The 108,419-nt window shown below is 64.2% G+C and carries 117 protein-coding genes, 2 pseudogenes and 1 riboswitch (2 of these 120 only partly in view); of the genes and pseudogenes, 67 read left to right on the forward strand and 52 right to left on the reverse strand.

All coding sequences use genetic code 11. From position 1 onward, the window contains the following. The 3 genes from WHT83_RS21490 to WHT83_RS21500 all read left to right on the forward strand — a co-directional run. Positions 1-673 carry the 3' portion of a diaminopropionate ammonia-lyase gene (locus tag WHT83_RS21490; protein ID WP_406872345.1) on the forward strand. It extends 524 nt beyond the left edge of the window, so 673 of the gene's 1,197 nt are visible here — the last part of the coding sequence; its start codon lies beyond the left edge, outside the window; the stop codon is at positions 671-673. Between the two features lie 116 nt (positions 674-789). Next, entirely contained in the window at positions 790-2,148 is a 1,359-nt protein-coding gene (locus WHT83_RS21495; RefSeq protein WP_406872346.1) for a serine hydrolase, read from the forward strand. A gap of 71 nt (positions 2,149-2,219) precedes the next feature. Further along, the gene (locus WHT83_RS21500; protein WP_406872347.1) at positions 2,220-3,038 is read left to right on the forward strand and encodes an alpha/beta fold hydrolase; all 819 of its coding nucleotides are present in this window, start codon (positions 2,220-2,222) and stop codon (positions 3,036-3,038) included. Positions 3,039-3,043: 5 nt separating this feature from the next. On the opposite strand, the gene WHT83_RS21505 is transcribed toward WHT83_RS21500, so the two are convergent. From WHT83_RS21505 to WHT83_RS21515, 3 genes are all read right to left on the reverse strand, one after another. Then, complete coding sequence (locus WHT83_RS21505; protein WP_318764014.1) at positions 3,044-6,187, reverse strand: efflux RND transporter permease subunit; 3,144 nt, start codon at positions 6,185-6,187, stop codon at positions 3,044-3,046. 112 nt (positions 6,188-6,299) lie between these two features. Then, complete coding sequence (locus tag WHT83_RS21510; RefSeq protein WP_108607344.1) at positions 6,300-7,445, reverse strand: efflux RND transporter periplasmic adaptor subunit; 1,146 nt, start codon at positions 7,443-7,445, stop codon at positions 6,300-6,302. A gap of 53 nt (positions 7,446-7,498) precedes the next feature. Further along, a complete protein-coding gene (locus WHT83_RS21515; RefSeq protein WP_108607343.1) occupies positions 7,499-8,104 on the reverse strand; it encodes a TetR family transcriptional regulator in 606 nt (201 codons plus the stop codon). A gap of 367 nt (positions 8,105-8,471) precedes the next feature. Between WHT83_RS21515 and WHT83_RS21520 the strand changes: the two are divergent. Then, positions 8,472-9,117: pseudogene (locus tag WHT83_RS21520) on the forward strand (DUF1326 domain-containing protein). After that, positions 9,114-9,929, forward strand: a complete 816-nt coding sequence (locus WHT83_RS21525; RefSeq protein WP_406872348.1) for a DUF2182 domain-containing protein — start codon at positions 9,114-9,116, stop codon at positions 9,927-9,929. The pseudogene WHT83_RS21520 and the gene WHT83_RS21525 overlap by 4 nt, the downstream one beginning before the upstream one ends. Here the strand turns inward: WHT83_RS21525 and WHT83_RS21530 are convergent. The 6 genes from WHT83_RS21530 to WHT83_RS21555 form a co-directional block, all read right to left on the reverse strand. Then, positions 9,926-10,453: a GNAT family N-acetyltransferase gene (locus WHT83_RS21530; protein ID WP_108607340.1), complete on the reverse strand. Its 528-nt coding sequence runs from the start codon at positions 10,451-10,453 to the stop codon at positions 9,926-9,928. The two genes, WHT83_RS21525 and WHT83_RS21530, sit on opposite strands and share 4 nt — an antisense overlap. A 6-nt stretch (positions 10,454-10,459) precedes the next feature. Continuing rightward, entirely contained in the window at positions 10,460-11,032 is a 573-nt protein-coding gene (locus tag WHT83_RS21535) for a helix-turn-helix domain-containing protein (RefSeq protein WP_406872349.1), read from the reverse strand. Between the two features lie 104 nt (positions 11,033-11,136). Next, positions 11,137-11,787: a class I SAM-dependent methyltransferase gene (locus WHT83_RS21540; protein WP_406874031.1), complete on the reverse strand. Its 651-nt coding sequence runs from the start codon at positions 11,785-11,787 to the stop codon at positions 11,137-11,139. 162 nt (positions 11,788-11,949) lie between these two features. Beyond that, positions 11,950-12,243 carry a GYD domain-containing protein gene (locus WHT83_RS21545; protein WP_108607337.1) on the reverse strand — a complete coding sequence of 98 codons (294 nt, stop codon included), beginning with the start codon at positions 12,241-12,243 and terminating at the stop codon, positions 11,950-11,952. 165 nt (positions 12,244-12,408) lie between these two features. Beyond that, positions 12,409-12,981, reverse strand: coding sequence for an S-(hydroxymethyl)glutathione synthase (gfa, locus tag WHT83_RS21550; RefSeq protein ID WP_406872350.1), 573 nt, complete (start codon positions 12,979-12,981; stop codon positions 12,409-12,411). A gap of 263 nt (positions 12,982-13,244) precedes the next feature. Beyond that, positions 13,245-13,988 (reverse strand): outer membrane protein, encoded by a 744-nt coding sequence (locus WHT83_RS21555; protein ID WP_406872351.1) that lies wholly within the window; start codon positions 13,986-13,988, stop codon positions 13,245-13,247. 411 nt (positions 13,989-14,399) lie between these two features. Here WHT83_RS21555 and WHT83_RS21560 point away from each other — a divergent pair, with 411 nt between their 5' ends. After that, positions 14,400-14,768 (forward strand): hypothetical protein, encoded by a 369-nt coding sequence (locus WHT83_RS21560; RefSeq protein ID WP_406872352.1) that lies wholly within the window; start codon positions 14,400-14,402, stop codon positions 14,766-14,768. A 52-nt stretch (positions 14,769-14,820) separates the two neighbouring features. Here the strand turns inward: WHT83_RS21560 and WHT83_RS21565 are convergent, their stop codons facing one another. Beyond that, the gene (locus WHT83_RS21565) at positions 14,821-15,270 is read right to left on the reverse strand and encodes a Kazal-type serine protease inhibitor family protein (protein ID WP_406872353.1); all 450 of its coding nucleotides are present in this window, start codon (positions 15,268-15,270) and stop codon (positions 14,821-14,823) included. A 434-nt stretch (positions 15,271-15,704) separates the two neighbouring features. Between WHT83_RS21565 and WHT83_RS21570 the strand changes: the two genes are divergently transcribed. The 4 genes from WHT83_RS21570 (at position 15,705) to WHT83_RS21585 (ending at position 17,563) form a co-directional block, all read left to right on the forward strand. Then, entirely contained in the window at positions 15,705-15,917 is a 213-nt protein-coding gene (locus WHT83_RS21570; protein ID WP_006202520.1) for a cold-shock protein, read from the forward strand. 207 nt (positions 15,918-16,124) lie between these two features. Continuing rightward, a complete protein-coding gene (locus WHT83_RS21575) occupies positions 16,125-16,535 on the forward strand; it encodes a hypothetical protein (RefSeq protein ID WP_108607333.1) in 411 nt (136 codons plus the stop codon). A gap of 181 nt (positions 16,536-16,716) precedes the next feature. Beyond that, positions 16,717-16,929, forward strand: coding sequence for a cold-shock protein (locus WHT83_RS21580; protein ID WP_018428999.1), 213 nt, complete (start codon positions 16,717-16,719; stop codon positions 16,927-16,929). Positions 16,930-17,134: 205 nt separating this feature from the next. Continuing rightward, positions 17,135-17,563 (forward strand): BA14K family protein, encoded by a 429-nt coding sequence (locus WHT83_RS21585; RefSeq protein ID WP_108607332.1) that lies wholly within the window; start codon positions 17,135-17,137, stop codon positions 17,561-17,563. A gap of 135 nt (positions 17,564-17,698) precedes the next feature. Here the strand turns inward: WHT83_RS21585 and WHT83_RS21590 are convergent, their stop codons facing one another. From WHT83_RS21590 to WHT83_RS21600, 3 genes are all read right to left on the reverse strand, one after another. Next, on the reverse strand, positions 17,699-18,340 hold the full coding sequence (locus WHT83_RS21590) for an MBL fold metallo-hydrolase (RefSeq protein ID WP_318764004.1): 642 nt from the start codon (positions 18,338-18,340) through the stop codon (positions 17,699-17,701). 236 nt (positions 18,341-18,576) lie between these two features. Next, complete coding sequence (locus tag WHT83_RS21595) at positions 18,577-18,867, reverse strand: hypothetical protein (protein WP_108607330.1); 291 nt, start codon at positions 18,865-18,867, stop codon at positions 18,577-18,579. Between the two features lie 151 nt (positions 18,868-19,018). Then, positions 19,019-19,912 (reverse strand): branched-chain amino acid aminotransferase, encoded by an 894-nt coding sequence (locus WHT83_RS21600; RefSeq protein ID WP_406872354.1) that lies wholly within the window; start codon positions 19,910-19,912, stop codon positions 19,019-19,021. A 239-nt stretch (positions 19,913-20,151) separates the two neighbouring features. Between WHT83_RS21600 and WHT83_RS21605 the strand changes: the two genes are divergently transcribed. The 4 genes from WHT83_RS21605 to WHT83_RS21620 all read left to right on the forward strand — a co-directional run bounded on the left by WHT83_RS21605 (position 20,152) and on the right by WHT83_RS21620 (position 23,587). Then, on the forward strand, positions 20,152-20,682 hold the full coding sequence (locus tag WHT83_RS21605) for a MarR family winged helix-turn-helix transcriptional regulator (protein ID WP_055970444.1): 531 nt from the start codon (positions 20,152-20,154) through the stop codon (positions 20,680-20,682). Further along, on the forward strand, positions 20,672-21,391 hold the full coding sequence (locus WHT83_RS21610; RefSeq protein ID WP_108607328.1) for a response regulator: 720 nt from the start codon (positions 20,672-20,674) through the stop codon (positions 21,389-21,391). Before WHT83_RS21605 ends, WHT83_RS21610 begins: the two co-directional genes overlap by 11 nt. 129 nt (positions 21,392-21,520) lie before the next feature. Further along, entirely contained in the window at positions 21,521-21,760 is a 240-nt protein-coding gene (locus tag WHT83_RS21615) for a hypothetical protein (protein ID WP_108607327.1), read from the forward strand. Positions 21,761-22,174: 414 nt separating this feature from the next. Further along, positions 22,175-23,587: an ATP-binding protein gene (locus WHT83_RS21620; protein ID WP_108607326.1), complete on the forward strand. Its 1,413-nt coding sequence runs from the start codon at positions 22,175-22,177 to the stop codon at positions 23,585-23,587. A 7-nt stretch (positions 23,588-23,594) separates the two neighbouring features. On the opposite strand, the gene WHT83_RS21625 is transcribed toward WHT83_RS21620, so the two are convergent. From WHT83_RS21625 to WHT83_RS21635, 3 genes are all read right to left on the reverse strand, one after another. After that, complete coding sequence (locus tag WHT83_RS21625) at positions 23,595-24,251, reverse strand: methionine ABC transporter permease (protein ID WP_108609796.1); 657 nt, start codon at positions 24,249-24,251, stop codon at positions 23,595-23,597. Beyond that, entirely contained in the window at positions 24,232-25,317 is a 1,086-nt protein-coding gene (locus WHT83_RS21630; protein WP_406872355.1) for a methionine ABC transporter ATP-binding protein, read from the reverse strand. Before WHT83_RS21630 ends, WHT83_RS21625 begins: the two co-directional genes overlap by 20 nt. Before the next feature lie 69 nt (positions 25,318-25,386). Further along, positions 25,387-26,235, reverse strand: a complete 849-nt coding sequence (locus WHT83_RS21635; protein ID WP_406872356.1) for a MetQ/NlpA family ABC transporter substrate-binding protein — start codon at positions 26,233-26,235, stop codon at positions 25,387-25,389. A gap of 300 nt (positions 26,236-26,535) precedes the next feature. Between WHT83_RS21635 and WHT83_RS21640 the strand changes: the two genes are divergently transcribed. Then, positions 26,536-27,540 carry a glycosyltransferase family 4 protein gene (locus tag WHT83_RS21640; protein ID WP_406872357.1) on the forward strand — a complete coding sequence of 335 codons (1,005 nt, stop codon included), beginning with the start codon at positions 26,536-26,538 and terminating at the stop codon, positions 27,538-27,540. A gap of 6 nt (positions 27,541-27,546) precedes the next feature. On the opposite strand, the gene WHT83_RS21645 is transcribed toward WHT83_RS21640, so the two are convergent. The 3 genes from WHT83_RS21645 to WHT83_RS21655 form a co-directional block, all read right to left on the reverse strand. After that, positions 27,547-27,906: a tRNA-binding protein gene (locus WHT83_RS21645; protein ID WP_406872358.1), complete on the reverse strand. Its 360-nt coding sequence runs from the start codon at positions 27,904-27,906 to the stop codon at positions 27,547-27,549. Positions 27,907-27,915: 9 nt separating this feature from the next. After that, complete coding sequence (locus WHT83_RS21650) at positions 27,916-28,416, reverse strand: YbjN domain-containing protein (RefSeq protein ID WP_055970456.1); 501 nt, start codon at positions 28,414-28,416, stop codon at positions 27,916-27,918. A gap of 320 nt (positions 28,417-28,736) precedes the next feature. After that, positions 28,737-29,051 carry an accessory factor UbiK family protein gene (locus tag WHT83_RS21655; protein ID WP_406872359.1) on the reverse strand — a complete coding sequence of 105 codons (315 nt, stop codon included), beginning with the start codon at positions 29,049-29,051 and terminating at the stop codon, positions 28,737-28,739. Positions 29,052-29,211: 160 nt separating this feature from the next. Between WHT83_RS21655 and WHT83_RS21660 the strand changes: the two genes are divergently transcribed. From WHT83_RS21660 to WHT83_RS21695, 8 genes are all read left to right on the forward strand, one after another. After that, the gene (locus WHT83_RS21660) at positions 29,212-29,460 is read left to right on the forward strand and encodes a type II toxin-antitoxin system ParD family antitoxin (protein ID WP_183259895.1); all 249 of its coding nucleotides are present in this window, start codon (positions 29,212-29,214) and stop codon (positions 29,458-29,460) included. Between the two features lie 7 nt (positions 29,461-29,467). After that, positions 29,468-29,767 (forward strand): type II toxin-antitoxin system RelE/ParE family toxin, encoded by a 300-nt coding sequence (locus WHT83_RS21665; RefSeq protein WP_183259893.1) that lies wholly within the window; start codon positions 29,468-29,470, stop codon positions 29,765-29,767. Between the two features lie 85 nt (positions 29,768-29,852). Further along, positions 29,853-30,707 (forward strand): prolipoprotein diacylglyceryl transferase, encoded by an 855-nt coding sequence (lgt, locus tag WHT83_RS21670; protein ID WP_183259891.1) that lies wholly within the window; start codon positions 29,853-29,855, stop codon positions 30,705-30,707. Then, positions 30,704-31,783 carry a class I SAM-dependent methyltransferase gene (locus WHT83_RS21675; protein ID WP_406872360.1) on the forward strand — a complete coding sequence of 360 codons (1,080 nt, stop codon included), beginning with the start codon at positions 30,704-30,706 and terminating at the stop codon, positions 31,781-31,783. The genes lgt and WHT83_RS21675 overlap by 4 nt, the downstream gene beginning before the upstream one ends. 106 nt (positions 31,784-31,889) lie before the next feature. Further along, positions 31,890-32,681 carry a peptidoglycan editing factor PgeF gene (pgeF, locus tag WHT83_RS21680; protein ID WP_406872361.1) on the forward strand — a complete coding sequence of 264 codons (792 nt, stop codon included), beginning with the start codon at positions 31,890-31,892 and terminating at the stop codon, positions 32,679-32,681. Between the two features lie 4 nt (positions 32,682-32,685). Beyond that, entirely contained in the window at positions 32,686-33,837 is a 1,152-nt protein-coding gene (locus WHT83_RS21685; protein WP_406872362.1) for a M24 family metallopeptidase, read from the forward strand. A gap of 43 nt (positions 33,838-33,880) precedes the next feature. Beyond that, the gene (locus WHT83_RS21690; RefSeq protein WP_318763993.1) at positions 33,881-34,471 is read left to right on the forward strand and encodes a hypothetical protein; all 591 of its coding nucleotides are present in this window, start codon (positions 33,881-33,883) and stop codon (positions 34,469-34,471) included. 113 nt (positions 34,472-34,584) lie between these two features. Then, on the forward strand, positions 34,585-35,520 hold the full coding sequence (locus tag WHT83_RS21695) for a ribose-phosphate pyrophosphokinase (RefSeq protein ID WP_108607316.1): 936 nt from the start codon (positions 34,585-34,587) through the stop codon (positions 35,518-35,520). 79 nt (positions 35,521-35,599) lie between these two features. Here WHT83_RS21695 and chrA read toward each other — a convergent pair whose 3' ends face one another. From chrA to WHT83_RS21710, 3 genes are all read right to left on the reverse strand, one after another. Further along, positions 35,600-36,937, reverse strand: a complete 1,338-nt coding sequence (chrA, locus tag WHT83_RS21700) for a chromate efflux transporter (RefSeq protein ID WP_406872363.1) — start codon at positions 36,935-36,937, stop codon at positions 35,600-35,602. A 1-nt stretch (position 36,938) separates the two neighbouring features. After that, complete coding sequence (locus tag WHT83_RS21705; protein WP_406874032.1) at positions 36,939-37,742, reverse strand: chromate resistance protein ChrB domain-containing protein; 804 nt, start codon at positions 37,740-37,742, stop codon at positions 36,939-36,941. A gap of 121 nt (positions 37,743-37,863) precedes the next feature. Then, the gene (locus WHT83_RS21710; protein WP_318763990.1) at positions 37,864-38,628 is read right to left on the reverse strand and encodes a sulfite exporter TauE/SafE family protein; all 765 of its coding nucleotides are present in this window, start codon (positions 38,626-38,628) and stop codon (positions 37,864-37,866) included. Positions 38,629-38,895: 267 nt separating this feature from the next. Here WHT83_RS21710 and WHT83_RS21715 point away from each other — a divergent pair, with 267 nt between their 5' ends. The 6 genes from WHT83_RS21715 to WHT83_RS21740 all read left to right on the forward strand — a co-directional run bounded on the left by WHT83_RS21715 (position 38,896) and on the right by WHT83_RS21740 (position 43,739). Further along, complete coding sequence (locus tag WHT83_RS21715; RefSeq protein ID WP_406872364.1) at positions 38,896-39,510, forward strand: 50S ribosomal protein L25/general stress protein Ctc; 615 nt, start codon at positions 38,896-38,898, stop codon at positions 39,508-39,510. 24 nt (positions 39,511-39,534) lie between these two features. Then, positions 39,535-40,272, forward strand: a complete 738-nt coding sequence (pth, locus tag WHT83_RS21720; protein ID WP_108607311.1) for an aminoacyl-tRNA hydrolase — start codon at positions 39,535-39,537, stop codon at positions 40,270-40,272. Positions 40,273-40,360: 88 nt separating this feature from the next. Continuing rightward, the gene (locus WHT83_RS21725; RefSeq protein WP_406872365.1) at positions 40,361-40,768 is read left to right on the forward strand and encodes a GFA family protein; all 408 of its coding nucleotides are present in this window, start codon (positions 40,361-40,363) and stop codon (positions 40,766-40,768) included. A gap of 92 nt (positions 40,769-40,860) precedes the next feature. Next, positions 40,861-41,403, forward strand: coding sequence for a dihydrofolate reductase family protein (locus WHT83_RS21730; RefSeq protein WP_406872366.1), 543 nt, complete (start codon positions 40,861-40,863; stop codon positions 41,401-41,403). Positions 41,404-41,477: 74 nt separating this feature from the next. Then, complete coding sequence (gene ychF, locus WHT83_RS21735; RefSeq protein WP_108607308.1) at positions 41,478-42,581, forward strand: redox-regulated ATPase YchF; 1,104 nt, start codon at positions 41,478-41,480, stop codon at positions 42,579-42,581. Between the two features lie 363 nt (positions 42,582-42,944). Then, positions 42,945-43,739, forward strand: a complete 795-nt coding sequence (locus WHT83_RS21740) for an APH(3')-II family aminoglycoside O-phosphotransferase (RefSeq protein WP_406874033.1) — start codon at positions 42,945-42,947, stop codon at positions 43,737-43,739. A 75-nt stretch (positions 43,740-43,814) separates the two neighbouring features. On the opposite strand, the gene WHT83_RS21745 is transcribed toward WHT83_RS21740, so the two are convergent. Next, positions 43,815-44,570: an outer membrane protein gene (locus WHT83_RS21745; protein ID WP_406872367.1), complete on the reverse strand. Its 756-nt coding sequence runs from the start codon at positions 44,568-44,570 to the stop codon at positions 43,815-43,817. Between the two features lie 321 nt (positions 44,571-44,891). Here WHT83_RS21745 and corA point away from each other — a divergent pair, with 321 nt between their 5' ends. The 3 genes from corA (at position 44,892) to WHT83_RS21760 (ending at position 46,868) form a co-directional block, all read left to right on the forward strand. After that, complete coding sequence (corA, locus tag WHT83_RS21750) at positions 44,892-45,866, forward strand: magnesium/cobalt transporter CorA (protein WP_108607306.1); 975 nt, start codon at positions 44,892-44,894, stop codon at positions 45,864-45,866. 82 nt (positions 45,867-45,948) lie between these two features. Next, complete coding sequence (locus WHT83_RS21755) at positions 45,949-46,413, forward strand: MaoC family dehydratase (RefSeq protein WP_183259873.1); 465 nt, start codon at positions 45,949-45,951, stop codon at positions 46,411-46,413. Next, entirely contained in the window at positions 46,410-46,868 is a 459-nt protein-coding gene (locus tag WHT83_RS21760) for a MaoC family dehydratase (RefSeq protein ID WP_318763985.1), read from the forward strand. The genes WHT83_RS21755 and WHT83_RS21760 overlap by 4 nt, the downstream gene beginning before the upstream one ends. A gap of 223 nt (positions 46,869-47,091) precedes the next feature. On the opposite strand, the gene WHT83_RS21765 is transcribed toward WHT83_RS21760, so the two are convergent. The 10 genes and pseudogenes from WHT83_RS21765 to WHT83_RS21810 all read right to left on the reverse strand — a co-directional run bounded on the left by WHT83_RS21765 (position 47,092) and on the right by WHT83_RS21810 (position 59,490). After that, positions 47,092-48,474: an FAD-binding oxidoreductase gene (locus WHT83_RS21765; protein WP_406872368.1), complete on the reverse strand. Its 1,383-nt coding sequence runs from the start codon at positions 48,472-48,474 to the stop codon at positions 47,092-47,094. A 393-nt stretch (positions 48,475-48,867) separates the two neighbouring features. Next, positions 48,868-49,413: an adenine phosphoribosyltransferase gene (locus tag WHT83_RS21770; protein ID WP_318763983.1), complete on the reverse strand. Its 546-nt coding sequence runs from the start codon at positions 49,411-49,413 to the stop codon at positions 48,868-48,870. A 98-nt stretch (positions 49,414-49,511) separates the two neighbouring features. Beyond that, entirely contained in the window at positions 49,512-50,369 is an 858-nt protein-coding gene (locus WHT83_RS21775) for a cytochrome c1 (protein ID WP_406872369.1), read from the reverse strand. 29 nt (positions 50,370-50,398) lie between these two features. Then, positions 50,399-51,700 carry a cytochrome bc complex cytochrome b subunit gene (locus WHT83_RS21780; protein WP_406872370.1) on the reverse strand — a complete coding sequence of 434 codons (1,302 nt, stop codon included), beginning with the start codon at positions 51,698-51,700 and terminating at the stop codon, positions 50,399-50,401. A gap of 19 nt (positions 51,701-51,719) precedes the next feature. Then, positions 51,720-52,283, reverse strand: a complete 564-nt coding sequence (petA, locus tag WHT83_RS21785; RefSeq protein ID WP_183259864.1) for a ubiquinol-cytochrome c reductase iron-sulfur subunit — start codon at positions 52,281-52,283, stop codon at positions 51,720-51,722. 321 nt (positions 52,284-52,604) lie between these two features. Next, complete coding sequence (locus tag WHT83_RS21790) at positions 52,605-52,916, reverse strand: DUF6665 family protein (RefSeq protein ID WP_183259862.1); 312 nt, start codon at positions 52,914-52,916, stop codon at positions 52,605-52,607. A gap of 9 nt (positions 52,917-52,925) precedes the next feature. Then, positions 52,926-54,794: an ABC transporter ATP-binding protein gene (locus WHT83_RS21795; RefSeq protein ID WP_406872371.1), complete on the reverse strand. Its 1,869-nt coding sequence runs from the start codon at positions 54,792-54,794 to the stop codon at positions 52,926-52,928. Positions 54,795-54,966: 172 nt separating this feature from the next. Continuing rightward, a pseudogene (locus tag WHT83_RS21800) lies at positions 54,967-56,845 on the reverse strand (ABC transporter ATP-binding protein). Positions 56,846-57,147: 302 nt separating this feature from the next. After that, complete coding sequence (locus WHT83_RS21805; protein WP_406872372.1) at positions 57,148-59,028, reverse strand: ABC transporter ATP-binding protein; 1,881 nt, start codon at positions 59,026-59,028, stop codon at positions 57,148-57,150. Between the two features lie 150 nt (positions 59,029-59,178). Further along, positions 59,179-59,490 (reverse strand): hypothetical protein, encoded by a 312-nt coding sequence (locus WHT83_RS21810; protein WP_108607294.1) that lies wholly within the window; start codon positions 59,488-59,490, stop codon positions 59,179-59,181. 279 nt (positions 59,491-59,769) lie between these two features. Between WHT83_RS21810 and WHT83_RS21815 the strand changes: the two genes are divergently transcribed. Together WHT83_RS21815 and soxR are read left to right on the forward strand one after the other, a co-directional pair. Then, positions 59,770-60,228: a tRNA (cytidine(34)-2'-O)-methyltransferase gene (locus WHT83_RS21815; protein ID WP_183259851.1), complete on the forward strand. Its 459-nt coding sequence runs from the start codon at positions 59,770-59,772 to the stop codon at positions 60,226-60,228. A 163-nt stretch (positions 60,229-60,391) separates the two neighbouring features. Beyond that, the gene (gene soxR / locus WHT83_RS21820) at positions 60,392-60,835 is read left to right on the forward strand and encodes a redox-sensitive transcriptional activator SoxR (protein WP_406872373.1); all 444 of its coding nucleotides are present in this window, start codon (positions 60,392-60,394) and stop codon (positions 60,833-60,835) included. Positions 60,836-60,866: 31 nt separating this feature from the next. Here soxR and WHT83_RS21825 read toward each other — a convergent pair whose 3' ends face one another. After that, complete coding sequence (locus tag WHT83_RS21825) at positions 60,867-61,451, reverse strand: carboxymuconolactone decarboxylase family protein (RefSeq protein WP_108607291.1); 585 nt, start codon at positions 61,449-61,451, stop codon at positions 60,867-60,869. 21 nt (positions 61,452-61,472) lie between these two features. Then, positions 61,473-61,730: a hypothetical protein gene (locus WHT83_RS21830; protein ID WP_108607290.1), complete on the reverse strand. Its 258-nt coding sequence runs from the start codon at positions 61,728-61,730 to the stop codon at positions 61,473-61,475. 78 nt (positions 61,731-61,808) lie between these two features. On the opposite strand from WHT83_RS21830, the gene hemF reads away from it, so the two are divergent. The 6 genes from hemF to WHT83_RS21860 all read left to right on the forward strand — a co-directional run bounded on the left by hemF (position 61,809) and on the right by WHT83_RS21860 (position 66,206). Further along, positions 61,809-62,723, forward strand: a complete 915-nt coding sequence (gene hemF / locus WHT83_RS21835) for an oxygen-dependent coproporphyrinogen oxidase (protein WP_108607289.1) — start codon at positions 61,809-61,811, stop codon at positions 62,721-62,723. A gap of 55 nt (positions 62,724-62,778) precedes the next feature. Further along, positions 62,779-63,042: a BrnT family toxin gene (locus WHT83_RS21840; RefSeq protein ID WP_108607288.1), complete on the forward strand. Its 264-nt coding sequence runs from the start codon at positions 62,779-62,781 to the stop codon at positions 63,040-63,042. Then, positions 63,032-63,295: a DNA-binding transcriptional regulator gene (locus tag WHT83_RS21845; RefSeq protein WP_159091626.1), complete on the forward strand. Its 264-nt coding sequence runs from the start codon at positions 63,032-63,034 to the stop codon at positions 63,293-63,295. The genes WHT83_RS21840 and WHT83_RS21845 overlap by 11 nt, the downstream gene beginning before the upstream one ends. 122 nt (positions 63,296-63,417) lie before the next feature. Beyond that, the gene (locus WHT83_RS21850; protein ID WP_108607286.1) at positions 63,418-65,253 is read left to right on the forward strand and encodes a DEAD/DEAH box helicase; all 1,836 of its coding nucleotides are present in this window, start codon (positions 63,418-63,420) and stop codon (positions 65,251-65,253) included. Positions 65,254-65,514: 261 nt separating this feature from the next. Continuing rightward, complete coding sequence (locus tag WHT83_RS21855) at positions 65,515-65,775, forward strand: DUF1344 domain-containing protein (RefSeq protein WP_406872374.1); 261 nt, start codon at positions 65,515-65,517, stop codon at positions 65,773-65,775. A gap of 245 nt (positions 65,776-66,020) precedes the next feature. Next, entirely contained in the window at positions 66,021-66,206 is a 186-nt protein-coding gene (locus tag WHT83_RS21860) for a DUF1059 domain-containing protein (protein ID WP_055970520.1), read from the forward strand. Between the two features lie 19 nt (positions 66,207-66,225). Here WHT83_RS21860 and WHT83_RS21865 read toward each other — a convergent pair whose 3' ends face one another. Genes WHT83_RS21865 through WHT83_RS21875 form a run of 3 tightly spaced genes read right to left on the reverse strand, consistent with a single transcriptional unit; the run spans position 66,226 to position 68,755 of the window. Next, positions 66,226-67,482, reverse strand: coding sequence for a CCA tRNA nucleotidyltransferase (locus tag WHT83_RS21865; RefSeq protein ID WP_406872375.1), 1,257 nt, complete (start codon positions 67,480-67,482; stop codon positions 66,226-66,228). Beyond that, on the reverse strand, positions 67,479-68,111 hold the full coding sequence (locus WHT83_RS21870; RefSeq protein ID WP_108607283.1) for a CoA pyrophosphatase: 633 nt from the start codon (positions 68,109-68,111) through the stop codon (positions 67,479-67,481). The genes WHT83_RS21865 and WHT83_RS21870 overlap by 4 nt, the downstream gene beginning before the upstream one ends. Beyond that, positions 68,111-68,755, reverse strand: coding sequence for a DUF1285 domain-containing protein (locus tag WHT83_RS21875; protein WP_406874034.1), 645 nt, complete (start codon positions 68,753-68,755; stop codon positions 68,111-68,113). The genes WHT83_RS21870 and WHT83_RS21875 overlap by 1 nt, the downstream gene beginning before the upstream one ends. 330 nt (positions 68,756-69,085) lie before the next feature. Between WHT83_RS21875 and WHT83_RS21880 the strand changes: the two genes are divergently transcribed. Genes WHT83_RS21880 through WHT83_RS21895 form a run of 4 tightly spaced genes read left to right on the forward strand, consistent with a single transcriptional unit; the run spans position 69,086 to position 75,909 of the window. Beyond that, the gene (locus WHT83_RS21880; protein WP_406872376.1) at positions 69,086-70,090 is read left to right on the forward strand and encodes an AAA family ATPase; all 1,005 of its coding nucleotides are present in this window, start codon (positions 69,086-69,088) and stop codon (positions 70,088-70,090) included. Continuing rightward, on the forward strand, positions 70,090-71,004 hold the full coding sequence (locus tag WHT83_RS21885) for a DUF58 domain-containing protein (RefSeq protein WP_406872377.1): 915 nt from the start codon (positions 70,090-70,092) through the stop codon (positions 71,002-71,004). The genes WHT83_RS21880 and WHT83_RS21885 overlap by 1 nt, the downstream gene beginning before the upstream one ends. Next, complete coding sequence (locus WHT83_RS21890; RefSeq protein ID WP_406872378.1) at positions 71,001-73,826, forward strand: DUF4159 domain-containing protein; 2,826 nt, start codon at positions 71,001-71,003, stop codon at positions 73,824-73,826. The genes WHT83_RS21885 and WHT83_RS21890 overlap by 4 nt, the downstream gene beginning before the upstream one ends. 1 nt (position 73,827) lies before the next feature. After that, positions 73,828-75,909, forward strand: coding sequence for a hypothetical protein (locus WHT83_RS21895; protein WP_406872379.1), 2,082 nt, complete (start codon positions 73,828-73,830; stop codon positions 75,907-75,909). A 21-nt stretch (positions 75,910-75,930) separates the two neighbouring features. Here WHT83_RS21895 and WHT83_RS21900 read toward each other — a convergent pair whose 3' ends face one another. Next, positions 75,931-76,110, reverse strand: coding sequence for a hypothetical protein (locus WHT83_RS21900; RefSeq protein WP_159091625.1), 180 nt, complete (start codon positions 76,108-76,110; stop codon positions 75,931-75,933). 344 nt (positions 76,111-76,454) lie between these two features. On the opposite strand from WHT83_RS21900, the gene WHT83_RS21905 reads away from it, so the two are divergent. From WHT83_RS21905 to WHT83_RS21925, 5 genes are all read left to right on the forward strand, one after another. Beyond that, positions 76,455-76,661, forward strand: a complete 207-nt coding sequence (locus WHT83_RS21905) for a cold-shock protein (RefSeq protein WP_108607279.1) — start codon at positions 76,455-76,457, stop codon at positions 76,659-76,661. A 128-nt stretch (positions 76,662-76,789) separates the two neighbouring features. Further along, entirely contained in the window at positions 76,790-77,056 is a 267-nt protein-coding gene (locus WHT83_RS21910) for a hypothetical protein (protein ID WP_406872380.1), read from the forward strand. Then, the gene (locus WHT83_RS21915) at positions 77,053-77,307 is read left to right on the forward strand and encodes a hypothetical protein (protein WP_108607277.1); all 255 of its coding nucleotides are present in this window, start codon (positions 77,053-77,055) and stop codon (positions 77,305-77,307) included. The genes WHT83_RS21910 and WHT83_RS21915 overlap by 4 nt, the downstream gene beginning before the upstream one ends. Positions 77,308-77,334: 27 nt before the next feature. After that, entirely contained in the window at positions 77,335-77,481 is a 147-nt protein-coding gene (locus WHT83_RS21920) for a hypothetical protein (RefSeq protein WP_159091624.1), read from the forward strand. Positions 77,482-77,536: 55 nt separating this feature from the next. After that, a complete protein-coding gene (locus WHT83_RS21925) occupies positions 77,537-77,767 on the forward strand; it encodes a hypothetical protein (protein WP_108607276.1) in 231 nt (76 codons plus the stop codon). 116 nt (positions 77,768-77,883) lie between these two features. Here WHT83_RS21925 and clpS read toward each other — a convergent pair whose 3' ends face one another. After that, positions 77,884-78,189: an ATP-dependent Clp protease adapter ClpS gene (gene clpS, locus WHT83_RS21930; RefSeq protein WP_406872381.1), complete on the reverse strand. Its 306-nt coding sequence runs from the start codon at positions 78,187-78,189 to the stop codon at positions 77,884-77,886. 199 nt (positions 78,190-78,388) lie between these two features. Between clpS and WHT83_RS21935 the strand changes: the two genes are divergently transcribed. From WHT83_RS21935 to WHT83_RS21950, 4 genes are all read left to right on the forward strand, one after another. Next, on the forward strand, positions 78,389-78,742 hold the full coding sequence (locus WHT83_RS21935) for a DUF1428 domain-containing protein (protein ID WP_108607274.1): 354 nt from the start codon (positions 78,389-78,391) through the stop codon (positions 78,740-78,742). A gap of 153 nt (positions 78,743-78,895) precedes the next feature. Next, positions 78,896-79,849, forward strand: a complete 954-nt coding sequence (locus tag WHT83_RS21940) for a helix-turn-helix transcriptional regulator (RefSeq protein ID WP_406872382.1) — start codon at positions 78,896-78,898, stop codon at positions 79,847-79,849. A gap of 234 nt (positions 79,850-80,083) precedes the next feature. Further along, positions 80,084-80,443, forward strand: coding sequence for a hypothetical protein (locus tag WHT83_RS21945; protein ID WP_159091623.1), 360 nt, complete (start codon positions 80,084-80,086; stop codon positions 80,441-80,443). Further along, positions 80,440-80,952 carry a hypothetical protein gene (locus tag WHT83_RS21950; protein ID WP_406872383.1) on the forward strand — a complete coding sequence of 171 codons (513 nt, stop codon included), beginning with the start codon at positions 80,440-80,442 and terminating at the stop codon, positions 80,950-80,952. The genes WHT83_RS21945 and WHT83_RS21950 overlap by 4 nt, the downstream gene beginning before the upstream one ends. A 189-nt stretch (positions 80,953-81,141) precedes the next feature. Here WHT83_RS21950 and choV read toward each other — a convergent pair whose 3' ends face one another. The 3 genes from choV to choX all read right to left on the reverse strand — a co-directional run bounded on the left by choV (position 81,142) and on the right by choX (position 84,239). Continuing rightward, a complete protein-coding gene (gene choV / locus WHT83_RS21955) occupies positions 81,142-82,323 on the reverse strand; it encodes a choline ABC transporter ATP-binding protein (protein WP_108607270.1) in 1,182 nt (393 codons plus the stop codon). Then, the gene (gene choW / locus WHT83_RS21960; RefSeq protein WP_108607269.1) at positions 82,320-83,174 is read right to left on the reverse strand and encodes a choline ABC transporter permease subunit; all 855 of its coding nucleotides are present in this window, start codon (positions 83,172-83,174) and stop codon (positions 82,320-82,322) included. Before choW ends, choV begins: the two co-directional genes overlap by 4 nt. A 129-nt stretch (positions 83,175-83,303) precedes the next feature. Beyond that, positions 83,304-84,239: a choline ABC transporter substrate-binding protein gene (choX, locus tag WHT83_RS21965; RefSeq protein ID WP_108607268.1), complete on the reverse strand. Its 936-nt coding sequence runs from the start codon at positions 84,237-84,239 to the stop codon at positions 83,304-83,306. Positions 84,240-84,454: 215 nt separating this feature from the next. Between choX and WHT83_RS21970 the strand changes: the two genes are divergently transcribed. The 7 genes from WHT83_RS21970 to WHT83_RS22000 all read left to right on the forward strand — a co-directional run bounded on the left by WHT83_RS21970 (position 84,455) and on the right by WHT83_RS22000 (position 92,773). Continuing rightward, entirely contained in the window at positions 84,455-85,069 is a 615-nt protein-coding gene (locus WHT83_RS21970) for a thymidine kinase (protein WP_108607267.1), read from the forward strand. Positions 85,070-85,174: 105 nt separating this feature from the next. After that, positions 85,175-86,263, forward strand: a complete 1,089-nt coding sequence (locus tag WHT83_RS21975; protein WP_108607266.1) for a hypothetical protein — start codon at positions 85,175-85,177, stop codon at positions 86,261-86,263. Between the two features lie 222 nt (positions 86,264-86,485). Then, entirely contained in the window at positions 86,486-87,631 is a 1,146-nt protein-coding gene (locus tag WHT83_RS21980) for a hypothetical protein (protein WP_406872384.1), read from the forward strand. A gap of 174 nt (positions 87,632-87,805) precedes the next feature. Continuing rightward, the gene (locus tag WHT83_RS21985) at positions 87,806-89,716 is read left to right on the forward strand and encodes an AAA family ATPase (RefSeq protein ID WP_406872385.1); all 1,911 of its coding nucleotides are present in this window, start codon (positions 87,806-87,808) and stop codon (positions 89,714-89,716) included. Positions 89,717-89,812: 96 nt separating this feature from the next. Beyond that, the gene (locus WHT83_RS21990) at positions 89,813-90,226 is read left to right on the forward strand and encodes an endonuclease domain-containing protein (protein WP_406874035.1); all 414 of its coding nucleotides are present in this window, start codon (positions 89,813-89,815) and stop codon (positions 90,224-90,226) included. 124 nt (positions 90,227-90,350) lie between these two features. After that, positions 90,351-91,637 (forward strand): DUF6638 family protein, encoded by a 1,287-nt coding sequence (locus WHT83_RS21995; protein WP_406872386.1) that lies wholly within the window; start codon positions 90,351-90,353, stop codon positions 91,635-91,637. 11 nt (positions 91,638-91,648) lie between these two features. Beyond that, a complete protein-coding gene (locus WHT83_RS22000; protein WP_406872387.1) occupies positions 91,649-92,773 on the forward strand; it encodes a DUF2333 family protein in 1,125 nt (374 codons plus the stop codon). A gap of 29 nt (positions 92,774-92,802) precedes the next feature. On the opposite strand, the gene WHT83_RS22005 is transcribed toward WHT83_RS22000, so the two are convergent. Continuing rightward, positions 92,803-93,039 (reverse strand): DUF4926 domain-containing protein, encoded by a 237-nt coding sequence (locus tag WHT83_RS22005; protein ID WP_406872388.1) that lies wholly within the window; start codon positions 93,037-93,039, stop codon positions 92,803-92,805. Beyond that, entirely contained in the window at positions 93,039-93,362 is a 324-nt protein-coding gene (locus tag WHT83_RS22010) for a DUF6883 domain-containing protein (protein WP_406872389.1), read from the reverse strand. The genes WHT83_RS22005 and WHT83_RS22010 overlap by 1 nt, the downstream gene beginning before the upstream one ends. 201 nt (positions 93,363-93,563) lie before the next feature. Here WHT83_RS22010 and WHT83_RS22015 point away from each other — a divergent pair, with 201 nt between their 5' ends. Next, positions 93,564-95,243, forward strand: coding sequence for a formate--tetrahydrofolate ligase (locus WHT83_RS22015; protein WP_108607261.1), 1,680 nt, complete (start codon positions 93,564-93,566; stop codon positions 95,241-95,243). A 67-nt stretch (positions 95,244-95,310) separates the two neighbouring features. Here WHT83_RS22015 and WHT83_RS22020 read toward each other — a convergent pair whose 3' ends face one another. Further along, a complete protein-coding gene (locus WHT83_RS22020; RefSeq protein WP_406872390.1) occupies positions 95,311-96,483 on the reverse strand; it encodes an acyl-CoA dehydrogenase family protein in 1,173 nt (390 codons plus the stop codon). A 138-nt stretch (positions 96,484-96,621) separates the two neighbouring features. Here WHT83_RS22020 and WHT83_RS22025 point away from each other — a divergent pair, with 138 nt between their 5' ends. Next, positions 96,622-97,314 carry a helix-turn-helix domain-containing protein gene (locus tag WHT83_RS22025; RefSeq protein ID WP_108607259.1) on the forward strand — a complete coding sequence of 231 codons (693 nt, stop codon included), beginning with the start codon at positions 96,622-96,624 and terminating at the stop codon, positions 97,312-97,314. Here WHT83_RS22025 and WHT83_RS22030 read toward each other — a convergent pair. The 3 genes from WHT83_RS22030 to WHT83_RS22040 form a co-directional block, all read right to left on the reverse strand. Further along, complete coding sequence (locus WHT83_RS22030; protein WP_318763958.1) at positions 97,311-97,787, reverse strand: GFA family protein; 477 nt, start codon at positions 97,785-97,787, stop codon at positions 97,311-97,313. The two genes, WHT83_RS22025 and WHT83_RS22030, sit on opposite strands and share 4 nt — an antisense overlap. 158 nt (positions 97,788-97,945) lie before the next feature. After that, positions 97,946-98,419: a 6,7-dimethyl-8-ribityllumazine synthase gene (locus WHT83_RS22035; protein WP_406872391.1), complete on the reverse strand. Its 474-nt coding sequence runs from the start codon at positions 98,417-98,419 to the stop codon at positions 97,946-97,948. A 76-nt stretch (positions 98,420-98,495) separates the two neighbouring features. Beyond that, positions 98,496-98,642: riboswitch (FMN riboswitch) on the reverse strand. Positions 98,643-98,696: 54 nt separating this feature from the next. Continuing rightward, the gene (locus WHT83_RS22040; RefSeq protein WP_406872392.1) at positions 98,697-99,242 is read right to left on the reverse strand and encodes a sugar O-acetyltransferase; all 546 of its coding nucleotides are present in this window, start codon (positions 99,240-99,242) and stop codon (positions 98,697-98,699) included. A 175-nt stretch (positions 99,243-99,417) separates the two neighbouring features. On the opposite strand from WHT83_RS22040, the gene WHT83_RS22045 reads away from it, so the two are divergent. After that, the gene (locus WHT83_RS22045; protein WP_406872393.1) at positions 99,418-99,879 is read left to right on the forward strand and encodes a DUF4126 domain-containing protein; all 462 of its coding nucleotides are present in this window, start codon (positions 99,418-99,420) and stop codon (positions 99,877-99,879) included. Further along, complete coding sequence (locus tag WHT83_RS22050; RefSeq protein ID WP_406872394.1) at positions 99,876-101,258, forward strand: FAD-containing oxidoreductase; 1,383 nt, start codon at positions 99,876-99,878, stop codon at positions 101,256-101,258. Before WHT83_RS22045 ends, WHT83_RS22050 begins: the two co-directional genes overlap by 4 nt. A gap of 42 nt (positions 101,259-101,300) precedes the next feature. Here the strand turns inward: WHT83_RS22050 and WHT83_RS22055 are convergent, their stop codons facing one another. Both WHT83_RS22055 and WHT83_RS22060 read right to left on the reverse strand, forming a co-directional pair. Further along, a complete protein-coding gene (locus WHT83_RS22055; RefSeq protein ID WP_183264317.1) occupies positions 101,301-102,068 on the reverse strand; it encodes an isocitrate lyase/phosphoenolpyruvate mutase family protein in 768 nt (255 codons plus the stop codon). Between the two features lie 94 nt (positions 102,069-102,162). After that, positions 102,163-102,618, reverse strand: a complete 456-nt coding sequence (locus WHT83_RS22060; protein ID WP_406872395.1) for a MarR family winged helix-turn-helix transcriptional regulator — start codon at positions 102,616-102,618, stop codon at positions 102,163-102,165. Positions 102,619-102,854: 236 nt separating this feature from the next. Here WHT83_RS22060 and WHT83_RS22065 point away from each other — a divergent pair, with 236 nt between their 5' ends. Continuing rightward, positions 102,855-105,281 carry a membrane-bound PQQ-dependent dehydrogenase, glucose/quinate/shikimate family gene (locus tag WHT83_RS22065; protein WP_406872396.1) on the forward strand — a complete coding sequence of 809 codons (2,427 nt, stop codon included), beginning with the start codon at positions 102,855-102,857 and terminating at the stop codon, positions 105,279-105,281. A gap of 47 nt (positions 105,282-105,328) precedes the next feature. Here WHT83_RS22065 and WHT83_RS22070 read toward each other — a convergent pair whose 3' ends face one another. Continuing rightward, the gene (locus WHT83_RS22070; RefSeq protein WP_406872397.1) at positions 105,329-106,234 is read right to left on the reverse strand and encodes a DMT family transporter; all 906 of its coding nucleotides are present in this window, start codon (positions 106,232-106,234) and stop codon (positions 105,329-105,331) included. A gap of 96 nt (positions 106,235-106,330) precedes the next feature. Here WHT83_RS22070 and WHT83_RS22075 point away from each other — a divergent pair, with 96 nt between their 5' ends. Both WHT83_RS22075 and WHT83_RS22080 read left to right on the forward strand, forming a co-directional pair. Beyond that, positions 106,331-107,188, forward strand: a complete 858-nt coding sequence (locus tag WHT83_RS22075; protein WP_108607250.1) for a LysR substrate-binding domain-containing protein — start codon at positions 106,331-106,333, stop codon at positions 107,186-107,188. 134 nt (positions 107,189-107,322) lie between these two features. Then, a protein-coding gene (locus WHT83_RS22080) for an MFS transporter (protein WP_108607249.1) crosses the window boundary here: on the forward strand, positions 107,323-108,419 show its 5' portion. The gene runs 70 nt beyond the window's last position; 1,097 of the gene's 1,167 nt are visible here — the first part of the coding sequence; the start codon lies at positions 107,323-107,325; its stop codon lies beyond the right edge, outside the window.

Consider the following 108,419-nt stretch of genomic DNA (forward strand, 5'->3'; position numbering starts at 1 on the left):
CGCCGAGGCGGCGCGGGTCTGCGAGGCGAGTGGCTGGACCGTCGTTTCCGACACGTCGTGGCCCGGCTACGAGCGCATCCCCGGCCTCGTCATGCAGGGCTACACCGCGATAATGCGCGAGGCACTGGAGAAGCTGCCGGCGCCGCCGACCCATGTCTTCGTCCAGGCCGGCGTCGGCGGCATCGCTGCCGCTGCCGCCGCCTATCTTTCGAGCCGCTTCGGCGAGAACCGCCCGACCTTCGTGGTCGTCGATCCGGCACGCGCCGCCTGCATCTTCGAGACCGCGCGGACAGGACACCCGGTCAAACTCCAGCACGGCGAGCCGACCGTCATGGCGATGCTCGAATGCTACGAACCCTCGCCGCTTGCCTGGCGCATCCTGTCGCGTGTCGCCGACGCCTTCATGACCGTCGAGGACGAAACGGCCATCGAGATTATGAACCGCCTCGCCCGCCCGCTCGGCCACGACCCGGTGGTGGTCGCGGGCGAAAGCGGCGGAGCCGGCATGGCCGGGCTGCTCACCGCCGTGCGCGATCCGGAGATGCGCGCTGCGATCGGCCTCGATGCTCAATCTCGCGTTTTACTGGTGGTCACCGAAGGCGCCACCGATCCAGATCGCTACCGCGAACTCGTCGGCCTACCGCCGGCCGACCTCATAAGCAGCGGCGATTGACGGCAAGTGACGGACCGTGCCTTCTCCCACAGGGGAGAAGGTGAGCCCGCCATGCTGGCGTAATGTGCGACCGGTATCAGCCGCCATCCGCATCTGGCATGAGGGCCAATCGACCGATGACCGTTTCTGTTCCTATGGACGCTCCATCCAGCACGCAATTTCCGTCCGATGCCGAGATCAGGCGTATCCTCGTTGAGCGCATCGACCCGCAGCGGCAGAGCCTCGGCATCGTCGTCGGCACCTTCGGCGCGGCAGGCCGCCGCGTCATTGCCCATGGCCAATTCGGCGCCTTTCATGCCCGCCCGGTCGACGGCGACACTGTCTTCGAGATCGGCTCGATCACCAAGGTTTTCACCGCCCTGCTGCTCGCCGAGATGGCCGGGCGCGGCGAGGTCGGGCTCGATGACCCGGTCGCAAGCTACCTGCCCGCAGAGGTGGCCGTGCCGGAACGCGACGGCAGGCAGATCACCCTTGTCGACCTGGCGACCCATACCTCGGGGCTGCCGCGCCTGCCCGACAATTTCGCGCCGGCCGACGAGGAAAACCCCTATGCCGACTACACGGTCGAGCAGCTTTATGCGTTTCTATCCGGCTACGCCCTGCCCCGAGACATCGGCAGCCAGTACGAATATTCCAACCTGGCGATGGGCCTCCTTGGTCATGCGCTCGCGCTGCGCGCTGGCAAGGACTATGGAAGCCTGGTCCGCGAGCGCATCCTTGCGCCCCTCGGCATGTCGTCGACGGCCGACGCCGTCCTTGGCGACATGAAGCACCGGCTCGCCAACGGCCATGGCCACACCCTCGCTCCCGTTTCCTGTTGGGATCTGCCGACGCTCGCCGGCGCCGGCGCGCTTTTGTCCACGGCAAACGACCTGCTGAATTTTCTCGAGATGCTGCTTGGCGCGCGCACCTCGCCGCTTTCCTCGGCACTCGCCACAACCTTGGCGACGCGCCGTCCGATGGGCCTCGGCACCGACGAGACCGGGCTCGGCTGGGTCATTTCAGGCAGCGGCGACGACCAGATGATCTGGCACAATGGCGGCACCGGCGGCTATCGTTCCTTCCTCGGCTTCCTGCCGGCCAAGGGCATGGGAGTCGTTGCCCTGTCCAACACCTCGACCGAGGTCGGTGTCGACGACATCGGTGCTCACCTGCTCAAGCGCGACAGCCCGCTCGCCCCGCCGCCGAAGGTGCGCGTTGCGGTGGCCGTCGATCCGGCGATCTATGACGGCTATGTCGGCAATTACCCTTTGGCGCCGGACTTCGTCCTGACCATCACGCGCGAAGGCGAACAACTGTTCGCGCAGGCGACCGGCCAAGGCAAGGCCGAGATTTACCCGGAAAGCGAAGTGCATTTCTTCTACAAGGTCGTCGACGCCCAGATCAGCTTCGACGTCGACGGCAGCGGCCGGGCGTCGGGCCTGAAGCTGCATCAGAATGGCCGGGACATGCCGGCGCAGCGCGTGACGGGATAGCCGCCAGCCGACGGACCGGCTATCCTGCCCGCGTCGAAGCCGATGCTTCGGCGCGATGGGTCCGGTCCCTGATGCAACGGCTGTCCCAGGACGATTTCGCCGCCTCGAAGCAGGATTGCCTGCTGCCGAACGGTATCCGCCTTGCCTATGTCGAAATGGGCGAAGCAGGCGGAACACCTGTGCTGCTCCTCCACGGCTTCACCGACAGCGCGCGAAGCTGGAGCCTGATTGCACCTCATCTTGCCGGCGGCTTTCGGCTCATTGCACTCGATTTGCGCGGCCATGGCCGTTCCGACAAGCCGGAGGGCTGCTACACCATCCCCGAAATGGCCCATGATATCAGGCTTTTCCTCGCCCAGCTCGGCACCGCGCAAGCCCATGTCGTCGGCCATTCGTTGGGAGGGCGGCTCACGCAGGCCCTCGCCGAGCGCTGGCCGCAGATCATCGGCAAGATCGTGCTGATGTCGACCTCGGCAGTGCCGCGGGAACGCACCGGCTGGCTGTGGGAAAACATCCTCGCACTGCGCGACCCCATCGATCCGGAATCCGCGTTCATCCGGGCCTGGTGCGCCGGCACGGTCCCGGTCGACGAGGCATTCCTCTCCCATGTCCGGCGGGAATGCGCCTCGGTTCCGGCCCGCATCTGGCATTCGATCCACTACGAGCAGACGGCCTACGACCCCTTCCCGCTGCTGCAGGACATTTCGGCGCCGACGCTCATCATGCGCGGTGAACACGACGACATCGCCACGGCAGAACATCAGGCCCAGATGCTGGGCGCGATCGGTGGCGCCCGGCTGATCACGTTGCCCGGCCTCGGCCACAACATGCATTGGGAGGCGCCCGGCCTTGTCGCCGGGCACATCAGTGCTTTTCTCCAGGCGCCGTAGGCCGCCTATTCCGCCGCCAGTGCCGGCCTGTGCGCAATCTCGGCGACATTGCCGCGATCCTCGCCCTCGGGCTCTGCCTGCTTCTTCTTCGGCTCCTTGCCGAAGAACAGCGCATATCCGGCCGGCAGAACCAGGATGGTCAAGACGGTCGCCACCAGGATGCCGCCCATCATGGCGTAGGCGAGCGGGCCCCAGAACACGCCGCGCGAGATCGGGATCAGCGCCAGCACGGCCGTCATCGCCGTCAGCATGATCGGCCGGAAGCGTCGCACGGCAGCTCCGATGATCGCCTCGTAGCGCTCCATGCCGGCGGCGATATCCTGGTCGATCTGGTCGACGAGGATGATCGAGTTGCGGATGATGATGCCGAGCAGCGCGATCACGCCGAGGATGGCGACGAAGCCGAAGGGCGCGCCCGATATCAGCAGCGCCGCCGCTGCCCCGATGATGCCGAGCGGACCGGTCGCCAGCACCAGCATCGCCTTGCCGAAGTGCTGGAGTTGCACCATCAGCAGAAGGACGATCACCAGCAGCATGACCGGCGCCTTGGCGGCGATCGAGGCCTGGCTTTCGGCCGCATCCTCGGCACCGCCCTGGATCTCGACCTTGTAGCCGGCAGCCAAGCTGTCGCGCAGCGGCTTGAGTTCGTTGAACAGCTTCATCGTCACGTCATTCGGCTGCACGCCGTCCGGCAAGGTCGCCCTCACCGTAATCGTCGGCAGGCGGTCGCGGCGCCATTCGATGCCCTGCTCCATGACGGGCAGCACCTTGGCCACCTGCGACACCGGCACGAAGCCACCGAAGTCGGTCGGCACATAGACGGAGTTGACCGCCGACAGCAGCTGGCGATTGGCCGCCGGCTCGCGGGCAACGATCGACACCGTCTCCTCGCCGTCGCGGAAGTCGTCCAGCGGCGCACCCTGCATCGCCGCCTGCAGCATCTGGCGAATGCGCTGCGAGGAAACGCCCAGTGCGCGCGCCCGGTCCTGGTCGATCACCAGCTTCATCGCCGGCACCGGCTCGAGCCAGTCGTCGTGAATGGCGTCGAGTTCGGGCGTCGCCGCGAACTTGGCCTTCACCTCGTCGGCGATGCGCCGCACTTCGGTACGGTCCGGACCGACAACGCGCAACTGCACCGGCCAGCCGGTGGGCGGCCCGAGGAACAGGCGGTCGACCTTGCCGCGGATCGAGGGGAAATCCTCGGCCAGGATGGTGCGCAGCTTGACGATCAGCCTTTCGCGCGCCGGCTCGTCATTGGCCATGATCAGCAGCTGGGCGAAGTTCGGATTGCGCAGCTGCTGGTCGAGCGGCAGGAAGAAGCGCGGCGCGCCCTCGCCGATATAGGTGGCGATGAACTTCTTGTCCGGATCGTCCATCATGCGCGCTTCCAGCGCCTCGGCCTGCTTTTCCACCTCCTTGATGCTGGTGCCTTCAGGCAGCCACAGATCGACCAGGATTTCCGGCCGCGACGACTGCGGGAAGAAGTTCTGCGGAATGAACTGGAAGGCGAACAGGCTGCCGAAGAAGGTCACCAGCGTCAGGGCCAGAACGATGATGCGGTGGCGCACGGCCCAGCTGACCGTCGCGCGCAGCCGGCGGTAGAAGCTGGTGTCGAATGCGTCGTGATGGCTGCCGGCGTGATTGCGCTGCTTGAGGATCATGTTGCCGAGCCATGGCGTGAAATAGACTGCAACGAGCCACGAGATCACCAGCGCGATGCCGACGACATAAAACAGCGAGCGCACATATTCGCCTGCCGTCGATTCAGCAAAACCGACGGGGATGAAGCCGGCCGTGGTGATCAGGGTGCCGGTCAGCATTGGAAAGGCCGTCGAGGTGTAGGCGAAGCTCGCCGCCTCGACCTTGACCAGCCCTTCCTCGAGCTTTCGTTCCATCATCTCGACGACGATCATGGCGTCGTCGACGAGCAGGCCCAGCGCGATGATCAGCGCGCCGAGCGAGATGCGCTGCAGGTCGATGCCGAGTTCGTACATGATGGCGAAGGTGGCGGCGAGCACCAGCGGGATGGTGATCGCGATCACCAGGCCCGAGCGCCAGCCGATCGACAGGAACGACACCACGAGCACGATCAGCAGCGCCTCGATCAGCGCCTTCATGAACTCGCCGATGGCTTCGGTGACGACCTCCGGCTGGTTGGAGATCTGGTCGACGGAGACGCCGTAGGGCAGAGATTCCTCGAAACGCTTATAGGTCTCCTCGACGGCATGGCCGACATCAGTGACCTTGAAACCCTTGGCCATCACCACGCCGACCTGGACGCTGTCCTGGCCGTTGTAGCGGAACTTGCGCTGATAGGGATCTTCGAGGCCAGTCGTCACGGTGGCGATGTCGCCAAGCCGGGTGATCTGGTCGCCGGCGCGCAGCCTAAGCTCGCGGATGTCGGCCGTCTTGGAGAGATCGCCCTCGACCGAGATGCGTACCGAATGCGTGCCGGTGTCCACCGCGCCCGCCGGGTCGATGTTGTTCTGGCCGGCAATCGTGTTACGCACGTCGTTCAGCGTAAGCCCGCGTTCGGCCAGCGCCTTGGAGGAGACGTCGATATAGATACGCTGCGGCTGGTCGCCGAGGATGACGGCCTTTTCGACGCCGGGCGTCGTCAAGAGCATGTCGCGCGCCTTGATCGCCTGCGCCTTCAGCTCGGGATAGCTGTAGCCCTCGCCAGCAATCGAATGCAGCGTGATGAAGGTGTCGCCGAACTCGTCATTGAAGAACGGCCCGAGCAGGCCCTGCGGCAGCTCGCTGGAGATGTCGCCGACCTTCTTGCGCACCTGATAGAACGCGTCCTTGACCTCGGCGGTGTCGGTGTCGCCCTTCACCTGGACGGTGATGATGGCGCTGCCGGCGCGGGTGTAGGACTTCACCCAGTCGAGATGCGGGGTTTCCTGCAGCTTGCGCTCGATCTTGTTGACGACCTGGTCCTGCATCTCCTCGATCGAGGCGCCGGGCCAGATCGCCTGTACCACCATGACGCGGAAGGTGAATTCCGGGTCCTCGCTCTGGCCCATGCGCATCAGGCCGAGCGCGCCGGTGATGATGATCAGGCCGAACAGGAAACGCGCAATGCTCGGATGCCCAATCGCCCAACGCGAAAGGTTGAAGGGCTTCTTGTCCTGGCTGGAATTGTCCATGGCCGTGGTTCCAATTGGCGCACGCGACCGGGATCCGGCACAGCAGATGCGCAGGTTCAATATTGAATGGCGTTGGCGGCGGCCCCATCGGCCGCCGCAGCGGGCACTGTTCTCAGCGAATTGCCGCGGTGGCTTCGTTCGCCGCCGCGCGCTGTTCTGGCGTCGGCAGCTTGACCTTCAGGTTTTCGGTCATGAACTGCGTGCCGGCTGCCACCACGATGTCGCCCGGCTTCAAGCCTTCGGCCACCTGCACGCCGTCGGCGGCGAAGCTGGCCACCTTGATGCCACGCGCATGCACGGTTTCCCGGTCGTTGTTGACCACCCAGACGATCTCCTTGCCGTCCTGCTTGGCCAGTGCGCTGAGCGGGATCGACACGACCGCCTTGCCGCTCTGGACTGACGCCTCGATGGTGGCGCTCATGCCGAGCAGGACACGGCTGTCGTCAGGCAGGCTGACCCGCACCGAGAAGGTCCGCGACTGCGGATCGGCACTGCCGGCGACCTCGCGCACCTTGCCGTCGAGCACGAGCTTGTCGTCCGACCAAAAGCTCACCTTGACCGGCTTGCCGGGCTGGAACTGGGCGATCTCCAGTTCGGGGACGGCGATCTGCACTTCCTTGTCGCCATCTACCGCGACCGCGACGACCGGCGTCCCGGCGCCAACCACCTGGCCGGTATCGGCGCTGACGGAGGTGACGATGCCGCTCTGGTCGGCACGAAGATCGGCATAGCCGACCTGGTTCCTGGCCTGGCGCAGCGACGAAAGGGCCGCGTCGCGCTGTGACGATGCCTGCTTGTAGGCAAGTGCCGCCTGCTCGCGCTGCGCCTCGGAGGCGAATTTCTTGGCAAACAGCTGATCGGCGCGTTCATCGGCCAGGCGGGCGGTCTCGACCTGCTTTTCGGCAGCTTGGAGGCTCGCCTCGGCGCTGCTCTCGCCAAGTTGGTAGTCGGTCGGATCGATGCGAGCGAGAAGGTCGCCCGGCTTTACCTTGTCGCCGATATTGACCACCCGTTCGGTGATCTTGCCGGCGACGCGGAAGCCGAGGTTCATCTCGGTCCGCGCCTTTACGGCTCCGGAATAGTCGAGTTCGCGTGTCGCATCCGTGCTGGCGATCTCCACCACCTTGACCGGGCGAATGGCCTCGACGGTCTCGGTCTTGGCTTCAGAGCAGGCGGAAAGGCCAACGCCAAGCAGCGACACCAAAGCCAGGCTGGCCAGAGGACGCAGGTTCGCATTGAAGGTCTTGAACGAAATCATCGTTCGCACTCCTGGTTGTCTGTTTATCTGGATGCCGGCCCGTCGGCCGCTTGTTACTTCAGCGCCCTCAGGGCGTATTCCGTTAGTTCCTCGAACGTCGCGCGGTTCGGTTTGTTGACGCACTGCGACACCATCTGCGGGTGGCACAGTGTCGCCGTTGCAGCACCGAAGCAGCGCGCGGCAATCTGCGGATCCTGCTTGGAGAACTCGCCGGCGGCGATGCCCTGCGCGATGACTTCCGCAATCAGGTCGTGCAGCCGGTCAATGTGCTTTTCAATGACGTGCCAGTCGCGCTCCAGCGCGACGACGACCATCTCATGCACCTTTTCCTGGTCGAGCATGGTCTCGACGGTCAGGTTGTGCTGGGCATAGATGAAGCGGCGCAAACGATCGCTGGCGCTGCCTTCAGCACGCAGGATTTCGCAGGCCATCTGGTAGACCGCACCGAGCATACGGCCGCAGATCGCCTGGTGGATTTCGACCTTGGAGGCGAAGAACCGGTAGATATTGGCCGGCGACATGCCGAGGTCGCGGGCAATGTCGGCCACATTGGTCTTGGTGTAGCCGTAGTGCCTGAACAGCCGCTCGGCGGAATCGAGGATGCGCCCGACAGTCTCCTGTCGCGCTAGATCCACGGGGCTTTCAGCAACGTCGTTCATGTTCAGGTCGCTCGATTTTACGACTGACGAATTTCTAATTTCGTCAGTCGTAAAACTTTATTCGTCTTCCGTCAATCCGCTGCACTGCAAAAACTGACATAAGCTGCCATCTGGCAGGAACCCGGGAGCCCGTTGCGCCCGCGCACTGGCCTTCGAGCTTCGTTGTATGGCGATGCAGTCCTTGGGCGTCACACCGGGAAATTGGCGAGGCGGCAATCGCTCCTTAGGCCGGTTATGGAGACCGCCGATTTCTGCTACACTACGTGGCTTCTGGGGACGGTGCCGAACGTTCCGGCGTGGCTATTCCAGCTACCTGGGACGAACCCGCAAACGACTTGCCGAGACTTGCAAACGCAAGGAGGTGAAGATGTCGGCCGTCAAATGGACCATCAAGGGACGTGAATTCCTGCATTGCAACTGCGCCTATGGCTGCCCCTGCCAGTTCAATGCGCTCCCCACCCAAGGCCACTGCCGCGCCATCGGCGCGATCGATATCGAGCAGGGTCATCATGGCACCACCAAGCTCGACGGGTTGCGCATCGCCATGATCGTGGCCTGGCCAGGCGCGATCCATCACGGCCACGGCCAGGTTGTTGCGATCGTCGACGAACGGGCGACGCCGGAGCAACGGGAAGCGCTGCTCAGGATCATGACGGGTGAGGACACCGAACCCGGCGCGACATTCTTCCAGGTCTTTTCGACGACCTTCGAGAAGGTCCACGACCCGGTCTTTGCCAAGATCGACATCCAGGTCGACATCGACGGGCGCACCGCGCGTGTGAACATTCCCGGCGTCATGGAGGCCCGCGGCGAGCCGATCCTGAACCCGGTGACATCAGAGGCCCATCGGGCACGCATCAACCTTCCCAACGGCTTCGAATACACCGTCGCCGAAGTCGGTCGCGGCTGGGTCAAGACGTCAGGCGCGATCGAGCTCGATCTCAAGGATTCTGCATGCGCATTTCGCCCGGATGCACATGACTGAAAGCGGGGTTGTCCGCCCGACTCAATGAGCGCCACTCGCCTCGAACTCCTGTTGAAGCGAGATCGGGCGGTCGTCCTGGCCGCCATCGTGGCCATTGTCGCGCTGGCATGGGCCTATGTGGCCTGGCTCGCTGCGAACATGGGAGCAGCGCCTTCAGGCACTGACATGCCCGGGATGGACATGCCTGGAATGGACATGGGCGGCACGCTCGCCCCTGCCCTGCGGGGCTGGAGCGTCGGCGACTTCGCCTTCATGTTCGCCATGTGGGCAATCATGATGATCGGCATGATGTTGCCCTCCGTGGCGCCCATGCTGCTTGTCTATGCCGGCGTGGGGCGCCAGGCCGGCTCACAGGGCAAGCCCTTCGCCGCGACCGCTTGGTTCGCCGCCGGCTACCTGCTGGCCTGGGTTGCCTTTTCCATGATTGCCACATCTGCTCAATGGATGCTGGAAAGCGTCCTGCTGCTGACGCCTATGACGGGCCTCGGCACAAGGATTGGCGGCGTCGTGCTCATCGCGGCCGGCATCTACCAGTGCACACCGCTCAAGGACGTCTGCCTGTCGACCTGCCAGAGCCCGATGCAGTTCATCATGCGCCATGGCGGCTTCCGCTCCGATCCCCGCAGTGCGATCAATCTCGGGGTCGAGCACGGCACCTACTGCATCGGATGCTGTTGGGCACTGATGGCGATCCTGTTCGTCGTCGGCATCATGAACCTGCTCTGGGTCGCAGCAATCGCCGCTTTCATCCTGCTGGAAAAAATCATCGTTCCTGGCCGCCTGCTGTCGCGCGCGGCAGGCGCCGTCCTGATCGGCGCCGGCGTCTGGATGCTGCTCTAGAGCGTCTTGTACATGATCGTCGTCGGATCGAGACGATCCCCGCCCATCGGATCGCGGGCGAAGCCTGGGATGACGCCGACAGTCCGGTAGCCCAGCGCTGTATAGAGCGGTTCGGCATTGTCGCCGGTACGCGTGTCCAGCGTCATCAGGCTGCGTCCCAATTCCCGCGCCCGCACCTCGAGTTCTTTCATCAGCAGTTGCGCGATGCCCTGGCGACGGAAGCCGGGATGCACCATCAGCTTGTTGACGTCGGCACGGTGCGGCTGGTTGGGCATGGTATCGCAGCCGAGCTGGACGGTGCCGGCGATCCTGTCGTCCTTGCTTGCCACCAGCATGAACCGCGTCCCCTCGCGCACCCCGGGCAGCACCTTGCCTGTCCAGAACGCCTCGGCCTCGGCATGCGAATAGGGCAACACGAAGCCGATGCTTGCGCCGTCATGTACGCAGGCGTGCAGGAGTGCCCCCAACGCGCCGAGGTGGCTTTCGATGTCGTCGGCGGAAAAGGTCGTGATGACGACGGTCATGATGCCTCACACGATAAACAGGAGATACTTCGCGCCCATCTCTTCAGGCGTGGCAAAGGCGCTCGGCCCGAACAGCTGGTAGCGCAGGCAGTCGCCGGCACCGAGTTCGTGCGTCCTGCCGTCAACCGTCACGGCCAGCCGCCCGGTGACAAGAAGCAGATGGTGCTCGAGGCCCGGCCGTGGCGGCGCGTCGTAGCTTATCCTCACGTCCGGATCGAGCTCACACTCCAACGCCTCCCCGGCCAGCGTCTGCGCCGGCGGCGAGATCGAACGTCGACGAAAACCGATTTCGGGGTCCGACCAGGTGGCCTGCACGTCGCGGCGCACGACCGGCGCGAACTCGCCTTCGACCATGTGCATCAGCCGCGACATCGTCAGCCCATAGGCAGCACAGAGCTTGCCGAGCACGCTGACGGTCGGGCTGACCTCGGCGTTTTCCAGCCGCGACAGCGTTGCCCGGCTGACGCCGCTGCGCTTGGCCAGTTCGTCCAGCGACCAGCCGCGCTCGGCCCGCAACGACCGCAGCCGCTGGGCGATACGCCGGTCGATGCCGGTTTCATCGAGGAGTGAACTTTCCATATATGAGAAATATTCTCACAACAGGGATGATGTCAAGATAGCGCTCACATCGCGTCGTTCGTCATCCACTGCGCTCGTCTTCCGGAATGAAGGGCGAAGGGCCTTTACCCGAACGAAAACACAGCGCTCGGCTTCAACGCCACCGCACTGCCTGTACCGACATCGGCCACCGCATGTTCGGCGACCAGCCTCAGCCGCGTATGCGGCAGGTGCGCGCGGCCGGGGTCGCCGACAAGCACGTCGATGCCTTGGACCACGCATCGGTCGAGGAAGGCGGTGACGCGGCTTGCAAGATCGGCGGCGTAAAAAAGATCGCCGACCAGGATCAGGTCGACATCCGGCGCCGCGCCACCGGTCAGGTCGGCGGCCGCTGTGCTGACATGCACATCGTTGAACTCGGCATTGAGGCGGATCGCAGCGACGCCGTTGCGGTCGGTCTCGGCCGCCAGCACCGACCGTGCCCCCGCTTTCGCCGCGGCGATGCCGACCAGTCCCGAGCCGGCGCCCAGGTCGAGCACGCGCCGCCCCCGCACCGTGTCCGGCCGGTCTAGGATGTGACGGGCAAGCACCAGCCCGCCGGCCCACTGGTAAGCCCAGTAGGGCGGCGCCGGATCCTCGCCTGCTGCGTCCGCATCGGCAGCAAGCCGCCACAGCCCGCTTGCCGGATGGGCACTGTAGAGACGGATCTCGGGCACCGAGGGCACTGTGGCGATGCGCATGTTGGCCCGGATGAATTCCGCCGGATCCGGATGCATCTCGTGTGTTGAGTTTTGACGATTCAAAGTCCGTTCCCACGCCGCGCGCTTGACTGCTGCGCACAATGGCCGACTTCGCGTCCAGCGCAAGCCCGCCTCTGGCGTCGATTGGGACAGAAGCCCGGCAAGCACCGAGGCTCCCGTCCCGCATGGGGAACGAAATCAAGCCATCTTGGCTATGATCTGGCGCATCTCTCCAGCGTCGAACGCCTTGAGTGTCTGGGCTCTGACATTGCCGAGTTCCGATATCGACAGGCTAAGCGCTGTCGCGGTCAAGTCATCGGGCGCCTCGGCAATGCTGATCACGTCGTATTTGCCGAGCGTCCACAACAGCGTGTGCACCTTGGCTCCACCCTTTTCCGCCATCGCCCTGAATGCGTCGGCCCGCTTCGTCGTGTCCCGTACGCTGCGAGCCCCTTGGTCAGTAAAGTTCACCAGGAAAACGTAATATGCCATTTCGACCTCCCTCGATTGCGGAGGCGTGCGGGCGCATCAGGCGTTGCCGCCGTTTCTCCCGTCCGCACGATAGCACGGATCGTCTGGCGATCATGTAGACGGAAGGGCGGCCTGGCATAGGCTTTACGAGCTAAGGCCGGCCCTTCCCCCTTGGCTGCGGCTGGGTCAGCCCTTCAGCACACCCGACTTCTTCGCCACCCAGGTAGCGATGTAGTCCATCAGCGCCGGCGACAGGCAATCATAGGGCTCGAGGCCGAGTTCCTTCAGCCGGGCACGCACGCCATCCATTTCGGAGGGATCGACCCCGGCCTCGATGATCGACGAGACGAAGGCAGCAAAGCTCGGTTCGGCCCAGCCTGCTTCCTGGAAACGCTCGGGATGGATAAAGTCGAGGCCCTTGAAGGCGTGGTCGCGCTCGACCGGGCCGTACATGTGCACGCCGCAGCCCTTGCAGGCGTGGCGCAGGATCAGTGCGCTCGGGTCGACCACGGCGAGCTTGTCGCCGTTTTCCAGCACGGTGACGTTTTCATGGGCCGTGACGGCCACCACCGAAAACCTGGCGCCGTCGGGCTTCCAGCACTTGGTGCAGCCGCAGGCGTGGTTGTGGGCGACCTGCCCCTTGATCGCCACCTTCACCGGGCGGTCGGCGCAGGCGCAGACCAGCGTGCCGCCGCTGAAGCTGGCGCTGCCCGGCTTGACGCCGCCATCGAGTGCTGGATGTATCGATACTGAAGCCATGACCTGTTCCTCCCAGTTGTGGCGTCCGCCCGGACGCCGTCAAACGCTATGCGGCAGAACTCTATTCGGCTGGTCCCATACGATACATGTCGCGGAGGCTTTTGTGCATATCCGCCGTTCCGATCCGGTCGGACAGTTGTGGCATGAAACGGGCCTTCGCCCGAACCTGCCGGCACGGCGCCGATTGCTTGGTCTTGCGCATGTCCAGACAAGCAAAAACCCCGCCAGTAACGGCGGGGCTTGGGTTCGTTCTGATGTAACGATTAGAACCGGTAGTTCAAGCCGAGTTTAACAGCACTGAACTGCATGTCGAAATTGCGGTTGTTGACCGGATTTCCCGGGAAGTTCGCATCGACGAGCATGACCCTGTTCTTGCCGAGATCGGTATACAGGTACTCGCCCTTCAGCGACCACTTGTCCGTAAGTGCATATTCGGCACCAGCCCCAACCGTCCAGCCGACTGCGATATCCGACTTGGATGTTTCAAACTTAGTAGCGCAACCGGTGGGCGGAAGGGGAGCCCCAACAACGCGAGCCCGGTCACAGCCAAGCATGTGATCGACATTGGCCCAGGCCAGGCCGCCCGTGACAAAAGGCAGGAAGCGGCCGGCGGAATAGCCGAGGCGCGCGCGGAGCGTACCGAGGGCGGTTATTTCATCCTCGGTGTAGTAGCCGTTGTACACGCTGATCGTCCGGCCGTCGAAGGCGCCGCTCACATTGCCCAGCGAAACGTCAGCTTCGACGCCGAGAACGACATTGTTCGAGAACTGGTGATTGTAGCCGGCCTGGATACCGCCGAATCCGCCGTCGATGTCCTGCTCCGTGGCATTCGGGTTGTTGACGTCGAGGACGGTACCCCAGCCATAACCGGCATGAACGCCGACATATCCGCCAGTCCAGTTTACCGAAAGATCAGCGGCCTCATGTGCAACTGTATCCGCCGCATATGCCGCAGAGCTAAACAACAATGAAACGGCTAGCGCCGCACCAGCCTTCACGAAAAACATTATATGCAATCCCTATTCAATGGATATGCATACGCAGATAGCAAGATTCTATCATGAATGCTATACTAGAAATTACGTATTCTTTATTTACTTGAGTTTACTTTCGATAAACTTTTCCAACGCGCAAGACCCCGGAATTGCACGATCGCAGGACACTTGCCCCCACCCGCCACCTGTCATTGCGCCGTCGTCGAGAACATGGAAGGGGCCAGCAGTCGCCTGGCGCAGGATCTCCTCGAAGCGCTCCTGCGTTTCGCGGCGCAAGTTGCGCGACCGGCCAACGGAAATAGCCGCAGCAAGAAAGCGGTAACCCTGCCAAGGCGAAATGGCTTCACGGCCACCGCAAGCCATTGAAGTTGGCTGCGCGCAGCGCAATCTGCTGGCTGGTTGTGCCACCCAAGGAGAAGCCGGATGAAATTCCTGGCCGTTTCGCTCGCCACTTTGTTGGCAGCAGCGATCTTGCCTGCCTCTGCCGCGCCGCTTTCGACGCCGTTCCAGCCGGCGATCGTTGGCCTCGTCGTCAAAGTCGGCGGCTGCCACGAAGACGTGCGTGACTCGTATATCCCCGAGATCGGCCGGCGCGCGTCGCACTACCACGAGCAGGACAGTTGCCGGCCGGTGCTGGTCGGCGGCCGGCAGCAACCCGCGCGCCGATCAGCGGACTGCCACCGCGATGTGCGTACGCACCGCGTCGATGGCATCGTCTTGCGCCATCGCCATGTCGGCGACGATTGCCGCGTGCGCGAAGTCAGGCGCGCAAACGACTTTTCGCCGAACTGATCCTAATGGGACCAGCCTCCCGGCGCCGACAGCCGGGAGGCTGACCGCTGTTCTAGCAGGGGCCGTTGTCGACGACGCGGAAGCCGGCGGAATCAGCCTCGCAGGCATTGGGGAACGTACGCAAGGAACCGCCGCGCTGGCCGCAGACCGGCCGGTATTCCCTGGTGCAGAATTGCTGGTTGCCGCCCCCGCCGCCATTCCAGCCGCCACCACCGCCGTTCCAGCCGCCGTCGCCGCCACCGCCACGGCACTCGCCGCCGCGGATGATGCGGTAGCCGGCGGCCTCCGCCATGCAGGAGTTTGCGAAGGTCTGGCGATCATTTCCCCGCCGCGCGCAGACCGGATCATATTCGCGCGTGCAGAACTGGGGTCCGGGGTCCGGACGCGGCGGCCGCGGGCCGGGCCCAGGCCCCTCCTCCACCACCACGCAGGATGCGAGCATCAGCGACAGCAACAAGGCGACCGTTGCTCTTTGCACAAAGGTCTTTGCCGAAAACACCATGGAATTAGCTCCCTCTTGTTCCCGCTTCAGCGGGAACTGTCTCAGCCCCTGCCCCGATCCTCGCGATTCTGTCAACGAAAGCAATCCGTCAAGGGCGAACTGCCCCATCAGACGCGGCAATCTGGCCAATGGCTGTTTTCAGAATGTCGTATATTGATGCGACGCTGCGAAGTGCCATCGCCATTGGCCGCGACATCTTGCAACCTACGCGTTTCCATGCAATATCACATCCAGTTCGGGCGTTTGCTGACCCGGAGACTGGAACGTTTTGCACGACCCTTTCCCCGATACTGTGAATCTCTGACGACCCCGTGACTCGGCGGGGGGTTTTTATCGTGCGCGAATGCATGACCGCCAAGCAAAACCACCGACTTGCCGCCGACGCCAGGCGGCTGGCAGGTCCAGACCACTGAACGGGTGAAGGAGTTCTCCCAATGGCCCAGACCGGTACCGTAAAATTCTTCAACGCAACCAAAGGCTTCGGCTTCATTACGCCGGATGGCGGCGCCAAGGACGTTTTCGTCCACATCTCCGCTATCGAGGCTTCCGGCCTGCGCACGCTCGTCGATGGCCAGAAGGTCACCTTCGACGTCGAGCCTGACCGCATGGGCAAGGGTCCCAAGGCGGTCAACCTCCGCGCGGCTTAAGCCAAGCAAGGTTGCAGTTGTGATTGAAGGGCGCGATGGGCAACCGTCGCGCCCTTTCCTTTTCGTCCATACAATTCCGAATATCACTCGGCCAATCAAGGAGATAGCAGCGCCTGCGCGGCTCGCCACGGTCTGGCGAGGCCGTGACAATCATGGCATATTCCTGCGCAGGGAGCTGAAACCGCCCCGCCCTGGAGGAGGCCGACGATGAAATTCCTGAATGCTCTGAGCGCGGCGCTGCTTGTTGCAGGCTTGGGCTACGGCGGCCCCGCTGCGGCCATGCCGACAAGTGACATGCCGCAAGCCGGCCCCGGTCTGCTGGTCCAGGTCCGTGGCTGCCACGGCGATCCCCAGCGCCACTTCGTTCCGCAATTCGGCCGTACCGAATGGCATGTCCACCGGCGGCCCGACTGCCGGCCGGTCCGAGTCCGACCGCCGATCCAGGTGCGCGACTGCCACCGCGATGTTCGCCGGCACTTTCTGCCGCGCTACGGCAACGTGCCCCACCGCCATATCGGCCCCAATTGCCGCGTACGGGTCTACAGCAGGTTCGATCCGCACCGCCCACGGCCACCTTCCTGCATCCAGATCGGGCCGATCCGCTACTGCGAATACTGAGCCGGAAAACGTCGACCACGCACCGCTGAAAGCCGTGCTTTTGCGGGCCAGGCGCCGCTTTCGGGCGGCGCCGGAGAGCAAAACTTTTGCTTGCCGATGGCCCAAAAATGAACGACAAATTTCCACTTCGGGCATTTGCCGGCCCGAAGAACTGGAATTGATGGGATCAGAGGAGTTTCCCATGCCGCAGACCGGCACCGTCAAGTTCTTCAATCATGCCAAAGGCTTCGGCTTCATCACGCCGGACGACGGGGCGAAGGATGTCTTCGTCCACATCTCGGCTGTGCAGGCGTCAGGCCTTCCCGGTCTTGAGGATGGGCAGAAGGTTTCTTTCGACACCGAGCCGGACAAGCGCGGCAAGGGCCCGAAGGCAGTCAATCTGACCGTAGGCTGAGAGCCCGCGATCCAGGCCGGGCTTGAGCACCGGCCACATTTGCGCAGCAGTGCCTGACGCCGCGCCGCATAGCGTCTGTCGGCTTCGATCGGCTCGAATGTTCGCCGAAAGTCTGTTCAGGCTGCGTTCAGCCTCGGTCCCCTAGACAAGTTGTCGACGCTCATTTCCTGCCTCGATACGGGCCGGACGGCGAAGGAGACCCGACATGAACCGCACCATCAAGACCCTCGTCCTTTCGGCAGCCGTTGCCGCCACCACGCTCGCCACCCTGCCGGTGGCAGAGGCCGGTGAGCGCTGGCGCCGCCACAACCGCCACGACAACACCGGCGCGATCGTCGCTGCCGGCGCGCTTGGCCTGATCGCCGGTGCGGTCATCGCCGGCAATGGCAACCGTTCGCAGCCGGTCTACGACGACTATTACGACTATGAGCCGCAGCCGCGCCGCGTCTATCGCGAGGACTATTACCGCCCTGCCCCGGTGCAGCGCCGCGTGGTCTACCGCAACAGCTACGCAATCGAGCCGTGGAGCCCGGAATGGTACAGCTACTGCTCGGACCGCTACCGCAGCTTCAAGCCGCGCAGCGGCACCTTCACCGGCTATGACGGGCTGGAGCATTTCTGCACCGCCAACTAACGTTCACGGGCTTCGTCGAACGGCCTTCCCTGCCCGGCCGTTCGAAAGCAGCCCGACGCGACGACAATAACAAACGGCGCCAGCCTTGGGGTTGGCGCCGTTTTTCATTTCGCGCCGGTCGGGACACCCGCGGTCTCAGACGAGGTAGGGATTGCTCCGGCGCTCGTCACCGAAACGGCTGCCGGGGCCGTGACCGCAGATGAAGCCGATCTCGTCGCCGAGCGGCAAAAGCTTCTCCTTGATCGAGCGGATCAGCGTCGCATGGTCGCCGCCATAGAGGTCCGTGCGGCCGACCGAGCCCTGGAACAGCACGTCGCCAACATGGGCGAACTTTGCCTCGCGATTGTAGTAGACGACGTGGCCGGGCGCGTGGCCGGGGCAATGCAGCACTTCGAAGACATGGCTGCCGAACGAGACCGTCTCGCCTTCGGTCAGGAACCGGTCGGGCACGCAATTGCGCACCGAGCCGCCCATGCCGAATTTCTGCGCCTGCGTGGCGAGGTTGTCGAGCAGCGGCTTGTCGGCTTCGTGCGGCCCGATGATGTCGACGCCGAGCGCTTCCTTGAGCTCCATCGCCCCGCCGGCATGGTCGATATGGCCGTGCGTCAGCCAGATGGCCGTGATGTTGATGCCGTTATCCTTGAGCACCGAAAGGATGGTGTCGACATCCCCGCCCGGATCGACGACGACGCCGGTCTTGTCTTCGGTGTCGAAGAGGATCGTGCAATTCTGCTGGAAGGGCGTGACCGGCACGATCCCGGCATTGAGCTGTCCCATGGCTGTCCTTTCTGATCTTTGCCCCGACATAGTGCATGACCCCGAAAATCGGAATGGATTTTCGGAAAGGATCATGCACCAATTCAATATTTACAGCGTCCTTTGCGCGTCCAATTGGATGCGCGGCGCTGTTGGGTCAGTCGCGACATTCGTCCACAGCGATCAGCCTGGCAGCCTCTGTCAAAAATGAAATGGGCGGCCGCAGCCGCCCAATCCGAATTCCGTCTGAAACGCTTTTACTTCTTCATCGCGCCCATGACGGCGCCAACGATCGCCGTCAGGATGGCGCCGCCGCCTGCGCCGCCGACCACGTCGCCAAGGATGCCGCTGAGCGCGCCGGCGGTTGCCGGATCAGCAGCGCCGCCAAGGAGACTGCCGAGGATCTGGCCGCCTGCAATACCACCGACGCCGCCTGCGATCAGCTTCGTCACCTGCCCCATCGCAGCTGTCTTGATCGCCGCGCCGACGGCCTGTCCACCGATTACGCCGGTTACAATCTGTATGATGATCGGAAGAAGCGATTCCATAACAATTCCCTCCAAATTGCATGCCGGCCCTCAGTCTGCCGACGTCAACATGAGACGCTGAAATCGGCGAATGTCAAATGCGCCACGAGGCAAGCAAAAGGGGCGGTCCGAAAACCGCCCCCATGCAATCCTTAGCTATTGAATTTGCTGGTTATTCCGCAGCAATGGCATGCTTGGGCTGAACCGCTGCCGAATAGTCGTTCATCAGCGTCCTGGCGATTTCGCCGACCTCGAATCGGCACTGGCCGATCTCCGAAACCGGCGTCACTTCGGCTGCCGTGCCGGACAGGAAGCACTGCTCGAAGCCTGCCAGTTCTTCCGGCATGATGGCGCGTTCGATCACCTCGATGCCGCGATCCTTGGCAAGCCCGATCACCGTGCGGCGGGTGATGCCGTCGAGGAAGCAATCCGGCGTCGGCGTGTGGACCTTGCCGTCCTTGACGAAGAAGATGTTGGCGCCAGTTGCCTCGGCGACCTGGCCGCGCCAGTCGAGCATCATCGCATCGGCATAACCCTTGGCCTCGGCCGCATGCTTGGACAGCGTGCAGATCATGTAGAGGCCGGCCGCCTTCGACTTCGAAGGTGCTGTGCGCGGGTCGGGACGGCGCCATTCGGCGATGTCGAGGCGGATGCCCTTCAGCTTCTGCGCCGGGTCGAAATAACTCGGCCACTGCCAGATGGCGACGGCGACGTTGATGCGGTTCTTGTGGGCGGCGACGCCCATTTCCTCGCTGCCGCGCCAGGCGATCGGGCGCACATAGGCGTCCTTGAAGCCCTGCTTCTTCAGCAGCTCGCGGCAGGCATCGTCGATCACGTCCACCGAATAGGGAATGGTGAAGCCAAGGAGCCGGGCCGATTCATGCAGGCGCTCGGTGTGCTCCGTCAGCTTGAAGATCTCGCCGCCATAGGCGCGTTCGCCTTCGAACACCGCGCTTGCATAGTGCAGGCCATGGGTTAGTACGTGAATCTTGGCGTCGGCCCATTGGACGAACTCGCCGTTCATCCAGATGAATCCATCGAGTTGGTCGAAAGGAACGGATGCCATGGTAAACCTTCCCGCAGGCGGGAGCCTGCCTATCGTTTCGTATCGTTCTTAATGGCCCGTAAGGGGCCTGCTGGATAAAGCGTAGGCGGGCTAGAATACCAAAGCAAACTCACGATGTTTCGGAAAAAACCACCGTACCTTGCCTTTTCATTCGCAATCCGCCGAAAAGCTTGGCAAAAATTACCATCGCACCTAATTTATGTCAACAGTGCTGACATAAATTGACGAGCAGGAACTCTATGGCACAACGCAGCGGCGCAGCCGCCCAACCGATCCGAACCGCAGTGACGGCCGACGACGGCATCGACTTCTCGATCATCGAGTTGCTTTACTTCGCCTATCGAGATTTCACTTCGGACCCGGATCAGATACTTGCCGAGTACGGTTTCGGTCGTGCGCACCACCGCGTGCTGCACTTCGTCAACCGCATGCCGGGGCTGACAGTCGCCGAGTTGCTCGACGTGCTGAAGATCACCAAGCAGAGCCTTGCGCGCGTGCTCAAGCAGCTGATCGATGCGGGCTATATCGTCCAGGTCCAGGGTCCGCGCGACCGCCGTCAGCGCGAGCTTTATCCCACGCCGAAAGGCCGGACGCTGACACTGGCGCTGGCGCGGCCACAGTCACGCCGCATCGATGCGGCACTGGAGGGCGCGGGAGAGACCGAACGCGCCTGGATCGAACGATTCCTCAAGGCGATGGTCAATCCCGAATTAAGGGCGCAGATTGACCATCTGCCCGGAAACACGCCGGGGAAAGACCATGGAGAATAACGACAAGACGGCCAATCCGGCCACGCTGGGCGACGATGCTCCGCACCTGCTCGTGGTCGACGACGACACGCGCATCCGCAACCTGCTCAAGCAATACCTGACCGAGAACGGCTTTCGCGTGACGGTCGCCGGCAATGCCGACGAGGCACGCCGCAAGCTGGCGGGCCTCGACTTCGACCTTCTCATCCTCGACGTGATGATGCCGGGCGAGACCGGCGTCGAACTGACCAGATCGCTGCGCGACCAGAAGGACGTGCCGATCCTGATGCTGACCGCACTTTCCGAGACAGACAGCCGCATCACCGGCCTGGAGGCCGGCGCCGACGACTACCTGCCCAAGCCATTCGACCCGCGCGAGCTGATCCTCAGGATCAACAACATCCTGCGCCGAGGCGGGCCGGCAACGACGCCGAAGGTCGAGCAGCTGGTGTTCGGCCCCTACACCTTCCAGATCGCGCGCCGCGAACTCAAGCGTGGCGGCGAAGCCCTCAAGCTGACCGACCGCGAACAGGAAATCCTTGCCATCTTTGCCGCGCGCGCCGGCGAGACCATCCCCCGCCACGAGTTGGTGACCGGCGATTCCGAAGTCGGCGAGCGCACCATCGACGTCCAGATCAATCGCCTGCGGCGCAAGATCGAGCGCGACCCGGCCAACCCCGTCTGGCTGCAGACGGTGCGCGGCATCGGCTATCGGCTGAGCGTGGAATAACGGTCTCCAGCCTGCGCAGCGAACCTTCCGAGCATCGGCCGGTTGTTGAATCCGGCCCCTCCATTGTAGTATCGCGCGCGCCGGCGGTAGAACTGCCGCATTCCGCGGCCCGGCATGGGAGAAACAGCCATGTTACGCGCAATTACGCTTGCATTTGCCCTGTCAGTCTTTCCAGCAACCGCTTTCGCCAATTCCTGCCCAAGCATCATGGCTGCGATCGACGCGGCGCTGCCCGCTTCGACCCTCGCGGAGGCAGACATGACAAAGGTCAAGGAGTTGCGCACCAAGGGCGAGCAACTGCATGCCGCCGGAGATCACGCCGGATCGGAGGCTGCGCTCAACGAAGCCAAGACGTTGCTCGGCATCTAAGCGACCGCTTCGTCGTCCTCGTTCATCCTCCAGGCGTCGCTGCAATGGCGACGCCTGGCCCGGATTTGCCTTGCGCGGCTCGGCTTGCGAAGCCCTCGGCCAAGCCGCCTGCACCGGCTGCAACCCGCGGTGCCGCGCCCGCTTGGACGCGGGCCGGGGCGCGCCTTGATCATCTCCACGCAAGTGACCCGACATAGTGTCGGCGCAGTTCCCGTCAATCGTCTTTCGACGACGACGAACGGCCTGACATTTGGAAACTCAAGAAAAATCCCTATGTTTTCAGCACGGGACAACGCAACGTTTGACAACGTAAGCTGTTGAACTTCAAAGACAGTTTCAGAACTGTCGAGCGTGCACTAGGATCAACGCAGGCCGAGCGGGGCGAAGTCCGGCTGGCGGCGAACGGAAGGGCGGATGGCAACCACCGACATGGAAGGGCCCGGCGGAGGCGGTATCGGCACACGTGCATGGCGTGCGCTGACGGCCGTGCCGAGAAGCTGGAACCGCTTCTGGCGGCGGGTTGCGCTCTACATGCCGAAGCGGCTCTACGCCCGCTCCCTGCTCATCGTCATCACCCCGATGATCCTCTTGCAGTCGGTCGTCGCCTTCGTCTTCATGGAGCGCCACTGGCAGACGGTGACGGTGCGCCTGTCGCAAGCGGTGACCCGCGACATTGCCGGCATCATCGACCTGCTCGACACCTTCCCGCAGCCGGAGAACTACGCCCAGATCATCCGCATCGCCCAGGAGCGCATGCTGCTGAAGATCGACCTGCTGCCGCCCGAACCGCTACCCCCGCCCGGCCCCAAACCGTTCTTCTCCATTCTCGACCAGGCGCTCTCAACTGAAATCCGCAGGCAGATCAACAAGCCGTTCTGGCTCGATACGGTCGGCAACTCGAACGTCGTCGAAGTGCGCGTCCAGCTCGACGACAAGGTGCTGCGCATCTTCGTTCGCCGCAGCCAGGCCTACGCCTCGAACACCCACATCTTCCTGTTGTGGATGGTCGGCACCTCGCTGGTGCTGCTGACCATCGCCATCCCCTTCCTGCGCAACCAGATCCGCCCGATCCTGCAACTGACCGAGGCGGCGGAGAGCTTCGGCAAGGGGCGGCCGATGCCTGCGAATTTCCGTCCGCGCGGTGCCGAGGAAGTGCGCCGCGCCGGCTTTGCCTTCATCCAGATGCGCGAGCGCATCGAGCGCCAGATCGACCAGCGTACAGCGATGCTGACCGGTGTCAGCCACGACCTTCGCACTATCCTGACCCGCTTCAAGCTGCAGCTTGCGCTGTCGGGCAACAAGATCGATCGCGAGGCTCTGAGCCAGGACATCGACGACATGCAGTCGATGCTCGAGGCCTATCTCGCCTTCGCCCGCGGCGAGGCGGCCGAGGATCCGGGGCGCTTCGATCTCACCAGTTATCTCGACAAGCTTGGCGAGGAAGCCAAGCTGCGCAAGCGCAAGCTCAAGGTCACGCTGGTCGGCGAGCCCGAAGTGCATGTCCGCCCCAACGCCTTCGCCCGCCTGCTGCAGAACGTCGTCGGCAACGCTTTCCGTTATGCCAAGGAAGTCGAGGTCAAGGCCGTCCATGACCGCGGCATGCTGGTGGTCATGGTCGACGACAACGGCCCCGGCATCCCGGAAGAGAAGCGCGAAGAGGTGTTCAAGCCGTTCTATCGCCTCGATGAGGCGCGCAACCTCGATTCGACCGGCACCGGGCTCGGGCTGGCGGTCGCCCGCGACATCGCCCGCAGCCATGGCGGCGATATCAAGTTGAGCGACAGCCCGCTTGGCGGCCTGCGCGCCATGATCCGCGTGCCGGCCTGACCGGGCTTCAGCCGCGCCGGTCGAGCCGCGTCACCAGCCTGTCGCCGACCCATTGGATGCCGCAGACGAGCACGATGAGCACGATCACCACTGCAACCATCACCGCCGTCTCGAAACGCTGGTAGCCGTAGCGGATGGCGAGGTCGCCGAGACCGCCGGCACCGATCGCGCCCGCCATGGCCGAGGCGCCGACCAACGTCACCAAAGTGACGGTGAAGCCGGCGACGATGCCCGGCAGCGCTTCCGGCACCAGCACCTCGCGGATGATCGCCCAGCGGCCGCCGCCCATGGCGCGCACGGCCTCGATCAGGCCACGGTCGACCTCACGCAACGACACTTCGGCGATGCGCGCATAGTAAGGCGTGGCGGCAATCGCCAGCGGCACGATCGCCGCCCAGGTGCCGATCGAGGTGCCGACGATAAGCCGCGTCAGCGGAATCAGCGCGACGAGCAGGATGATGAAGGGCACCGAGCGGAAGCCGTTGACGATGCCGCCGAGGATACGGTTCAGCCACAGTTGCTCGGCTATGCCACCGCGATCGGTGGCGACAAGCGCCAGGCCGAGCGGCAGGCCGAAGACCAGCGAGATCAGGCCCGATGCCGCCGTCATTAGCACCGTTTCCCAAAGTGAGCGCAGGAGAAGTTCAAACATCATCGGTGACATGGCCAAGCACCTCGACCCGGGCGCCCCGGGCATTAAGAAAATCGACGACTTCGGCGAGACGGCCGGCCGGTGTCGCGGCACCGAGGAAAAGCGTTCCGACCGGCTCGCCCTGGATGTAGTCGATGCCGCCATGGACAAGGCGGTAGCGGCCGGGAACGGCCGCGGCGAGTTCCTGCAGCAGCGGACGCCGCGCCGCCTCTCCTGCAATGTCGATGCGCAGGATCGCCTCGCGCCCTGAACGCGCCAAGCGTCCGGCGATCGCTGCGGGCAGTTGCGGCCGGATGCCGCCGAGCAGGCTGCGCGTCACCTCCGACTGCGCGTCGGCAAAGACGGACCACACCGCCCCCTCCTCGATGATGCGGCCGGCATCGAGGACGGCGATGCGGTCGGCAATGGTGCGGATCACGTCCATTTCGTGAGTGATCAGCAGGATCGTCAGACCGAGCTTCTGGTTGATGTCCTTGAGCAGCGAAAGGATCGAGCGCGTCGTCTCGGGATCGAGCGCCGACGTCGCCTCGTCGGAGAGCAGCAGCGCCGGACGCGCGGCAAGCGCGCGCGCGATGCCGACGCGCTGCTTCTGCCCGCCGGACAGCGACGCCGGAAAGGCCTTGGTCTTGTCGGCGAGGCCGACGAGGTCGAGCAATTCGGCGGCACGGGCGAGCCGCTCGGCCTTCGACCTGCCCTCGATTTTCAGCGGCAGGGCGACATTGTCCTCGACGGTTTTCGCCGAGAGCAGGTTGAAGTGCTGGAAAATCATGCCGATGCGACGGCGCAGCGGCTGCAGATCGCGCTCGCTCAACCCGGTGATCTCGCGCCCCTCGACGAAGATCTGGCCGGCGTCGGGACGCTCCAGCCCGTTGAGGCAGCGGATCAGTGTCGACTTGCCAGCGCCGCTGCGGCCGATGATGCCGAGGATCTCGCCCTTGCGCACCGTCAGCGACACGCCGTCGACCGCCGGCGTCCGGCCGAACCGACGCTTGAGGTCGACAATGCGCAAGACATCGCCGGCGGGCGCAACATCGCCAGGTGGCAACGTCGCGCCGGCGGAACTGAAATGCTGGTTCATGAAATCTCCCCGCAAAGCGGAAGGCGGCCCGCCATGAGCGAGCCGCCTGTTGTCGATGGCCCCTCGCGCTCAGTAGGCGGCGACGCCGGTGCCTTTGTAGACGCGGTCGAACTCGGCCTTGACCGTCTCGTTCTGGTAGGCGGCGACCAGCTTTTTGACCCAAGCCTCGTTCTCGTTGCCGGTCTTGACCGCGATGAAGTTGCGGTAGGGATTGTCGGCCACGGGTTCCTGGGCAATGCGGTTGTCGGCGCTCAGTCCACTCTTCAGCGCCCAGTCGGTGTTGACGACAGCGGCCTCGAGGTCCTCGACCGAACGGCCGACGATGCCGGCGTCGAGTTCCTTGATCTCGAACTTCTTCGGATTGTCGACGACATCAGTGACGGTCGCCAGGATGCCGGTGCCGTCCTTGAGCTTGATCAGGCCGGCATCGGCCAGCACCCGCAGCGCCCTGCCCTCGTTGGACGGATCGTTGGGCACGCCGATGACCGCCGCTTCCGGCAGGTCCTCGATCTTGGCGTGCTTCTTGGAGTAGAGCCCGATCGGCCACAGCCCGGTGTAGCCCACCGGAGTGATGTGGTAGCCCTGCGTCTTGATCTGGTTGTCGAGATAGGGCTGGTGCTGGAAGGCATTGGCGTCGATCTCGCCGCGCTCCAGCGCCTCGTTCGGCTGGGTATAGTCGTTGAAAACGACCGTCTCGACGCTCAGCCCCTGCTTGGCCGCCTCGGCCTTGACCACGCGCCAGACATCCTCGTCCTCGCCGGAGATGATGCCGACCTTGATCGCGGACTTGTCCTCGGCGAAGGCCTGGTGCGGGACGGTGAAGCTGATGACGGTGACGACGGAGGCGAAAAGGGCTGCAAAGGCCGTGCGCCGGCTGATCGCGTTGCGGTGGGAAATCGAACTGATGGTCTCGGTCATTTCGGTGTCTCGCTGAGAGCCGTTGGAAGGATGGCTCGCTCCGCGACATGCGAAGCTTGGCCATATCCTCGGCAAACGCCCCCACTTCGACAAAGGATCGGATTTCGCGCCGAGCGCGTGGGCAGGAAAATCGTCTCAAAGAAAATGCTTGTTCGGGCAGAAGCAACCTCGTCTTCGCAACTGCGAGAAGAACGGGGCGTCATCGGCGTGTCATGCCAATCTGCTCAAAGGCGGCCGCATCGAACGGGAAGCTCGCCGATTCCTGGCTGATCGAGATACGGGCAACAGGGAAGACATCTCTTGCGCATCCTGATGGTCACCGACGCCTGGAAACCGCAGATCAACGGCGTCGTGCACACACTCGAACGGCTTGCCGAAACACTTGGCGACTTCGGTGCCGAAGCCGATTTCCTGACCCCGAACCTCTTCCGCACGCTGCCGATGCCGACCTATCCCGATATCCGTCTCGCGCTGACCACGCCCGGCAACATCGCGCGCATCATCGAACAGCGCCGACCCGATCATGTCCACATCGTCACCGAGGGGCCGCTCGGCATGATGGCGCGGCGCTATTGCCGGGCCAACGGTCGCCCCTTCACCACCAGCTACCACACCCGCTTCCCCGAATATGTCAGCGCCCGCCTGCCGCTGCCCGAAAGCTGGACCTATGGGCTGCTGCGCAGCTTCCACAATTCCGGCCAAGGCTGCATGGTGGCGACGAAGTCGCTTGCCGACGATCTCGCGTCACGCGGTTTCGAGAAACTCAGGCCGTGGACCCGCGGCGTCGACATCAACCACTTCCACCCCGACAAGAAGGTCGAGCTCGAGCTGCCGCGGCCGATCTTCCTCTGCGTCGGCCGCATCGCGGTGGAAAAGAACCTGCCCGCCTTCCTCGACCTCGACTTGCTCGGCTCCAAGGTGCTGGTCGGCGACGGGCCCGAGATCGAACGGCTGAAGGCAAGGTACCCCGAGGCGCATTTCCTCGGCCGGCGCCCGAGCGACGAGTTGGCCGAGATCTATGCCTCGGCCGACGTCTTCGTCTTCCCGAGCCGCACCGACACCTTCGGCAACGTCATCATCGAAGCGCTGGCCAGCGGCACGCCCGTTGCCGCCTATCCAGTGACGGGCCCGATCGACATCGTCGGCGACGGTGTCGGCGGCGTGGTTTCGGAAGACTTGCAGCAAGCCGCGCTCGCCGCGCTCAAGGTCGACCGCGCCGAGGCCCGCGAGCGCGCCATGCGCTACACCTGGACGGCCTGTGCCGAGATGTTCCTGGACAATGTGAAGGCGGCTTACGCGGCGTAGGTCGAACTAAAACAGGCGGCCGCCGTCGGGAACCTTGCGCTCGATGGCGCCGAGCACGACGTCGCCTTCGGCATCCGGGAAGCCGAGGGTCAGCACTTCCGACATGAACGGCCCGATCTGGCGCGGCGGGAAATTGACCACGGCAAACACCTGCCGGCCCACAAGCGTCCCCGGCGCATAATATTTGGTGATCTGCGCCGAGGATTTCTTGATGCCGATCCCGGCGCCGAAATCGATCTTCAGCTTGAACGCCGGTTTGCGCGCCTCGGGAAACGGCTCGACCTCGACGATCGTGCCGGTGCGGATGTCGACTTTGTCGAAGTCGGCAAAGGTGATTTCGGGCTTGCGCTCGTTGTGCGAACTCATGCGGCAGTCTCAGGCGTTTCCGTGCGTCTCGAACAGCACGCTTGCCAGCGCGTCCTTGGCCGAGGTGCCCGACCAGACGACGAACTGGAAGGCCTGGAAGTAGCATTCGCAGGCTTCGAGCGCCGAAGACAGCAGCACCTCGACCTGCTGGCTGGTCGGCTCGACGCCGCCGGCGAGCAGCAGCGACTGGCGGAACATGATTGCGCCCTCCTGCTCCCACAGGTCGAAATGACCGAACAGCATCTGCTCGTTGATCAGCGACAGCAGCCGCAGGATTTCCAGCGTACGGCTTTCCGGCACCTTGATGTCGAAGGCGCAGGCCAAGTGCAGGGCCTCGAAGTCTTCCATCCAGGAGAAGGAAATCTGGTAGTCGGTCCAGTTGCCGACGACAGAAATCGAGATTTCGTCGTCGCCGGCACGCTCGAATGACCAGTCGTTGTTGTGAGCCACCTGCTCGATAACATCCACCGGATGGATTTCGCGCGAGAACTCGAGTTCGAGAAGTTCCATAAATGCTTCCTGTCGTTCCGGGAGCGCCATCGCGCTCCGCGCAAAGGGCACACACGACGAACAAACTTATTCTTGAACTCGGACGACCAGCGCTGCCGGACTCAATACCCCCCAGCCGGACCGCGCCATCCGGTGCGTGACCCCGCTAAGAATCATGCAACAAATTCAGTGTATTGATCAGGAGTCGCGTGAACAGCCCAATTTTTCGCACTGCCGCATTCGGGTGTGGAAACTGGCTGCGGCGCACATTCATCAAGCGCCGGTAAGCGATTCACGACAAAGCACTTTTTCGGATGGCGCTTTGTGGAAAAGTTAACGAATTATTTCTTTGTACGAGGCTTCGGCGACGCCGCCGGTGAGGCCTTGCCGGCATCTTCGCCGCCAAGGGCTGCGAGCTTAGACTCGAGTGCCTCGATGCGGACGGTCATCGCCTTGTTCTCGGCGCGCGCCTTGATCGCCATGTCGCGGACGGCTTCGAACTCTTCGCGCTGCACCAGCTCAAGCGTATTCATCGCCCGTTCGGCTTGCGAACGGAACGCGGTCTCGACCTCGCGCTTGACGCCCTGCGCGGCACCCGCGGCATCGGTCATCAGCTTGGCAAACTCATCCAGGATGCGGTTCGGTCCGGTCGTCATGGCAAACCCTCGCGTTGTCCATTCGACGTAGTAGGGCAAAGGCCCGAATGCAAGGGCGTGAAGCCCTTGCCGCTCTGTTTGCGCCATCGCGCCGCATTCCGGGCTTGCAGCAACCAATAACTATTATTAGATTGAAGACGCTGAATTCAGGAGCATCGCCATGGCCATCAGTGCCGATCTCGGTGCACACCTCGAAGAGGTCGTGAACCAACTCGTCAGTACCGGGCGCTACAACTCCAAGAGCGAGGTCCTGCGCGAAGGGATCCGCCTCGTTGAAGAACGCGAAAAGCGCCTTGCCGCACTGGATGCAGCGCTGGCCCAGGGGCTCAGCGACGCCGACGCTGGCCGTCTGGTGCCCGCCGAAGACGTATTCGCTCGCCTTAAATCCAAGCTCCGCGCCCAAGGCTGATGGTATCATGCAGGTCGTTTTCGCGCACGCAGCCGAAACCGACCTCGAAGCCATTGTCGATCACATCGCACAAGACAATCCATCCAGAGCGCTGAGCTTTGTTCTGGAACTGCGCGAAAGCTGCGTTGGACTTGCCGAACTGCCATTCGGCTATGCAGTCGCTAGAAGGCTTTCTGGCAGCGACATTCGGCGCCGCGTCCATGGCAACTACCTGATCTTCTACCGTGTGCAGGATGAGCGGATCGAGGTTCTGCGTATCCTCCACGGCGCGATGGACTACGAACGCCTGTTTGCCGCAGACGAATGACATCTCGGTGAGCGGCTGCCCCTTGCCTTGACCCTGCCAAAGCGCTGCCGCATGGTCCGCGCCACCGCTTCGACCGGAGATAGAATTGACTGAATATCTTGCCCTGCCTCTGGCAGCCCTGTCCTTTCCGAACATCGATCCGGTCATCGTCCAGATCGGGCCGCTCGCCATCCACTGGTATGGGCTGGGTTATGTCGTCGGCATCCTGTTTGCCTGGTGGTATGGCAAGCGGCTTGTGACCAACTCCCGCCTGTGGCCGAACGGCATCCTGCCGATGAAGCCAGAAGCCCTCGACGACTTCCTGGTCTGGGCTGCGGCCGGCGTCGTGCTTGGCGGCCGCATCGGCTACATCCTGTTTTACGACCTCGCCCGCTACATCTCCAATCCGCTCGACATACTCGCCGTCTGGCAAGGCGGCATGTCGTTCCATGGCGGCCTGCTCGGCGTGACGATCGCCATGTTCCTGTTCGCCCGCAAGCACGGCATCCTTGTCTGGTCGCTGATCGACGTGGTTGCCGCCGGCGTGCCGGTCGGCCTGGGGCTCGTTCGTGTCGCCAACTTCATCAATTCCGAGCTGTGGGGGCGGGTCACAGACGTGCCCTGGGCGGTCGAGTTTCCCACCGGGGGACCGTTCCTGCGCCATCCGAGCCAGATCTACGAAGCCCTGCTCGAAGGCCTGGTGCTGTTCCTCGTGCTGCGCTTCCTTACCCACTCCGGGCTGAAGCTCAAGACGCCGCGCTTCGTCGCCGGCGCCTTCGTCTGCGGTTACGGCCTGTCGCGCATCATCGTCGAGTTCTTCCGCGAACCCGACCAGCAGATCGGCTATCTCCTTGGCGGCTGGCTGACCATGGGCATGGTGCTGTCGGTGCCGATGGTGCTGATCGGGGTATGGGCGATGCTGTCGGCCAAACAGGTGACCCAAGCCGCAAAGCCGGCATGACCGCGCTCAAGAAGCGCATTTCAAACCTGATCGCCGCATCGGGGCCGATTGGTATCGCCGACTACATGGCGCTGTGCCTGTTCGATCCCGCGGACGGCTACTACACCACGCGTGAACCCTTCGGCGCGGTCGGTGACTTCACCACCGCGCCAGAGATCAGCCAGATGTTCGGCGAACTCGTCGCCGTCTGGCTCTACGCGGCCTGGCAGGCCGCCGGCAGCCCACGAGGTGCGCTGCTCGCCGAGATCGGCCCCGGTCGCGGCACGCTGATGAAGGACATGCTGCGGGTGCTGCAGAAGCTCGACCCGGCCTTCGCCGCCGATGTCGCCATGATCGAGACAAGCCCGCGGCTGCGTAAAGTCCAGAAGCAGACGCTGGCCGCCAGCGGCACGAACATCGCTTGGCACGAAAGCGTCGCCACCCTGCCCCAGGCTCCTTTGTTCATCGTAGGCAACGAGCTGTTCGACGCCATCCCGACGCGCCAGTTCGTCAAGATCGGCGCCGCCTGGCACGAGCGCGCCGTCGGCATCGGCGAGGACGGCGAACTGGCCTTCGTTGCCGGTCCGGCGACCATCGCGGCGACCTTGCTGCCGGCCGAGGCCGCGACGGCTCCCGAAGGCGCGATCTTCGAGTTTGCCCCGGCAAGGACCGCCACCATGGAAGCAATGGCCGAGCGCATCGAAGCCTCGGGCGGTGCCGGCCTGTTCTTCGACTACGGCCACATCGAGCCGGGCATCGGCGACACGCTGCAGGCCCTGCGCAAGCACAAGTATGACGACGTGCTCGCCCATCCCGGCGAAGCGGACCTGACCTCGCATGTCGATTTCGCCGCTCTTGCCACTGCCGCCCGCCTGCACGGTCTCGACGCGCATATGGCGGCGCAGGGTGAGTTCCTGCTAGCGCTTGGACTGATCGAGCGCGCCGGCAGGCTCGGCGCTTCGGCGGACGCGGCGACGCGCGAAAAGATCGGCGGCGAAGTCGAGCGCCTCGCCGGACCCGATGCCATGGGCACACTGTTCAAGGTGCTCGCGATTGCTTCCGCTGGCACAAAACTTCCCTTCCCCGCCGTCAGTTGACAGCACGCTTGCCGCTGCCCCACTGTCCGCGCTCGCAACAGCAAGGCGGAACGGCGACGCCGCGCCCGGCCTTGACGAAATCGCATGCGGGGATGACAAGGCGGCAATGCTGAACGACTCGAAACCGGACCCGATCCGGTCCAACTTGCTCGCCAGCGCGGAGGCCAAAGGCATCCGCCACGGTTATTTCACCCGCATCGGCGGGGTATCCGAAGGCATCTACCAGGGCCTCAACATCGGTGTCGGATCGGACGACGACCAGGTCCGCGTGGCCGAGAATCGCCGCCGCGTCGCCAGCTGGATGGGCGTTGCGGCAGACCATCTGCTCAGCCTTTACCAGGTCCATTCGCCCGATGTGATCGTCGCCACCGGCCCGTTTTCCGGCGACAGGCCCAAGGCGGACGCAATCGTCACCGACCGGCCCGGCATCGCCCTTGGCGCCTCGTCGGCAGATTGCGGACCGGTACTGTTCACCGATCCTGAGGCGCGCGTCATCGGCGCTGCCCATGCCGGCTGGAAGGGCGCCTTGTCAGGCGTGCTCGAAAACACCGTCACCGCAATGGTTGGCCTCGGTGCCAGGCGCGAGCGCATCCTGGCCGTGCTCGGCCCGTCGATCAGTGCTGCCAACTACGAGGTTGGCCCGGAGTTCGTCGCCCGCTTCACCGAGGCAGACGGCGACAATGCGCGCTATTTCGCGCCGTCCGAAAACCCCGGCCACTCGACGTTCGACCTCAACCTCTACACCGTCGACAGGCTGCGGCGCGCGGGCGTGACGGCCGAGGCGCTGAACCGCTGCACCTATGCGGAAGAAGACCTCTTCTATTCCTATCGGCGCACCACGCATCGCAAGGAAGCTGATTACGGGCGGCAGATTTCGGCAATTGCACTGGAGGACTGACGGCATGGCGCTGCATTTCGAACGAACCGAATTCGACGCCCGGCGCGACCGGCTGATGATCGAGATGGCCGAAAAGAAGCTCGATGCGGTGCTGCTGTTCGCACAGGAGAGCATGTACTGGCTGACCGGCTACGACACCTTCGGCTTCTGCTTCTTCCAGTCGCTCATCGTCAAGGCCGACGGTTCGATGACGCTGCTGACGCGTTCGGCCGACCTGCGCCAGGCCCGCCACACCTCGATCATCGAAAATATCGTCCTGTGGACCGACCGCGACAACGCCAACCCGACCCTAGACCTGCGCAACCTGCTCAACGATCTCGGCCTGCTCGGCATGCGCGTCGGGGTCGAATACGACACGCATGGCCTTACCGCCTTCAACGGCCGCCGCCTCGACGAGCAGCTCCAGACCTTCGGCCAGATCGTCGATGCGTCGGGCCTTGTCGGCCGGCTGCGCCTGTTCAAGAGCCCGGCCGAGATCGAAAAGGCCGAAAAGGCCGCCAGCCTCGGCGACGACGCGCTCGACGCGGCGCTGCCGCTGATCAAGCAAGGCGGCGACGAGGCCAAGATCCTGGCCGCCATGCAGAGTGCGATCTTTTCCGGCGGCGGCGACTACCCGGCCAACGAATTCATCATCGGCTCCGGTGCCGATGCCCTGCTCTGCCGCTACAAGTCCGGACGCCGCAAGCTCAACAAGAACGACCAGTTGACGCTCGAATGGGCCGGCGTCTTCAACCATTATCATGCGCCGATGATGCGGACCGCACTGACCGGCAAGGTCTCCAAGCGGCACCAGGAGCTCTACGACGCCTCCCTCGACGCATTGCTTGCAGTCGAAAAGGCGATGACGCCGGGCAACACGTTCGGCGACGTCTTCGACGCCCATGCCCGCACACTGGAGGCGCATGGCCTGACCAAGCACCGGCTCAACGCCTGCGGCTATTCGGTCGGCGCGCGATTCACCCCATCCTGGATGGACATGCCGATGTTCTACCAGGGCAATCCCGAGCCGATCGCGCCCAACATGACCTTGTTCGCCCACATGATCATCATGGATTCGGAAACCGAAACCGCGATGACCCTGGGACGCACCTACTTGACCACCGATTCTTTGCCCAAGCCACTTTCCCGCCATGATCTCGACTTGATCGTGCGGTGACTGCGATGGGCGCTGGGGGGCGTTTGCCATGGAGTACAGGCAGATGAAACGTTGGTTTGTGGCCGCGGCAAGCTTGGCCGCGCTCGTCGCACTTTCGGCCTGCAACAGCTCCAAGGACGTGCTCGAGCCCTCGGCCATCGCCCCGACGGACCAGTCGAACGCGCTGGCCAATGCGGAAGGCACGGACGTCGGCGCGCCGACAATCGCCCCCGCTGCCACAGCGCCTGCGCCACTGTCGCCCCAGGCTGCCGCAATCGTAGCAAAGACGCGCGTCCAGTTCGCCCCCATTGTCGGCACCCCGGTCGAGGCGGCAACCCCGCTCACCCAGCGGCTCGGCATCCGCGCCCGTGAACGCGGCATCACGCTGGCCGGCAGCACCGACACCACGCCGCCCGGCATCATCATGCGCGGCTATTTCTCCGCCATGACCGAAGGTAAGGATACGACTGTCGTCTATGTCTGGGACGTCTACGACCCGGCAGGCACCCGGCTCCACCGCATCAACGGCCAGCAGACTGCGCCTTCCATCGGCAGCGGCGACGGCTGGCCGGTCGTGGCGCCCGCAACCATGCAGTCGATAGCCGACAGCACCATCGACCAGCTCACCGACTGGCTGGCGGCAAAACCGGGCTGAGCCGCGACATTCCGTTCCAAGATGTCGCTTTTTTGGGATTCAACGGCGAGTCCGCTTGCAATACGGCTCAAGGCCGCTAAAAGCCCGCTCATATTCACTTCCAGGATCGGCGTATGAAACTCTTCGCGGGCAATTCCAACCGGGTGCTAGCAGAAGCTGTCGCTCGCTATCTCAACATTCCCCTGGGCAAGGCCAGCGTCAGGCGCTTCGCCGACCAGGAGATCTTTGTCGAGATTCAAGAGAACGTGCGCGGCGAGGATGTCTTCATCCTCCAGTCGACCTCGTTTCCGACCAACGATCACCTGATGGAACTGCTCATCATGATCGACGCCTTCATGCGCTCGTCGGCACGGCGCATCACGGCGGTCATCCCCTATTTCGGCTATGCCCGGCAGGATCGCCGTGCTTCGGGCCGCACGCCTATCTCGGCGAAGCTGGTCGCCAACATGATCGCCCGCGCCGGTGCCAACCGCGTGCTGACGCTCGACCTGCATGCCGGCCAGATCCAGGGCTTCTTCGACATCCCGACCGACAACCTGTTCTCGGTTCCGGTCATGGCCCGCGACGTCAAGGCCAAGTACAAGCAGCTTGGCAACGTCATGGTGGTCTCGCCCGACGTCGGCGGCGTGGTCCGTGCCCGTGCGCTGGCCAAGCGCATCGACGCCCAGCTCGCCATCGTCGACAAGCGCCGCGAGCGCCCCGGTGAATCCGAAGTGATGAACGTCATCGGCGAAGTCCATGGCAAGGACTGCCTGCTCATCGACGACATCGTCGATTCCGGTGGCACGCTGTGCAACGCAGCCGATGCGCTGCTGGCCAAGGGCGCAACCAGCGTTACCGCCTACATCACCCACGGCGTGCTTTCAGGCGGTGCTGCTGCCCGCATCGCCGGCTCGCAGCTGCAGGAACTGGTCATCACCGACTCGATCCAGCCGACCCAGTCGGTGATGGACGCCCACAACATTCGCGTCGTCTCGATCGGCGATCTGATCGGCGAAGCGATCTCGCGCACGGCAACCGAAGAATCGGTATCCAGCCTGTTCGACTGAGCCTTCTGCCCCGAGCAAAACCATTTCAAAGCCCCGCCCGGCAATCCGTGGCGGGGCTTTTTCGTACACAGGCGCTACTTCAGGTTAGCTGCCAGGCCATGCCGGCAAGCGCCGAGACGGCCAGCACGGCGATCATGTTGGCGTGGAAGCGGATCAGCGCCACGCCCGCAACGATGGCGATGACCGCAGCAAGCCAGTCGAAACTGCCGAAATCCAGCACCGGCAGCGAGAATGGCCCAACCACCGTCTCCCCGACATTGCCGAACAGCACGTGAAGCGCGAACCACACCGCAAGGTTGGCGATGATGCCGACGACGGCAGCGGTTACTGCGGATAGCGCGCTGGCCAGCCAGCGCACGTTGCGCACCGTTTCGACATAGGGCGCACCGACGAAGATCCACAGGAAGCAGGGCACGAAGGTGAACCACAGCGTCACCGCTGCACCCGCGATGCCGCCGGCCAGCGGGGCGAGGCTGGACAATCGCGCCCCGCCGAGAAACCCGACGAAGACCAGCACCAGGATCAGCGGCCCCGGCGTCGTTTCGGCGAGGCCGAGGCCGGTCAGCATCTCGTCCGGCTTGAGCCAGCCATGCACCTCGACAGCCTGCTGGGCGACATAGGCCAGCACCGCATAGGCGCCGCCGAAGGTCACCGCCGCCATCTTGGAAAAGAACGTCGCTTCGGCGGTGAAGACGTGGCCGTGTCCGAGAAGTTGCCACATCAGGACCAGCGGCACGAACCAGATGGCGAGCCATATCGACAACGTGGTGATGAAGCGCCGCGCACTCGGCTTCGTCCATTCGGGCATGGCATAGGCGACGTCATCCTCGTCGGCGGCCTTGGCGCCGGCATTGCCGGCAAAGCCCGTCAGATGCAGCAGTGTCCCTATCGCGGCCGCAGCAAGCACGATCAGCGGGAACGGCAGCTTGAGGAAGGCAATGGCAACGAATGCTGCGATGGCTAGGATGACCATGCTGCCGTTCTTCAGCGCCCGCTTCGACACCTTGATCAGCGCTTCGAGCACGACGGCAAGCACGGCCGCCTTGAGCCCGAACAGCAGCCCTTGCACCAGCGTGACATGGCCGACCGTGAGGTAGATCGCCGACAGTGCGGTGATGACCAGCGCCCCCGGCAACACGAACAGCAGCCCGGCCACCAGCCCGCCTTTGACGCCGTGCATGAGCCAGCCGGCATAGGTCACAAGCTGCATCGCCTCGGGCCCGGGCAAGAGCATGCAGTAGTTGAGCGCATGCAGGAAGCGCGGCTCGTCGAGCCAGCGCTTCTCGTCGACGAGGATCTTGTGCATCAGCGCGATCTGGCCGGCCGGCCCGCCGAAGGACAACAGGCCGATCCTGGCGAAGGTCCGCGTCGCCTCGCCGAATGAAGGAGGCGCGGCCCGGAAAGGCGTCGTGTCCATGTCAGATCGCCTTTGCCGGCCAGTTGTGGGTTTCACCAGTTGCATAGCGGCACCAGCCATAGAGCGCATCGTAAATCGCCATGCCCTTCTCAAGCTGGGCGAGATCGTCCTCTTCGAGTGCCGACAGGCCGAGCGATATCGCAAGCAGGCCCGCCGCCTGCGGCTCGAGATCAAGCCGGGCCGTGTCGGCGCCGCGCACGATGCGGGCGAGGTGCAGAAGTGCGGGATCGGTCAGGCCGAACTCCGAGATCAGGGTATCGAAGGTGCACTCGTCGCCGCGATGCGAATAGTGCACGTCCTTGATGTCATAGGGGATCGCACCCGTTTCGTCGGCGACGTCCTTGACCCATTCGGCCGAGACGAAATGGAAAACCGCCAGCGGATCGATGAAGCGCCGGATCAGCCAGGGACAGGCGATGCGGTCGATCTTGGGGCGCGCGCGCGTCACCCATTCGCTTGGTCGCGGCAGCCCCGGCTCCAGACCAGGCGCCTCGCGTGCCACGACAGAACCACCGGCAGCCAGCCAGGCATCCATTCCGCCTTCAAGCATCGATGCGTCAGCGCTGGCGGCCAGCAGCTTGGCGAGCGCTATCTCGCTGACATTATGGCCGTGCGCGCAATAGACGGCGATCCGGCGCCCTGCAGGCAGTTGCGGCAGCCAGTCGTCGACCCTCATGTGGTCGCGCCATAGCGCGCCGGCGATCCGTGTCGGAGCAGCAGCAAAGACCGTCTCCCTGCGCACGTCGACGACCGTCGGGCACCGGTCAGTGCCGACGAGGCGGATCAATTCTTGCGATGAGATCATTCTGGGCATGGCAATTCCTCCGCACAAATGGGCGAAGGCGGAACTTGGGCCACCTGGCCTCACGGGGAGTCCACCATGCCCCCGATACGTGAATTCTATTTGAAAGCGGTGCCAGCTGCAATCATCTCAACACGCCATCCAGGGCGGGCAGGCCGACGATCGCAGCCGTCGCGATCAGCCCGTAGCAGATGCGGCGGAACGTGGCCTCATTGGCGCGGCTGAACAGGCGCGAGCCGATATACAGTCCCAGCGCGAAAGTCGGCCCGATCGTCAGCGACAGCCCCACCGTCTCCAGGGTCAGGAGCCCGGCGATAAGATAACTCACGATCGACAGCACGCTCGAAATCGCGAAATAGAGCACGATGTTGGCACGCACCGTCTGCGGCAGGAAGGCGCCGCCGAGCCAGTATGCAACGACCGGCGGCCCGCCGACCTGTGCCGCACCGGAAAACAGCCCCGAGGTCATGCCGACGGCGGCAGTCATGGTGGCGTGGGGACGGCCGTGGTAGCGCCATCCCGACATCAGCAGCGCGAGCAGCGCAACCACGATGGCGACGATGGCCCAGCGGATCACCACGCCGTCGAGCTGGGTGAGCAGGTAGGTGCCGGTGGGCACGCCAACCGCCGCCCCGAGCGCCATGACGCCGACATTGGCGCGGTCGGCGTTGCGCCAGGCATTGGGGATGAGGCCCGGGGTCAGCACGAGGTCGACAATCAGCAGCAACGGCACGGCGAGCTTCGCACCGACCAGCGAGCTTGCCACCGGCACGAAGATCAGGGCACCGCCGAAACCCGAGAAGCCGCGCGCGCAGCCGGCGACGAAGGCGACGACGACGAGGACCAGGATTGTGCCCGCCGGGAGATCGAGCAGGAGAAATTCTTGCATGGCTGATTGCGACCGTGAACGATTCGAACGGGCCTGATACAGGCACTGCGGTGTTTTCGCGAGCAGCCACGGCGGCACCACGACCGAGCCAGCGCACGAGAGCCCCGGCGGTTGCACTTTTGACCACCTTCGGATATAGAGCCGCCACCCGCGTAGACACCCTTGGAGGCAACGCGGCGGAAGGCCGCCTCACCCGGCGGCTTTCGACGTTTACGGATCAGGCTTCATGCCAGCCGTAGGCGCTCCATACAACCGAAAGGAAATGCCATGAGCGAAACATACGAGCTCAAGGCCGAAGCACGCGAACTGGTCGGTAAGGGGTCCGCCCGTGAAGTTCGTCGCAACGGTAAAGTGCCTGCAGTTATTTACGGCGACAAGCAGCCTCCCCTGGCCATCGCCCTGTCCTACAAGGACGTCTTCTACAAGATCCATGGCGGCGGCTTCCTGACCACCGTGGCAACGATCGACGTCGACGGCAAGAAGATCAAGGTCCTGCCCAAGGACTTCCAGCTCGATCCGGTTCGTGACTTCCCGATGCATGTCGACTTCCTGCGCGTTGGCGCAAACACCGAAGTCAACGTCCAGGTTCCGGTTCACTTCATCAATGAAGAGAAGTCGCCCGGCATCAAGCGCGGCGGCACGCTGAACATCGTCCGTCACGAGGTCGAGCTCCACTGCCCGGCCAACGCGATCCCCGAGTCCATCACCGTCGACCTCGACGGCACCGAGATCGGCGACTCGATCCACATCTCGGCCGTCAAGTTGCCCAAGGGCGTGAAGCCCGTCATCTCCGACCGCGACTTCACCATCGCCACGATCGCCGGCACCTCGGCATCGAAGTCGGAAGAAGCCACGACCGAGGCTGCTGCCGAGGCAGAATAGCCTTCGCCTCCGGAGGACCCGAACATGCTGCTCTTTGCAGGTCTCGGCAATCCGGGTGCGCAATACCAGAACAACCGGCACAATGTCGGCTTCATGGCGGCGGACGCAATTGCCCGCCGCCATTCGTTTTCGCCCTGGACGAAGAAGTTCAAGGGACTGATCGCCGAAGGCAACATCGCCGGCGAGAAGATCATCCTGATCAAGCCGCAGACCTTCATGAACCTGTCCGGCCAGTCGGTCGGCGAGGCCCTGCGCTTCTACAAGCTCGAACCTTCGGCGCTGACCGTCTTCTACGATGAGCTCGACCTCGTCTCCGGCAAGGTGCGCGTCAAGGTTGGGGGCGGCGCCGGCGGCCACAATGGCATCCGCTCGATCGACCAGCATATCGGCAAGGATTATCGCCGCGTCCGCATCGGCATCGGTCATCCCGGCGTCAAGGAGATGGTGCACGGCCATGTCCTTGGCGACTTCGCCAAGGCCGACAAGGAATGGCTGGAAGTGCTGCTCGACCTCGTGGCCGACAGCACCGACCTGCTGGCAAAGGGCGACGACAACGGCTTCATGAACAAGGTCACTGTCGGGCTGCGCGACAAGCTTCAGCCGACCGGCACTGATGACACCCCGCCGCCGAAAGCCCCCAAGCCGCAGGCGCCCAAGGCCCAGAGCCATATCCGCCAGGCCCGCCCGAACCAGCCCACCGTCAAGGTTCCCGAGACCGGCCCAATGGCCGCAATGCTGAAGAAGCTGCTCGGCAAGGACTGAGGGGCCTGCGAAGACATTCGCCTCCGTTCATGCGATAAGGGCGCGCAATGCCCTTTGATCCGATGCAACCGTCAGGCGAGGTGTCATCGTGCAAGCTCGAACTGCGTCCTGCTCCTGCGGGCAGCTGAGCATTGAGGTCGACGGCGCACCGCTCGGCGTCGGCATCTGCCATTGCCTCGCCTGCCAGCGCCGCACCGGCAGTGTCTTTGCCGCCCTGGCCGCCTTCGCCCCGCCCTACAAGGTAGAGGGCACGGCGACCGAATACCTGCGCCTCGGCGACAGAGGCTCGCGCTACACCTTCAGGTTTTGCCCGGTCTGCGGCACGAACCTCTTCCACACCGAAGCCGGCGCCGAGAGTGCGTTTGTGGCAGTGGCAGTCGGCGCATTCGCCGATCCGCATTTTCCGCCTCCCGAGGATTCCGTCTACGACTGCCGCCGTCATCCATGGGTTGTCCTGCCTCCGGGAACCAAGGCCTACGACAAGGATCCGGACTGACCCAATGCCCCGTGCGCTCGCTGAGGGCTCCTGACATAACTCCGACAGATCCCATGGTAGGAAACACTCTTTGGCAACAAGGAACGGTTCCGATGGTCTCTTCGGGCATTGACGACGTCATCTACATGTTCGCGATGTCGCTTGACGGCTTCATTGCCCGCGAGGACGGTACGTTTGACTGGCTCGACAACTTTCCACCTGATGACGATTACGACTTTTCCGGCTTCATGGCGTCACTGAGCGGCATCGTCATGGGCCGCGCCACCTATGATGTCGTCCGCCGCGAACCGGAATGGGCCTACGCCCAATACCCTTGCCTGGTTGCCACCTCGCGCCCGCTCGACAACCTACCCGAAAACGCCGAAGCAATGGCCGGCACGCCAGCCGAAATGCTTGCCAATCTTCGCGCGCGCGGCGCCAAAGGCCGAATCTGGCTTCTCGGCGGCGGCGACTTGGCCCGTCAGTTCATGGACGCCGGCCTGCTCGACATGATCGAGATCGGCAGCATCCCCATAATCCTCGGCTCGGGCATCCGGGCTTTCGGCGGCAAACAGGCCGATCGCTGGCTCGATCTCGCCTTTGCCAAGCCCTTGGCCAATGGCGCGGTGCATACGCAATACCGCGTGCGACGCTGAAAGACTTGACGATCTTAGGCCCTATCGCCCATAGCCCTGAGCAAATTCCGATTTCCCGATAGGACCAAAAGACCATGGGTTTCAAATGCGGCATCGTCGGCCTGCCCAACGTTGGCAAATCGACGCTTTTCAACGCGCTGACGCGCACGGCTGCCGCGCAGGCGGCGAACTATCCGTTCTGCACCATCGAGCCGAACACCGGTGAGGTCGCGGTTCCCGATCCGCGCCTCAAGCAGCTCGCTTCGATCGCCAAGTCGAAGGAGATCATCCCGACCCGCATTTCCTTCGTCGACATCGCCGGCCTCGTGCGCGGCGCCTCGAAGGGTGAAGGCCTGGGCAACCAGTTCCTCGCCAACATCCGCGAGGTCGACGCTATCGTGCACGTGCTGCGCTGTTTCGAGGACGACGACATCACCCATGTCGAAGGCCGCATCGATCCCGTCGCCGACGCCGAGACCGTCGAGACCGAGCTGATGCTCGCCGACCTCGAAAGCCTCGAGCGCCGCATCGTGCAGTTCCGCAAGCGCGCCGCCAGCAAGGACAAGGAAGCGACCACCGTCCTGCCGATGATGGAGCAGTCCCTGACGCTGCTGCAGGACGGCAAGCCGGTGCGGCTGCTGCTCAAGGGCATCGCTGCAGAGGACCTCGAAATCCTGCAGGGGCTGAACCTTCTGACCTCGCATCCGGTGCTCTATGTCTGCAACGTCGCCGAAAGCGACGCTGCCACCGGCAACGAGCACACCCAGGCTGTCGAGAAAATGGCTACGGCGCAGGGCGCCGGCGTCGTTGTCATCTCTGCCGCCATCGAGGCCGAAGTGGCGCAACTGCCCGACGAAGAGGCGCAGGAATTCCTCGCCGATCTCGGCCTCGAGGAGCCCGGCCTGGATAAGCTCATCCGCGCCGGCTACGAACTCCTGCACCTGATCACCTACTTCACCGTCGGCCCCAAGGAGACACGCGCCTGGACCGTGCACAAGGGCGCCAAGGCGCCGCAGGCGGCCGGCGTCATCCACACTGACTTCGAGCGCGGCTTCATCCGCGCCCAGACCATTGCCTTTAACGACTTCGTCACGCTCGGCGGCGAAGTTCCCGCCAAGGAAGCCGGCAAGGCGCGCGACGAGGGCAAGGAATACGTCGTCCAGGACGGCGACGTGATGCTGTTCAAGTTCAACACCTAGCCCCTGGCCGTCGCATCCGCATACGAAAAGCCCCGGATCGCGGGGCTTTTCCTTTTGGCGCGGTGCGATGAGACAGTCAGTCGCCCGCCTTTGCATACGTGGCTTTCGACCAACTCCTCATCCCGCAGCGTTAACCTTTTGCTAACCAACATTGGCTACGGTCGCCGGGAGATTTGCAGATCGTCTCCACCTTTGACCACGGATGTACTGGCATCGGATGTCGAGACGCTAGAGAAAGGTCGGGGTAACCCCGGCCTTTTTTGCTTTTACGCAGTTCGACGTTGCAGGACACGCGAGAAGACTGAAATCTATCAGCACCTCCATGTCAGCTGCGGAGCCTACTTCATGTCCGCCAGGGAGCAGATGACCCAGCATTCAACTGTCGAGATCGATCTTCCCTCTACGTTGCGTGAAGCGCTCGCCGGTTACGACTGGCAGCAGCAGACGATCGGCGCCTCAGGTGCCAGCGTCTTCAGGCTTGAGGCATCGGGCAAGTCTACCTTGTTCCTCAAGACCGAAGAAACAGGCGACTTTGCCGAGCTGCCCGACGAGGTGGCCCGGCTGCGCTGGCTGGGTGGGCAGGGCGTACCCTGCCCCGAAGTCATCGTCTTCGAGACCCATGCCGGGCTTCACTGGCTGCTGATGACGGCGCTGCCGGGCGGCGACCTCGTCACGCAGGAGGTTCCTGCTGCCGAGGCGATTGCCATCATAGCCGACGCGTTGCGCCGGCTGCATGCGCTCGACATCGCCTCATGCCCCTTCGACCACCGTCTTTCCAGACGCATCCCTCTCGCCAGGGCACGCATGGAGACGGGCGTGGTCGATGTCGAGGACTTCGACGACGAGTGGCTCGGCCAATCGGCCGAGACCGTGTTCGAGCAAGTGCTCGCGCGCCGGCCTGCCAGCGAGGAACTGGTCGTGACGCATGGTGACGCCTCGATGCCGAACTTCATCGCCGAGGGCGGCCGCTTCACGGGCTTCATCGACTGCAGCCGCCTCGGTGTCGCCGACCGCTACCAGGATCTCGGCATCCTGTGCTGGAGCATCCATCTCAATCTCGGCCCGGAATGGGTTGCGCCATTCCTCGAGCTCTACGGCCTGCCCGATGCCGATCCGGCGAGGCTCTCGTACTACCAGTTGCTCGACGAGTTCTTCTGAACGGTTGCGCGCCGGCACGAGTCGACAAAAAAGCCCCGCTCAAGGCGGGGCTTCTTTTCATCCTGCAGATTTCCATCAAAACTGATAGTTCACGCCGAACTTGACGGAGTGGAGCTTGTCCCTGAACTTGAAGGGGCTGTCTGGATCTTCAAGATTGTTGTACGTGCTACTGCCAAAATCAGCGTAGAGGTACTCGGCCTTGACGGTCCACTTTTCGGACAGCGCATGCTCAACGCCGGCACCGATCGTCCAGCCAAGCCGCGTCTTGTTGCCAAAGCCGGCCTCGTTGCCGTCAAAGCCCCAATAGCCGTCGTCATTCTCCTCGCCGACGCCATCGAACTCGCCACCGGCGCTCTTGATGCGAGCAAAGGCCAGGCCGCCCTTGCCATAAAAGAGGGTACGATCGGCAGCATAGCCCAACCGACCTGTGGCGGTCCCATAAAATCCGTATTGCGCAAACAGGCCGTCTTCGTTGTCATTAGGGTCAATGTGGGTCTTCTTGATTGAGGCCCAGCCCAGCTCCAGTTCAGGGCCAAAGACCCATGAACCATGCTGAAAATTGTAACCTGCCGTCACACCGCCGACAAAACCGTCGTCTGACAGGCTCATCGTCGCCCCGGGAGTCGCACCACCGTACTCTTCGCCCTCAATGTCGGTGGCAGTCGTCTTGCCGCGCGCCCAGCCGCCAAACGCGCCGACGTAGCCGCCGGACCAATCATAGAACGATGCCACAGGTGCTTCCGGCACGGAGTCACCAACGACGTTATCGGCAGCGATAGCGCCACTTGCCGCTGCAAAGAATGCAGCGGAAAATACCATAATCTTTCTCATGCTAAGTCCCCACACTAAGAATCGCCTCGTAGCACAACCATCTCCGCTATGAAAACTTAAAACAACTTACAACGCATTATCTCTCACCGAATATCCTATACGAACACTATATATCTACTTCAAGACGACATGCGCCCCGTGGCGCTGGCCGCACCTAGACCCGCTACATCCCGCCACCTTGCCGATTTGCAACTTGACGTCGCAGCCACCCGGGTCTATCGCGCCTAGGCGCTGGCCCAGTCCTTCGTGACCCCGCCGGCGCAATCCAGCAACCCGGCCCGCGATCGGGCACGATATCAGCTCCAGTATGGGAGACCGGCGATGATCAAGGCATTCGTCGTGGAAAACGATCGTCTGCGCCTTGCAGACAGCATTGCGGCCGAAAAGGACAAGATCGTCTGGGCCGACCTGCTCAATCCGACGAGGGAAGAAGAGGCCGAGGTCGAGCAGTGGCTCGGCGTCGGGGTTCCGACACGCGAGGAGATGGAGGAGATCGAGATCTCGTCCCGCCTCTATGTCGAGGACGGCGCCTACTTCATGACCGCCACCTTGCCCTCGCAGGCCGACAGCGACTTTCCCGTGATGTCGCCGGTCACCTTCGTGCTGCGCCGCAACCTGCTGGTCACCATCCGCTACCACGAGCCCAAGGCGTTCCTGTCCTTTCCGCTGCGGGCCGAGAAGGCGGCGATCGGCTGCACCACGGGCGAGACGATCCTCGTCGGCCTGCTGGAGGCGATCGTCGACCGGCTCGCCGACGTACTGGAGCGCGTTTCGCGCGAGGTCGAGCTGTTGTCGAAGGACATCTTCAACCCGACGGCGACCAAGGCCTCGAAGCGCGACCGCGACTTCCAGGTGATCCTCAAGGGCATCGGCCGCAAGGAGTCGCTGACGTCCAACATGCGCGACAGCCTGACCTCGCTGCAGCGCCTGGCGGGCTTCCTCGCCAGCGCCACCGGGCAGGCCAAGAACGGCAAGGACGCCAAGGCGCGGGTGAAGACGCTGTCGCGCGACGTGGCGTCGCTGACCGACCACGCCTCGTTCCTGTCGCAGAAGATCACCTTCCTGCTCGATGCCACGTTGGGCATGATCAACATCGAGCAGAACGGCATCATCAAGATCGTCTCGGTGGCGGCGGTGGTGTTCCTGCCGCCGACGCTGGTCGCCTCGATCTACGGCATGAACTTCGACCTGATGCCCGAGCTCAAATGGGCGCTCGGCTACCCGTTCGCGCTCGGCCTGATGGTCGTCTCCGCCATCCTGCCGTTCTGGTGGTTCCGCCGCCGCGGCTGGCTCTGAGCCAACGAGTTGCCCCAAGCCGGCCTTGCGCGACCCGCAGGGCCGGTCCAAGGTTATCGTACAAGCTTGAACAGGATTGCCGATGAGCAGCAACAAGACATGGGCGTATGAGGACCTCGCCGAAGGCGTCGTCATCGACCTCGGCAGCAAGGCCGTCCTCGCCCGGGAGATCATCGAATTCGCCTCGGAGTTCGACGCCCAGCCCTTCCACCTTGACGAGGAGGCCGGCAAGGCGAGCATTCTCGGCGGACTGTCGGCGTCGGGCTGGCACACCTGCTCGATGTTCATGCGCATGCTGTGCGACGCACTGCTGCTCGACTCGACCTCGCAAGGCGCGCCGGGCATCGACTATGCCAAGTGGAAGAAGCCGGTACTGGCCGGCGACACGCTGGGCGGCAAGCTGACCATCCTGTCCAGCCGCCTGTCGCGTTCCAAGCCGGGGCTTGGCTTCGTCAGCTGGCGTGCGGAACTGGTCAACCAGAAGGGCGAGCCGGTCTTCGAACTGGTCAATACCTGCATGTTCCTGACCCGCGAGGCCGCGCAATGACCCTCGACGACTATCTCGGCATCGGTGTCACCATCACGCTCGGCAGCCATCACTTCAGCGCCGAGGCGATCAAGGACTTTGCCCGCAAATACGATCCGCAGCCGTTTCACACCGACGAGGCAGCAGCCAAGAGGAGCGTCTTCGGCGGCCTTTGCGCCTCGGGCTGGCACACCACGGCGGTGTGGATGAAGCTCAACCTGGCGCATCGCGGCCGCCCCTGGGACGGCCCCGGACCGAAGCCCGAATTCGGCCCCTCGCCCGGCTTCAAGAACCTGAAATGGCTGAAGCCGGTGTTTGCCGGCGAAACGGTGACCTACACGCGGCGCGGCATCGACCACCGCCCGCTCGCCTCGCGCCCCGGCTGGCGCATGATGACGCTGCACTCCGAAGGCTTCGACTCGACCGGCGACAAGGTCGTCGAATTCGACAGTGCCGTGCTGGTGAAGGTGGGCTAGCGGGGTCTTCCCGTCTCCCCTTGTGGCGCGACCTTCCTTCTCCCCTTGTGAGAGAATGTGGCCGAGCGAAGCGAGGTCGGATGAGGGGTGCTGGACGGAGTGCGGCTTCACCTGCACCCGCTCATTCCTTCCAGCACCCTCATCCGTCTTGGCGCTACACGCCAATCCACCTTCTCCCACAAGGGGAGAAGGTGGGTCCGCGCGCTTCATCCAGAGCGGAAACCTACGGCCGGATGTTCAGGTTGACCCGGAAGAGGTTTGCCGGGTCGTATTGGCGCTTGACCGCGACCAGCCGCTCGTAATTGGGGCCATAGGCGGCACGTACGCGCGCCTCGCCCTCATCGTCCATCATGAAGTTGATGTAGGCGCCGCCATGCGCATTGTGCTTGTGCACCGCCGCCCAGTAGGCGCTTGCCCAGCGCTTGAGCTCCGGCGCCTTTGCCGGGTCGGGATCGATGCCGGCGATGACCATGGACCAGCGCGCGCGCCGGGCGCCCCAGGCGGTGGCATCGGGAGCCACGTCGTGGACCGCTCCGTCGATGGGATAGAGATGCATCAGCGACAGCTCGCTCGGGGTCTTCGAGCCGTGCTCGACATGGGCGGCGATGGCCGCATCGGACAGCTCGTCGACATAGTCGCCCTTCCAGTACCACTGCAGCCCCTTCGGCAGCAGCGGGTCGAACAGGCCTTGCAGATCGGCGAACGGTAACTGCATCATGCCGTCCATCAGCGGCTTGGGAAGCGCTTCACGCACGGGCTGCATCGCCCGCATGCCGTCTTTCTCGGCGCCGTTGTAGCAGCTGATCAGCGCACAGATGCGCTTGCCCCAGATTTCGCGCGGGAACGGATCGCAGGACGGCACCGTCTTGATGCCGAAGAACATGCCGAGCTCGCGCGGCGCCGCCGGCAGGAAGCCACGGTACCAGCGCATGATCTCTGCGGCATGCGCGATGTCGTAGAAGATCGGCCCGGCATAGACATCCTTCGCCGGATGCGCCCGGAAGGTGAAGCGCGTCACCACGCCGAAATTGCCGCCGCCGCCGCGCAACGCCCAGAACAGCTCCGGGTGTACGTCCGCGCTTGCCGTGACAATGCGGCCATCGGCCAGCACGACCTCGGCGGCGAGCAGATTGTCGATGGTCAGGCCATGCTTGCGCGTGAGATAGCCGGTGCCGCCGCCCAGCGTCAGCCCGGCAATACCGGTGGTGGAGACGATGCCGGCCGGCACCGCCAGCCCATGAACGCTGGTAGCCCGGTCGACCTCGCTTTGGGTGCAGCCGGCCTCGACACGGACCGTGCGCGTGGCGGGATCGACGTCGACCCGCTTCATCGGCGACATGTCGATGACCATGCCGCCGTCGCAGCTGCCGAAGCCCGGTCCGTTGTGACCGCCGCCGCGAATGGCAACAAGCAGTTGCTTGTCGCGGGCATGATTGACGGCCGCGACCACGTCGGCGACCTCGGTGCAAGGAACGATCCAGCGCGGCCGCTTGTCGATCATGGCGTTGTAAAGCGCGCGCGACGCCTCATAGTCCGGATGGTCCTGGCCGATGAGGCTCGCGCGGAGCCGTGCGGGAAAATCTTGCGAAGCAGTTGACTTCAGCATTTTGGAACACTCGTGTTTCGGAGCAAGACGCGTCGGCACCTCGGCCAGGAAGTCTGGATCCTGGCAGCGGGGATGTGCGTATCGCCGGTTGAACCTGCCGCACGCGCGGCACGTCCAGTCCTACGCCGCCGTCATTTCAGGCGTTTTTCTGCAAGAGCTCGGGAGTGTTTCGTTTGTTTCAGCGGCGCGGCCGCATGGCGGTGGCCGTCGGGCCGAGGGATCGCGCTGGCATGAATTCGAACGGCAACGGCGCCGTTGCCGGGTCCGCGGCTGGAGATCGCCGAACAATTGACCTCAGGGCCGCGCTACAGTGGCCCGGCAAGTCGCGCGAAAAATGATAGGAAAAGCGCCAAGCGTGGAGAACGTATCCACGCTGCGAGACCCGTAGGTCCCTCAGTGCCCGTCGAAGGAGATCAGCGTGCGCACGTCGACGCCGAGCGCTTCGAGTTTCTTGCGGCCGCCTAGTTCCGGCAGGTCGACGATGAAACAGGCGGCGACGATATCGGCGCCGATCTGGCGCAGCAGCTTGACCGCGGCTTCCGCGGTGCCGCCGGTGGCGATCAGGTCGTCGACCAGGATCACCTTTTCGCCCGTCTTGACCGCATCCTTGTGCATCTCCATCTCGTCGAGCCCGTATTCGAGGCTGTAGGCGATGCGCACTGTCTCGTGGGGCAGCTTGCCCTTCTTGCGGATCGGCACGAAGCCGGCCGACATCTGGTGCGCGATGGCGCCGCCCAGGATGAAGCCCCGCGCCTCGATGCCGGCCACCTGGTCGATCTTGGCGCCGGCATAGGGATGAACCAGTTCGTCGATGGTGCGCCGGAAAGCGCGCGCATTGCCGAGCAGCGTGGTGATGTCGCGGAACATCACGCCGGGGCGCGGGTAGTCCGGAATGGTCCTGATGGCGCCGAGCAGCGTCTGTTCAAGCGAGGTATTCATCGGTGGGGGCTCCGTTACCCGACAGTTTTGACGGCTCAGGCGGCAAAAGAAAAGGGCGCCTTGCGAGCGCCCTTCGATTTCATGTCGGCCAGCCCGGATCAGTGGGCGTTGGCCCAGACCTTGCGCTTGGTGGCGTAGATCAGGCCGGCAAACAGCACCAGGAAGATCATGACGGCAAAGCCGGTCTGCTTGCGCGCCTCAAGGTGTGGCTCGGCAGCCCACATCAGGAACGCCGAGATGTCCCTGGAGTACTGTTCCACCGTCTCGGGCGAACCGTCCTCGTAGGTCACCTGGCCGTCGGAAAGCGGCTTGGCCATGGCCAGCGACTTGCCGGCGATGAAGAACGGGTTGTAGTGCGTGCCCTCGGGAACTTCCATGCCGGCCGGCGGCTGTTCGTCGTAGCCGGTCAGAAGCGCGTGGATATAGTCCGGGCCGTTCGACGCGTACATGGTGAAGATGTCGAACACGAAGGTCGGGAAACCACGCTCGACGCCGCGCGCCTTGGCGATCAGCGAGAAGTCGGGCGGGGCAGCGCCGTTATTGGCCGCGGCGGCCGCGATCGTGTTCGGGAAGGGCGACGGGAAATGATCGCCAGGCAGAGCCTTGCGGGTGAACATCTCGCCATCGCCGTTCGGGCCGTCCTGCACTTCGTACTCGGCAGCGAAGGCCTTGACCTGCGCTTCTGAGTAACCGAGGTCCTCGAGCGTGCGGAACGCCACCAGGTCCATCGAGTGACAGGCCGAGCACACTTCCTTGTAGATCTTCAGGCCGCGCTGGAGCTGGCCCTTGTCGTAGGTGCCGAACGGGCCGGCGAAGGTCCAGTCCATTTCCTTCGGCTTGTGGATCGGGAAGTGCGTCGGCTCGGCCGCATTGTGCGCTTCCTGAGCCAGCGCCACGCCGGCCGTGCCGGCGAGCACGAAGCCGATGGCAGCCAGACCGTTGAGAATCTTTTTCATTCCAAAATCCCTCTCAGATTCTCTTTGGTTCAGCCGCGGGTCTCGGGTGCAGCGGTCGCACCTGCCGGATGAGCGGAGCCGCCCTTGTTCTTCTCGAGCACCGCTTCGGTGATCGAGTTGGGCAAGCGGCGCGGCGTCTCGATCAGGCCGAGAACCGGCATGATGACCAGGAAGAACGCGAAGTAGTAGAGCGTGGCCACCTGCGACATGATCACGTAGGCGCCTTCGGCGGGGCGGGAACCGAGCCAGCCCAGGAAGATCGCGTTGATGACGAAGATCCAGAAGAACAGCTTGTACCACGGGCGGTAGACAGCCGAACGGACCTTCGAGGTGTCGAGCCACGGCACCACGAACAGCACCGCGATCGAGCCGAACATCGCCAGCACGCCGCCGAGCTTGGAGTCGATCGGGCCGATGTTGAAGGTGATGGCGCGCAGGATCGCGTAGAACGGAAGGTAGTACCATTCCGGAACGATGTGCGCCGGCGTCTTCAGCGAGTCGGCCATGATGTAGTTGTCGGGGTGGCCGAGGAAGTTCGGGATGTAGAAGATAAAGTAGGCGAACACGGCCAAGAACACGACCATGGCGAAACCATCCTTGATGGTCGCATAGGGCGTGAAGGCGACGGTGTCGGTCTTCGACTTGACTTCGATGCCGGTCGGGTTGGTCTGGCCTACGACATGCAGCGCCCAGACGTGCAGCACGACGACGCCGGCGATCATGAACGGCAGCAGGTAGTGCAGCGCAAAGAAGCGGTTCAGCGTCGGGTTGTCGACGGCAAAGCCACCGAGCAGCAGCTGCTGCACCCATTCGCCGACCACCGGAATGGCGGTGAAGAAGCCGGTGATGACGGTAGCACCCCAGAAGGACATCTGGCCCCAGGGCAGGACGTAGCCCATGAAGCCGGTTGCCATCATCAGCAGGTAGATGATGCAGCCGAGGATCCACAGCAGCTCACGCGGCGCCTTGTAGGAGCCGTAGTAGAGACCGCGCATGATGTGGATGTAGACGGCGATGAAGAAGAACGACGCACCGTTGGAGTGCATGTAGCGCAAGAGCCAGCCGGAGTTGACGTCGCGCATGATCTTTTCGACCGACTGGAAGGCCAGCGTCGTGTCGTTGGCGTAATGCATGGCCAGCACGACGCCGGTCAGGATCTGCGCAACGAGCATGATCGAAAGGATGCCGCCGAAGGTGTAGGCGTAATTCAGATTACGCGGCACCGGGTAGGAGACGAATGAATCGTGCACCAGCCGCGGCAGCGGCATGCGCGCATCGATCCAGCGGCCGATGCCGGTTTTGGGCGAATAGGTCGAGTGTCCACCGCTCATGGAATTAAGTCCCCCTGCCTCAGCCTATCCGGATCATGGTGTCGGAAACGAACTGGAATGTCGGAATATGAAGGTTCTCGGGCGCCGGGCCTTTGCGGATGCGGCCAGCCGTATCGTAGTGCGAGCCGTGGCAAGGGCAGAACCAGCCGCCGAAATCACCCTGCTGGCCGAGCGGCACGCAACCCAGATGGGTGCAGACGCCGACCATGACCAGCCAGTTTTCCTTGTCCTTGCCGGCCGTGCGATCGATGTCCGTCGCCTGGGCGTCGGCAGCGATGTTGGCGTTGCGTGCGACCGTATCCTTGAGGTCGGCGAGCGGCACGTCCTGCGCTGCCTTGATCTCTTCGGGCGTGCGATTGCGGATGAACACCGGCTTGCCGCGCCATTTCACCGTCAGCGACATGCCGGGCGTCAGCGACGTGACGTCAACCTCTATCGAGGACGCGGCCAGCGTCGACGCGTCCGGGCGCATCTGGTCGATGAAGGGCCAGGCGATGGCGCCTGCGCCGACCACGCCGGCCATGCCGGTGGCCACATAGAGAAAATCGCGGCGATTGGGCTCGCTCGTATCGGTTGCGCTCAAGGGACCTGATCCTTCTGCCTCAATACCACCGAAGGCTGAGCACTTGTCCCCGCTCAACAATGCCAGCCCGACGGCGCATGGCAACCAGGCTAGCGAATTCCTCCGGCATTTGGACTTCGGTTTATGCGTGAAGCCTCTTTTTGTCCAGACGCGACAGGGCACATGGGCAGATTGTCGCGGGGACAACGCAAGGCGGTGGAAAACTGGCTGGAAATGGCGGAAATCAGCGGATTTTGCGACACCGGGCATGCCTGCGACACCAGGGAGGCCGGGCTCGCCCCGGCGAGGCCAAACTTGCGCCGGGAAACGACTGTGGGCCGATCAGGCGGCGCCGAGTCGCACCAGCACCTCGCGCGGGATGCCATAGTCGCGAATGGCGTCGTCATGCTTGCGCAGGCCGCAGAGCTCGCGCTGGATGAAATAGGCGTAAACTGCGTCAGCCGCCGCCTTGAGCAAGACCCGCCGTTCGTCGCCGTCGCCTTGATGCGCAGCGAGCTTGCCGAGCGCCTCGCCGACCCGGTCGCCGGCTCGGCCGAGCGCAGCCGCTTTTTCGGCGAGGAACTCGTATTCGAGCACGTTGAGCGTCTGCTCGGAACGGTTGGACAGGATGGAAGGCGGGCGGACAGAAGACATGACGCGATCCTACTCCGCCGCGAGCCGGTCGGCCAGGAAGCCACCGGACTGGCGCTTCCACAATTGCGCATAGAGCCCGTCCCTGGCGATCAGGGCGTCGTGGCTGCCCTCCTCGACGACGCGGCCCTCGTCGAGCACGATCAGCCGGTCGAGCGCGGCGATGGTCGACAGCCGGTGGGCGATGGCGATGACCGTCTTGCCCTCCATCAGCTTGTAGAGATTGTCCTGGATCGCCGCCTCGACCTCGCTGTCGAGCGCCGAGGTCGCCTCGTCGAGGATCAGGATCGGCGCATCCTTGAGCATCATCCGGGCGATCGCCACGCGCTGGCGCTGGCCGCCGGATAGCTTGACGCCGCGCTCGCCGACATGGGCGTCATATCCGCGCCGGCCACGCGGATCGGCGACGTCGACGATGAAGTCGTGGGCGGCGGCGCGCCGGGCAGCATCGACGATCTCGGCCTGCGAGGCCCCTGCCCGGCCGTAGCCGATATTGTCCGTGATCGAGCGATGCATCAGCATCGCCTCCTGGCTGACGACGCCGAACTGGGCGCGCAGAGAGGCCTGGGTGATGTCGCGCACGTCGCGACCGTCGATCAGGATGCGGCCCTCCTCGACGTCGAACAGACGCAGCGCCAGATTGACCAGCGTCGTCTTGCCCGCACCGGAGGGGCCGACCAGCGCGACACGCTCGCCCGGCTTGATGTGCAGGCTGAGCTTGTCGATCACGCCGCTGCCCTTGCCGTAGTGAAACGACACGTTGTCGAAGACGATGTCGCCGCTGGCCCGCGGCAGCACGGCCGCGTTCTCGGCGTCGCGGATCGCCGGGCGCACCGAGATGGTGCGCGTGGCGTCCTGCACGGTGGCATAGTTGCGCACCAGGCCGTTGATGTTGAACATCATCCAGCCGGACATCTGGTTGAGCCGGAAGACGAGGCCGAGCGCTGCGGCAATCGCCCCGGTCGAGATTTCGCCACGGGTCCAACTGACGATGCAGATGGCGGCGACTGCAGCCATCATCGCCCCATTGATGACGGCGACCGCCGCACGCACGGTGGTGATGGAGCGGGTCAGCCGGACGACGGCGCCGAGATAGCTCTCGAGCCCGTCGCGCACATAGGCATGCTCGCGCCGCCCGCTGTCGAACAGCTTGACCGCCATGATGTTGGTGAAGGCATCGACGAGGCGCCCGTTGAATATCGAGCGCTGATCGGCGGTGGCGCGGCCGGCCTGGCGCATCTCGGGCAGCAGGAAATAGATGATCGCGGCATAGCCGGCGAACCACAGCATCACCACCGCCCCCATCAGCGGGTCGAGCGAGACCAGGATGGTCAGCGACAGCAGCACGAAGGTGAGGAAACTCCACATCGTCTGCAGCACATTGACGATGAAGTCGCCGACGGCTTCGCCACCTTGCACGATCTTGGTGGCGATGCGGCCGGCGAAATCGTTCTGGTAGAAATCGTAGGGCTGCTCGATGACGCGCCGGAACGCCTGCCAGCGCACCATCGAGAAGAAGCCGGGCACGACGATCTGCTGCTCGACGACGGCCGAGCCGATGATGATGACGGCGCGGACGACAAGGATCAGCACCAGCAGGCCGGCGAGTTCCGGCCAGTGCTCGGCGAACAGCCGCTGCGGGCTGGTGGAGTCGAGCAGGTCGATGAGCCAGCCGACCGACCAGTAGAGCGCCGCGTCGATCGCACCGGCCAGGAAGCCGCTGATCAGCAGCAGCGTGAACGGTCCTCTCGCCTGCCGGGCGAAATAGAGGATGAAGGCCCATGCGCTTTCGGGCAGCACCTCGCGATCGGTGTCCTGGAACGGGTCGATGGCGCCTTCGAAGCGACGCCAGAGCTTTTCGAGGAAGGGCTCGGGAGTCATGTGGCGAAAGCCTTCCTCATTGCGAACAAGGCCCCCTCACCCGGGCTCCGCTTCGCTCGGCCACCCTCTCCCCACCGAGGAGAGGAGATTGTCGGTGCCCCAGCCTTCCTCTTCTCCCCAGCGGGGAGAAGGTGGCCCGAAGGGCCGGATGAGGGGGCCATGAACAGCGCCATCACGCGGGCCTCGATTCGTCGAGCACGCTGTCCTCGTGGAACAGGAAACCGCCGGACTGGCGCTTCCACAGCCGGGCATAGAGCCCGTCGAGCGCAAGCAGCTCGTCATGGGTGCCTTGTTCGGCAATGCCGCCCTGGTCGAGCACGATCAGCCGGTCGAGGGCCGCGATGGTCGACAGGCGGTGCGCGATGGCGAGCACGGTCTTGTTTTGCATCAGCGCCTGCAGGTTCTCCTGGATCGCCGCCTCGATGTCTCGAATCGAGCGCCGAGGTCGCCTCGTCGAGGATCAGGATCGGCGCATCCTTGAGGAACACCCGCGCGATCGCCACGCGCTGGCGCTGGCCGCCCGACAGCTTGACGCCGCGCTCGCCGACGAAGGCGTCGTAGCCCTTGCGGCCGCGATTGTCCTCGAGCGTGCCGATGAACTGGTGCGCCTCGGCCTTGCGCGCCGCCGCGACGACCTCGTCGTCGGTGGCGTCGGGCTTGCCGAGCTTGATGTTGTCGCGCAGCGAACGGTGGAACAACGCGGTATCCTGGCTGACGACCCCGATCGAGGCCCGCAACGAGTTCTGGGTGACGGTCGCGATGTCCTGCCCGTCGATCAGGATACGGCCGCCTTCGAGATCGTAGAGACGCAGGATGAGATTGGCGAGCGTAGTCTTGCCCGCACCCGAAGGACCGACGATGCCGACCTTTTCGCCAGGCTTGACAACAAGGTCGATGCCGTCGAGCACGCCACCGCCCTTGCCATAATGGAACACCACCTTGTCGACATGAATCTCGCCGCCCGTCACCTCGAGCTGGCGAGCGCCCGGCCTGTCGGTCAGCCCGAGCGGCTGGCTGATCAGCGCCTTGGAGTTTTCCAGCACGCCGAGGTTCCGGAGAATGCCGTTGAGCTGCATCATCAACCGGCCGAGCAGCATGTTGAGCCGCAAAACGAGGCTGAGCGTGAAGGCGACCGCGCCGACCGAGATCGCGCCCTCGATCCACAGATGGATCGAGTACCAGGCAATCGCGGTGATCATGACGCCCGACAGCGCCGTCAGCGCCAAGCGCACGCCGGTGAGGCGGCGCGTGAACGGGCGCAGCGCATCGAGATAGATGTCGAAGCCCGAGCGGATGTAGCGGTCGTCGCCATCGGCAGCGAACAGCTTCAGCGTCTGCACGTTGGAATAGGAATCGACGATGCGCCCGTTGATCATCGAGCCGGCTTCGGCGGTGGCCTCGGCATGCTTGCGGATCGACGGCAGGTAGTGATTGGCGAGGAAGCCGAAGGCGACGATCCAGATGACGACGAGCGCGGCGAGCCGCCAGTCGAGACCCGCGACCACGGCAAGCGTGGTGATGGTGTATACCAGCATGAACCACACGACCTCGATGAAGCTTTCCATCAGGTCGCCGGTCGCCTGCCCCGCCTGCCAGACCTTTGTGGCGATACGGCCGGCGAAGTCGTTCTGGAAGAAGGAATAGGATTGGCGCGAGACGTGGCGATGCGCCTGCCAGCGCACGAGATTGTAGAAGCCCGGCGTGATCGTCTGCTCGTCGACAAGCGCCGACAGGCCGACGATCAGCGTGCGAACGACAAGCACTACGACTGCCATGAACAGCACTTCAGCGCCGGCGACGTCCCAAAGGGCAGCCCAGCTGCGGTCGGTGGGCAGCCCGTCGAGGATGTCGACGAGGCGGCCGACGAAGTAGAAAAGCCCCGCCTCGACGAGCGGTGCGATGCCGCCGATGACCAGCATGGCGAAGAAGGCGAATTTTGCCTGGCCGACATAGTGCCAGAGGAAACCCCAGACGGTCGCGGGAGGCCGAAGGCTGTCAGGCTCGCGGAAGGGATAGACCCAGCTTTCGAACCATTTGTAGATTCTGTTCATGAGCACTCTGGGCTATCCCGCGGCAACGACTCGCTATTTTCGGCCCAACCGATGCACGAGGCAACCGCAGCTTGGCAGGAGAAACGTGCCGCTAAGCCGGGCGAATGTTGGGCGGTGTGTTCACATTAAGAGGAGGATGCGATGGGTGTGGGGTCGCCGTGGTTTCCCCTCCCCCTTGTGGGGAGGGGGTTAGGGGTGGGGGTAACCCGCGCCGCCATGACATTTAGTCGTAGCGCAGCACCCCCACCCTTTATCCCTCCCCACAAGGGGGAGGGAGGGCGTCGGCCTCGCGCCACCTCGCCCTATTCCGCCGCCTGGCCCTTGGCCTCCACATCGTTGGCCGCCTCGCTTGCTGCGTCGTCCAGCAGGAACCCACCCGACTGGCGCTGCCACAGCGAGGCGTAGAGCCCGCCCCTGGCGACCAGTTCGTCATGGCTGCCCTGCTCGACGATGCGGCCCTTGTCCATCACCACCAGCCGGTCCATGGCCGCTATGGTGGAGAGCCTATGCGCGATGGCAATGACGGTCTTGCCTTCCATCAGCCGGTAGAGGTTTTCCTGGATCGCCGCCTCGACCTCGGAATCGAGTGCGGAGGTCGCCTCGTCGAGGATCAGGATCGGCGCATCCTTGAGCATGACGCGGGCGATGGCGATGCGCTGGCGCTGGCCGCCGGACAGCTTGACGCCGCGCTCGCCGACATGCGCCTCGAAGCCCTTGCGGCCCTTGGGATCGGACAGGGTGGAGACGAAATCCAGAGCTTCGGCCCGACGGGCCGCCTCGACCATCATCGCTTCGGTGGCATCGGGACGGCCATAGAGGATGTTGTCGGCCACCGAGCGATGCAGCAGCGACGTATCCTGCGTGACCATGCCGATATGCGCGCGCAGGCTGTCCTGCTGCACGGTCGAAATGTCCTGCCCGTCGATGACGATGCGGCCGCCCTCGATGTCGTAGAAGCGCAGCAGCAGGTTGACCAGCGTCGACTTGCCGGCGCCGGAACGGCCGACGATGCCGACCTTCTCGCCCGGACGGACATTGAGGGTGAGATCCTCGATGACGCCTTTCTTCTTGCCGTAGTGGAAGCGCACGTTGTCGAACAAGATTTCGCCCTTGTCGACGACGATCTCCCTGGCACCGGGTTTGTCTTCGACCAGGCGCGGCATCGAGATCGAGGTGATGCCGTCCTGGACGGTGCCGATGCTCTCGAACAGGCCCGAGACTTCCCACATGATCCATTGCGACATGCCCCACAGGCGCAGCACCAGGCCGAGCACGACGGCGACCGCGCCGATGGTGACGACACCGCCGAGCCACAGCCAGATCGACAACGCTCCGACCGACAAGAGCAGCGTCGAGTTGAGCAGATAGAGCACGCCGTAGAGCGAGGTCACCAGCCGCATCGACCGGTAGACCGTGTCCATGAACAGCGACATGCCTTCTTTTGCGAACGTCGCCTCGCGGCGCGAATGCGAGAACAGCTTGACCGTCTGGATATTGGTGTAGCTGTCGACGACCCGGCCGGTCATGGTCGAGCGCGCGTCGGCCTGCTCTTCGGCAAGCTTGCCGAGGCGCGGCACGAAATAGCGCAGCAACAGCACGTAGCAGAAGAGCCAGACGATCAGCGGCGCGGCGAGGCGCAGGTCGGCCGAGCCGACGATGAACAGCACGCCGAGGAAATAGACGATGACGTAGTTGAGCACGTCGATGAGCTTGACCACGCATTCGCGCACGGCGAGCGCGGTCTGCATCAGCTTGGTGGCGATGCGGCCGGCGAACTCATCCTGGTAGAAGCTCATCGACTGCTTGAGCAGGTAGCGATGGACCTGCCAGCGGATGCGCATGGGATAGTTGCCCATCAGCGTCTGCTGGTTGACCAGCGACTGCAGCACCACCATGCCCGGCAGGATGACCATGACGATGAACGCCATGCCGGCGAGCTTCCAGCCCTCGTTCTCAAGGAAGGTCTCGCGGTTCTGGTTCGACAGCCAGTCGACGATGTTGCCGAGGAAGCCGAACATCCACACTTCGGCGAGCGCGATCAGCGAGGTGAGCACGGCTGCCACGATGATGTAGGGCCAGGCACCCTTGGTGTAGTGCAGGCAGAACGCCACCAGCGTCCTCGGCGGCTCGACCGGTTCCTCCACGGGGAACGGATTCAGTCTGTTTTCAAACCAGCGGAACATATCAGTCTCTCAATCGGTATGTGACACGCAGCGAATTCCGCGTGGACGTGTCTTGGAGGGCCACTGGCACGGCCATTGTTCGCCGGATCCTGTGTGGGATGCGACGGGGGCCTCAGGAATGTAGGTGACCGCTGAGGATTCGGCGGATCCTCAGCGGTTGCCTCCTGACATCGTTCTGGCAGCAGGCCGGGCCTGACCCGACCGGCCGGCAAGCCGGCCGATCAGGGCGAAGACGCGGCCGAAGAACGGCCGGTGGTTGGGGTCGGGCACGACATTGCTCATGTCGACATCGGGCAACATGCCGCGATGCAGCTTTCTCGGCGGGCCCGAGACTTGCGGGCTTGCGCCGATCGACAGCGACCAGGCCTTGCGCCTCGCTTCGGCGAGTTGGCTCAGCCCCAGGGAATTTGCAGAGTCGGGTTCGTTACGGGCGTCGGGCCCGTGTGGGATGTTGGCAAACATCGGAATTGTCCTTCGAAAACCGGATAAGGGCTTCTGCGGACCACGATGCGAAAATGCCTGGAAATGTCAGGAAAGTCGTCGAACCGGTCCGCCGTCAGGCAGTTCGTCGCCCACAGGTGGGGCGGTGAATATCAAGATGCATCATGTACCCCTCCATCGGTCCGAGTTGACAATGCCGGTCGTATACGCCCATTCGCGGCGGAATGCCACGGCCTCGTCTTCATTTTTTGCTTTGGCTCGTCTTGCTGTTGCCTTGCCGCCACAGATTAGGAACTCAAAATGGACGAAAAACTGCGCATCGCGCTCTACCAGCCGGATATCGCCGGCAACACCGGCACGATCCTGCGCATGGCCGCCTGCCTCGGCCTCGCCGTCGACCTGATCGAGCCCGCCGGCTTCGACATTTCCGACCGGGCGCTCAAACGCGCCGGCATGGATTATCTCGAAATGGCGGCCCTGACCCGGCACGTCGATTTCGACCGCTTCGAGGACTGGCGGCAGGACGAAGGCCGCCGCCTGGTGCTGATGTCGACCAAGGCCGCCCTGCCCTATACCGATTTCCGCTTCCAGGCCGGCGATATCGTCATGCTGGGCCGCGAATCGGCTGGGGTGCCGGATCACGTCCACGATCTCGCCTTCGAGCGGCTGTTGATCCCGATGCCCGGCGGCGGCCGCAGCCTCAACGTCGCACTGAGTTCCGCGATGGTTGCCGGAGAGGCACTGCGCCAGATCGGCTGACCATGCGTCTGCCAGCTCCATGAACACGGCAGCAAACCTCCGCCCCGGCGGGTTGGTGCTTCGGTTCATTTTCGGATTGCACGCCATGTCCTGATCCTTCCTTGCATCGTGAAGGATACCCTCGTACAACCTCAACCAACCTTGAGGTCAAGCAGGAATCTCCATGGCAAGCGAACTGACCGTCGGCGAGGTGGCGAAGCGCAGCGGCGTGGCCGTTTCGGCCCTGCATTTCTACGAGGCGCGCGGGCTGATCCAAAGCCACCGCACCTCGGGCAACCAGCGGCGCTATGCGCGCGACGTGCTGCGGCGGGTGGCGGTGATCAGGATCGCGCAGGACGTCGGCATCTCGCTCGCCGACATTGCCGCCGCCTTTGCCGCGCTGCCGGACGGGCGCACGCCGACGCGCGAGGATTGGACTCTGCTATCAACGGGTTGGCGCCACGACCTCGACCACCGCATCGAACAGCTGAAGAAACTGCGCGACGGGCTGACCGACTGCATCGGCTGCGGCTGCATGTCGATCGACAAGTGCCCGCTGCGCAACCGCGAGGACCGGCTGGCGCGCCAGGGCCCGGGACCGCGGCGGCTGATCGTCCCGGCGGAATAGAGCAATCTGGGCGGCGTGGTTGCCGGGTCCGTCAGTAGCTCCGGCCGACCGTCATCGCCGCGCGAAACGCCTCGTCGCTGTCGATGAAAATTGCCTCCGGCCCGGCACCGACCGCATCGAAGAAGCGGCTGACGAAACAGCGGAAGGACGCACAAAGGGCGATGTCGCAGATCTGCTGGTCGCTGAAGCCTGTGGTGCGCAGACGGTCGATGTCGGCTTGCCTCACCTGCGAGGCATCGATGGCGATCTGCTCGGCATAGGCCAGCATCGCAACGTCGCGTTCAGTCAGCCCCGCATTTCGGAAATCCTGCTGGAGGGCCAGCACCGCCTCCTTCGAGCCGAGATCGGCGATCAGCTGCTTGCCATAGACATGGGAGCAGTAGGTCGACGGGACCTGCTTGGCGGCAACCAGCGTGATCAGCCGCCATTCGTGCATGCCGAGCGAGAAGCCGGCGCGCATCTGGTCGTTGAAGTCGGTATATACCGGCAGCAAGTCGGGACGCGCCGTGAAGCATTGGGTCGCTTCCATGACGAAGCCCAGTTGCGCTCGTGCCTTGTCGTAGATCTCGGCGACGCGGCCCTTCGCCTCATCCTCGGCGATCGTCTTCAGGAACATCTTTGCACCCGCGCTTGAGAATCAGTCGGATGTCGGCAGGCGGCGGATGGTGAACTCGATGACGTCGCCGGGACGCTCGAACCAGCTCTCGATCTCGGTCCAGTAGGCCTGCTTGGGCCAGCGCGAGAACCACTCCTGCGCCTTCAGCCGTGCATCGTTGCGCGGCAATACGAAGGTCTCGCGCAGGAACCCGTCGCGCGGCTTGAGTTCACGTTCGGCCCGGCTGCGGTGGAGCCTTTTTCTGAGGTCATCCAGCGGCGGTCTGGTCGGGGTGCCCATAAAGAACTCCTTGACCCATACGAGAAGGAGATTAGGGATCGCGCCGGACAATTACGAGTCATTTGTGCGGAGCCTAAATTGCAGCGTCCTGAAATCCCGGCGGGACTGCCGGCCGACATCGAAGACAGGAAGGCGCGCGCCCGCGCCTGGTTCGAGGAGCTGCGCGACCGCATCTGCCTCGCCTTCGAGGCGCTGGAGGACCAGGTCGAAGGACCGCTGGCCAGTTGGGCGCCGGGTCGCTTCGAGCGCACGCCGTGGCAGCGCGACGAGGGACGTGGCGGCGGCGGCATCATGTCGATGATGCATGGCCGGGTGTTCGAGAAGGTCGGCGTGCACACCTCGACCGTGCATGGCGAGTTCTCACCCGAGTTCCGCAAGCAGATGCCCGGTGCCGAGGAAGACCCGCGCTTCTGGGCCTCCGGCATTTCGCTGATCGCCCATCCGCAGAACCCGAACGTGCCGGCCGTGCACATGAACACGCGGATGGTTGCGACCTCACGCTGGTGGTTCGGCGGCGGCGCCGACCTGACGCCGGTGCTCGATCGCCGGCGCACGCAGGAAGACGCCGACACGGTTGCCTTCCACAAGGCGATGCAGTTCGCTTGCGCCAAGCACCCCGGCATCGCCGACCATCAGAAGTACAAGGACTGGTGCGACGAGTATTTCTTCCTGCCGCACCGCAACGAGCCGCGCGGCACCGGCGGCATCTTCTTCGACTGGCAGCATTCGCCGGAGGAAAAGGGCGGCTGGGATGCCGACTTCCGCTTCGTGCAGGATGTCGGCCGCGCGTTTCTCGTCGCCTACCAGCATCTCGTCCGCCAGAACTTCAACACCAACTGGACCGACGGCGACCGCGACGAGCAGCTTGTCCGCCGTGGCCGTTATGTCGAATTCAACCTGCTCTACGATCGCGGCACGATCTTCGGGCTCAAGACCGGTGGCAATATCGCCTCGATCCTGTCCAGCATGCCGCCCGAGGTCAGGTGGCCGTAAGCGATTGCGAACTCTACGCTGATAGCGTATAATTGCGACAGCTGACGGATGCCGCATGAAGATCTCGTTCGATCTGGGCAAGGACGAATGGACCCGGGCCGAGCGAGGTTTCTCGCTGGCACTCGGGGCGGACGTGATCCGCAACAGGGTCGCCACCCTGCTGGACGACCGGCGCGACTATGGTGAGGATCGCTTCGTCGCCTTCGGGTATGTCGACTTACGGCTCCACGTCTGCGTGTTCACGATACGAGACACGGTCTTTCACATCATTTCGGTGCGGAAGGCCAACGACCGGGAGATTGCCAGATATGGTCGATGATGCCGACAGCCACGACTGGACCGAGGAAAAGACGCGGGCGCTCGATGCAAGCGCCAAGCTGAAGCTGACGCGCGGCCTGCTGGAAATGAGCCAGGGCGAATTTGCCGCCTTGCTCGGCATACCCGTCACCACGCTCCAAAACTGGGAACAGCGGCGTACCGAACCGGATGCCGTCGCAAGGACCCTGATCGACCTGATCTATGACGATCCCAAGGAGATGCGCACGCGCATGATGCGGCGCAACGCGGCTTGAGCCCTATGCATGGCTGCCCTGCCCGCCGTCGCATTGACGTGCGGGCAGCAAACCTTTAGAGAGCCCGCTTTCCTTGGCCCTCGTCCCGCTGTGACGGGCCTCGCTCTCATTGGAAGATTTTTGTGACGATTTTCGACAACATGGTTCCGGCGCTGGCCGGGGCGCTCACCGCGCGTGGCTACGAAACGCTGACCCCGGTGCAAACGTCCGTGCTGGCCCCCGAGGCCGACGGCGTCGACCTTCTGGTCTCGGCGCAGACCGGCTCCGGCAAGACCGTGGCCTTCGGCATTGCCATCGCCCCCACCCTGCTTGACGGCCGCGAGCGCTTCGACCGTGCCGGTGCCCCAAGTGCGGTGATCATCGCGCCGACCCGCGAGCTTGCCATCCAGGTGCGCCGCGAGTTCGAATGGCTCTATGCCGCGACCGGCGCCCGCATCGCCTCCTGCGTCGGCGGCATGGACATGCGCAAGGAACGCCGCGCGCTTGACGAAGGCGCCGACATCGTCGTCGGCACGCCGGGCCGCCTGCGCGACCACATCACCCGCGGATCGCTCGACATCTCCGGCCTGCGCGCAGTCGTGCTCGACGAGGCCGACGAGATGCTCGACCTCGGCTTCCGCGAAGACCTGGAGTTCATCCTGGCGGCAGCGCCTCAGGAGCGCCGCACGCTGCTGTTTTCGGCAACCGTGCCACCGCAGATCGCCCAGATGGCGAAGCGCTTCCAGCGCAACGCGCTGCGCATCACCGCCGCCGGCGAGAGCCGCCAGCACGACGACATCGAATACCGCTCCGTGCTGGTGGCGCCGCCCGAGCGCGAGAACGCCATCATCAACACGCTGCTCTATTTCGACGCGCGCAGCACCATGGTGTTCTGCGCGACGCGCGAAGCGGTCAAGCATTTCTCGGCCCGCCTTGCCAACCGCGGCTTTGCCGTGGTGGCGCTGTCGGGCGAACTGAGCCAGGCCGAGCGCAACAACGCGCTGCAGGCCATGCGCGACGGCCGCGCCCGCGTCTGCGTGGCTACCGACGTCGCCGCCCGCGGCATCGACCTGCCGAACCTGGATCTCGTCATCCACGCCGACCTGCCGACCAACCCCGACACGCTGCTGCACCGTTCGGGCCGCACCGGCCGCGCCGGCCGCAAGGGAGTCTGCGTGCTGATCGTGCCGTTCCACCGCCGCGGCAGCGCTGCACGCCTGCTCAAGCTGGCAAAGCTCGAAGCGACGACGCAGTCGGCACCGGGACCGGCGGAGATCGACGCCCGCAACCGCGAGCGCATGCTGGCCGAGCTCAACGACATCGAGGCGGCTGGCGAGGATGAGGCGGCGATCATCGCCGAGGTCCTGGCCGCGCATTCGCCTGAGACGCTGGCTCTCGCCTGGCTGCGCCAGCAGATGGCTTTGCGCCCCGCGGCTGAAGAGCTTTCCGACCGCCCGATCCCGGCCTTCGATGCCGCCAGGGCCGAGCGTCCGGACAACCGCTTTACCGATGGTGTCTGGTTCTCCGTCTCGGTCGGCCGCAAGCAGCGTGCCGAACCGCGCTGGCTGCTGCCGCTGCTGTGCAAGGCGGGCCATGTGACCAAGAACGAAATCGGCTCGATCCGCATCTTCGACACCGAATCGCATTTCGAAGTGGTGGCCAACCGCGCCGACAACTACGCCAGGACCGTCGAACAGAACGGCACCGGCGAAAAGGGCGTCGACATCAAGCGGCTTGAAGGTGCACCTGGCGGCGGCGACCATGGCGCCAAGCCGAAGAAGCAGCACCGCAAGGGCCAGTACGACCCTTCCGACAAGCCGCCCTTCAAGAAGAAGGCTTTTGAAAAGAAGCCCTACGAGAAGAAGCCGTACGAAAAGAAGCCGTACGAAAACCGTGCAGGCGATAAGCCCGCCTACGACAAGCCGGCGGGCACCGGTGCACCCAAGAAGTACAAGCCGAAGAAGAAGTTCGGCGAGTAACGCGGTCCGATAGCCTGCGGCTTTTGGCTGCATCAGCCTTCGCCACAATCGATGCCACAAAGCGAAAATCTGGCGTCGATTGTGGCTAAGTCACCGTTTCAAAATATGTTTTTCGTCTAATATTCCCCTCACAAGACAGGTCTATTTCTATCGCCGGGGCCGGGAAACGCCGGCGGTTCGAACCGCGACGCGACGTGACCGGACGGCCCTTCACAAGGTGGGTTAGCCCATCGGGCGCCCGCATTCGTCGGAGAGCATGCCATGCGCAAGCTTCTTGTTCCGGCAGCCGCAGCTGCCATTCTCGCAACCTCTGCCGTAGCCTTCGCCGCCGTCCAGCATACGGACGGGACGATCAAGACGTTCGACGCCAAGGCGATGAGCCTGACCCTGGCCGACGGCTCGTCCTTCGTGCTGCCCAAGACGTTCAAGGACCCCGGCCTGAAGGCAGGCGAGAAGGTATCGATCTCCTGGGACATGAGCGGCAAGAACAAGGTCGCCGAAGCCGTCAAGATCCTGAAGTAGCGCGTTTTTGCGATTGAATTTCCGGAAGGGCGGAACGCAGGTTTCGCCCTTCCTTTCATTTCGGCCTGCACCATGCGGATTCCGTTTTGCAGCAAGCCGGCCCAAGCTTTTGCAATGGCTCCACTTTCCGTCCCTGGCCGGGCGCTGCATCAGCCGAATTTCGCGCTGGCTCAAGTCCCGCGCAACCAATCGCCGGATTGCATGTTATAGTTCACCCCCGAACCGGACGAGGAAGGAGACATCCGATGAAGGAATTTCAATGCGGGTCACTTGTCCCCGGCTGCCAGTGGCACACGCGCCACGAGGACGAAGCTGAAATCATGCGCCGCGTCGCCGAGCACCTGCGCGAGACGCATGGCGAAACCATCATCCGCGAGACGATGATCGAGGCGATCCGCTCGCGCATCGAAAAGGTCCGCGACGCGGCCTGACGGTCTTCAGGCCCGAGGTTCAGGCCTTGAGCCTTGCAGCGGCGCGCTCGAGCAGCGCGTCGCGCCCCAGCGAAAAGCCGCTGTCGACCCACTCCGTTTCCAGATGCTTGAGCAGCGCGCCAAGGGCAGCACCCTCGACGCCAAGCTCTGACAGATCGCCGCCGCGCAGCGGGAAATCAGGCTTCTGCCATTTGTCCGCAAAGGTGAGCAGCCGGAAATAGCCGCCGGCTTCGATCAACGCCTTGTCGTCCTGCTCGGCGCGGCCCCGCGCCGCGGCTAGATCGAGACGCAGGCGGTCCCTGAAACCTTCGACATTGCCGCGATAAAGCCGCTTGGCCAGTTCGCCTTCGGAGACAGCCGCTTCCACCTTCGCTGTCGCTGCCCACTGCACCAGCCTGTCGGTCTCGGAATTGGACAGCCGGAGCCGCTCGCCAAGCGTCTTCATGCGCACCGCATCCGGCGGCACGATCGATGCCAGGCGCAGCAGCGGATCGGCAGCCCAGCCGAGATCGTTTTCCGCCCTGACGAGCGCATGGATGGCGTCGATGCCCCATTTCTCGCTTTCCGGCAGCGCTGCCGTCAGCACGCCGGCCTGGCGCATCCACAACAGCGCGCGCGACGGATCGGGGGCCGCAAGCAGCCGCTTCAACTCCGACCAGACGCGCTCGGCGGACAGCCGGGAAAGCCCGTCCTTGAGCCGCGCGCAGGCCTTCAGCCCTTCGGCATCAGGGCGGCCCTTGCCGTACCAGGCGAAGAAGCGGAAGAAGCGCAGAATGCGCAGATAGTCCTCGCGGATGCGCGATTCGGCGTCGCCGATGAAACGCAGGATGCGGCTTTCGAGATCGGCGAGCCCGCCGACCAGATCGACCACGGTGCCGTCGGCCTTGGCGTAAAGCGCATTGATCGTGAAGTCGCGCCGCTCGGCGTCGCGCTTCCAGTCGCGGCCGAAGACGACCTTGGCGCGGCGGCCATCGGTCTCGACATCGGCACGCAGCGTGGTGACCTCGAACGGCCTGCCGCCTGATATGACCGTGATCGTGCCGTGCTCGGCGCCGGTGGGCACGGTCTTGAAGCCGGCTGCCTCGGCACGGCGAACGGTCTCTTCCGGCAAATTGGTGGTGGCGATGTCGACATCGGCGACGGGTTCGCCGAGCAGTGCGTTGCGCACAGCCCCCCCGGCGATGCGCGCTTCTTCGCCATCGGCATTGAGGACTGCGAGCAGTTTCTGCAACTGCGGATCGTTCAGCCAAGAGGCTCCGGTGATCGTTGCGCTCATGTGTAGAGCCTTTCATAGAGCGCGCGGATGATGCCGGCGGTGACGCCCCAGATGTAGCGCTCCTCGTAGGGCATGGCGTAGAAAAAACGCTCCTTGTCCTGCCAGGTGCGGCTGGCGCGGTTGTGGTTGGCGGGGTCCATCAGGAAGCCGAGCGGCACCTCGAAGATGTCGTCGACTTCATCCGGATTGACGGTGAACTGGAAGCCGGGCCGGACGACGCCGAGCACCGGCGCGATGCGATAACCGCTGCCGGTAACATAGTCCGGCAAGCGGCCGATTATGTCGATATAGTCTGACGTTAGCCCGATTTCCTCTGATGTCTCGCGCAGCGCTGCCGCCTCCGGCGAGACGTCGCCCGGATCGATGCGGCCGCCGGGAAAGGCGATCTGGCCGGAGTGGCTCTTCAGCTTCTCCGCCCGCTTGGTGAGGATGACGGTCGAGGCGTCGCCATGGTCCACCACCGGGATCAGCACGGCCGCATCGCGCAACCGGTCGTGCACGAACAGCTCGCGCATGTCGGGGTTGAGCAAATGGTCGCCATAGTCGGCGACGGCATCGTTGAGATGCTCCTGCGCCGCACGCTGGCGGAAATCCTGCGCCGAATAATGTGCTGCCGGGGAACGGACCATCACGCGCTCAGCCGCTCCAGCCTGTCCCAGGGCATCACAGGATAGACCTCGCCCTTCGAACGCACGGCGAACATGTCGTTGCCGTCGATCTCGATGCGCTCGCCATGTTCGACGAGCTCGTACATGACAGGACGCGCGACCAGTGCCTCCAGACGCCCGCGCACCAACAGATAGGGCTTGAGGCCTCCGGTCTCGGGCTCGTCGACGAAGCGCAGCGGATGCTCCGGCCCGGCCTCGACGACATCGCCGACATTGGTGCGGAAGGTCAGCACCTGGCCGGCGCCCTCGCCCGTGACATTCATCTCGACGGCGACGAAATGGGCGTCGACGACGCGGATGCCGACTCTTTCCACCGGGGTGACGAGGTAGGTCTTGCCGTCCTCGTCCTTGCGCAGCACGGTCGAAAACAGCTGCACCAGTGGCATGCGGCCGATCGGCGTGCCCAAATAGAACCAGGTGCCGTCGGGCCTAATTTCCATGTCGAGATCGCCGCAGAAATCGGGATTCCAGCGCTCGACCGGCGGCAGCCCTTTGCCGGCGCGGGCGGCGCGTGAGATCAGCGCCTCGAGGCCGGCCGCGTCGCCGGCGCGGGTCAGTCCAGGGTCAGTTGCCGCCTCGCGGCTATGGTCAAGGTCGCCAGTCATGGTCACGAAATAGTCACTGTTGTTGCGCTTGTCAGCATAGGCAAGTGATTTAAGTTCAATGCCATGACCTCGCAAAGGTGCGGGCCAAGGTGTGGGCATCGAGATCGCGACGCCCGGGATCGTTTGACCTCTGGGGATTGGGCGGCAGGCACGACGTCCACACGGACGACGCACCGGACCAAGAGGCAAATAATCCTTGTAGATTGACGAAGCGGCGACCTGTCCTGATGGACGAGAGAGGCACGCTGTAGCATTTTGAGTAAGCGCATCGGCGGTCCGAGAGTCGGTTTCGATTTTAGGGCCCCGCGCTAGAAGAAGGATCCGGCCCGTATGAGCGTGATGATCAAGGAAACGGCGATGAGCGAGAGCGAGATGATCGCCGCAGCCGAACGTGCGCTTGCCGACATCGCCAAGATCCGCGCCGGCGTCGGCCGCGTCATCTTCGGCCAGGAAAGCGTCGTCGAGCGCACACTGGTGGCACTTTTGGCCGGCGGCCATGCGCTGCTGGTCGGCGTGCCCGGCCTCGCCAAGACCAAGCTGGTCGAAACACTGGGCATCGTGCTCGGCCTCGACTCGCGCCGTATCCAATTCACGCCCGACCTGATGCCGTCCGACATCCTCGGTTCCGAAGTGATGGAGCAGGACGACCAGGGCAAGCGCTCCTTCCGCTTCATTTCCGGGCCGATCTTCGCGCAGTTGCTGATGGCCGACGAAATCAATCGCGCCAGCCCGCGCACCCAGTCCGCATTGCTGCAGGCGATGCAGGAATATCACGTGACGGTCGCCGGCGAGCGCCACGACCTGCCCGCCCCTTTCCATGTGCTGGCAACCCAGAACCCGCTGGAGCAGGAAGGCACCTATCCGCTGCCGGAAGCCCAACTCGACCGCTTCCTGATGCAGGTCGACATCCTCTATCCCGAGCTCGAAGCCGAGCGGCGTATTCTTCTGGAAACCACCGGCATCGAGGACGCCAAGGCCCAGAACGTGCTCGATCCGCAGCGGCTGAAGGACATCCAGCACTTGATCCGCCGCATGCCGGTGCCCGAGAGCGTGGTCGAAGCGATCCTCAAGCTGGTGCGCTCGGCCCGTCCCGGCCAGGGCAATGCCGAGACCGACAAACATGTCTCCTGGGGCCCCGGCCCCCGCGCCAGCCAGGCGCTGACGCTGTGCGCCAGGGCGCGCGCGCTTTATGACGGCCGCCTCGCTCCGTCGATCGACGACATCCGCGCTCTGGCCGAGCCTGTCCTTCAGCACCGCATGGCGCTGACCTTTGCGGCCCGCGCCGAAGGCATGACTGTCCGCGACGTGGTGGCGCGGCTGGTTAAGGACATCTGATGGCGCGCATCGGCGAGTCATCGGCACCGGTTGCGACCAGCGATGCGCTTGCCCGCGGCAGGCTGCGCGCGTCGCTGGTGCCGGACCTGCTGGTCGAGGCCCGCCGCATCGTCAACACCGTGATTGCCGGCTGGCACGGCCGCAAGAAGCGCGGCATCGGCGAAAACTTCTGGCAATTCCGGCCCTATGTACAGGGCGAGGCGATGGCCCGCATCGACTGGCGCCGCTCGGCCCGCGACGACCACACCTATGTCCGCGACCGCGAATGGGAAGCCGCCCACACCGTCTGGCTGTGGGCCGACCTGTCGCCGTCGATGCTCTACAAATCGAAATCCGCCTCGGTGTCGAAGGAATCGCGGGCGCTGGTGCTGATCTTCGCGCTGGCCGAGCTTCTGTCGCGCAGCGGCGAACGCATCGCCTGGCCGGGGCTGACGGACCCGTTCAGCGCCCGCAGCGGTGCCGAGCGACTGGCCTCGCATCTGGCGCAAGCCATGTCGCTGCCGGCGAAGCCCGACCTTTCCAGCATCCGCCGCTTTTCCGACATCGTCATCATCGGCGACTTCCTCGACCCGGTCGAAGAGACCATGGCCTGGCTCGATACGCTGGCCCGCCACGGCGCCCGCGCCCATCTGATCGAAGTTGTAGATCCGGCGGAAGAAAGTTTCCCCTATGCCGGCCGGACCGAATTCACCGACCCTGAAACGGGCGACAAGCTGACCGCCGGACGCGCCGAACAGCTGGCCGAGGCTTATCGCAACCTCTATTCGGCGCGCCGCCAGGAGCTTGCCGCCTGGTGCAAGCGGCTAGGCTGGAGCTACACCGTCAATCACACCGACCGCCTTGCCTCGGACGCGCTGGTGCATGTGCACATGGCGCTGACCGCCGAAGGCCACGGACCCGGAGGCCGCCGATGAGCTGGCTGCCGCTGTCCTTCGGTGCGCCCGCGGTCCTGTGGGGCCTGCTGGCGCTGCCGGTCATCTGGTGGCTGCTCAGGTTGACGCCGCCTAAGCCGCAGGCCGAAGTGTTCCCACCGCTGAAGATCCTGGCGCGGGTGTTCAGAAAGGAAGAAACGCCGCACCAGAGCCCGTGGTGGCTGACGCTGCTGAGGCTGCTGATGGCAGCGCTTATCGTGCTGGCTCTAGCCGAGCCGATCTTCAACCCGCGCGAAAAACTGCCGACCGGCGGGACGGCGCTGGCGCTGGTGGTCGACAATGGCTGGGCGAGCGCGCCGGACTGGAAACGCCGCACCGCGACCGCCGAACGGCTGATCGCCGATGCCGGGGCCGCAGGCCAGCCGGTCGTGCTGGCCTTCACCGCCGAAAAACCGAATGCCGAGATCGGCCCCTTCGACGCCCAGGCCGCACTCGACCGGCTGCGGGCCGCCGAGCCTCGACCGGTGCCGACCGACCGCGGCCCGGTCTACGCCCGTGTCGCCACGGTGCTGGCCACACTGCCCGGCGCCAGCATCGCTGTCCTCGACGACGGGCTGGCAAGTGCAGGCGACGAACAGGCGTTCGCCACGCTTCTCGGCCAAAACCCGCCGAACGTGCTGTGGGCATCGCCGGAACGGCTAGACGCCAAGGGCCTGACATCGGCCGAAAACGAGATGGACGGATTTGCCCTGACCGCGATCCGCGCGCCCGGCGATCCAGCGCCTGGTGCCGTGACCGCCGGCGCCTTCGACGACAAGGGCCGCCGCATCGCCGACGCCACGCTGACCTTTGCGCCGGGCGAGACGGTGGCGACCGGCACGATGACCGTGCCCTTCGAGCTGCGCAACGATTTCGCCTCGATCGCGCTCGACGGCCAGGCCCAGGCGGGCGCGGTGCGGGTGCTCGACGACAGCTCCAAGCGCCGCCGCGTCGGCCTGCTGTCGCAGTCGGATGCCGACGATTCGCAGCCGCTGCTGGCGCCGCTCTATTACATTCGCCGCGCGCTCGAACCCTTTGCCGACCTGAGCGAGCCGACAAGCTCCGACCTTGCCGAAGCGATCCCGCAGCTGATCGACCAGAAGCCGGCGATGATCGTCATGGCCGATGTCGGCACCATTCCGCCGCAGGCACGCGAAAGGCTGCTCAAGTGGCTCAACGACGGCGGCACGCTGGTGCGTTTCGCCGGTTCGCGGCTCGCGGCAGCTGGCAATGACGAGGAACTGCTGCCGGTGCGGCTGAGGCTCGGCGAGCGCTCGCTCGGTGGCGCCCTGTCGTGGACGGCGCCGCAGCCGGTCAGCGACTTCCCCGGCGGCGGGCCCTTCGGCGATCTTTCTCCACCCAACGAGGTGACGGTGAGCCGGCAGGTGCTGGCCGAGCCGACACCCGATCTCGCGCAAAGCACCTGGGCCAACCTCGCCGACGGCACGCCGCTGGTGACCGGCGCGCGGCGGGGCAAGGGCACGCTGGTGCTGTTCCACATCGCGCCGCAAGCGACATGGTCGAACCTGCCGATCTCGGGCAGTTTCGTCGAGATGCTGCGCCGCATCGTGCAGCTGTCGCGCAACCAGGGCACGGCGACGGCCGGTGCCGAAGACAAGCCGGCATCGCTGGCACCTTACCGGATGATATCGGCAGAAGGGCGTATCGTGCCGCCGCCGCCGGACGCCCGCCCGTTGCTCGCCGGTTCAGGCACCCTGCCGGTGACGCTCGAAAATCCACCCGGCCTCTATGGCAGCGAAGAAGGCGTGCTCGCCCACAACCTGCTCAAAGCCGACGCAGCACTTGTGCCGATCGTCCGGCCGCAATTCTCGGCGCTGGTGACCGAAATACGTTACGCTTTCGACGAATCGCGCGACTTGAAAGGTCCGCTCGTGGCGGCAGCCCTGGCACTGATGGCGCTCGACACGCTGGCCGTCCTGTGGATGGGCGGGATGTTCTCGCGCCGTGGCACCCGGCGCGCACGAACGGCCGGAACTGCGGCTGCGGTCCTGCTTTGCCTGGGTGCGCTGCTTGCGCAGCCCGACGTCGCGCGTGCCGACGACACCAAGCCCGGCGACCTCGAAGCCGTGGAAGCGATCTCGCGCACCCGCATTGCCTATGTCCTGACCGGCGAAGCCTCGGTCGACGCGATCAGCCGGGCCGGCATTACCGGGCTGACAAAATTCCTCGTCGAAAAGACCGCGCTGGAGCCGGGCGAGCCGGCCGGCGTCGACATCGCCAAGGACGAGCTTGCCTTCTACCCGCTGATCTACTGGCCGATCGATCCGGCAGCCCCGATGCCAAGCGAGGCGGCTATCGCCCGCGTCGACGCCTATATGAAACAGGGCGGCACGGTATTGTTCGACACGCGCGACCAGTTTGCCAACGGCATCGGCGCGGATTCGGCAAGCCCTGCCACCGAGCGGCTGCGCGACATCCTGGCCAATCTCAATGTGCCGCCGCTGGAGCCGGTGCCGGCCGACCACGTACTGACCAAGGCGTTCTTCATCCTTCCCGAGTTTCCGGGCCGCTTCAACGGCAGCCCGCTCTGGGTCGAGGCGTCGCTGGAGGCATCCAATGCCGAAGGCCGCCCGGTGCGCACCGGCGACGGGGTCACCCCGATCATGATTACCGCCAACGATTTCGCCGGCGCCTGGGCCGTCGACGAGAACGGCGAACCGATGCTGCCGACCGTGCCGTCCGACCCGATGCAGCGTGTCTATGCCCTGCGCGCCGGCGTCAACGTCATGATGTACATGCTGACCGGCAACTACAAATCCGACCAGGTGCACGTGCCCGTGCTGCTCGAACGGCTGGGGCAGTGACATGAACTGGTCCGTCGCCTTCGAACCCCTTTTGTCGTGGCCCGTCTTGGCCGCCCTGCTCGTGCCGCTGGCGCTGCTGGCGCTCGTCGGCCTGTGGTTCCGCCAGCGCGGCGGATGGCTGAGGTTGCTTGCGCTTGGCGCACTCGGCCTGGCACTGGCCAACCCCGTGATTCTCGACGAGGAGCGCGAACCGCTGAAGAGCGTTGTCGCCATCGTCGTCGACCGCAGCCAGAGCCAGCAGATCGGCGAGCGCACCGTCCAGACCGATGCCGCGGTCGAGAGCCTCAAGGAGCGCCTGGCGCGCTTCCGTCAGTTCGAGGTGCGCGTGGTCGAGGCCGGGCGCGCCGATGCGGCCGACGACCGCACCGAGACACGCCTGTTTGCAGCGCTCGAAAGTGCGTTCCGCGACGTGCCGCCGTCGCGCATCGGCGGCGCCGTCATGGTGACCGACGGCCAGGTGCACGACGTGCCGGGCGCGCCAACTATCAATGCCCCGCTGCATGCGCTGATCACCGGCGAGGAGAACGAGCGCGACCGCCGCATCCGCTTCGAGAACGCGCCACGCTTCGGCATCGTCGGCAAGCCGCTCGACATGACCTACCGGGTGATCGACACCGGCGGCGAAGCCGGTGCCGTCGATGTGCGCGTGTCGATCAACGGAGTGCAGGTTTCGGTCCAGCGCGCCTTCGTCGGCCAGCAAATGCCGCTGCAGATCACCATACCGAGTGCCGGCCGCAACATCGTCGAACTGTCGATCGAACGCGTCGACGGCGAGTTGACCGACACCAACAACCGCACGATCGCGCTGGTCGACGGCATCCGCGAGAACCTGCGCGTGCTGCTGGTCTCGGGCGAGCCGCATGCCGGCGAGCGTACCTGGCGCAACCTGCTCAAGTCCGACGCTTCCGTAGACCTCGTGCATTTCACCATCCTGCGGCCGCCGGAAAAGCAGGACGGCACGCCGATCAACGAGCTGTCGCTGATCGCGTTTCCGACCCGCGAGCTGTTCGTCGAGCGCATCAACGACTTCGACCTGATCATATTCGACCGCTACCAGCACCGCGACGTGCTGCCGATCCTCTATTACGACTACATCGCCGAGTATGTCGAAAAGGGTGGCGCACTCCTGATCGCCGCCGGCCCCGAATATGCCGGCGACCAGTCCATCGCCAACACGCCGCTGATCTCGGCCCTGCCCGCCATGCCCAATGGCGACGTCATCGAAAAGGCGTTCTATCCGCGCCTGACCGAACTCGGACAACGCCACCCGGTGACCCGGGGCCTTGAAGGCTCAGGCCAGGAGCCGCCGCGCTGGAGCCGCTGGTTCCGCCAGATCGGCGTCGAGCGGCCGGACGGCGAAGTGGTGATGAAGGGCGCCGACGATCGCCCCCTGCTGCTGCTCGACCGCAAGGGCGAAGGCCGGGTCGGCATGTTCCTGTCGGACCAGGGTTGGCTGTGGGCGCGGGGCTATGAGGGCGGCGGCCCGCACGTCTCGCTCTACCGACGCATCGCCCACTGGCTGATGAAGGAGCCGGAACTCGAGGAAGAGCGCCTGACCGCCGATGGACGCGGCATGGTGCTCGACATCCGCCGCCAGACCATGCGCGACGAAGCAGGCTCGGCACGTGTCATCACGCCTTCGGGCAAGACGCTGGACGTGCCGTTGACGAAGAGCGATCCGGGCATCTTCCTGGGCAGCGTCGAGACCAGCGAAATCGGCCTCTACCAGGTCGGCAATGGCGACCTGACCGCGCTTGCCCATGTCGGGCCGGTCAATGCGCCGGAATTCGCCGACGTCGTTTCGACCGAGAACGTGCTCAAGCCGGCAGCCGATGCGACCGGCGGCGACGTGCGCCGGTTGGCGGCAACGGGCATTTCGGCCATTTCGGGCGGCATCTCCGTGCCGAACGTCGTGCCGGTGCGCGGCACGGCTGAAGCCTCGGGCCGCGATTGGCTCGGCTTCCGCACCACCGACGACAGCGTGCTCAAGTCGGTGTCGCGCGTGCCTTTGTTCGGCGGCTTCCTCGGTCTGGGACTGCTGCTGCTGGCGCTCGGCGCGATGTGGTACCGCGAGGGACGCTGACCGCCCTCGCCATGGAGTCCGTCAGCGCAGGCGATTGTCTTCAACGAGCTGAAGCTGGCGCCGCCGCGCGCCGTCGGTGTCGGCAAGGCGTCGCCGTGCGGCCTCGTCCTTGCGCACCGTCAGGCGACTGGCTGGCTTGGCGACAGGCACGGACATGGCCAATAAGGGCGCAGGAACGGTTGGTCGTTTCGTGAAAAACATGGTTTGTCCTCACATGGGGAAATGCATCCCGCCGCCAAGGGTCAAGCGACCCGACAGGAATGCAAGTGCTGATTTTCTGCTAGTTGCCGAAGCGTAACAGCATTCCGGCGCCCATGATAGAAGCCGTGCTGCGAAAATAAACTCGCAAATAAAAGCCGCTCCGGAAAAAACTCCTTACATAAACCTCAATTAACAGCTATAAGTAAATTATCGTTTTTTGGGCCAAGCTTGGCTATCGCGGCGTCAGAGGCTCTCGACCCGCCGAACTCACTCCAAATCGTCGATCCTTTGATGTGCGGCATTACTTGCTGCACGACGACTTTTCTCATTCGAAAGACAATCTAATGAACACTGGAACCGTAAAGTTCTACAACGGCCAGAAGGGCTTTGGCTTCATCGAACAGGCTGACGGCGGCAAGGACGTGTTCGTCCATGTCAGCGCGCTTGAACGTGCAGGCTTCTCCGGCCTCGCCGAAGGCCAGAAGCTCAATTTCGAGCTCGAGCGCGACACCAAGGGCCGCGAGTCGGCCACCAATCTTCAGCTGCTCTGATTGATCGGATCGAAGGACGCTGACCACGGATGTACTGGCAGCGTCTCTCTCGGTTCGCTTCCGAGCACGGCTGAAGTGAGGAAAGCGGGGCATTGCTCCGCTTTTCGTCCATTAACGGAGTTGCTGTCATGACCGGGCGCACCAAGCACTCGACCGTCCATTTCGACAAGCCGTTCGCCTTGCGTGGATTGGAAGAAATCCAGCCGGCGGGCGACTACGATATCGACGAGGATGAGGAAATGATCGACGGCATATCCTGGATCGCCTACCGGCGCGTTGCCACCTACATCCACCTGCCCGCCCGGTCTTCCAATCTGCTCACCAGCCAGGTTCTGGCCATCGACCACGCCGAACTCGAAACCGCGCTGCGGCAGGACCAGGAACAGCTCGCATGATCAGGTTCACCAAGGGACCGGCTTCAGCCCCGCGCGTGGAAAAGCCGTCGCATCGCTTCGCGGTCGGCCAGATGGTCCGGATCAGGAGCCGGGTCGGCATCGCGGTGAAGGACGCGGAGACCTTCCACGTCAAGGCGACATTGCCAGCCAAGGACGGCTCGCCGCAATACCGGATCCGCAGCGACAGCGAGAGCCACGAGCGGGTCACCACGGAAGACAATCTCGAGGGGGTCGAAGCGGCGGCCGGATAGGCGCGACGTTTCACTGGCAAGGAGGAAATGATCATGGCCAAGGGCCAACAACGCAGCAACCGCGAAACCAGAAAACCCAAGAAGGAAAAGGTCGCCGTGAAGGCGGCTGCCCCATTCGGCTCCCAGGTCAAACAGGCAGAAACCGCCCCCTACAAGGGCAAGCCGAAAGGCTGACGCACGGCCCCGAAAATCGTCTGCGATCTCCGGGATCAGGCGGCTGGAGGCCAATGTGAACTTCGTCATCGAATTCTATCGCCTGCGCGAAGAAGACGGCGCGCACGCCACCCTCGACCGGGTTCCGCTCGAAGCGGCGAACCTGGAATCGGCAATCGACATCGCCGGCTCGCTTTTCCACACACTCGCCATGCCGCAGATCCCGGACCACGTCCGCGTCTGCGACTGGTCCGGCCGTGAGCTCTATGCCGGACCGGTTTCCGGCGAAGAACCAATCTGGACGTGACTGATCGCCGATAGGGCGGTCGCCCTTACCTCCAGTTTCGGCGCCATGGTCCCCTGCCCTGCAGGCGTTCGACGCTCGATAAGCCAAATATCGTCGACCGGCCTTGCGGGTGCCTCTCATTCCTCCGGTTCGGTGGTGAATTGCAGCGGGTAGCCCTTGGCCTTTCCAGCCTCGGTCGCCCGCGTCGCCTTGGTCTCGGCGACGTCCCGGGTGAACACCGCGACGACGCAGACGCCACGCTGATGGGCGGTGATCATCACCCGATGCGCTTGGTCCTCCGACATGTGGAACTCGCCCTTCAGCACCGTGACGACAAAGTCGCGCGGCGTGAAGTCGTCGTTGAGCAGGATGACCTTGTGTAGCTTCGGCCGCTCGGTCTTCGGGCTGACCTTGGCGTGGGGAGCAGTGGTGATTTCGGGCATGGCAAGCGAGCCTCATGCGCGGGCGTCCACAGTATGGGATCGATCGACCCGCTCCGCAACGCCGCACCCAGCCCTGCGGCCGGAACCATCGCCGTACGCGGCCATTGAGAGGCAGGCCCGACGAAAAAAGTTGGACACGGATGTCGGAAAGGGCACCGGCCGTTCGTCCTTGCAATGTCACAACACGAGGAGAAGAAGCATGTCCTATGTCGATGGGTTCCTGCTCGCCGTGCCGAAAGGCAAGATCGAGGCCTACAAGGAGATGGCGCGCACCGGGAGCGAGGTCTGGAAGGACCACGGCGCAATCGCCTATGTCGAGTGCCTGGCCGACGACGTGCCCTATGGCGAAGTCACCTCGTTTCCCCGCGCGGTGCAGGCCACGGACGACGAGATTGTCGTCTTCTCATGGATCGTCTACCGCTCGCGCGAGGAACGCGACGAGATCATGAAGAAGGTGATGGCCGACCCGCGCTTGCAGGGCGATCCGGCGTCATGGCCGTTCGACGGCAAGCGCATGATCTATGGCGGCTTCAAGCCGTTCATCGAAAGCTGAAGGCGCCCGAAGCAATGGCGGTTGCCGGCAGCAGCCGGCGGCCGCCCGCTTGACCGCATCAGACGTTCCGTCAATAACAGCAACCCGCATAGGCTGAATGCGCAATTCGTTTCGCGCATAGGTAGATCATGCACGCTGAGATGGAACCGTTCGATGCAGCGCCTTACGACTTTTGACGTTCCCGCACGCGACCGCCTGGCCTATCTGCACGATTTCGTCGCCCGCCATGTCGCAGGCTTGCGCTTCCGGCCAGCCGATGCCGACAGCTTTGCGTTCGACGTCTCCGCCTACTTCCTCGACGCCGGCACGACGATCGGCACCGCGTGCTATTCGGCCGTGCTCGGCGAACGCCCCAGGGACCTGATGGCCGCGGACGGCCGCCAGGACTATCTGATGACCATCCACACCACGGACTATGAAGTGGCAATCGCCGGCAAGCCGCCGCTGTCGATCAGGGCCGGCGACATCACCCTGGTCAACGAGGCCACGGCCATGGCTTTCGCCTTGCCGAACACGCTGCTCAAGGTCGTGGCCCTGAACGAGGCGCGGCTTGCAGCGATAGCGCCCCGTGTCCGCATGCAGGCGTTTCACCACATTCCGGCGCAAGCCGGGGGTGCCGCGCTGCTGACTGGATATGCCGACCTGCTGCGCGCCGCAGCACCCGACGGCGAAGCCGGTCGTACGCTTGCCGGCAATCATCTCTACGACCTCGCGGCCCTCGTCGTGCAAGGCGCGACGAACGCCGCCGCCGAACCGGTTCGCGCCAGCCTGGGTGCTGTGCGGTTGGAACTGGTCAAGGCCGAGGTGCTACGCCACCTGACCGATCCCGAACTGAACGTCAGCGTAATAGCCCGGCGTCAGGGCGTGACCCCGCGCTATATCCAGCGGCTGTTCGAGCAGGAAGGCTCGACCTTCTCCGAGTTCCTGCGCGATGCCCGGCTCGACCTCGCCGTCCGTTCGCTCGGCAATGGCGGCGCAGCCACGATCTCGGCCATTGCCTTCGACGCCGGCTTTGGCGACCTGTCCTATTTCAACCGTGCCTTTAGGCAGCGCTTCGGCACGACGCCGAAGGAGATCAAGGCCGCAGCCCTGCGCCGCCGCCAGTAGTTCGGGCCTTTCCGGTTCGCACCAGTCCGCATCTGTTCGTCCCCAGCCAAGACCGCGCCAGCCGCGCCGTCGTAGAGCAGTGCCGTGGCGGACCGATGCATCCGACGGGCGGGGGCGCTCTTCGAACGCATGCGTGGCCGGCCATCGCCGGACCGCCGACTGGGCAGAGTCGGCGGTCCGCGCATGGGCCGTCTCCACGGAGTTCGCGCCATCTCCAGCGAAATCGAGAGATCCATGAAAACAGCGATTGCATTGATGTTGTGCGGCGTGCTCGCCGCCTGCAGCCAGACGACCTCGACAACCAGCACGACGACAACAGCCGGAGCGCCTAAGGCGGCGGCCCAGGTCGCGCCCAAAGGCAAAGCCGGGAAGATGACGGCCGAACAGCGCTGCGAGGAAGCCATGCGCAAGGCGACCAAGGCGCAGACCAACGCCGCCATGCTCGGCGGCGCGCTTTCGATGGTCGGCGGCTTCGGCGGCCTTGGTCGCGGCGGCGCGATCGCCGCGCAGGCCGCGTCTGTCGGCGGTTCGCTGATGCAGGCCAAGGCCCAGGACGATGCCGGCAAGGCACTGGAAGCGGAGTGCATGGGATGACCGGGCTTTCCCTGCTCAAGCGCCATCTCGCCGGCAGTCTGCTGGCGGCAAGCCTAGCCCTCGGCGCGTTCGTGCTGCCGGCTCGGGCATTGACGTTCGATGAGGTCGGCAAGGTGGTGCAGCTGCTCACCGAGTTGGAGCCGGAACTCGGCCGCCTCGCCTATGACGAAGAGGAGGCCGACCAATGGTTCGAAGACGATGCCGGCCTCGAGGGCCGCATCGCCAAGGCCGGCTTCAGCCGCGAAACCTGGAAGCAGGCGCTCGACGCCACCTTCCGGGGTTATCTGGCGACAATCGCCACCGAAAGGTTCGAAGCCACATTCTCGGGCCTGACGGAAAGAGTCGATGCCAGCGATCTGAATGACGAGCAGAAGGCCGAGATGCGCAGCTTCGTCGAGACCAAGATCGCCGAGACACGGGCACTGCGCGCCGAAGGCGAGAAATATGTCGACGCCGTGCAGCCTTATGCGGTCAGGCTGAACGAGTTGTTGGGCGATCAGGAAGAGTGAGGCTTCTTACCTTCTCCCCCTGTGGGAGAAGGTGCCTGAACGGAGTGAAGGCGGATGAGGGGTGTTGGACGAAGCGCGACGCATGACACCCCGCGCTGAGGGGTGGTAGCACTCCGGCCAACACCCCTCATCCGTCTCGGCGCTGCGCGCCGATCCACCTTCTCCCACAAGGGGAGAAGGAAAAGATCGCTACCGCCTGAGCACCGCCGACAGCACATCGCGGATACCGATGGCGCCGACGAAGCGCGACTGGTCGTCGAACAGCGCCACAGGCGACGTCTGCGAGCGGTGCATGGCGAGCATCACCAACTTGAGCGAGGTTCCGGGCTTGGCCCAGAACACGTGCGAGGCCTCGTCGGACGATTTTTCGATGTCGTCGACGGACACCCATACGGCCGGCTGGCCGTTGCGCTCGGCGGCGGCGACGAGACCCTGTGCGTCGATCTTGAAGCGTGTCGTCTTGCGCCGGTCGAGCCAGACCCAGCCCTTCCCCGCATCTTCGAGATCGCGGCGGTCGCGCATGACGTTCCACGCCGTCAGCACCGACAGCGGGTTCACATTGGCGATGAAGTCGCGGACATAGTCGTTGGCCGGACGCAACACGATGTCCTCGGGCGGTCCGGACTGGACGATGCGCCCGCCTTCCATGATGGTGATGGTGTTGCCGATCTTCAGCGCTTCCTCGAGATCGTGGCTGACGAAGATGATCGTCTTCTTCAGCGTCTTCTGCAGCTGCAGCAGCTCGTCCTGCAGCTTGGTGCGGATCAGCGGATCGAGCGCCGAAAACGGCTCGTCCATCAGAAGGATCGGCGCCTCGGTGGCGAAGGCACGCGCCAGGCCGACGCGCTGCTGCATGCCGCCGGACAACTCGTGGGCGTATTTCTTCGCCCAGGGCGTCAGGTTGACGAGGTCGAGCTGCTTGCCGACCTTCTGCTTGCGCTCGGCTTCCGGCATGCCGGCAAGTTCGAGGCCGAGGCCGACATTCTCCTCGACCGTGCGCCACGGTAGCAGGCCGAACTGCTGGAACACCATGGCGACCTGATGCTGCCGCAGCCGCCGCAGCGTGGCCTCGTCGCAGGACACGACGTCGACCATCTTGTCGCCGTCTTTGACCATGACCTGGCCGCGCGAGACGATGTTGAGGCGGTTGACGGCACGCAGCAGCGTCGACTTGCCCGAGCCGGACAAGCCCATCAGCACCGAGATCTCGCCCTCGTTGACGGTGAGATTGGCACCCGCGCAGCCGAGCACGTTGCCTGTCTTTTCGAGGATCTCGGCGCGGCTGGCGCCGCTGTCGATCAGATTGAGCGAGCCCTTGGTGTCGTTACCGAAGACGATGTCGACATTCTTGAAATCGACGGCAATGTTCATTTCTTGCCTCCCACGCCGATACGCGTCATCCGGTCGAGCACGATGGCGAGAACCACGATAGCCAGCCCCGCCTCAAGCCCGAGGTCGATCTTGCGTGAGCCGAGCGCGCGGTTGATTTCCGTTCCGAGGCCACCGGCGCCGATGAGGGCGGCGAACACCACCATCGACAGCGACAGCATGATGCATTGCGTAAGCCCCGCCATGATGGTGGGCAGCGCCGCCGGCAGCTCGACCTTCCACAACAGCTGCCGCTTGGTAGCGCCGAACGCCTCGCCGGCCTCGATAATGGCCTTCGGCACCGAAACGACGCCGAGATGGGTGAGACGCACCGCCGTCGGGATGACGAAGATGATGGTGACGATCAGGCCCGGCGCGTTGCCGAGGCCGAACAAAGTGAGCACCGGGATCAGGTAGACGAAGGTCGGCAGCGTCTGCATCAGGTCGAGCACCGGCAGCATGACGCGGTAGACCTTGGGCTTGTGCGCGGCCCAGATGCCGAGCGGCACGCCGATCAGCATCGAGGCTGCGGCTGCGGCGACGACCAGCACCAGCGTTTCGACCGTCTGCTTCCAGAGGCCCTGGTTGATGATGAACAACAGCCCCAGTGCGACGCCGATCGCCAGCGCCCGCGAGCGCTGGAGATACCAGGCCAGCAGCGCGATGAGCGCGACCAGCGCGACCGGCGGCAACAGCAGCAGCGCATCGACCAGCCCGTCGAGCAGCAGGTTGAGGCCGTTGGAAAAGCCGCGGAAGATGGCGTTGAAATTGTCGGTGAGGAAAGTGAAGAATGCCTTGCCCCAAAGGCCGATCGGAATCTTGTAGGCGGCCAGCAAGCTCGATACCGGATCCATCTGTCCCCTCTCTATTGCTTTCGCAGGCACCGGTCGCGCCGGCGCTTCTCGCTTAACTTGATACGAAAAAGGGCAGCTGTCTCGCTTCGCTGCCCTTCATCATGTCATTTTGTCGGCAAGGACGCAGGCTTAGCTTGCCAGCGCCGCCTTCACCGCAGCCGAAGCATCGCCGCCATCGAAGGTGGTGACGCCGTCGAGCCACTTGGTGGCCGCGTCGGGATTTGCCTTGAGCCACTCCTTGGCGACGTCATTGGCATTGCCGCCTTTCAGGATCGCGTCCATCATGGTGTTTTCCATCGACAGGTCGAACGACAGGTTGGTGATGAACTTGCCGACATTCGGGCACTCGGCGACGTAGCCCTTGCGCACGTTGGTGTGCACGGTGGCAGCGCCGAAGCCCGAGTCGCCCATGCCGTCGAGATAGGCGATCTTCATCTCGCCCATGACAGGATGCGGCGTCCAGCCGAGGAAGACGATCCACTGATTGTCCTTCATCGCCTGCTCGGCCTGCGTCAGCATGCCGGCTTCGGACGATTCGACCAGCTCGAAGCCGGCGAGATTGTTCTCCGCCTTGCCCAGCATTTCGAGGATGATGCGGTTGCCGTCATTGCCCGCTTCGATGCCGTAGATCTTGCCGCCGAACTTGTCCTTGAACTTGCCGAGGTCGGTCAGCGTCTTGACGCCGCCTTCAGCGACATAGGTTGGGACGACAAGGCCGTAGCCGGCGCCGTCGAGGTTCTTGCTGACGGTCTCTACCGAACCTTCGGCGGTGTAATCCTTGATGTCGCTGGTCATCGACGGCATCCAGTTGCCGAGGAAGACGTCGAGGTCGTTGTTCTTGAGCGAGGCGTAGGTAACCGGCACCGAAAGCTGGATGACCTCCGGCTCGTAGCCCATTGCGGTCAGCAGCACCGAGGCAACGCCGGTGGTGGCCTGGATGTCGGTCCAGCCGACATCGGACAGGCGCACTTTCTTGCAGCTCTCGGCGTCCCCCGCGTAAGCGGCACCGGCAGTCATGACCGCCGACACGCCGATGGCGGCGGCGAGTGTTATCATGCGCGACATATGTAGATTCTCCCATTCGTATTTTTAACGGCAACGCGATAGTGTTGTTGTTCGTCTTTGTCGCGAGCCAAACACCATTTTCCTTTGGATTCAAGTGACATGACGCAGCGACACACGCCGCGGGCTGATCCATCAGCGACATCGCGAAGGTTTTTTGCGGTGGATGGCGAAGCTGCCCTCTCCCCGCGCCCGCCAGCTTGGGCTTAAGGAAGCACATGGCCAAGCTCTACTTCCACTATGCCACGATGAACGCCGGCAAGACGACCATGCTTCTGCAGGCGTCCTACAACTACCGCGAGCGCGGCATGACGACGATGCTGTTCGTCGCCGGCCACTACAGCAAGGGCGACACCGGCTACATCTCGTCGCGCATCGGCCTTGAGGCCGGCGCCGAAATGTTCCGCCACGGCGACGACTTGTTCGCCCGTATCGCCGAGCACCACGATCATACGACAGTGCATTGCATCTTCGTCGACGAGGCGCAGTTCCTTGAAGAAGAACAGGTCTGGCAACTGGCGCGGGTTGCCGACCGTCTGAATATCCCGGTCATGTGCTACGGCCTGCGCACCGATTTCCAGGGCAATTTGTTCAGCGGTTCGCGCGCTTTGCTCGCCATCGCCGACGATTTACGCGAGGTGCGCACCATCTGCCGTTGCGGCCGCAAGGCGACTATGGTGGTCCGCCTCGGCCCCGACGGCAAGGTGGCGCGCCAGGGCGAGCAGGTGGCAATCGGCAAGGATGTCTATGTCTCCTTGTGCCGGCGCCACTGGGAAGAAGAGATGGGCCGCGCCCAGCCAGATGATTTCATCGGTTTTGCATCGCGGAGCTAAGTAGCTTCGCCTTAAATGTTTTCGCCGGGCGCTTGCGTCTTTCAATCGATAGATGCGGCACATATATTCGGCGCCACTGTCCCGCATTCGACACCGGAGGAACGTATGGCAACGCTGCAGAATTTCGATGCCGAAATCGCCAAGACCAAGCAGGTCGTGGAAGAAATGCGGACCAAGATCGAAAAATCGGGCACCGTGCTCGACACCATCGCCAAGACTGACGAGAAGATCGGCGCCAGCGATTTCGACATCGAAAATGCGCGCATCCAGGACGTTCTCAAGCAGCAGAAGGTGATGGAAGGAAACATCGCCGACCTGATCATCGGCCTTGAAGACGCCACCAACGTGTTCGGCTCCGAATTCGAGAGTATGAAGAGCTTCACCGGCTGGGAAACCTTCGTCGGCATCTTCTCCGATTCGAGCAAGCAGCGCATGCGCACCGACCGTGTGCGCAACATGTCGCTGGCCGGCAACCTGCAGGAACTCCTGGTCAAGTCCGACACCATCGTCGGCATCCTGAAGGCACAGAAGGACGTGCTCGACGCGCGCTACAAGACCTCGGAGACCAGCCTGTCCCAGGTGATCGAGCGCCGCAAGTCGACGATGTCCAATCTTGAGGCGGTCCAGAAGCGCATCGAGGAGTTGAATCCGCTTCTCCTCGACATCGAAAACAAGATCGCGGCGTCGACCAGCCAGAAGGAGCGCACCGACCTCGAATCCGAACGCTCCAAGCTCGCCACCGAATACAACGAGAAGCAGGCCAAGGAGCAGGAACTGCTGGCCGAGAGCCAGACGCTCGAGCGCTACACTTCGATGTTCCAGACCTTCGTCGATTCGCTGAACAACCAGATCGCGGCGCAGAACACGCTGATCAACAAGCTGACCATCGATACCGAACAGCGCATCGTGCTCTACAAGGCGCTGGAGGACTCGCTGAAGACCGCGGCCCAGCAGGACGTCGCCCACAAGATCAACACGCTGGGCTCCAAGGTCGACAACACCGCCGAGGAGACGATGGCCGGCATCGGTGCGGCCGCCCAGAAGCACATCGGCGACCTGCTCGAAATGCACGAGAAGAACATGGTAGCGACTGCCGACATCCAGCGCCGCAAGAAGCTTGCCGACGACGCCTTTGCCCGCCGCTTCGACGATGTGCTGAAGAAGCATAACGCTTCGGACTACGTGCAGTCGTAACGACTATTCAGATGAGAGCCCTGCGCTCCGTCGCGCCCCCCTCTGGCCTGCCGGTCATCTCCCCCGCAAGGGGGGAGATCAGGCGGCGGCTCAGACTTCGCCAATCTTCGGCGTTGAAAGTGGGGCAAAGGCGCAGATGGCGGGTGATCTCCCCCCATGTGGGGGAGATGTCCGGCAGGACAGAGGGGGCAACGTCGAGCCCATGCATTCGAGATTTCGCCCATGACCCCCACCGACGACCCGGCCGTCCGCTATTTCGATGCGATCAAGGCGGCGCTGAGCGGGCTGGAAATCTTCATGCGCGACGACCGCTCGCCGCTCTACAGGCACGGCATCGTGGCGAAGATCGCGGCCGAGTACATCTCGCGGCTGGAGCGGTCGTTCGCCTGCTGGCGCAATCGGCTGGGCTTCATGGAGACCTTCAAGATTTCGCGCGCCGAAAGCGGTTTTCCGGTGTTCCAGAACGTGCTGGAACTGGAAAACGACCGCAAGACGGCGGCGCAGCGTCTGGCCAGCATCCCCCCGCCCGGCGAGCTGCGCGAGGAGATGGCCGACTTCATCCTGCGCCACAAGGAATTCCCCGAGGCGCTGCAACGCTCGATGGCCGAGCGGCTGTATCTCGAGGACGTCAAGGACGGCGTGACCTTCAGCCCGTTCATCCTGGCGCAGACGGCCAAGGTGTCGGTCAACCCGAAGTCGATGCGGCCCTATTATCTCGTCCATTGGGGCAGCTTCGACGGCAGCGCCAACCTGCCGATGATCTATATGGCCACGGTCGAGGATCCGTCCGAGGCGATGGTCGAGCAACTGGTCGACAACAACGGCAAGCTCAACGAGAAGATCGACATTCCCCTGCCCGTCGACGGCCTGCTCAATCCCGACCTGGCCCACCGCTTCGACGACTTCACCGAGAAGAACTCGGCCTATTCGCTGTCGCCGCTGACCATCGCCACCAATCTCGACAAGGATTTCCCCGACCTGCACCCAAAGCAGCTGCGGCGGCTCGTGCTCGGCCCGTTCTATTCGGCCGGCATCACCGAGCACAATTCGGCGGTGGCCGAAGTGCTGTCCAAGGTGCGCAAGGCCGAAAACGCCTGGCTGCTGACCTGGACGATCCAGGAGGTTTATTCCAAGGCCGAGAAGCCGGGGCGCAAGGGCCTGTGGTCGAGCGAGCCGGCGAGCGAGGAGTTCTTCATCAACACCGACGATCTCGAAGCCGCGCGCCAGGGCGTGTCGAGCTACGAGAAGCACGCGTTGATCCCGCACGAGGCCTACCAGGCGCTCTATGCCGCCGGCGAGGCCGAGAAGATCTTTGGCGGGTACAAGGTGCACATCCTGTCGAAGGGACAGGTGATTAGCGATGTGTAGCGCGCGACCGGCTTGGGTTGGCTCAGCCCCTCACCCTTACCCTCTCCCCGTGAAGAACGGGGAGAGGGAGGCGTCGACGGCGCGGTCAGCCTCCTTCTCCCCGTCCTCACGGGGAGAAGGACCGGCAGGGGATGAGGGGCAGCGCCAACGCTCCCCTGAACGAGCGAGGGTTCAATGGACACCGGCCTGACTGCGATTTCGGAAGCCGACATCGAAAAGCACCGCGCCATCGCGCAGAGCTTCATCACCCGCATCGTCGTGCTGGAGGATTCCTCCGGCCAGTCGGGTACGGCACTGGCCGGCACCAACCGGCGCTTTGTCTCCACTGTGTCGACCGGCTCGATCCGCAAGACGCGCGAGGTCGAGCTGCAGAAGACCGTCGCAGCCATCCGCCCCGACGACCAGCTGATGTCGATCCCCCAGCACACCCTGCTGTTCCGCGCCCGCCGCGGCATTGCGGTGGCGCTGGCCGTCTCCGACGTGTTCTCGCGCTCGACCGATCTCGAGGCGCTGCAGGCCAAGAATGCGCGGACGCCGCTAGAAGGCGACGAAGCCAGCCATTTCAAGAAGCTGCTGTCGGCCTCGGCCTATGTCGCAGCCTTCACACTTGCCTCCTATCTCGCCCAGCTGATCGACAGCGACGGCGAAGCGCCCAACGATGTCACCGAACCTGACTTCCTGTTCGACACGCCGCAGGATGCGGTGAAATCGATCGTCTCGGGCCTCGACCGCGCGCTTTCGGGCGCCAAGGACGATGCCGATCTTCTGACGCGCGGCCGCGCCTTCGCTCGTGTCGCGATCGAGGGCCTTTTGCAGCGCAAGGGCCGCTTCGACGGGCTCGGCGCCTTCGAGAACGCCCATATCCGCATCGACGCCGACGACTTCACGCTCGACGGCTTCGACGTCGCACCGGGCAAGAAGTCGAAGCCGCTGGTGATGACCTTCAAGAAACCGCAAGAGGTCGTCGGCAATCACATCGCCAAGTTCCAGTCGGTCAGGCTGGCCAAGATGCTGATGGCCTATGATTTCGACCGCGAGCTGAACCCGTTCGTCGAGCTTGGCGGTTTCCTGTTCACCTTCATCGGCGACGGCGCGCCCGGCACCGGCAAGACGACGCTGATCCAGATGATCGCCGGCCTGGTCAACAACTACTGCCAGGTCGCCGGCTATCCCTTCGCCTACGAGAATTTCGGCGTCGACCAGATCTCGTCCTACCAGGGCAAGTCGGGCCAGAACTGCCGCCAGTTCATCAACAACGTGCTCAACCCGCGCGCCATCGGCTTCGGCACCATCGACGACATCGACCAGGTGGCGGCGAAGCGCTCCGATGATCGGGCGTCTGCCGGCCAGCAGGAGATCACCGGCGTCCTGATGGACGCCTTTGCCGGCGCAGGAACAGTGGTGCGCGGCAACTGCTCCTTCGGCATGTTCTCCAACTATCCCGAAAATGTCGATGACGCGCTGCGCCAGCGCGCCGGCGCCCGCTGGCTGGTCGACGGCCCGCAGACCCGCGACGACTACATCGACATCTTCGTGCTGCTCGCCGGCAAGAACCACAAGATCCCGCTCGGCGAGCACGAGCTCTATGCCGCCCAGGAAATCCAGCGCGCCGTGACCGAGGCCTATGAAGAGCATGCCAAGCCGCAGGAAAACGGGCTGGAAAAGGTCTACGACCGCTTCATGAAGGACAATGGCGCGCCCAAGACCCTCGCCGATGTCGGCACCTACTTGCACATGATCAAGGAGGCCGAACCGCGCTTCACCGGCCGCGCCATCAAGAACGTCACCGACGCGATCAAGATGCGCGCCATGGACATCGAGCTGCCGGAGGACTGGTTCGAAAAGCCCGAGACCTTCATGCACAAGGGCTACGACGAGAAGAAGGCGATGATCGAGGAGCTGCGCGGACCGTTCTCGATGGACATGGTGATGCAGGAGATCAACCGCTACGCCGACAGCGAGTTCCGTTATTCCGACAAGTCGGACGATGCGGCGGTATCCAAGCTGCTCCGCGATGCGAGGCTGCGCGAACGCGCGGCGAAGGAGATGGAGGAGCTGAAGGCGAAGGGGCTGTGGAATGCGTGATCTTTCCTTCTCCCCGTTCACGGAGTCGGTGCGCAACGCTGACGCCCCCCTCTCCCCGTTCTTCACGGGGAGAGGGTAAGGGTGAGGGGCGATCTGATGCGTGGCCCACAACCTGCCAGAACCAACAGAGCGCGTTCGCTTCGTAAGGCTGACAACGATGCCGAGCAGGCGCTTTGGCTGGCTATCAAGAATCGGCAACTCGGCGGCGCGAAGTTCACCCGGCAGCTGCCAATTGGCTCTTACTTTGCCGACTTCGCGTGCCGGGAAGAACATCTTGTTGTTGAACTAGACGGCAGCCACCATGCGGAAAGCGTCTATGATCGCAGCCGTGATCAATTCATGTTGGCGCACGGCTGGTCAGTCCTGCGGTTTTGGAACGTTGATGCGCTGCGTGAAGTAGACAAGGTGGTCGACACTATACTTGCGGTCCTGGAACGACGGCTCGACGCCACTGAGACGTGGGAGTTGCGCTTCATGCCCGCAGCGAACTATCGGGAGACCGTATCTTGAAGGCCGCAGCCGCCCCTCACCCTTACCCTCTCCCCGTGAAGGACGGGGAGAGGGAGTCGTCAACGTTCACGCCCCCCTCTCCCCGTCCTTCACGGGGAGAGGGTAAGGGTGAGGAGCAATCCTAATGGACCTCCTGCGCGACAACGAACTCATTTACGGCCGGCTGTTGCCGGTCGACGAACCGCATCTGATCGACCGCTACAACAAGGCGCTGACCGCCTTCGGGCTGAAACCGACCAAGCTCAAGAGCTTCGAGATCGACCGCACCGGCTTTTCGCCCGAGATCGCCGAGGAGCTGGGCGACTACCAGTATCTCGACCCCAACGAGGTCAACCGCCGCTTCATCATCCTGACGCCGTCGCAGATCGACCTGCCGGTCGTGCACACGGCGTTTTCCAACACCTCGCAGCTGGTCTTCGAGTTCATGACCAAGAACCAGCGCGCCATCGACGCGCTGACGATCAAGGACGTGATCTACGGCGAGATCGAGGATTCGGTGTCCAAGGTCGAGGACATCGAGGACCTGTTGTCGATCAACCAGGTCGAGTTCCGCGTGCTGTCGGCCGAGGACGTGCTCGGCAAGGCCGCCGAGCTCGGCAAGCTGGTCGACAAGCTAAAGCAGGAGCCCGAGGCCTGGCGCGACGACGAAATGCTCACGCGCATGGTCGAGCTCGCCAAGGTCTGCGGCGACATCCGCGAGAACGCGCTGGTGCCGGACCAGGTGATCTTCCGCCACAACGCCTTCTGGACCAGCCATTTCGGCGGGCTCTACGTCTTTGTCGACCGCGACGTGACGACGGTGATCTCCGATCCATCGGCGCCTGGCTTCCGCCGCTCGCGGCCGTGGCAGGTGAGTTACCTGTCGATCCGCGAGGCCGACAAGGTGTTCAAGTTCCTGGCCTCCACCGGGCGGCTCGACCTGCCGCGCGCTTCGTGGATCGAAAGCTCCGGCTATCTCGAGCACCGCGCCGAGATGGCAGTCAGGGCGCTGATCCGCGCCGCCGAGCCGAAGCGCGACCTGGGCAAGGTCGACAAGGTCTGGCTGCAGACCTGGATCCACAGCCATGCCGACGCGATCAACAGCGACGGCACCTTCCCCTTCCTCAACGGCGCCAAGCGCGAGATCTCCCAGCTCGGACAGCTCAGGCTCGAAGACGTGTTTCCGCTGCATCGCTTCCTTGTGGTGCGCGCCAAGCCCGATCATCCCGACGCCTGGCTGACCAACCGGCTGATCTCGGAATTCGTGCCGTCCGACTTCGTGTCGCGCTATGTCTTCAACAAGCAAGGCTTCTACAAGGACTATGAAGAGCTCAGCGAGACCTGGCGATCCAATGTTGTGGACACGTTGAAAAGCTCATATCTGAAAGACAAGGCAGCGTTCCGCGCACAGCTTTACGGCCTGACCGACTGAGGGGGTTCCATATGCTTGATCCGATCGTGAGTTTCTTCACCCGGATATTCCAGTTGATCGGCCGCGGCCTCGGCTTCGTCATCGGCATCCTGCTCTTGCCGTTCATCTGGCTCGGTCGCTGGTACGTCCAGCGCGGCTGGATCCTCAAGAGCGCGCTCGGCGCGGCCATCCTCGGCCTGGTGGCGCTCTACGGTTACTTCGTCTGGAACACGCAGGTCTGGACCAATTTCAACCCCGACTATGTAGCGGCACACAACTTCGAGAACCGCAACGTTTCGGCCGGCGAGCAGGTCGTCGCCGGCGGCGGCACCGACACTGCGCGCACCTGCGGCCGTTCGGCCATCGCCGACATCTCGGCTGAACTGACCAATTTCAACGTCAACGAGAATGCCTGGATCTCGTCGATGATCCTCTACAAGACAGGCCTGTTCGGCCTGTCCTGGGACAAGACGCCGTTCCTCGACAACAAGGCCTCGTTCCAGCGCGGCATCAACCAGGCGATCCGGCGCACGACGACGGAGCTGGCCGACAATCTCGGCCGCGTGCGCGGTACCAGCCAAGTCGATTCCGACCTGCAGGACGCCCGCGGCAACATGCAGTTCGACGAGTACACCTGGTATTTCGGCCTGACCCCGTTCGGTCCGAAGACGCCGACCCCAAGCTACTACCGTTCGGCGATCAAGAGCCTGAACAATTTCAACGGCCGCCTCGAGAAATGCGAAGCGGTGTTCGACGCCCGCGCCGACAACCTGATCCAGTTCATCGACCGCATTTCCAACGACATCGGCGCCACCTCGGCGATCCTCAAGGACCGGGCCGAGAACTTCAACAATGGCTGGTTCGATCCGCGCGCCGACGACCGCTTCTGGTTCGCCTATGGCCAGCTCTACGGCTACTACGGCCTGCTGAAGGCGACCCATGCCGATTTCGAGGACGTGCTGCGCAGCCGCAACCTCGACAATCTGTGGGACACGATGGAGCAGCAGACACGTTCGGCGCTCAACATCCAGCCATTCATCATTTCCAACGGCGCCGAGGATGGCTGGTTCATGCCCTCGCACCTGATCACGATGGGCTTCTACATCCTGCGCGTGCGCTCGAACCTCGTCGAGATCAGCAACGTGCTGAGCAGGTAAGTGAGTAGCGAATAGGCCGCGCCGCCGCGTTACGAGCCGTTGGTGCTTCGGCTGACCGCGAGCTTTTCAGACGCAAGCGGTTCGATCGCCAAGGTGTGGCCGGCCGCGTCGCAGAATTCGACGAGAAGGAATGCGTCCGGCAGTTCTTCGACAACCGTGCCCTGGGTGCCCGCTGGAAGACCCACGGCGGGAAGCCCCTCCAGAAGCTCTACAATATCAAAGAGCTTCGGGACGGATTTGATTTGCAAACGCTCGTTCTGTCGCATCAGACCACCCAGCAGGTTACGAAGCGGGGCACATCGCTTTCGGCCACGATCCATACGGTTCTTACCACGGCTTGGCGTTCGTGTCGCTTGAGGACGAAATCGGCGCGATAACGCGTCCCAAATCGGTCCTTTGCCAGCTCCGCCGCATCGGCCGTCGTTATATTGACCAGAATTTCCCGGCGAAGCCATTGCGCGTCTGCATTCGTCAGTCCCAGCGCCGAGTGAAACACGCGCGCCTTGTGGCGTCCGAGCGGATGGTCGGCATTGAGGCAGTAATTTTCGAGCTTGCGTATATCTAGCTCGGCGGCACTGACGTTCGGCAATCGCATGTCCCCACCGCCCTGCCCGCGTTGTCCGCCCGCAAGACTAAAATATGATCTTGCGTTGCGCAAAGCCCTGTCGCAATCCGTGCATTGGGCGGCTGTTTTGAGACGGCAGCACGGAGTAGTGTCGCGTTTCTATGCGCCCACGAGCATGGGTGCTGCTGCCCGCTCACGCAAAGTCTGAATTCCGGAGGAGCCGTCATGGCCGAGCACAAGACCGACATCCAAATTGCCCGCGCGGCAAACAAGAAACAGATCCAGGAGATCGGCGCCAAGATCGGCATTCCGACCGAGCATCTGCTGCCTTACGGCCACGACAAGGCCAAGATCTCGGCCGAGTTCATCGCCAATGCGCGCAAGAACAAGGACGGCAAGCTGATCCTGGTCACCGCGATCAACCCGACGCCGGCCGGCGAAGGCAAGACCACCACCACCGTCGGTCTCGGCGACGGCCTCAACCGCATCGGCAAGAAGGCCGTGGTCTGCATCCGCGAAGCCTCGCTCGGACCCAACTTCGGCGTCAAGGGCGGTGCAGCGGGCGGCGGTTATGCCCAGGTCGTGCCGATGGAGGACATGAACCTCCACTTCACCGGCGACTTCCACGCCATCACCACCGCCCACAACCTTTTGTCGGCCCTGATCGACAACCACATCTACTGGGGCAACGAGCTCAACATCGACACCCGCCGCGTCGTCTGGCGCCGCGTCATGGACATGAACGACCGCGCCCTGCGCGAGATCAACTGCTCGCTCGGCGGCGTCGCCAACGGTTTCCCGCGTGAAGCCGGCTTCGACATCACGGTTGCCTCGGAAGTCATGGCGATCCTGTGCCTGGCGACCGACCTCAAGGATCTCGAAAAGCGCCTCGGCGACATCATCGTCGCCTACCGCCGCGACAAGAGCGCCGTCTATGCCCGCGACCTCAAGGCCGACGGCGCCATGGCCGTGCTGCTCAAGGACGCGGTCCAGCCGAACCTGGTGCAGACGCTGGAAAACAACCCCGCCTTCGTCCATGGCGGCCCGTTCGCCAACATCGCGCACGGCTGCAACTCGGTGGTCGCCACCACGACCGCGCTGAAGCTCGCCGACTATGTCGTCACCGAAGCCGGCTTCGGTGCCGATCTCGGCGCCGAGAAGTTCTTCGACATCAAGTGCCGCAAGGCTGGCCTCAAGCCCGCCGCGGCGGTCATCGTCGCCACCGTCCGCGCCATGAAGATGAACGGCGGCGTCAAGAAGGAAGACCTCGGCAAGGAAAACGTCGAGGCGGTGAAGAAGGGCTGCGCCAACCTTGGCCGCCACATCGAAAACGTCAAGCAGTTCGGCGTGCCGGCGGTGGTGGCGATCAACCACTTCTACTCCGACACCGACGCCGAGATCGCGGCGATGAAGGAGTATGTCGCGGCGATGGGCGAAGAAGCCATCGTCTGCAAGCACTGGGCCCATGGTTCGGCCGGCATCGAGGAGCTCGCCCACAAGGTGGTCAGCCTCGCCGAGAGCGGCGCCTCGCAGTTCGCCCCGCTCTATCCCGACGACATGAAGCTGTTCGACAAGATCGACACCATCGTCAAGCGCATCTACCGCGGCTCGGAGGCGATCGCCGACAAGTCGGTGCGTGACCAGCTCCATGCCTGGGAAGCCGCCGGCTACGGCCACCTGCCGGTGTGCATGGCCAAGACCCAGTACTCGTTCTCGACCGATCCCAACCTGCGCGGCGCGCCCACCGGCCATGTCGTGTCGGTGCGCGAGGTCAGGCTGTCGGCCGGTGCCGGCTTCATCGTTGCCATCTGCGGTGAGATCATGACCATGCCCGGCCTGCCCAAGGCGCCGTCGTCGGAAAAGATCTTCCTCAACGAGGCAGGTCAGATCGAAGGCCTGTTCTGAGATAAAACGGACTTCCCTAAAAGCTCGGCCGCCGCGACATCGCGGCGGCCGATTTCGTTTGCGCGGATCAGAATATCCCGTTCACCGGCAATCCCAGCGCCATCGCCCCGGCATACTGCGCCTGCGGGCCGGCCTGGAGCGGGTGGAAGCGCGCGCCCTGCATGTCGCGGAAGCGGCGTTCGAGCCCGCGCTCGCGGTAGAAGGACGCCCCGCCCGCGAGTTCCATGGCAAGGTCGACGACTTCGAGGCCGTGGCGCGCGACCAGCGCGCGTCCGATCATCACGTCGTTGACGCTTTCGGCCGAGGGTGCATTGCGTTCGACCGTCTCGATCATCGAGCGGTGGGCCATCTGGGCGGCGCGCAGGGCCGTGTCCATGCGGCCGGCAAGATTGAGCACGCCCTCGCCTCCCGGCTTCTTCCGCGCGATCTCGACGGCGATGTCGCGCGCACTTTCGGCGACGCCGAGATAGACCGCGTAGATCAGCGGGAAGGCAACGGTGGCGATGATCTGGAACACCGGATGCCATTGCCGCGGCGTGCGCGAGAAGCTGACCGCCGCATCGGGGATGAACAGTCCGTCGATGACGACGTCGTTCGAGCCGGTGCCGCGCATGCCGAGCGTGCGCCAGTTGTCCATGACGCTGACCTCGGGCGCCCGCATCGGCGCGCCGAAATGGATGACCTTTTCGGTGCCGTCCTCTTCGCAGAGGATCGCGCCGGTCATCAGGATGTCGCCAGCGACGGCCCCCGAGGTGAATGCCTTGCGCGCGGTGATGCGATAGCCGCCATCGACCTTCTCGGCCTTGCCCGAGCCGCCGATCCAGTCGGACCCGCCGCTGGAAAGGAGGATGATCTTCTCGGCCGCGATACGCTTGAGCAGGGGCTCGACCGCCGCCACCTTCTGGTGACGCCAGCGCCAGGCGGGGATCGCCACCTGATGTGTGTGCATGGCAAAGGCAAGCGCGGTCGAACCGCAGGAATGGGCGAGGATGCGCAGCATGTCGCAAAGTTCGGACACCTCGGCGCCGCCGCCGCCCAGTTCGAGCGGCACGCCGGCTTGAACCAGTCCGGCTTCTTTCAAAAGCACGTAATTCTCAGCGACGAACCGATCGCTCTCGTCGAACTTGGGAGCACGTTCCGCAAGGATCGGAGCCAGTTCATGGGCCGCGCCCACGACATCGGTGGCAACCGGAATGGTCCCACCTGCACTTGCCGTCGCGATGTTTTCAAGACTTCTCATCAAGTCGTCTCCTGGTTGACTGGCAGGTCGGGGTGGAGAATTGCGCCAAAGCCATCGCCGGTCCAGTTCAGGAACTGTACCGGTGCGCCGGGGCGGCTTTTGCGCTATGATCGCCAATTCCTCAGGGAGCGATGCGAGATGAGCGATCGCGGCGGCTACGGCCAGTTCTGCCCGGTTTCGATGGCATCCGAGGTGCTGTGCACGCGCTGGACGGCGCTGGTGGTGCGCGAAATGCTGATGGGATCGAGCCGATTCAACGACTTGCGGCGCGGCGTGCCGAGAATGTCGCCGGCCCTTTTGTCCAAGCGCCTGAAGGAACTCGAACGCGCAGGCGTGGTCCAGACCGGGCGCGGATCGGCTGGGACGGTCGAATACCGGCTGACCGATGCCGGCGAAGACCTGCGCCCGATCATCCTCGGCCTCGGCGAATGGGGCCACCGCTGGGTGGAAAGCCAGCTAACCCTCAGGAATCTCGACCCTTCTCTTCTGATGTGGGACATGCGGCGCAACCTCAATCCCAAGCCGCTGCCGCCGCAGCGCTGCACGATTCACTTTCTGTACCCCGAAGTGGCGAAATCCCAGCAGAATTGGTGGCTGGTGGTCGATGGCGGCGCGGTCGACCTGTGCAATTCGGATCCTGGCTTCGACATCGATCTCGAGGTCAAGGGATCGCTGCGCAGCATGACGTCGGTTTGGATGGGGCTGAGCGCGCTCAGGCAGGAGCTCGATTCAGGTCGCCTCGAGGTCGACGGCGACGACAGGATCGCCCGCGCCATGCAGGCATGGCTCGGCCTCAGCAGCTTCGCGCCGATGGCGCGGAACGTACCTTAGCTCGAGGCCTTCCCCGCTTCCGCCCAGGCCCGGTATTCCCGCATCAGCGGCTCGAGTTCCTCCATCGTGGGGAACTCCGCAAAGCTCCTGGCAGCACCGGTTTCGGCGAAGGCCAGCCTGGTTTTGGTGAAGGTTTCCATGAACGGGCGGAACCACGCCGTCTCCTCCAGCATGGTCGGCCGCACGTTGACGAACCAGTCGACGCCCGCGACTCGGGTGAACATCCATGTCTTGCAGTGATCGCAGAACTGGTGATGCAGGTCCTGGCCATGCCGCCCGCCGATGACGGTCTCGCCTTTGGTGACCGCAAAGCCGTCGGCCGGCACCATCGCCGTCAGCGAATAGGCCGAGGACGACATCTTCTGGCAGCCCGGGCAATGGCATGCGGCGGTGCAGATCGGTGCTTTCGACACCTCGATCTCGACCCGGCCGCAGCGGCAGGTGCCCGTGAGCGGAAGCGGAATGGACGACATGGCGGACTCCCGTCTGAAGTTCGGCGATCATGCAATCCCGCCGCATCGCCGTACAGGGCCAGAGCCAGATTATCGATGCGGCGCGTCGCCTGACCAAATGGAGCCTGCCTGATGCGCGCCCGGCCCTCCCCTGGGGGAGAGCCGGGTGCGTCAGATGGTCAGGCAGTGACCAATTCGCGTGCCTTGAGCAGTTCGACGCAGGCATGGGCCGCTTCGGCACCCTTGACCTTGAAGTGGTCAAAGAAGAAGCGGTGATGCTCGGCGCTGTCATGATAATTGTGCGGGGTCAGCACAGCCGACAGAACCGGCACGCCGGTCTGGAGTTGCACGTTCATCATGCCGTCGAGCACCGCCTGCGCGACGAATTCATGGCGATAGATGCCGCCATTGACGACAAAGGCAGCGCCGAGGATCGCCTGATAGCGGCCCGTTTCGGCGAGCGTCTTGGCAAACAGCGGGATTTCATAGGCGCCGGGCACGTCGAAGACGTCGACGGCGATGCGGCCGCCGCCCAGCTTCTCGATGTCGGCAACGAAGGCATTGATGCATTCGTCGACGATGTCGGCATGCCAGCGTGCGCGGATCACGGCAACGCGGCGGGTATCGAAGTCTTTCGGGGATTGCTGATTCATGGGTCCATCCTTCCGTTTCGAACCAGAATCAGGACGCACGAGACGGAATCCCGGCAGCATGCGCCACCGCTTTCCCGTTCGTTCTCTTCCATCCGGACTATGACCGTCGGCTCCGGAATCACACCGGATCTGCTGACCTTCCCGTTGCCGGAAAGCGCTCGCGGGCTTGAGTTCGAAAACCCTTACCGCCGGTGGGGACTTTCACCCCGCCCTGAGAACATTAACACCTCCGATATGGCGGCAAGGGCCGGCGCTGTCAATCGCAGGAATAATAGTTTCAGCGAACTGGCCGCGCCGGATTGCCGACAACGGTAGCACCTGCCGGCACGTTCTTCGTCACCACCGAGCCGGCGCCGACGATCGCGTTGTCGCCGATCTCGATGCCGCCGAGGATGATGGCGCCGCCGCCGATCCAGACATTTTTGCCGATTGCGACCGGCCGGGCGATCTCCAGCCCGGCGCGGCGATGGACCGGGTCCTTGTGGTGCTCGGGGCAATAGACCTGCACATTGGGCCCGAACATCGTGCCGCCGCCGATGCGCACGGGCGCAGTGTCGAGGATAGTGCAGCCCGCGTTGAGGAACACGCCCTTGCCGAGATGGATGTTGAAGCCATAGGCGCAATGGAACGGCGCTTCGATACGCGCGCCCGCGCCCGCCATACCCAGGAGCGCCTTCAGCTTGGGCGCGATGTCCCCGCGCAATGAAGGCGCAAGCGTACTGTGCTCGAAGATGGCGTTGGCGGCGACAAGGCGCAGCGCGTCGAGTTCGGCATCGACACAATTGTACCACGCGCCGGCGGCCATCTTCTCGCGTTCGCTCATGGCACGATCTCCTCTTCGGTACGAAGCAAAATCACAGAAACACGAGGCTGCAAAAGCTGCCATCTCTGGCCAAACGGACAGGCTGTGCTAGCCTGACGATCTGGCGGCGAGCCGGCAACTGGCGAACTGCACGACAAGAGCATTTTCGGACCAGACACATCCACGGGGACATCGGATGATCTACCTGCTCGCGCTTCTCATCGGAATTGTTACCGGCCTCAGGGCCATGACCGCACCAGCGGCAATCGCCTGGGGCGCCTGGCTCGGCTGGCTGCCCTTAGCCGGCACCTGGGCCAGCTTCATGGGCCACTGGATCACGGTGGCGATCTTCACCGTGCTGGCGCTTGTCGAATTCGTCACCGACCAGTTGCCGTCGACCCCGAGCCGCAAGGTGCCGCAGCAGTTCAGCGCCCGCATCGTCATGGGCGCCCTCGCCGGTGCTGCGATCGGCACCGCCGGCGGCATAATGGTCGGCGGATTGGCGACGGGCATCATCGGCGCGATCTTGGGCACGCTCGGCGGCGCGGAAGTGCGCGGCAGGCTCGCTGCTGCCTTCGGCAAGGACCTGCCGGCCGCGCTGATCGAGGACGCAGTGGCGATCCTCGGCGCCCTTCTGATCGTGAGCGCCGTCGCATGACGGCCGCCCGGAAATTCGACGCCGTCATCATCGGCTGCGGCCAGGGCGGCCCGCCGCTTGCCGGGCGTCTGACGGCAGCGGGCCAGACAGTGGCGCTGATCGAACGCAAGCTGGTCGGCGGCACCTGCGTCAATACCGGCTGCAAGCCGACCAAGACCATGGTGGCCAGCGCCTATGCCGCCCATCTCGCCCGCACCGGCGCCGACTACGGCGTTTCGACCGGCGATGTCTCGGTCGACATGAAGGTCGTGAAGGCCCGCAAGGACAAGGTGACGGTCGATTCCCGGACCAGCCTGGAAGACTGGATCGGCGGCATGAAGGGCTGCACGCTGTTTCGCGGCCACGCCAGCTTCGAAGGATCGCACGAGGTGCGCGTCGGCGACGAACTGCTGCACGGCGAAAGCATCTTCATCAATGTCGGCGGCCGCGCCAACATCCCCGATATGCCGGGGATCGGCGACATCACCTATTTGACCAACACGTCGATGATGGAAGTCGACTTCCTGCCGGAGCATCTGGTTGTGGTCGGCGGCAGCTATATCGGGCTCGAATTCGCCCAGATGTTCCGCCGTTTCGGCGCAAAGGTGACGGTGGTCGAAAAGGGGCCCCGTCTGATCTCGCGCGAGGACGAAGACGTCTCCGAGGCGGTCAAGAGCATCCTCGAAAAAGAGGGCATCAAGCTTAGGCTCAATGCCGAGTGCATCAGCTTCGCGCGGCATCCCGACGGCGTGCAGGTCGGTGTCGACTGCACCAGCGGCGACCGAGCGGTGACGGGCTCGCATGTACTGCTTGCCATTGGGCGAAAACCCAACACCGACGACCTGGGCCTCGACAGAGCGGGTGTCGTCACCGACAAGCGCGGTTATGTCGAAGTCGACGACCAGCTCCGGACCAATGTCCCGCACATCTGGGCTTTGGGCGACTGCAACGGCAAGGGCGCCTTCACCCACACCTCCTACAACGACTTCGAGATCGTCGCCGCCAATCTGCTCGACAAGGACGAGCGCAAGGTCACAGACCGCATCGAGGCCTACGCGCTCTACATCGACCCGCCGCTCGGCCGGGCCGGCATGACCGAGACTGCGGCGCGCAAGTCGGGCCGCAAGGTGCTAGTCGGCCAGCGACCTATGACGCGGGTCGGCCGCGCCGTCGAAAAGGGTGAGACACAGGGCTTCATGAAGATCCTCGTCGACGCCGACAGCAGGGACATCCTCGGCGCATCGGTGCTGGGCACCGGCGGCGACGAGGCGATCCACGCCGTGCTCGACCTGATGTACGCCAAGGCACCAATCGAGACACTGCAGCGCGCGGTCCACATCCACCCGACGGTTTCGGAGCTGCTGCCGACGATCGCCATCGAACTGAAGCCACTGGCATAGGATCGACCCATCCCAAGGTCGGGATGGGCCCTGGCCTGTTGGCTATTCGAAAGCCGCCCTCGCCTTTGCCTCAAGCCATTCGGCCATCTGGCGATACGGCACCGGACCGTAGCTGATGCGGGCGACGCCGAGCTCGGCGAGCTTGGCCTTCGGCGGTACATGCGCGAGCGCGATGATGTTGACCGGCAACTCGGCCTCGCGGCAGAGCCGGCCGATCAGCTTCTCGTCACCGAGACCCGGTGCAAAGAAACCGTGCGCGCCGGCCTTGGCGTAGGCGCGGGCACGCTCGACGGCCTCGTCGACGTGCTTTTCGCCGTGGGTGTCCGGCTTGTTCTTGAGGAAGACGTCGGTGCGGGCGTTGAGGAAGGCCGGCACGCCCGAAGCCTTGATCGCACCGGCTGCCGCAGCCACGCGCTCGGCCTGCAACGCTGTGTCGTGCAGCCCCTCGCCGCCGACGACCTGGTCCTCGAAATTGAAGCCGATGGCACCGGCCTCGATGGCGCGCGAAACCGTCTTGGCCACCTGCTCCGGCACGACGCCGTAGCCGCCCTCGAGGTCCATCGTCACTGGCAGGTCGACGGCAGCGACGATGCGCCTGATATTGTCGAGGGCGACGTCGAGCGGAATCTTCTCGCCGTCGGCAAAACCGAAGGCAGCGGCCACCGGCCAGCTGCCGGTGGCAATCGCCTTGGCGCCGGCCTTGGCGACAATGGCCGCAGTGCCGGGGTCCCAGGCATTGTAGAGCACCACGGGATTGCCCTTCACATGCAGGGCGTGGAAGGCATTTGCCTTGTCGATCTGGCTTGTCATGGAATCTTCCTCGCGGGTTCGGGAGGTTTACAGCCTAGCAGCGCGGCCCGGCTTCGCCATGGCGCAGAACGCGATATCACAGTGGCCAGCACCCTCAGCCAGCGTCCGGGTCAGCGCTCAGCAGCCGCCCCTCGAGCCGCTTCAGCAAGCTGACGGCGGTCCTGAGACCCACGTCGTCTTCGTCGGCGAGCAGATCGGTACGCAGACGCTCGAGAATGCGCTCGATCTCGACGACGCGGGCACGGCCCGCATCGGTCAGGGACAGGATCTTGGCGCGCCGATCACCGGGGTCGCCGACCCGGACGACCAGACCGTCAGCCGCCAAGATATCGACGATACGCACCAGCGACGGGCCCTCGAAGCCGAGATGGTCGGCAATCACGCCTTGGCGGATGTTGTCGCCTAGCCGTGACAGCGTCACCAGCGGCATGGCGGTGGCCTGCGACAGCCCGCAATCGTCGAGCGCGCGGTCGGCGGCGTGCCGCCACAACCGGGCAACCGATACCAAATACTTGCCGAAACTGGCGCGATCGGTGGCCCCATTGGACATTGCCGAAAGATAACATACTATCTATTAGGATGCGATCAGATTCTCGCACGACGCATCGTGCCTGGCGAAGACCAAAACCGGTTTTCGCCTCGACGATGCGCAGGCAGTCACGGGCGGCACCGGTTCCATGCGGACGCAGGGCGAGGAAGCGCCCGCACAGCACCGGCATGACGATCGCAGCCGTCGTCGCCCACAAGGGCGGTGGCGATATGTTCAATCTTCACAGGTAACTACAAATGGCAGAACAACGGACAAGCGGAGGCAGCGGCGGCTGGCTCCTGGTTCTCTTCGGCCTGCTCATGGTCATCATCGGCGCGCCGCTCGTTTATGGCGGCGTCCAGCTGATCGGCCTGGGCGGCTCCTGGTATTACGCACTCGCCGGCCTCGGCGTCATCGCCTCCGGCATTCTCTATGCGCTGCGCCGCAAGCAGGGACTGTGGCTCTACGCCATCGTGTTCCTGGCGACCGTCGCCTGGGCGATCTGGGAATCCGGGCTCGAATTCTGGCCGCTCGTACCACGCCTCGTGGCGCCCGCCGTCATCGCCATCCCGGCGCTGCTCCTGGCTCCGCTGTTTCCGTCAAGCAAGGGCAAGCGCGCTCCCTTCGCGCTCGCCGGCCTGCTTGTCACGGCGCTGGCCGCAACGGCCTTCTATGCCTTCACGCCGCACGGGGTGACGCGCAACGAATTTGCCAAGGACCCCGCGCCTGCCGTTCCCCCGGCCGCTGCAAGCGCCGGTGACTGGCGCTATTACGGCCGCACGCCGGCCGGTACGCGCTATGCCCCGGTCGACCAGATCAACCGCGACAACGTTAACCAGCTCGAAGTCGCCTGGACATTCCGCCATGGCGACACCCCGCAAGGTTCGGCGCAGGACCAGAGCACACCGCTCTTCGTCGGCGACACGCTCTACACCTGCTCGCCCAACAACATCGTCCACGCGCTGAACCCGGACACGGGCGAAGTGAAGTGGAAATACGATCCCAAGGCCAAGTCGCCGCTGTGGCAGCGCTGCCGTGGCGTCAGCTACTACGAACCGGCACTAGCTCCGGTCCAGGCCGAAGCCCCGGCGCCCACCGATCCGCTGACCCCGGCCAGCGTTATCGCGCCCGTGGCCCCCGCCGCCCCGGCATCGAACGCCTGTGCCGCCCGCATCGTCATGACCACCATCGACGCCCGCCTGGTCCAGCTCGACGCCAAGACCGGCAAACTGTGCCAGGACTTCGGCAATGGCGGCATCGTCGATCTCAAGCAGGGCATGGGCGAGATCAAGGACGGCTTCTATTTCCAGACCTCGGCGCCCACCGTCATGCGCGACCTGATCATGGTCGGCGGCTGGGTCTGGGACAATGTCGAGACCGGCGAGCCTTCGGGCGCCGTCCGTGCTTTCTCGGCCCGCACCGGCGAACTGGTCTGGGCCTGGGACCTCGGCAACCCCGCCATCACCAAGCTGCCGCCGGAAGGCGAGAGCTACACGCGCGGCACGCCGAACGTCTGGTCGACGCCGGCCTATGACGAAGCCCTCGGCCTCGTCTACCTGCCGACCGGCAACGCCACCCCGGACTTCTGGGGCGCCCACCGCAGCAAGGCGGCCGAGGAATATTCGGCCGCGGTCGTCGCCCTCGACATGGACACCGGCAAGGAGCGCTGGAAGTTCCAGACCGTGCACCACGACATCTGGGACTATGACGTTCCCGCCCAGCCGGCACTCTATGACGTGCCCGACGGCAAGGGTGGCAAGACCCCTGCCCTGATCCAGCTGACCAAGCGCGGCCAGATCTTCATGCTCGACCGCCGCGACGGCAAGCCGATAGCCGAAGTCGAGGAACGTGCCGTGCCGCAGGGCGCGATGGAAGGCGACTGGACCGCGCCGACCCAACCCTATTCGGTCGGCATGCCTTCGATCGGCACCGAGCCGTTCACCGAGGCGCGCATGTGGGGCGCGACGCCCTACGACCAGCTTTATTGCCGCATCGAGTTCAAGAAGCTGCGCTATGACGGCGAGTTCACGCCGCCGAGGACCGACCGCAGCCTGATCTACCCGGGCTACTATGGCGGCATGAACTGGGGCAGTGCGGCGATCGACGAAGCCCGTGGCCTCTTGATCGTCAACGACATCCGCATGCCGCAGTTCGTGCAGCTCATCGCCCGCGAGGAGGCCGACAACTATGGCGGCTCGGCAGCGCATGACGGCCTGTCGCAGCAGAAGGGCACGCCCTACGGCGCGTTGAAGAACGGCTTCATGTCGCCGCTCGGCGTTCCCTGCCACCAGCCGCCCTACGGCACGATCAGCGCGGTCGACCTCGAGTCGCGTACGCTCGTCTGGCAGGTTCCGGCCGGTACCCTCGAGGACACCGGCCCCCTCGGCATGAAGACCGGGATGCAGATCCCGATCGGCATGCCGACGCTCGGTGGCCCCGTTGCCACCTCGGGCGGCCTCGTCTTCTACGCCGGCACTCAGGACTACTACCTGCGCGCGATCGACGTGGAGACCGGCGAGGAATTGTGGAAGGGCCGCCTGCCAGTCGGCGCCCAGGCCACGCCGATGACCTACGTGTCGCCTGAGACCGGTGCGCAATATGTCGTCATCTCGGCCGGCGGCGCCCGCCAGTCGCCCGATCGCGGCGACTATGTGGTCGCCTACAAGCTGCCCAAGACGAACTGAGTTCTGACGGCATCGATACCGGGAAGGGGCGCCCAGGCGCCCCTTCTTCATTTCTGGCCGACGAAGGCTGTGGAGGCACGCCTGATCGGCAGGCGCCAGCCAAGCTTGACGCCGAGCGTCGCAACCGCAATGAGCGCCATGCCAACGCCTTGCGCCAAGCCGATAGGATGAGCGTAGATCGCCCAGTCGATGATGATGGCGACGACCGGATAGATGAAGGTGAGCACGCCGATGACCGGCGTCGTCAGCCTGGGATAAGACGAAAACATCATCACATAGGCAATGCCGGTGTGCAGCACCCCGATGCCGGCCAGCCAGCCCCATGAGGCGGGCGCGATGTCACTGGCGAAATTGGCGAAGGGCGCGAGCATGACCACGCCGACCGCCGTCTGGCACAACACCGTGACCTCCGGCCGCTGCTCGCCCAGGCCCTTGGCCAGGATCGTCACCACCGCGTAGAGGAAGGCGCCGCCGAGCGCTATGGCGATGCCGATCATCCAGGTCGTCGTGACCGGATTGTCCGAGACGACGAGGCCGCTGGCCAGCACGACGCCGAAGAAGGCAGCCGCCATCCAGGCGACCTGGTCGGCGGTGATGCGCTCCTTGAGAAACAGCACCCCGATCAGCACCACGAAGAACGGCTGGATGTGGTAGACGATGGTCATCACGGCGATCGAGGTCTTGGCGAAGCCCGCGAAGAACGCCGTCCAGCTCAACACCATGCAAACGCCGCAAAGCGCAGCGCGTCCGAGGCGGCCCCAGGACAGCGAGCGATCAGGCAGGTAACCGCGCACGAGGCACCAGGTGCCGAGGAACAGCGAGCCGAACAGGCAGCGCCAGAACACTGTCGTGACCGGGTCGACGCCGGCCTCCGTGACGAAGGCGCCGACGGTGCCGGCAATCGCCATGGCGACGGCGAGGTTGAGGGCGGGAAAGCGGGAAGCGTTGATCATGCTGGTCTTCCTTGGCGATGATCAAGCAAGCCCGCATTGACGATTTCATTCAAACGAATAGATTTGGCAAACCCTATTCGAAATACTGATACCGCCATGGCTTTGCCGCTCGACCTCGATCTGCTCAGAACGTTTGTCGCCGTTGCCGACAGCGGCAGCTTTTCCCATGCCGCCTCACGGGTCGGGCGCAGCCAATCGGCGATCAGCATGCAGATGCAGCGGCTGGAACAGACTGTCGGCAAGCAGCTTCTGGTCCGCGGCCCGCGTGCGGTCCTGCCCAACGCCATCGGCGAGGAGCTTCTGGTCTATGCCCGCCGGCTGCTGAAGTTGTCCGACGAAGCCTGGGCCAGCGTCACCCGTCCCGAGGAGGCCGGCAGCGTGCGGCTCGGCGTGCCCGACGACTACGCCGCCTTCCTGCTGCCGCCGGTCCTGTCGCGCTTTGCTGCCGCCCACCCGCTGGTCAACGTGGAACTGATCTGCGAGCAGTCGACCTCGCTGGTGAAGACCTTCGCCGACGGACGGCTCGACCTCGCCATCATTACCCGCGGCCCCGAGCAGGCGATCGAGGTGCTGCAGCGCGAGCGGCTTGTCTGGGTCGCCTCGCCCAACCATGTCGCCTGGGAGATCGATCCCCTGCCCGTCGCCCTGTTCGAGCCGGGCTGCGTCGCGCGTAAGAGCGTGCTGCAGGTGCTGGGTGCGGCCGACCGATCGTTCCGCTGCACCTACTCCAGCGCCAGCCTGCTCGGGCTCATCGCCGTGGTTCAGGCGGGATTGGCCGTCGCCGGCCTCGCCCAGCGCAGCGTGCCGCCCAGACTGCGCGTCATCGGCGAAGCCGAGGGCCTGCCGCCGCTGCCCGAGATGGAGATTGGCATCCTGCGCAACCCGCAGACCGGCAATTCCGCGGTCGAGCGGCTCTACGAGTTCCTCCGCCGCGACCTGACACAGCAGTCCTGATGTAAGCCGGCTTGCTGCCAGCGAATGGCTGCCATGCACAGCACGCATTGCTGCAATGCACCAACATCGCTTGTGCCGCGAGCGACTTGAGGAAACTGTAGACCTAAATCGTTTCAGCCTCCCCCGAGTCCGACATGCCCTTGCCGATCCTCGCCCTGGCCGTTGCATCCTTTTGCATCGGCACCACCGAATTCGTGATCATGGGCCTGTTGCCCGAGGTCGCGGCCGACCTCGGCGTGTCGATCCCGGCCGCCGGCCTGCTCGTCACCGGCTACGCCCTCGGCGTGGTCATCGGCGCCCCCATCATTGCCGTGGGCACGGCAAAACTGCCGCGCAAGCCGGTGTTGATCGGGCTTGCGATGATGTTCGTACTCGGCAACCTGCTCTGCGCCATCGCCCCGACCTACTGGACGCTGATGATCGCCCGCGTCATCACCGCCTTCGGCCACGGCGCCTTCTTCGGCATCGGCTCGGTGGTGGCGGCAAGCCTGGTGCCGGCCAACAAGCGCGCCAGCGCCATTGCCCTGATGTTTGCCGGCCTGACGCTCGCCAACATCCTCGGCGTGCCCGGCGGCACGGCACTGGGCGAGGCCTTCGGCTGGCGCATGACCTTCTTCGCCGTCGTCGCCATCGGCCTGATCTCGGTCGCGGCCATCGCCTTCCTGGTGCCGGCGGGCGTCGCCCCTCCCGGCAAGGGTGGCGTGGCCAGCGAGGTCAAGGTGCTCGGCAAGCTGCAGGTGTGGCTCGCCATGATCATCTCGGCGCTCGCCTCGGGCAGCCTGTTTGCCGTCTTCACCTACATCAAGCCGATCCTGACCGACGTCACCGGCGTGTCGGTTGCATCGGTCACCTGGATCCTGCTCCTCTTCGGCGGCGGCATGACCATCGGCAACATCATCGGCGGCAAGCTGGCCGACTGGAAGCTGATGCCGACTGCCATCGGCGCGCTGGTGGTGATGGCCGCGATCCACGTCGCCTTGGCCCAACTCGGCTATTCGGCGCCCGCCGCGATCCTGCTTATCTTCCTCTGGGGCGTGATGACCTTCGTCATCGTGCCGCCGATGCAGATGCGGGTCGTCGAAACCGCCTCGGAAGCGCCGAACCTTGCAGCGACGCTCAACCAGGGCGCCTTCAACGCCGGCAATGCCGCCGGCGCCTGGGCCGGCGGTGCCGCGATCTCGATGGGCGTCAGCTATGCCGACCTGCCTCTCGTCGGCGCGGCGATCGCACT

The organism is Aminobacter sp. P9b (assembly GCF_045345995.1).
GTDB classification, from domain to species: Bacteria; Pseudomonadota; Alphaproteobacteria; order Rhizobiales; family Rhizobiaceae; genus Aminobacter; species Aminobacter niigataensis.

What these genes read in the sequence shown, in the direction of transcription:
- WHT83_RS21495 (WP_406872346.1), top strand. Translation starts at nt 790, where the DNA reads ATGACCGTTTCTGTTCCTATGGACGCTCCATCCAGCACGCAATTTCCG.
- WHT83_RS21500 (WP_406872347.1), top strand. Translation starts at nt 2,220, where the DNA reads ATGCAACGGCTGTCCCAGGACGATTTCGCCGCCTCGAAGCAGGATTGC.
- WHT83_RS21505 (WP_318764014.1), bottom strand. Translation starts at nt 6,187, where the DNA reads ATGGACAATTCCAGCCAGGACAAGAAGCCCTTCAACCTTTCGCGTTGG.
- WHT83_RS21510 (WP_108607344.1), bottom strand. Translation starts at nt 7,445, where the DNA reads ATGATTTCGTTCAAGACCTTCAATGCGAACCTGCGTCCTCTGGCCAGC.
- WHT83_RS21515 (WP_108607343.1), bottom strand. Translation starts at nt 8,104, where the DNA reads ATGAACGACGTTGCTGAAAGCCCCGTGGATCTAGCGCGACAGGAGACT.
- WHT83_RS21525 (WP_406872348.1), top strand. Translation starts at nt 9,114, where the DNA reads ATGAGCGCCACTCGCCTCGAACTCCTGTTGAAGCGAGATCGGGCGGTC.
- WHT83_RS21530 (WP_108607340.1), bottom strand. Translation starts at nt 10,453, where the DNA reads ATGACCGTCGTCATCACGACCTTTTCCGCCGACGACATCGAAAGCCAC.
- WHT83_RS21535 (WP_406872349.1), bottom strand. Translation starts at nt 11,032, where the DNA reads ATGGAAAGTTCACTCCTCGATGAAACCGGCATCGACCGGCGTATCGCC.
- WHT83_RS21540 (WP_406874031.1), bottom strand. Translation starts at nt 11,787, where the DNA reads ATGCATCCGGATCCGGCGGAATTCATCCGGGCCAACATGCGCATCGCC.
- WHT83_RS21545 (WP_108607337.1), bottom strand. Translation starts at nt 12,243, where the DNA reads ATGGCATATTACGTTTTCCTGGTGAACTTTACTGACCAAGGGGCTCGC.
- gfa (WP_406872350.1), bottom strand. Translation starts at nt 12,981, where the DNA reads ATGGCTTCAGTATCGATACATCCAGCACTCGATGGCGGCGTCAAGCCG.
- WHT83_RS21555 (WP_406872351.1), bottom strand. Translation starts at nt 13,988, where the DNA reads ATGTTTTTCGTGAAGGCTGGTGCGGCGCTAGCCGTTTCATTGTTGTTT.
- WHT83_RS21560 (WP_406872352.1), top strand. Translation starts at nt 14,400, where the DNA reads ATGAAATTCCTGGCCGTTTCGCTCGCCACTTTGTTGGCAGCAGCGATC.
- WHT83_RS21565 (WP_406872353.1), bottom strand. Translation starts at nt 15,270, where the DNA reads ATGGTGTTTTCGGCAAAGACCTTTGTGCAAAGAGCAACGGTCGCCTTG.
- WHT83_RS21570 (WP_006202520.1), top strand. Translation starts at nt 15,705, where the DNA reads ATGGCCCAGACCGGTACCGTAAAATTCTTCAACGCAACCAAAGGCTTC.
- WHT83_RS21575 (WP_108607333.1), top strand. Translation starts at nt 16,125, where the DNA reads ATGAAATTCCTGAATGCTCTGAGCGCGGCGCTGCTTGTTGCAGGCTTG.
- WHT83_RS21580 (WP_018428999.1), top strand. Translation starts at nt 16,717, where the DNA reads ATGCCGCAGACCGGCACCGTCAAGTTCTTCAATCATGCCAAAGGCTTC.
- WHT83_RS21585 (WP_108607332.1), top strand. Translation starts at nt 17,135, where the DNA reads ATGAACCGCACCATCAAGACCCTCGTCCTTTCGGCAGCCGTTGCCGCC.
- WHT83_RS21590 (WP_318764004.1), bottom strand. Translation starts at nt 18,340, where the DNA reads ATGGGACAGCTCAATGCCGGGATCGTGCCGGTCACGCCCTTCCAGCAG.
- WHT83_RS21595 (WP_108607330.1), bottom strand. Translation starts at nt 18,867, where the DNA reads ATGGAATCGCTTCTTCCGATCATCATACAGATTGTAACCGGCGTAATC.
- WHT83_RS21600 (WP_406872354.1), bottom strand. Translation starts at nt 19,912, where the DNA reads ATGGCATCCGTTCCTTTCGACCAACTCGATGGATTCATCTGGATGAAC.
- WHT83_RS21605 (WP_055970444.1), top strand. Translation starts at nt 20,152, where the DNA reads ATGGCACAACGCAGCGGCGCAGCCGCCCAACCGATCCGAACCGCAGTG.
- WHT83_RS21610 (WP_108607328.1), top strand. Translation starts at nt 20,672, where the DNA reads ATGGAGAATAACGACAAGACGGCCAATCCGGCCACGCTGGGCGACGAT.
- WHT83_RS21615 (WP_108607327.1), top strand. Translation starts at nt 21,521, where the DNA reads ATGTTACGCGCAATTACGCTTGCATTTGCCCTGTCAGTCTTTCCAGCA.
- WHT83_RS21620 (WP_108607326.1), top strand. Translation starts at nt 22,175, where the DNA reads ATGGCAACCACCGACATGGAAGGGCCCGGCGGAGGCGGTATCGGCACA.
- WHT83_RS21625 (WP_108609796.1), bottom strand. Translation starts at nt 24,251, where the DNA reads ATGTCACCGATGATGTTTGAACTTCTCCTGCGCTCACTTTGGGAAACG.
- WHT83_RS21630 (WP_406872355.1), bottom strand. Translation starts at nt 25,317, where the DNA reads ATGAACCAGCATTTCAGTTCCGCCGGCGCGACGTTGCCACCTGGCGAT.
- WHT83_RS21635 (WP_406872356.1), bottom strand. Translation starts at nt 26,235, where the DNA reads ATGACCGAGACCATCAGTTCGATTTCCCACCGCAACGCGATCAGCCGG.
- WHT83_RS21645 (WP_406872358.1), bottom strand. Translation starts at nt 27,906, where the DNA reads ATGAGTTCGCACAACGAGCGCAAGCCCGAAATCACCTTTGCCGACTTC.
- WHT83_RS21650 (WP_055970456.1), bottom strand. Translation starts at nt 28,416, where the DNA reads ATGGAACTTCTCGAACTCGAGTTCTCGCGCGAAATCCATCCGGTGGAT.
- WHT83_RS21655 (WP_406872359.1), bottom strand. Translation starts at nt 29,051, where the DNA reads ATGACGACCGGACCGAACCGCATCCTGGATGAGTTTGCCAAGCTGATG.
- WHT83_RS21660 (WP_183259895.1), top strand. Translation starts at nt 29,212, where the DNA reads ATGGCCATCAGTGCCGATCTCGGTGCACACCTCGAAGAGGTCGTGAAC.
- WHT83_RS21665 (WP_183259893.1), top strand. Translation starts at nt 29,468, where the DNA reads ATGCAGGTCGTTTTCGCGCACGCAGCCGAAACCGACCTCGAAGCCATT.
- WHT83_RS21675 (WP_406872360.1), top strand. Translation starts at nt 30,704, where the DNA reads ATGACCGCGCTCAAGAAGCGCATTTCAAACCTGATCGCCGCATCGGGG.
- pgeF (WP_406872361.1), top strand. Translation starts at nt 31,890, where the DNA reads ATGCTGAACGACTCGAAACCGGACCCGATCCGGTCCAACTTGCTCGCC.
- WHT83_RS21685 (WP_406872362.1), top strand. Translation starts at nt 32,686, where the DNA reads ATGGCGCTGCATTTCGAACGAACCGAATTCGACGCCCGGCGCGACCGG.
- WHT83_RS21690 (WP_318763993.1), top strand. Translation starts at nt 33,881, where the DNA reads ATGAAACGTTGGTTTGTGGCCGCGGCAAGCTTGGCCGCGCTCGTCGCA.
- WHT83_RS21695 (WP_108607316.1), top strand. Translation starts at nt 34,585, where the DNA reads ATGAAACTCTTCGCGGGCAATTCCAACCGGGTGCTAGCAGAAGCTGTC.
- chrA (WP_406872363.1), bottom strand. Translation starts at nt 36,937, where the DNA reads ATGGACACGACGCCTTTCCGGGCCGCGCCTCCTTCATTCGGCGAGGCG.
- WHT83_RS21705 (WP_406874032.1), bottom strand. Translation starts at nt 37,742, where the DNA reads ATGATCTCATCGCAAGAATTGATCCGCCTCGTCGGCACTGACCGGTGC.
- WHT83_RS21710 (WP_318763990.1), bottom strand. Translation starts at nt 38,628, where the DNA reads ATGCAAGAATTTCTCCTGCTCGATCTCCCGGCGGGCACAATCCTGGTC.
- WHT83_RS21715 (WP_406872364.1), top strand. Translation starts at nt 38,896, where the DNA reads ATGAGCGAAACATACGAGCTCAAGGCCGAAGCACGCGAACTGGTCGGT.
- pth (WP_108607311.1), top strand. Translation starts at nt 39,535, where the DNA reads ATGCTGCTCTTTGCAGGTCTCGGCAATCCGGGTGCGCAATACCAGAAC.
- WHT83_RS21730 (WP_406872366.1), top strand. Translation starts at nt 40,861, where the DNA reads ATGGTCTCTTCGGGCATTGACGACGTCATCTACATGTTCGCGATGTCG.
- ychF (WP_108607308.1), top strand. Translation starts at nt 41,478, where the DNA reads ATGGGTTTCAAATGCGGCATCGTCGGCCTGCCCAACGTTGGCAAATCG.
- WHT83_RS21740 (WP_406874033.1), top strand. Translation starts at nt 42,945, where the DNA reads ATGACCCAGCATTCAACTGTCGAGATCGATCTTCCCTCTACGTTGCGT.
- WHT83_RS21745 (WP_406872367.1), bottom strand. Translation starts at nt 44,570, where the DNA reads ATGAGAAAGATTATGGTATTTTCCGCTGCATTCTTTGCAGCGGCAAGT.
- corA (WP_108607306.1), top strand. Translation starts at nt 44,892, where the DNA reads ATGATCAAGGCATTCGTCGTGGAAAACGATCGTCTGCGCCTTGCAGAC.
- WHT83_RS21755 (WP_183259873.1), top strand. Translation starts at nt 45,949, where the DNA reads ATGAGCAGCAACAAGACATGGGCGTATGAGGACCTCGCCGAAGGCGTC.
- WHT83_RS21760 (WP_318763985.1), top strand. Translation starts at nt 46,410, where the DNA reads ATGACCCTCGACGACTATCTCGGCATCGGTGTCACCATCACGCTCGGC.
- WHT83_RS21765 (WP_406872368.1), bottom strand. Translation starts at nt 48,474, where the DNA reads ATGCTGAAGTCAACTGCTTCGCAAGATTTTCCCGCACGGCTCCGCGCG.
- WHT83_RS21770 (WP_318763983.1), bottom strand. Translation starts at nt 49,413, where the DNA reads ATGAATACCTCGCTTGAACAGACGCTGCTCGGCGCCATCAGGACCATT.
- WHT83_RS21775 (WP_406872369.1), bottom strand. Translation starts at nt 50,369, where the DNA reads ATGAAAAAGATTCTCAACGGTCTGGCTGCCATCGGCTTCGTGCTCGCC.
- WHT83_RS21780 (WP_406872370.1), bottom strand. Translation starts at nt 51,700, where the DNA reads ATGAGCGGTGGACACTCGACCTATTCGCCCAAAACCGGCATCGGCCGC.
- WHT83_RS21790 (WP_183259862.1), bottom strand. Translation starts at nt 52,916, where the DNA reads ATGTCTTCTGTCCGCCCGCCTTCCATCCTGTCCAACCGTTCCGAGCAG.
- WHT83_RS21795 (WP_406872371.1), bottom strand. Translation starts at nt 54,794, where the DNA reads ATGACTCCCGAGCCCTTCCTCGAAAAGCTCTGGCGTCGCTTCGAAGGC.
- WHT83_RS21805 (WP_406872372.1), bottom strand. Translation starts at nt 59,028, where the DNA reads ATGTTCCGCTGGTTTGAAAACAGACTGAATCCGTTCCCCGTGGAGGAA.
- WHT83_RS21810 (WP_108607294.1), bottom strand. Translation starts at nt 59,490, where the DNA reads ATGTTTGCCAACATCCCACACGGGCCCGACGCCCGTAACGAACCCGAC.
- WHT83_RS21815 (WP_183259851.1), top strand. Translation starts at nt 59,770, where the DNA reads ATGGACGAAAAACTGCGCATCGCGCTCTACCAGCCGGATATCGCCGGC.
- soxR (WP_406872373.1), top strand. Translation starts at nt 60,392, where the DNA reads ATGGCAAGCGAACTGACCGTCGGCGAGGTGGCGAAGCGCAGCGGCGTG.
- WHT83_RS21825 (WP_108607291.1), bottom strand. Translation starts at nt 61,451, where the DNA reads ATGTTCCTGAAGACGATCGCCGAGGATGAGGCGAAGGGCCGCGTCGCC.
- WHT83_RS21830 (WP_108607290.1), bottom strand. Translation starts at nt 61,730, where the DNA reads ATGGGCACCCCGACCAGACCGCCGCTGGATGACCTCAGAAAAAGGCTC.
- WHT83_RS21840 (WP_108607288.1), top strand. Translation starts at nt 62,779, where the DNA reads ATGAAGATCTCGTTCGATCTGGGCAAGGACGAATGGACCCGGGCCGAG.
- WHT83_RS21845 (WP_159091626.1), top strand. Translation starts at nt 63,032, where the DNA reads ATGGTCGATGATGCCGACAGCCACGACTGGACCGAGGAAAAGACGCGG.
- WHT83_RS21855 (WP_406872374.1), top strand. Translation starts at nt 65,515, where the DNA reads ATGCGCAAGCTTCTTGTTCCGGCAGCCGCAGCTGCCATTCTCGCAACC.
- WHT83_RS21860 (WP_055970520.1), top strand. Translation starts at nt 66,021, where the DNA reads ATGAAGGAATTTCAATGCGGGTCACTTGTCCCCGGCTGCCAGTGGCAC.
- WHT83_RS21865 (WP_406872375.1), bottom strand. Translation starts at nt 67,482, where the DNA reads ATGAGCGCAACGATCACCGGAGCCTCTTGGCTGAACGATCCGCAGTTG.
- WHT83_RS21870 (WP_108607283.1), bottom strand. Translation starts at nt 68,111, where the DNA reads ATGGTCCGTTCCCCGGCAGCACATTATTCGGCGCAGGATTTCCGCCAG.
- WHT83_RS21875 (WP_406874034.1), bottom strand. Translation starts at nt 68,755, where the DNA reads ATGACTGGCGACCTTGACCATAGCCGCGAGGCGGCAACTGACCCTGGA.
- WHT83_RS21880 (WP_406872376.1), top strand. Translation starts at nt 69,086, where the DNA reads ATGAGCGTGATGATCAAGGAAACGGCGATGAGCGAGAGCGAGATGATC.
- WHT83_RS21885 (WP_406872377.1), top strand. Translation starts at nt 70,090, where the DNA reads ATGGCGCGCATCGGCGAGTCATCGGCACCGGTTGCGACCAGCGATGCG.
- WHT83_RS21890 (WP_406872378.1), top strand. Translation starts at nt 71,001, where the DNA reads ATGAGCTGGCTGCCGCTGTCCTTCGGTGCGCCCGCGGTCCTGTGGGGC.
- WHT83_RS21895 (WP_406872379.1), top strand. Translation starts at nt 73,828, where the DNA reads ATGAACTGGTCCGTCGCCTTCGAACCCCTTTTGTCGTGGCCCGTCTTG.
- WHT83_RS21900 (WP_159091625.1), bottom strand. Translation starts at nt 76,110, where the DNA reads ATGTTTTTCACGAAACGACCAACCGTTCCTGCGCCCTTATTGGCCATG.
- WHT83_RS21905 (WP_108607279.1), top strand. Translation starts at nt 76,455, where the DNA reads ATGAACACTGGAACCGTAAAGTTCTACAACGGCCAGAAGGGCTTTGGC.
- WHT83_RS21910 (WP_406872380.1), top strand. Translation starts at nt 76,790, where the DNA reads ATGACCGGGCGCACCAAGCACTCGACCGTCCATTTCGACAAGCCGTTC.
- WHT83_RS21915 (WP_108607277.1), top strand. Translation starts at nt 77,053, where the DNA reads ATGATCAGGTTCACCAAGGGACCGGCTTCAGCCCCGCGCGTGGAAAAG.
- WHT83_RS21920 (WP_159091624.1), top strand. Translation starts at nt 77,335, where the DNA reads ATGATCATGGCCAAGGGCCAACAACGCAGCAACCGCGAAACCAGAAAA.
- clpS (WP_406872381.1), bottom strand. Translation starts at nt 78,189, where the DNA reads ATGCCCGAAATCACCACTGCTCCCCACGCCAAGGTCAGCCCGAAGACC.
- WHT83_RS21935 (WP_108607274.1), top strand. Translation starts at nt 78,389, where the DNA reads ATGTCCTATGTCGATGGGTTCCTGCTCGCCGTGCCGAAAGGCAAGATC.
- WHT83_RS21940 (WP_406872382.1), top strand. Translation starts at nt 78,896, where the DNA reads ATGCAGCGCCTTACGACTTTTGACGTTCCCGCACGCGACCGCCTGGCC.
- WHT83_RS21945 (WP_159091623.1), top strand. Translation starts at nt 80,084, where the DNA reads ATGAAAACAGCGATTGCATTGATGTTGTGCGGCGTGCTCGCCGCCTGC.
- WHT83_RS21950 (WP_406872383.1), top strand. Translation starts at nt 80,440, where the DNA reads ATGACCGGGCTTTCCCTGCTCAAGCGCCATCTCGCCGGCAGTCTGCTG.
- choV (WP_108607270.1), bottom strand. Translation starts at nt 82,323, where the DNA reads ATGAACATTGCCGTCGATTTCAAGAATGTCGACATCGTCTTCGGTAAC.
- choW (WP_108607269.1), bottom strand. Translation starts at nt 83,174, where the DNA reads ATGGATCCGGTATCGAGCTTGCTGGCCGCCTACAAGATTCCGATCGGC.
- choX (WP_108607268.1), bottom strand. Translation starts at nt 84,239, where the DNA reads ATGTCGCGCATGATAACACTCGCCGCCGCCATCGGCGTGTCGGCGGTC.
- WHT83_RS21970 (WP_108607267.1), top strand. Translation starts at nt 84,455, where the DNA reads ATGGCCAAGCTCTACTTCCACTATGCCACGATGAACGCCGGCAAGACG.
- WHT83_RS21975 (WP_108607266.1), top strand. Translation starts at nt 85,175, where the DNA reads ATGGCAACGCTGCAGAATTTCGATGCCGAAATCGCCAAGACCAAGCAG.
- WHT83_RS21980 (WP_406872384.1), top strand. Translation starts at nt 86,486, where the DNA reads ATGACCCCCACCGACGACCCGGCCGTCCGCTATTTCGATGCGATCAAG.
- WHT83_RS21985 (WP_406872385.1), top strand. Translation starts at nt 87,806, where the DNA reads ATGGACACCGGCCTGACTGCGATTTCGGAAGCCGACATCGAAAAGCAC.
- WHT83_RS21990 (WP_406874035.1), top strand. Translation starts at nt 89,813, where the DNA reads ATGCGTGGCCCACAACCTGCCAGAACCAACAGAGCGCGTTCGCTTCGT.
- WHT83_RS21995 (WP_406872386.1), top strand. Translation starts at nt 90,351, where the DNA reads ATGGACCTCCTGCGCGACAACGAACTCATTTACGGCCGGCTGTTGCCG.
- WHT83_RS22000 (WP_406872387.1), top strand. Translation starts at nt 91,649, where the DNA reads ATGCTTGATCCGATCGTGAGTTTCTTCACCCGGATATTCCAGTTGATC.
- WHT83_RS22005 (WP_406872388.1), bottom strand. Translation starts at nt 93,039, where the DNA reads ATGCGACAGAACGAGCGTTTGCAAATCAAATCCGTCCCGAAGCTCTTT.
- WHT83_RS22015 (WP_108607261.1), top strand. Translation starts at nt 93,564, where the DNA reads ATGGCCGAGCACAAGACCGACATCCAAATTGCCCGCGCGGCAAACAAG.
- WHT83_RS22020 (WP_406872390.1), bottom strand. Translation starts at nt 96,483, where the DNA reads ATGAGAAGTCTTGAAAACATCGCGACGGCAAGTGCAGGTGGGACCATT.
- WHT83_RS22025 (WP_108607259.1), top strand. Translation starts at nt 96,622, where the DNA reads ATGAGCGATCGCGGCGGCTACGGCCAGTTCTGCCCGGTTTCGATGGCA.
- WHT83_RS22030 (WP_318763958.1), bottom strand. Translation starts at nt 97,787, where the DNA reads ATGTCGTCCATTCCGCTTCCGCTCACGGGCACCTGCCGCTGCGGCCGG.
- WHT83_RS22035 (WP_406872391.1), bottom strand. Translation starts at nt 98,419, where the DNA reads ATGAATCAGCAATCCCCGAAAGACTTCGATACCCGCCGCGTTGCCGTG.
- WHT83_RS22040 (WP_406872392.1), bottom strand. Translation starts at nt 99,242, where the DNA reads ATGAGCGAACGCGAGAAGATGGCCGCCGGCGCGTGGTACAATTGTGTC.
- WHT83_RS22045 (WP_406872393.1), top strand. Translation starts at nt 99,418, where the DNA reads ATGATCTACCTGCTCGCGCTTCTCATCGGAATTGTTACCGGCCTCAGG.
- WHT83_RS22050 (WP_406872394.1), top strand. Translation starts at nt 99,876, where the DNA reads ATGACGGCCGCCCGGAAATTCGACGCCGTCATCATCGGCTGCGGCCAG.
- WHT83_RS22055 (WP_183264317.1), bottom strand. Translation starts at nt 102,068, where the DNA reads ATGACAAGCCAGATCGACAAGGCAAATGCCTTCCACGCCCTGCATGTG.
- WHT83_RS22060 (WP_406872395.1), bottom strand. Translation starts at nt 102,618, where the DNA reads ATGTCCAATGGGGCCACCGATCGCGCCAGTTTCGGCAAGTATTTGGTA.
- WHT83_RS22065 (WP_406872396.1), top strand. Translation starts at nt 102,855, where the DNA reads ATGGCAGAACAACGGACAAGCGGAGGCAGCGGCGGCTGGCTCCTGGTT.
- WHT83_RS22070 (WP_406872397.1), bottom strand. Translation starts at nt 106,234, where the DNA reads ATGATCAACGCTTCCCGCTTTCCCGCCCTCAACCTCGCCGTCGCCATG.
- WHT83_RS22075 (WP_108607250.1), top strand. Translation starts at nt 106,331, where the DNA reads ATGGCTTTGCCGCTCGACCTCGATCTGCTCAGAACGTTTGTCGCCGTT.